Below are 113,545 nucleotides of genomic sequence, written 5' to 3' on the forward strand. Positions count from 1 at the left end.
CGCAGATCGGCGCCATGTACGAGGGCGACTCCTCGCGCAAGCGCACCCTGGTCGAGCACGGATTCCGGCTGCCGAGCGCGCTGGACAACCGGCCGCTCAAGTTCGACGAGTTCAAGAACCGCGTCGGCCAGGCCGTCTACCTCTCCGCCACGCCGGGCAAGTACGAGATGGCCATCGCCGACGGCGTCGTCGAGCAGATCATCCGCCCGACCGGTCTCGTCGACCCCGCCATCGTGCTGAAGCCGAGCAAGGGCCAGATCGACGACCTGCTCGAGGAGATCCGCATCCGGGCGGCCAAGGACGAGCGCGTGCTGGTCACCACCCTCACCAAGAAGATGGCGGAGGAGCTTACCGACTTCTTCACCGAGTCCGGCGTGCGGGTGCGCTACCTGCACTCGGATGTCGACACGCTCCGCCGGGTGGAGCTGCTCACCGAGCTGCGCCAGGGCGTCTACGACGTGTTGGTCGGCATCAACCTGCTGCGCGAGGGCCTCGACCTGCCCGAGGTGTCGCTCGTGGCGATCCTCGACGCCGACAAGGAGGGCTTCCTGCGCTCGGCGACCTCCCTCATCCAGACAATCGGGCGTGCCGCCCGCAACGTCTCCGGCGAGGTGCACATGTACGCCGACCGGGTCACCGACTCGATGGCGAAGGCCATCGAGGAGACCACCAGGCGGCGCGAGAAGCAGGTCGCGTACAACGAGCTGCACGGCATCGACCCTCAGCCGCTGCGCAAGCGCATCGCCGACATCACCGACGTGCTGGCCCGCGAGGAGGCAGACACGGCCGAGCTGCTGGCCGGCCGTGAGGGGCGCAAGAAGTCCCCGGTTCCGAACCTGCGCCGCGAGGGCATCGCCTCCGCCGGCGGCAACGAGCTGGAGTCGCTCATCGCCGACCTCAACGAGCAGATGTTGCAGGCCGCCGGCGAGCTGAAGTTCGAGCTGGCCGCGCGCCTGCGCGATGAGCTGTCCGAGATCAAGCGGGAGCTGCGCCAGATGGAGAAGGCCGGCCACCTTGATTGATCCCCTTCCGCTGCTGGTGCTCGCCGGGGTGCTCCTGGCGGGCTTCCTGCTGTGGCCGCTCCTGGGGCCGCGGCTCGCCGCGTCCGAGCGCAAGCGCCGGCGGCGGAGCGCGGGCGGGGGCATGCTGGGCGTCGTCGACGAGGTGTTCCGGCCGCAGACCCACGAGGCGCACCTCGTCTGGGAGGCGCAGCAGGAGCTGCCCGCGCCGGCGCCCCTCCCGGGCGACGGCCCCATCGGCGCCGGCCCGGTCCGAATCGCCCTCCCGCCCTCCCGCTAGCGCCGCGCGCCAGTGCCCCGTTGACTCCCGGGCTTCGGCCGCTGCGCTGCCCGGTCCTTGCGGCGCGCCCCTCCCGCTGGTCGAGTAGGCGCGCCAGCGCCGTATCGAGACCTCGTCCGCGACCTCGCTGGCCGCCGGGCAGATTCCCGTTGGCTCGGGGGAGTGACAGCGTCCGAGGCACTGACGCCCCGGCCCGCGCCCAGCGCCACTTCGTGGCCTTCCGCGCCACATGATGTGGCGCAGAGCAGCACGAAGTGGCGCACGCTGCGGCATCCGCCGGTGCTGCGCGCAGCCCGTTGGCTCGAGGGAGGGCCGGCTCCGGAGGCCGACGCTATCGGCGCGCCGAGCGGGGGCTCCTGCACGGTACGAGGACGCCACACTGTTCGGAAGCCCCCGCTTGATGCGTCGTCGGGCGGCGTCCGAGGCGCTGACGCCCGGGCCCTCGCCCAGCGCCACTTCGTGGCCGTCTGCGCCACATCATGTGGCGCAGAGCAACACGAAGTGGCGCACGCTGCGGCATCCGCCGGTCGACGCCGGGATCTCGACAGGCCCACTCGGCAGGAGTGCCGCCCGACGCGGCGGGACCGGTGCCCGCGCGCTGGCTGTATGTTCGCCAACAGCTTGTAGAACGAGTCTTCGAATGCGCCGCGCGTCTCCTAGACTTGTCTGGTGTCAGTTTCTCGAGTCGAATCCACGTCCAAGCTGAGCGTTCAGGGTGCCCGCGTGCACAACCTGCACAATGTCGACCTGGAGATCCCGCGCGATTCGCTCGTGGTCTTCACCGGGCTCTCCGGCTCCGGCAAGTCCTCGCTGGCGTTCGACACAATCTTCGCCGAGGGGCAGCGCCGCTACGTCGAGTCGCTGAGCGCGTACGCGCGCCAGTTCCTCGGCCAGGTCGACCGCCCCGACGTCGACTTCATCGAGGGCCTCAGCCCGGCGGTCTCCATCGACCAGAAGTCGACCAACCGCAACCCGCGCTCCACCGTCGGCACCATCACCGAGATCTACGACTACATGCGCCTGCTCTGGGCCCGTGTCGGCGTGCCGCACTGCGCCGTCTGCGGCGAGAAGATCCAGCGCCAGACCGTGCAGCAGATCGCCGACCAGCTGATGGAGCTGGCCGAGGGAACCCGCTACCAGATCCTCAGCCCCGTCGTCTCGCAGAAGAAGGGCGAGTTCGTCGACCTGTTCAAGGAGCTGGCGGCCGGCGGCTACTCGCGCGCCATCGTCGACGGCGAGCAGATCCAGCTCTCCGACCCGCCCACCCTGAAGAAGCAGATCAAGCACGACATCGCCGTCGTCGTTGACCGCCTCGTCGCCGACCCCGAGCTGCTCAGCCGGCTCACCGACTCGCTCGAGACGGCGCTGCGCCTGACCGACGGCCTCGTCAAGATCAACTTCGTCGACCGGGAGGGCGACGAGGCGTGGCAGACGTTCTCGGAGAAGCTCTCCTGCCCGAACAACCACCCGATCCAGCTCACCGAGATCGAGCCGCGCACGTTCTCGTTCAACGCCCCGTTCGGCGCCTGCCCGGAGTGCTCCGGCCTCGGCACCCGGATGTCGGTCGACGAGGACCTGCTGCTCGGCGACCCGGAGCTCAGCATCGCCGAGGGCGTCATCCTGCCCTGGACCACCCAGGGCAAGGGCCTGTTCAGCTACTACGAGAAGCTGCTCGAGGGCCTCGCCCGCGACCTCGACTTCGACCTCACCACGCCGTGGGCGAAGCTGCCGGCGACCGTGCGCTCCGCCGTGATGAACGGCGACAACTTCGAGGTCAAGGTCAAGTGGAAGAACCGCTACGGCCGCGAGGTCAGCTACACCTCCGGCTTCGAGGGCGTCGTGCCCTACATCGAGCGGCAGTACGCCCAGGCCGAGACCGACAACCAGCGCGCCCGCTGGGCAGAGTACCTGCGCGAGGTCGCCTGCCAGGTCTGCAACGGCAAGCGGCTCAAGCCCGAGGTGCTCGCCGTGCACATCCACGGCGAGAGCATCGCGGATGTCTGTGAGCTCAGCCTCACGGATGCCCGCAGCTTCATGGACAAGCTGGAACTGACCGAGCGCGAGCAGGCCATCGCCGCCCAGGTGCTGCGCGAGATCAAGCTGCGCCTCGACTTCCTCGTCAAGGTCGGCCTCAACTACCTCAACCTGGCGCGCGCCGCCGCGACGCTCTCCGGCGGCGAGGCCCAGCGCATCCGCCTGGCCACCCAGATCGGCTCCGGCCTGACCGGCGTGCTCTACGTGCTCGACGAGCCGAGCATCGGCCTGCACCAGCGCGACAACCGCCGCCTGATCGAGACGCTCGTGGCGCTCCGCGACCTCGGCAACACACTCATCGTCGTCGAGCACGACGAGGACACCATCCGCACGGCCGACTGGATCGTCGATATCGGACCCGGCGCCGGCGTCAACGGCGGCCGCGTCGTGCACTCCGGCTCCTACGACGACCTGCTGACGAACACCCGCTCGCTCACCGGCGACTACCTCGCCGGACGGCGCCAGATCGTCACCCCGCACACCCGGCGCCCGGTCGACCCGGAGCGCCAGATCAAGGTCGTCGGCGCCCAGGCCAACAACCTGCGCAAGGTCAGCGCCGAGTTCCCGCTCGGCACCTTCACCGCCGTCACCGGGGTCAGCGGCTCCGGCAAGTCCTCGCTCGTCAACGACATCCTCTACCGGGTGCTCGCCAACAAGCTCAACGGCGCCCGCAAGCTGCCGGGCAAGCACACCCGGGTCACCGGGCTCGAGCAGCTGGACAAGGTGATCCACGTCGACCAGGCGCCGATCGGCCGCACCCCGCGCTCCAACCCGGCCACCTACACGGGCGTCTTCGACCGCATCCGCACCCTGTTCGCCGAGACGATCGAGGCGAAGACCCGCGGCTACCTGCCCGGCCGGTTCAGCTTCAACGTCAAGGGCGGCCGCTGCGAGACCTGCTCCGGCGACGGCACGATCAAGATCGAGATGAACTTCCTGCCCGACGTGTACGTCGACTGCGAGGTGTGCCACGGCGCGCGCTACAACCGCGACACCCTCACCGTGCACTACAAGGGCAAGAACATCGCCGAGGTGCTGCAGATGCCCATCAGCGAGGCGGCCGAGTTCTTCGAGCCCATCTCGGCGATCCACCGCTACCTGAAGACCCTCGTCGAGGTCGGCCTCGGCTACGTCACCCTCGGCCAGAGCGCCACCACGCTCTCCGGCGGCGAGGCGCAGCGCGTCAAGCTCGCCACCGAGCTGCAGAAGCGCTCCAACGGTCGCAGCGTCTACGTGCTCGACGAGCCGACGACGGGCCTGCACTTCGAGGACGTGCGGAAGCTCCTCATCGTGCTGAACAGCCTCGTCGACAAGGGCAACACCGTCATCGTCATCGAGCACAACCTCGACGTCATCAAGAGCGCCGACTGGGTCATCGACCTCGGCCCGGAGGGCGGCTCCGGCGGCGGCAAGATCGTCGCAACCGGCACGCCAGAGCAGGTCGCCTCAAACAAGAAGAGCCACACCGGCGTCTTCCTGAAAGAGGTGCTCGCCGCGGATGCCGCACCGCAGCGCTCCCAGCACCGCGCCGTGGCCGCAGGCTAGCCCGGGCGGCGGCGATGGCGAACGTTCTGAGCTACCGGCCCAAGACGGGGGAGATCCCCACCGAGCCGGGCGTCTACCGGTTCCGCGACGCCAACCGGCGGGTGCTCTACGTCGGCAAGGCGAAGAACCTGCGGGCCCGGCTGAGCAACTACTTCGCGCCGCTGGAGAGCCTGCACGAGCGCACCCGGCGGATGGTGACCACCGCCACCAGCGTCGAGTGGACGGTCGTCGGCAGCGAGGTCGAGGCGCTGCAGCTCGAGTTCACCTGGATCAAGGAATTCGACCCGCCGTTCAACGTCATGTTCAAGGACGACAAGTCCTACCCCTACCTCGCCGTCACCCTGGCCGATGAGGCGCCGCGCGCCCTCGTCACCCGCACCACCGGCATCAAGGGCGCCCGCTACTTCGGGCCATACCCGAAGGTGTGGGCCGTCTACGACACCATCGAGCTGATGCTCAAGGCGTTCCCGATCCGCACCTGCAAGGACTCCGACTACAAGCGGGCCATGCTCTCCGGCAAGCCGTGCTTCGCCGGGCAGATCGGCCGCTGCTTCGGCCCCTGCTCCGGCCTCGTCACGATCGAGGAGCACCGCAAGATCGTGATGCGCTTCGTGAGCTTCATGGGCAGCCAGGACCGCAAGCTCATCAACGAGCTCACCCAGGAGATGAAGGCGGCATCCGCCGAGCTCAACTTCGAGCTGGCCGCGAAGCGCCGCGACCAGGTGCTCGCGCTCGAGGCGGTGCTGGAGAAAAGCGCCGTCGTGCTGCGCGACTCCGTCGACATCGACCTGTTCGGCATCGTGCACGACGAGCTGGCCGCCGCCGTGCAGCAGTTCGTGGTGCGCGGCGGGCGCATCCGCGGTGTGCGCGGCTGGATGGTCGACAAGGGCCTGGACGCCTCCATGGGCGAGCTCGTCGACTCCATCGTGCAGACCGTCTACAACGAGTCCAATCCGCCGCCCCGGGAGATCGTGGTGCCAGAGCTGCCGGAGGACGCAGAGGCCCTCGAGGAGTGGCTGCGCGGCCTCGCCGGCGCCAAGGTGGGGGTGCGTGCCGCCCAGCGCGGCGAGAAGGCCGCGCTGCTGGCCACCGCCACCCAGAACGCCGCCCACTCGCTGATGCTCTACAAGACCCGGCGCAGCTCCGACTTCACCGCCAGGTCGAAGGCCCTCGAAGACATCCAGGAGGCGCTCGGGATGACGGAGGCGCCGCTGCGGATGGAGTGCTACGACGTCTCGCACCTCGGCGGCACCAACATCGTCGCCAGCATGGTCGTGTTCGAGGACGGCCTGCCGCGCAAGGACCAGTACCGGCGCTTCAACATCCCGGAGTCCACCGACGACACCGACTCCATCTACCGCACGCTGAGCAGGCGCCTGGCCTACCTGCGTGAGGAGCCGGAGCCGGAGGCAGCGGAGGGCGGCGAGAAGCGGCGCAAGTTCAGCTACCCGCCGAACCTGCTCATTGTCGACGGCGGCCAGCCGCAGGTCGAGGCCGCCGCCCGGGCGCTCCGGGAGTCCGGCGTGCAGGGAATCCAGCTCTGCGGCATCGCCAAGCGCCTCGAGGAGATCTGGCTGCCCGATTCCGAGTATCCCGTCATCCTGCCGCGCAACAGCGACGCCCTGTTCCTGTTCCAGCGCATCCGCGACGAGGCGCACCGCTTCGCGATCACCGCCCAGCGGGCCAGCCGCAAACGCGACATCGGCTCCGTTCTGGGCGAGGTGCCCGGTCTCGGGCCGGCGAGGGTGAAGGTGCTGCTCAAGCATTTCGGTTCCGTCGCACAGCTCAAACAGGCCACAGAGGAGCAGATTGCCGAGGTCCGGGGGGTCGGCCCCACCCTCGCGCAGGCGATCTATCGGCACTTGCGCTCCTGAACGGCTCCGACGCTCGGTAGGCTATAAGCCCACCAGTTCTTCTAGCGAAGGTGAGAATCTGCCATGGCGGATGCCCGGCAGCACGAGATGCTGATCGTCACGGGAATGTCCGGAGCCGGTCGTTCGACCGTTGCGAACGCCCTCGAGGACCTCGGTTGGTATGTCGTTGACAACCTGCCGCCGCAGATGCTGCGGCCGTTCGTGGACCTTGCCGGGCGTGCGGGGGCGAGCCTGCCCAAGATCGCGGCCGTCATCGACATCCGCGGCGGCGAGTTCTTCTCCGAGCTGCAGGACGCCATCCAGGAGCTCCGCAAGGGCACGGCGCTGCGCGTCGTCTTCCTCGACGCCTCCGACGAGGTGCTGGTGCGCCGCTTCGAGTCCGTGCGCCGGCCGCACCCGCTGCAGGGCGACGGCACGCTGCTCGACGGCATCTCCGCCGAGCGAAACCGCATCGCCACCATCCGGGGCGCCAGCGACCTGATCATCGACACCTCTGGTTTGAACATCCACCAGCTGGCGACCGTCACCCGGGAGCACTTCTCCGAGGTGGATGCCGTCGGCGTCAGCGTCACGCTCCTCAGCTTCGGCTTCAAGTACGGGGTGCCGGCCGACGCCGACCATGTCGCCGACGCCCGCTTCCTGCCCAATCCCTTCTGGATCCCAGAGCTCCGCGCTCAGACGGGGCTCGACAGCGATGTCGCCGCCTTCGTTCTGGAGCAGGCCGGTGCCCGGGAATTCCTCGCGCGCTACGCAGCCGCACTCGAGCCCGTGCTCGACGGCTACCAGCGCGAGAACAAACGTCACGTCACGATCGCCGTCGGTTGCACCGGCGGCAAGCACCGCTCCGTCGCCATGGTGAAGGAGCTGTCGACACTGATCGGCGCCCTTCCCCGGGTGGCCGTGAGTGTGCGGCATCGAGACCTCGGACGCGAATAGGCGGTCGCACCCGGCCGCCTGTCCACGCCTTTTGGCACTGCAAAGAATGGAAACACGATTGGCTCTCACCGCCGACGTAAAAGATGAACTCTCCGTGGTCGAGGTCCCCAAGACCACGGTCCGAGCCGCCGAGCTCGCCACGATCCTGCGCTTCTCCGGGGGTCTGCACATGATCTCCGGGCGCATCGCCGTCGAGTCCGAACTGGACTCCACCGTGCTCGCGCGCCGTGTGCGCAAAGACCTCGCCGAACTCTACGGTGTGCGCAGCAGCGTCTCCGTGATCCCGGCCTCCGGCCTCCGCCGCACCAACAACTACCTCGTCCGCGTGCTGGAAGGCGGCGAGACGCTCGCCCGCCAGACCGGCCTGCTCGACGCCCGGCGCCGCCCCATCCGCGGCCTGCCGAACCGCCTCACCACGGGATCGCGCGAGGAGATCGCAGCCGTCTGGCGCGGAGCGTTCCTGGCCGCCGGCACGCTGACCGATCCCGGTCGCTCCGCCGCCCTGGAGATCACCTGCCCGGGCAACGAGGCCGCCATGGCCCTCGTCGGCGCGGCCGGCCGGCTCGGTGTCGCCGCCAAGGCGCGCGAGGTGCGCGGCGTGCACCGCGTGGTCATCCGTGACGGCGACGCCATCAGCGCGATGCTCGTGCAGATGGGCGCGGAGCAGACCGTGCGCAACTGGGAGGAGCTGCGCCAGCGCCGCGAGGTGCGGGCCACCGCCAACCGCCTGGTCAACTTCGACGACGCCAACCTGCGCCGCAGCGCGCAGGCCGCCGTCGCCGCCTGTGCCCGCGTGGAGCGCGCCATGGAGATCCTCGGCTCCGACATCCCGGAGCACCTCAAGTACGCGGGGGAGCTGCGCCTGCGCTTCCGCGACTCCAGCCTGGACGAGCTCGGCCACCACGCCGAGCCGCCGATGACCAAGGACGCCGTCGCCGGCCGCATCCGTCGCCTGCTCGCCATGGCCGACAAGAAGGCCGCAGACCAGGGCATCCCCGGCACCGACGCGAACCTGCCCGCCGACCTCGACGAGGCCTAGGGGTTGGCCCTGAGGAAGATACTCGGTGCCTCGGAGGGTGCCGTGATTAGACTGAAACGGTCGAAACCGGTCGCGACTCTCGCGGTCATGAAAGAGGAGACAATCAATGGCTGAATACACCCTGCCAGCACTTGCCTATGACTACTCGGCGCTTGAGCCGAGCATCAGCGGCGCCATCATGGAGCTGCACCACGGCAAGCACCACCAGGCCTACGTGACCGGGGCGAACACCGCGCTCGCCCAGCTCGCCGAGGCGCGCGAGACCGGCAACCTGGCCAACGTCAACAAGCTGCAGAAGGATCTCGCGTTCAACCTCGGCGGCCACGTGAACCACTCCATCTTCTGGACCAACATGTCCCCGAACGGTGGAGACAAGCCGGTCGGCGAGCTGGCCGCGGCCATCGATGACTTCTTCGGCTCCTTCGAGAAGTTCCAGGCGCACTTCACCGCCACCGCACTCGGCGTGCAGGGCTCCGGCTGGTCCGTCCTGGCCTGGGACGCGATCGGCCAGCAGCTGATCATCCAGCAGTTCTTCGACCAGCAGGCCAACTTCGCTGCCGGAACCGTCCCGCTGCTCATGCTCGACGTCTGGGAGCACGCGTACTACCTGGACTACCGCAACGTGCGTGCCGACTACGTCAAGGCGTTCTGGAACATCGTGGATTGGTCGAACGTGCAGTCACGCTTCGACACTGCGCGAGTGAAGACCGAAGGCCTGCTGCTACTCTCATAGCAAGCGGTGTCCCCGGACCCCGTCTGGGGACACCGTCGTCTCATTCTTGTTTCGTCCATCTGCGCGCATAGCGCCCCCAGTAACAGGAGTATTTTCGTGACCGTCAAGATCGGTATCAACGGATTCGGCCGCATTGGCCGCAACTACTTCCGCGCCGCCCTCGCCAAGGGCAGCGACATCGAGATCGTTGCAGTCAACGACCTCACGGACCCTAAGACGCTCGCCCACCTGCTGAAGTACGACTCGGTCGCGGGGCGCCTCGACGCCACGGTCGAGCTGCAGGGCGACACCATCGTCGTCAACGGCAAGGCCATCAAGGTCCTCGCCGAGCGCGACCCCGCCAACCTGCCCTGGGGCGAGCTGGGCGTCGACATCGTCATCGAGTCGACCGGCTTCTTCACCAAGGCCGAGCTGGCCCGCAAGCACATCGAGGCCGGCGCCAAGAAGGTTCTCGTCTCCGCTCCCGCCACCGGCGAGAACGTCGCGACGATCGTCCTCGGCGTCAACGAGTCCAGCTACGACGCCGCAACGCACGACGTCATCTCGAACGCGTCCTGCACCACCAACTGCCTCGCGCCGCTGGCTCAGGTGTTCCTCGACAACTTCGGCATCGAGCGTGGTCTGATGACCACCGTGCACGCCTACACCGCAGACCAGAACCTGCAGGACGGCCCGCACAGCGACCTTCGTCGTGCCCGTGCCGCAGCGGTCAACATCGTTCCGACCTCGACCGGTGCCGCCAAGGCCCTCGGCCTCGTCATCCCGGAGCTCGTCGGCAAGCTCGACGGCTACGCGCTGCGTGTCCCGATCCCCACCGGCTCCATCACCGACCTGACGGTCACCGCCTCGCGCCCCGTCACCGTCGAGGAGGTCAACGCCGCGTACAAGGCTGCAGCGGAGGGCCCCCTCAAGGGCATCCTCAGCTACACCGAGGACCCCATCGTCTCCAGCGACATCGTGGGCGACCCGCACTCCTCGATCTTCGACGCCGGCCTCACCAAGGTGATCGGCGACCAGGTCAAGGTTGCCTCGTGGTACGACAACGAGTGGGGCTACTCCAACCGTCTCGTCGACCTGACGACGTTCGTCGCCGCGAGCCTCTAGGCGGTAGGGCGTGACGCTTCGCACGATCGATTCCCTGGGCCCACTCGCCGGCAAGCACGTCATCGTGCGCTGCGACCTGAACGTCCCGCTGAAGGACGGTCAGATCACTGATGACGGTCGTGTGCGAGCGTCACTGCCCACCCTCACCGCACTGCTCTCTCAGGGGGCCCGGGTGAGCGTTGTCTCGCACCTCGGGCGCCCTGACGGCGCACCGGACGAGCGCTACAGCCTCGCCCCCGTTGCGGCCCGCCTCGGCGAGCTGCTCGGCAAGGACGTCGCCTTCGCCAGCGACACCGTCGGCGCCTCGGCGCAGGCCGCTGTCGCCGGCCTCGGCGACGGCGACATCGCCGTGCTGGAGAACCTCCGCTTCAACCCGGGCGAGACCTCCAAGGTCGCCGAGGAGCGCGCCGCCTTCGCGGCACAGCTCGCCGCCTTCGGCGACGCCTTCGTCTCCGACGGCTTCGGCGTCGTCCACCGCAAGCAGGCCAGCGTCTACGAGCTCGCGGAACTGCTCCCGAGCGCTGCCGGCCTCCTCATCGTGGCCGAGCTCGAGGTGCTGGACCGCCTCACCGAGACCCCGGAGCGCCCCTACGCGGTCGTGCTCGGCGGCTCGAAGGTGTCCGACAAGCTCGGCGTGATCGGGCACCTGCTGCCCCGCGTCGACACCCTCCTCATCGGCGGCGGCATGCTCTTCACCTTCCTCGCGGCCCTCGGCCACAAGGTCGGCTCCAGCCTGCTCGAGGCCGACCAGATCGACACCGTCACGGGCTACCTGGCCGAGGCCGAGCGCCTCGGCGTGCAGATCATTCTGCCGACGGATGTCGTCGTCGCCTCCAAGTTCGGTGCTGACGCCGAGGTGCTCGTGCGCCCGGCCGACGGCATCGAGGACACGCCGTTCGGCGCGTCCGGCCTGGGCCTGGACATCGGACCGGAGACGGCTGCGCGGTTCGCCGACGTCATCCGCTCGTCCAAGACCGTCTTCTGGAACGGCCCGATGGGCGTGTTCGAACTCGCACCATTCGCGGCAGGCACCCGTGCCGTCGCGCAAGCACTGACCGAGGTCGACGGCCTCAGCGTTGTCGGCGGTGGCGATTCCGCCGCAGCCGTCCGCGCACTCAATTTCAACGATGACCAGTTTGGTCACATTTCTACCGGCGGCGGCGCCAGCCTCGAGTTCCTCGAGGGCAAGCGCCTCCCCGGGCTGGAGGTACTCGGATGGTAGTGAACAGAACCCCGCTCATCGCGGGCAACTGGAAGATGAACCTGGATCACCTCCAGGCCATCGCGTTTGTGCAGAAGCTGGCCTGGAACCTGAGCGAGGCCAAGCACGACTTCGCCGCCGTCGAGGTGGCGGTGTTCCCGCCGTTCACCGACCTGCGCAGCGTGCAGACCCTGGTCTCCGCCGACAAGCTGCCGCTGGCCTTCGGCGCGCAGGATGTCTCCGAGCACGTCTCCGGTGCATACACCGGTGAGATCTCGGCCGCATTCCTCGCCCAGCTCGAGTGCCGCTACGTCATCATCGGCCACTCCGAGCGGCGCACGCTGCACGGTGAGACCGACGAACAGGTCGCCGCGAAGTCGGCTGCGGCGCTCGCCCACAACATCGTGCCGATCATCTGCGTCGGCGAGACCGCAGAGGACCTCGAGAAGCACGGCCCGAGCGCCGTTCCCGTCGCCCAGCTGCGCGCGGCCCTCGCCGGTGTGACCGGTGCGGCCGACATCGTCGTCGCCTACGAGCCCGTCTGGGCGATCGGCTCCGGCCAGGCGGCAACGCCCGAGCAGGCCGAGCAGGTCGCGGCCGCGCTCCGCGGCGTGCTCGCCGAGGTTCTCGGCGAGGATGTCGCCGGCAAGACGCGCATCCTCTACGGCGGTTCCGTGAAGTCGGGCAACATCGCCGGTTTCATGCGCGAGCCGAACGTCGACGGCGCCCTCGTGGGCGGCGCGAGCCTCGACATCGCCGAGTTCGCGGCCATCAGCCGCTTCCAGCAGCACGTCGGTCTCTAACCGGGCGATTTCCCGCAACAGCACCCGCTCTGGCGCGGCATCCTCCCCGAGGATGCCGCGTCAGGCTATAATCGTCTGTGGTCTTGGCGCGGCGTTCCTGCTTCGCATTGTGAAAGGTTTCTTGTGGAAATTCTCCAGGTTGTAATGCAGGTTGTGCTCGGTTTGACGAGCCTGCTGCTGACCATGCTCATTCTGCTGCACAAGGGCCGCGGTGGCGGCCTCTCCGACATGTTCGGCGGCGGCATGACCAGCAACCTCGGGGCCTCTGGCGTCGCGGAGCGCAACCTCAACCGCATCACCGTCATCCTCGGCCTGGTCTGGGTCTCGAGCATCATCGTGCTCGGCCTCATCACCAAGTTCGACACCGGCTTGTAATTCCGTGGTGCCCGAACGGGCACCACACTCGCGCCCGCCCCGGCGGGCGCTTTCTCACAGCACCATCTTTTAGCAGCGGAGGCAGCCATGGCATCAGGCGGCAGTGCAATTCGGGGATCGCGCGTTGGCGCCGGCCCCATGGGCGAACAGGACCGCGGCTACCACGCGGACCGTGTGGCCATTTCCTACTGGGACGCGCTCGGCAACGAGACGATCCGGTACTTCTCGGCCACCCTGCCGGACGAGGAGATCCCCGTCACCATCGACTCCCCGCAGTCGGGGCTGCCGGCCGGGCGCGACAAGGAGAACCCTCCGTCTGTCGCCAAGCTCGAGCCGTACAAGACGCACCTCGCCTACGTGAAGGAACGTCGCACGGAGGAGGAGGCAGAGCAGCTCCTCGAGGAGGCTCTCGAGCAGCTCCGCGTGCGCCGCGGCAAGGTCGTCGCGAGCTAGTCTCCACCCAGGCAACAGAAAAGCCCCAGCCATCGGCTGGGGCTTTTCTGTTGCCCACTGTCAGTAAGACGGGGCGATGAGCGCTTCCGGCACTTCGGCGGCCGCGTCGCGGTCGACGAAGAAGACGGTGCGCTTGCGGCCCTTGATGCCGCCGGCGGGGACCTCCTCTCAACTCCGGTGGCACACTCTCGACCGGATCAGGTACCGGAAGCCTTCGCCGCTGCACAGGCCATTGCCCTGGTCGCACGGATCGGCCGCGGCAACTTCCGCCTCGTCGACAAGCTGCGGACGGCATTACTAGGGTTCTGGGTATGACGACAACCTTCGAAGGGGCCTTCCAGTCATGGCGCGATGCGCCGTTTCCACGGGGCAGTTCACGAGACCCTGCGGATGAGGTCCACGCGAACCTTGCGCTTTATGACACATGGGTCGCCGAATCGGTCGTGCCATTCATGGACAGAGGAATCTGGCAGCCTGCTGTTCCCGACGTGCTCGGTGCGCTCGAGAACCTCGGCGGGCAGGTCCAAGAGCTGCGCCGCGCCGGAACAGAGGATCTGGAAGCACTCTCCGCCTACCTGGCTTATGCGGACCTACTCAGAACGGTCTATCGAGCATTTCTTCGGAGAGGTGGGAGAGTGTGATCTCTAGGTTCAACCGGTCATGTCCCGCGGAGTGGTGGAGGTTCTCAACACCGTGCGCGGCAGCGGTCTGAGTATGCCGCGCCAAGTTCGCGGAGAGGAATCTCCTCCTCGACCGAGATGGCATTCTCGTGGCACCCAACTGGTCGGGCGTTCGCGCAACGGGTTGTGGCGTTCAACGATGCGAGGTCCGCGCTGAACGCGAGGCAAGCGAAGAGGGCCCCAACAGAGCTGTGTCGGGGCCCGGAATGGGATCTAATCCTTCGACTCCGAAACAGCCAAACCGCGCGGCCAGAAGTCCGCCACTCGAACACACCGTTACAACTGGTCTCACCATCCGCAACAGAAAAGCCCCAGCCATCGGCTGGGGCTTTTCTGTTGCCCACTGTCAGTAGGACGGGGCGATGAGCGCCTCCGGCACTTCGGCGGCCGCGTCGCGGTCGACGAAGAAAACGGTGCGCTTGCGGCCCTTGATGCCGCCGGCGGGGACCTCGTCGCGGCTGGCCCCGGCCAGTGCCAGTCCGAGCGCTGGCGCCTTGTCGGAGCCGGCGAGCACCATCCACACCCGGTCGGAGTGGTTCAGCACCGGGCGGGTCAGGCTGAGCCGCTCCGCGGGGGGCTTCGGCGAGTTGCGCACAGCGATCACCGTGCGGTCCTCGACCTGGATGCCGGAGCGGTGCGGGAACAGCGAGGCGATGTGCCCGTCGGGCCCGACGCCGAGGAAGGTGATGTCCAGGCGCGGCAGTTCCGCGCCGTCCTCCGCGTGCGCGGCAAGTTCGGCGGCGTAGTGCTCGGCGGCTTCGTCGAGCCCCAGCGGTCCGTCCGACGCCGGGAAGCGGTGGATGTTGCCGGCCGGGATGTCGATGTGGCAGAGCAGTGCGTCGAAGGCCTGCTGGTCGTTGCGCTCGGCGTCGCCGGCCGGCAGCCAGCGCTCGTCGCCCCACCAGAAGTGGATCCGCGACCAGTCCAGGGTGTCCCTGGCGGCCGACTCGTTGACGGCGGCGAGCACGCCGGAGCCCATCGATCCGCCGGTCAGCACGATGTTGGCGCTGCCCAGATCGTCGAGGATGTCGAGCGTCTTGGTGATGAAGCGGGCGGCGACGGAGCCGGCCAGCGCCTGCTTGTCTGGGTGCACCAGCACCCGGCGCTCGTTGGTCATGCTGCCGTTCCCGTCGTGATCGGTGTTGCCGGCCCGAGTGTTGCAAGGGCCCGGGTGATGACCTGGCCGTAGAGCTCGTCGGGGTCGAGCCTGCGCAGCTCGTCGGCCAGGCAGTCGCGGAGGTTGCGGCGGGGCAGCGCGAGCGAGTGGGTCGGCTGCTTCGGCTGGGTCAGCCGGGCCACGCCGCCGCCGGTGCGGCTCAGCTCGATCGCCCCGGTCGCGCGCTCCAGGCGCACGCTGTGGATGCCGTGCGAGGTGGCTCCGGGGGTGAGCACGAACTCGGTGTCCGCCTGCAGGGCGTCGTGCAGCCAGGCGCTCAGCAGGGTCGTCGAGGGGGAGTCGTCGCTGCCCTCGACCCGCACCGAGGTGACGGGGGAGTACGGCGGCTGGTCCAGCACGGCGGCCAGCTGGGCGCGCCAGAGCGTCAGGCGGGTCCAGGCGAAGTCGATGTCGCCCGGCCGGTAGCTCTCGGCGAGCTGCTGCAGCGCAGCCTGCGGCTCCGGCTGGGCGGAGGCGTCCGTGATGCGGCGGTGCGCGATGCGGCCGAGCGGGGCGAGCCCGGGCACTGCGGGCGCGATGCCGGGCCACCAGGTGACGACGGGGGCGTCCGGCAGCAGGAGGCCCATGACGAGGCTCTGCTCGTCGGATGCCGCCTCCCCGCTGGCCCGCAGGATGATGACCTCGCTGGCGCCGGCGTCGCCGCCGACGCGGATCTCGGCGTCCAGGCGCGACTCGGCCGCCTGGCCGTCCTCCGCCGGGTTGGTGCAGACGACGAGGACGCGCATCGGGTGCTCGCGGGAGGCGTCGTTGGCGGCCTCGATGGCCTCCTCCTCGGAGCCCGTCGAAGCGGCGATGATGAGGGTCAGCACGCGGCCGAGGGCCACGACGCCGTTCTCCTCGCGCATCTTGACCAGGGCCTTGGAGACCTGGCTGATGGTGGTGTTGGGCAGGTCGATGATCATGGACGCCTCCAGACGCGGCCGTCGCGGGCCAGAAGATCGTCGGCGGAGCTGGGACCCCAGCTGCCGGGGCTGTACTGTTCGGGCTGGCCCTGGGTCTCCCAGAACTCCTCGATCGGGTCGAGGATCTTCCAGGACAGCTCGACCTCCTCGTGCCGGGGGAAGAGCGGCGGGTCGCCGAGCAGCACATCGAGGATGAGCCGCTCGTAGGCCTCGGGGCTCGCCTCGGTGAAGGCGTGGCCGTAGCCGAAGTCCATGGTGACGTCGCGCACCTGCATTCCGGCGCCGGGAACCTTGGAGCCGAAGCGGATCGTGACGCCCTCGTCGGGCTGCACCCGGATCACGAGGGCGTTCTGGCCGAGCTCGGAGGTCTGGCTGTCGGCGAAGAGCTGCTGCGGCGCCCGCTTGAACACCACGGCGATCTCGGTCACGCGGCGGCCGAGGCGCTTGCCCGCGCGCAGGTAGAACGGCACGCCGGCCCAGCGGCGGGTGCCGATGGTCAGCTTCATCGCCGCGTAGGTCTCGGTGAGCGACTCCGGGTCCATGCCGTCTTCCTCAAGGAAGCCGAGAACCTTCTCGCCGCCCTGCCAGCCGCCCGCGTACTGGCCGCGGGCCGTGCCGGTGCCGAGGTCCTCCGGCAGTCGCACGGCGGCGAGCACCTTCTCCTTCTCGGCGCGCAGCGCGGAGGCGTCGAACGAGATCGGCTCCTCCATCGCGGTCAGCGCGAGCAGCTGCAGCAGGTGGTTCTGGATGACGTCGCGGGCCGCTCCGATGCCGTCGTAGTAGCCGGCGCGGCCGCCGACGCCGATGTCCTCGGCCATCGTGATCTGCACGTGGTCGACGTAGTTGGCGTTCCAGATCGGCTCATAGAGCTGGTTGGCGAAGCGCAGAGCGAGGATGTTCTGCACCGTCTCCTTGCCCAGGTAGTGGTCGATGCGGAACACCGAGTCGGCGGGGAACACCGACTCGACGACGGCGTTCAGCTCGCGCGCCGTCTTGAGGTCGCTGCCGAACGGCTTCTCGATCACGACACGGCGCCAGGCGCCGTCCTCGCCGACGGCCAGGCCGGACTTGCTCAGCTGCTCGGTCACCTGCGGGAACGCCTTCGGCGGGATCGAGAGGTAGAACGCATGGTTGCCCATGGTTCCACGCTCCCGATCCAGCTTCTCGATGGTGTCCTTGAGGCGCTCGAACGAGGACTCGTCGTCGAAGGTTCCCGAGACGAATCGGATTCCCTGGGCCAACTGCGCCCACACTTCCTCACGGAACTCGGTGCGCGCATACTGCTTGACAGCGTCGTGCACGATCTCCATGAAGTCCTGGTCGGCCCAGTCCCGGCGGGCGAAGCCCACCAGTCCGAAGCCGGGCGGCAGGAGGCCGCGGTTTGCCAGGTCGTACACGGCCGGCATCAGCTTCTTGCGCGACAGGTCACCCGTCACGCCGAAGATGATGAGCCCGCTCGGACCGGCGATCCGGTTCAAGCGGTAGTCGGACGGTGACCGAAGTGGGTTGGAATCCGCGGTGATGTTCACCGGTGGCATGAAACTCCTCGAAAAAGTGGCAGCTGGGTTCAGGTGGAGCCGGGTTCGGCGCTAGGACGCGGCGTCGAACAGGGTGCTGACGTTTGCCGCGGCATCCGTCAGCGTGAGGGTGAGCACGGGGCGGCCGTGCGCGGCCAGCACGCTGGCGTCACCGCTGGCCTGGGCCTGGATGAGCTCGCCGAAGCTGAACGGGCTCTCCGGGATGTCCAGATCCTCGGCCGGGGTGGCCAGGATCTGCAGGAACGCCCCGACAGCCGGGCCGCCCTTGTGGAACTGACCGGTCGAGTGCAGGAAGCGCGGGCCCCAGCCGAAGGTGACCGGGCGGCCGGAGCGCTCGGCGAGGATCGCACGGAGCTCGGCCAGCTGCGGCAGCGCCAGGCGGTCGACGTAGGCCTGGATCGAGATGTAGCCGTCCTCCGGCACCTCCTCGACCAGCACGTCGATGGCCGACTGCAGGTCGCTGGCGGCGCCGATGACCTCCGGCGTGCCGCGCACCTCGATGCCCTCTGAGACGAAGGCGGCGGGGGCGGGCTCCGGGCGTGCGTCGAGCAGGCCGCGAGTCGCGATCTTCGCCGACTCCACGTCGGGCTGGTCGAACGGGTTGATGCCGAGCAGGCGGCCGGCGACGACCGTGGCGTACTCCCAGACCAGGAACTGCGCGCCCAGGGTGCCGCTGACGCGGACCTCGTCGGCGTCGCCGTCCAGGAACAGGGCGTCCCCGGCCTCGTCGACGAGGCGGACGAGCAGGAAGTCGTCCAATCCGCCGGCGAGCTCTGGCGCGCCCTCCTCGAGAACGACGGGCAGCAGGCCGGTGCCGAGCTTGCCGGTGGACTCCGCGATCAGCTGCTCCACCCAGTCGGGCAGGCCGACGATGTGGGTGCCGTCGGCCAGCAGGCCGAGCTTGTTGCGCAGCGGCTGCGTGCCGGCGATGGCGGCGCCGAGGAGGAGGCCGGGGTTGGTCTCGTTGTCGACGGCGAGCGGCAGCGAGATCGCGTCCGCCTCGTCGAGCAGCTCGGCGATGTCCACGCCGGCCAGGCCGGACGGGACCAGGCCGAAGGCGGTGAGGGCCGAGTAGCGGCCGCCCACGTTCGGGTCGGCGTTGAAGACGCGGTAGCCGGCGGCGCGCGCCGAGACGTCCAGCGGCGAGCCGGGGTCGGTGACCACGATGACGCGCTCGGTCGGGTTGATGCCGGCATCCGTGAACGCCTTCTCGAAGACGCGGCGCTGACTGGCGGTCTCGACCGTCGAGCCCGACTTCGACGACACCACGATGGCGGTCTCGGCGAGCCGGTCGTTCAGCGCGGCGAGCACCTGGCCGGGGTCGGTCGAGTCCAGCACGGTGAGCTCCACGCCCATGGTGCGGGTGATGACCTCGGGCGCCAGCGAGGAGCCGCCCATGCCGGCGAGGGCGATGTGGCGGACGCCGGCCGCGTGCAGCTCCTCGCGCAGGGCGAGGATCTCGGGCACGAGGGGGCGGGAGATGGCGACGGACTCGGTCCAGCCGAGGCGGACCGCGGACTCCGACTCGGCGTCAGGGCCCCACAGGCTTGGGTTCTGCGCGGTGATCGCCGAGGCGACCTCGTCGGCGACGAGGGCGGGAAGGTGGCGGCGGACAGCCTCAGCTGCCGCGCCGCCGACCGCGACGCCGAAGGCCCCGCTGCTGATCGTCACCGTGCTGCCTCGAGGGCGCCCGTGACCGTCTCCAGCAGCTCGCCCCAGGACACGATGAACTTGGACACGCCCTCGGACTCGAGCACGGCGGTGACGTCGTCGTAGGAGACGCCGACGGCGGCGAGTGCGTCGAGAACGCCCTGTGCCTCGGCGTAGGAGCCGGTGACGGTGTCGCCGGTGATGACGCCGTGGTCGTAGGTGGCCTCCATCGTCTTCTCCGGCATGGTGTTGACCACGTCGGCCGCGACCAAGTTGGTCACGTAGAGGGTGTCGGGGAGGTTCGGGTCCTTGACGCCGGTCGAGGCCCAGAGCGGGCGCTGCTTGTTGGCGCCGGCGGCGAGCAGCGCCTGGGCGCGGTCGCTGGCGAAGGCCTTCTCGAACACCTGGTAGGCCAGCTGCGCGTTGGCGACGCCGGCCTTGCTCTTCAGCGCCAGCGCCTCCTCGGTGCCGATGGTGTTCAGGCGGGCGTCGATCTCGGTGTCGACGCGCGACACGAAGAACGAGGCGACCGAGTGGATGCCGGCGAGGTCGTGGCCGTTGGCCTGGGCCTTCTCGAGGCCGGCGATGTAGGCGTCGATGACCTGCTGGTGGCGGGCCAGGCTGAAGATCAGCGTCACGTTGACGCTGATGCCGGCGCCGATGGTCTCGGTGATGGCCTCGAGGCCCTCGATCGTCGCCGGGATCTTGATCATGGCGTTCGGGCGGTCGACCTTGGCCCAGAGCTGCTTGGCCTGGGCGATGGTGCCGGCTGCGTCGTGGGCGAGGCCGGGCTCGACCTCGATGGAGACGCGGCCGTCGACGCCGTTCGTGCGGTCGTAGACCGGGCGGAAGATGTCGCTGGCTGCGGCGACGTCATCCGTGGTGATCTCGAAGACGGCGTCGTGCACGCTCGTGCCGGCGGCGGCCAGCTGGGCGACCTGCTCGCTGTAGGAGGTGCCGTTGGCCAGCGCGTTGGCGAAGATCGTCGGGTTGGTGGTGACGCCGACGACGTTCTTCTCGGAGATGAGCTTCTGCAGGCCGCCGGAGACGATGCGGTCGCGGGAGAGGTCATCCAGCCAGATGCTGACGCCGGTGGCGGACAGCTCGGAGAGGGGAGTGGTTTCAGTCATTGTGTTCAAAACTCCTTTGCGCGGCTCAGGCCGACGCGATCGATTCCTTGGCGGCGGCAACAACGGCGTCGGTGGTGATGCCGAACTCGTTGAAGAGGGTCTGGTAGTCGGCCGAGGCACCGAAGTGCTCGATCGAGACGCTGCGACCCTGGTCGCCGATGTAGCTCTTCCATGTCAACGCGAGACCGGCCTCAACCGATACCCGAGCCGTGACATTCTTCGGCAGAACCGATGCGCGGTACTCGGCGCTCTGCTCCTCGAACCACTCCAGGCTCGGTGCAGAGACGACGCGGGCGTGCACGCCGTCTGCCTTCAGCTCCTCGCGGGCGGCGAGGGCGAGCTGCACCTCGGATCCGGTGGCGATGATGATGACGTCGGGGGTGCCGTTGGCGGCATCCGCCAGCACGTACGCGCCCTTCGCGGTGTTCTTCGCCGAGGCCAGCACGTCGCCGGAGGCCTCGCCCTCGCCGCGCTCGAACACCGGGATGTTCTGGCGGGTCAGTGCGATGCCGGCGGGACCGCCGCGGCGCTTGAGGATCTCGAGCCAGGCGTAGCTGACCTCGTTGGCGTCGCCGGGGCGGACGACGTCCAGGCCCGGAATGGCGCGCAGCGTGGCGAGCTGCTCGATCGGCTGGTGCGTCGGGCCGTCCTCGCCGAGGGCGACGGAGTCGTGCGTCCAGACGAAGATCGAGGGCACCTTCATGAGCGCGGCGAGGCGGACGGCCGGGCGCATGTAGTCGCTGAAGATGAGGAAGGTGCCACCGAAGGCGCGCGTGTTGCCGTGCAGCGCGATGCCGTTGATGATGGCGGCCATCGCGTGCTCGCGGATGCCGAAGTGCAGCACGCGGCCGTACGGGTTGCCGCTCCACTCGTGGGTGGAGTGCTCGCTCGGAACGAACGAGGCGGAGCCGTTGATGGTGGTGAGGTTCGACTCGGCGAGGTCGGCGGAGCCGCCCCAGAGCTCGGGGATCACGCCGGCGAGGGCGTTGATGACCTTGCCGGATGCCGCACGGGTCGACACGGAGGTGCCGCCCTCGAAGACGGGCAGTGCCGCCTCGGCTTCCTCGGGCAGCTCGCCGCTCAGCACGCGCTGCAGCAGGGCGTTGCGCTCGGGGTTGGCTGCGGCCCAGGCGTCGAAGCCCTTCTGCCACTCGGCGTGCTGCTCTGCGCCACGCTCGACGGCCTGGCGGGTGTGCGCCAGGACGTCCTCTGCGACGGCGAAGCTCTCGGCCGGGTTGAAGCCGAGCACCTCCTTGACGGCGGCGAGCTCCTCCGCGCCGAGCGCGGAGCCGTGGATCTTGCCGGAGTTCTGCTTCTTCGGGCTCGGCCATCCGATGATGGTCTTCAGCACGATGAGGCTCGGCTTGTTGGTCTCGCCCTTCGCCGCCTCGATGGCGGCGTGCAGCTCGGCCATGTCCTCGACGTACTCGCCCGTCTTCTTCCAATCGACGGTGAGCACCTGCCAGCCGTAGGACTCGTAGCGCGCGGCGACGTCCTCGGTGAAGGCGATCTGGGTGTCGTCCTCGATCGAGATCTGGTTGCTGTCGTAGATCGCGATGAGGTTGCCGAGCTGCTGGTGGCCGGCGAGCGAGGAGGCCTCGCTGGTGACGCCCTCCTGCAGGTCGCCGTCACCGGCGATGACGTACACGAAGTGGTCGAAGGGGCTCGTGCCCGCTGCGGCATCCGGGTCGAACAGGCCGCGCTCGAAGCGGGCCGCGTAGGCGAAGCCGACGGCGGAGGCCAGGCCCTGGCCGAGCGGCCCGGTGGTGATCTCGACGTGGTCGGTGTGGCCGAACTCCGGGTGGCCGGGGGTCTTCGAGCCCCAGGTGCGCAGCGCCTTGAGGTCGTCGAGCTCGAGGCCGTAGCCACCGAGGTACAGCTGGACGTACTGCGTCAGCGAGCTGTGCCCGACGGAGAGCACGAAGCGGTCGCGCCCCAGCCAGTGCTGGTCGGACGGGTCACGGCGCATGACCTTCTGGAACAGCAGGTACGCGGCGGGTGCAAGGCTCATCGCCGTTCCCGGGTGCCCGTTGCCCACCTTCTCCACTGCGTCGGCCGCGAGGATGCGGGCGGTGTCAACTGCCTTGCTATCAATGGAATCCCATTGCAGATCTGCCACTGGATCTAGACCCTTCTAAGCGTAGGGAGACAGAATCATGTCGTCTGCGCTCCCGATGAGGAATGCCGTACCGCAGTCGTCTTCGGCTGTTCCGGTGCGCACGTCGGAAGCAAGGGCAGCCGACAAGATCGTGCGCGCGCTGGAGACCGGCGGGCTTCTTCAGTATAGGGACAGCGCCCATCCGCACGCATGGATATGACGACATCAAGCGAGTTCGCGAACGTAGCCTAGAATTGCCTGAGTACCCGGGTGTAAGAGGAGCAATGGACGTCGCACTAGAGAATCGCACACTGAGCCAGCGACCGGATTTGCGGCGCAAACTCCGCGCATACTGGGCTTTGACCAAGCCGCGTGTGATCGAACTGCTGCTCGTGGTCACAGCGCCGACCATGATTCTGGCGCACAACGGCATCCCGAGCCTGTGGCTCGTGCTGGCCACCCTGATCGGCGGCGCGATGAGCGCGGGCTCCGCCGGCGCGTTCAACTGCTACATCGACCGCGACATCGACCGCGTGATGAAGCGCACCAAGAACCGCCCGCTGGTGACCGGGGAGCTGAGCGACCGGGAGGCCCTGGTCTTCGCCTACGGGCTCGGCGTCGCGTCGATCCTCTGGCTCGGCCTGACCACCAACTGGCTGGCCGCGGCGCTCTCGCTCGGCGCCATCTTGCTCTACGTGGTCTTCTACAGCCTGATCCTCAAGCGCCGCACCGCGCAGAACATCGTCTGGGGCGGTGTGGCGGGCTGCATGCCCGTGCTCATCGGCTGGGCCGCCGTCACCGGCGACATCAGCTGGCCCCCGATCATCCTGTTCGCGATCATCTTCCTCTGGACGCCGCCGCACTACTGGCCGCTGTCGATGAAGTACCGCGACGACTACAAGGCCGCCGGCGTGCCGATGCTCGCCGTCGTGCGCGGTCGCGCACAGGTCGGCCTGCAGACCATCCTGTACGCGTGGGCCACCGTCGCCTGCTCGCTGCTGCTGGTCCCCGTCGCCGGAATGGGCGTCGTCTACACGGCGGTCGCCGTCGTGACCGGCGGCTGGTTCATCTACGAGACGCACCGCCTCTACAACCACGCCATCCGGCACAACGAGGTCTCGCCGATGCGGGTCTTCCACGGCTCCATCGCCTACCTCACGCTGCTCTTCGTCGCCGTCGGCGTCGACCCGCTGCTGCCCTTCTAGGCGACGCCCCGACAACCTCGGTGTTGTCCGTCGCGAAAGGCCCTGCCGTATCGGCAGGGCCTTTTCTCGTGCCTGCGGGTGCCCGCACGGCGGACGGTGGGCAGCGGCAGAGCAGCAGAGCAGCAGAGCGTGGCAGCGGCACAGCGTGAAGCGGCACAGCGGGGCGCGGCTCGGGCGGGTGCGCGTCGGTCCGTGCTCGCCCGGCTGCTTGCGCCGCGCCGCGTCGAGCGCGAGCGGGGTGCCGCATGCCCGGATGCCCGCATCCCGCAGCCGTACCGCGGATGCGAAACGCGAAACGCCGCGAGAACGTGTCGTCCTCGCGGCGTTTCGTTGCGCGCATCCGCAGGGTGGCTGCGATCCGGCCCTCGGCTAGGCGGAGGTCGCCGCCATCTCGCCGGCGGGGGAGACCGCGCCCGGGGCAACCGGCTTCTTGAGGTGCAGCACGACGACGGTCATCGCCGAGGCGAGCAGGGCGGCCAGCAGCATGTGCGCGGCGACGAGGGCCTCCGGCAGGCCGGTGTTGGCCTGGATCAGGCCGATCGCGATCTGCACGACCTCGACGCCGAGCAGCGCGAGGACCCACCTGTGCACCGTGGTGCCGGTGAACCCGATCGAGGCGATCGCCAGCGTGACGGTGAGCGCGAAGGTGGCGTAGGCCGGCCAGGCGTGCAGGTGCTCGAACAGCTCGGCGTTGAAGCCGGTGCGTGCCGCGTTCAGGTCGCCGGAGTGCGGGCCGGACGCCGTCGTGAGAACGCCCATCGCGATGGTGAGGGCCACGAAGAGGGTGGTGACGTGGGTGACGATCATGAACCAGCGCGGCACGGCGAGCTCACGCGGCCCCGGCGTGGCGTACACGCGCACCAGCAGTGCCGCGGCGATCGCGCACATGACGAGGGACACGGTGTAGTGGAAGCCGACGATGAACGGGTTCAGGCCGGTGAGCACGCTGATGCCGCCGACGATGGCCTGCGCCACGACGCCGATCAGCAGGATGAGCGAGAGCGTCCAGAGCTCGCGGCGCTCCTTGCGCAGGCGCAGCACCAGGAGCAGCATGATGACGGCGATGATGCCGACGACGCCGGACATCATCCGGTTGCTGAACTCGATGACGCCGTGGATGCCCATCTCGGGCGTCGGCACGAGCGACTCCGGCGTGCAGAGCGGCCAGGTCGGGCAGCCGAGGCCGGACCCGGTGAGCCGCACGGCCCCGCCGGTCACGATGATCACCAACTCCGAGATGAAGGAGAGCCACGCGAAGAGGCGGATGCCCCCGTTGACCTGGGTGGGGATGGAGAAGCGGTTCACCGTGTATTCGCCTTCGTGTCTTGTCTGTTTTGGCGACGCCAAGCTGCGCGCACGCCGATCCCCAGCTGTGTGGCTGTAGAATCAAATTTGGTTTGAGAACCGTGCTCACGCGCCGTCGCGTTACACGACGCAGTGACGCGCGCCTTGATAAGCGGTTCTTGAATATCTTATGTACGCAAAGCAGCCACCCGCACATTCATCCCCCATGCCAGACGCATTCGCGCTTGGATCGGGAATGAGCCGGACTGATAGCCGGTTAAAGCGGGCAGGAGAAGAGGTAGAGAATGTCGGACGTGCTCATCGACCGCCCCGAGCTCGAGTCACTTGGTGTCTACGAGTTCGGATGGCATGACCCGGATGCCGCAGGTGCATCCGCCCGTCGAGGGATCTCGAAGGAGGTCGTCTCCGACATCTCGGCGCTGAAATCTGAACCGGCGTGGATGCTCGAGCGCCGCCTGAAGGGCTTCGAGCTCTTCGGTCGCAAGCCGATGCCGACGTGGGGCGCAGACCTCAGCGAGATCGACTTCGACAACATCAAGTACTTCGTGCGCTCGACCGAGAAGCAGGCCCAGACCTGGGAAGACCTGCCGGACGACATCAAGAACACGTACGAGAAGCTCGGCATCCCCGAGGCCGAGCGCCAGCGCCTGGTCTCCGGCGTGGCCGCCCAGTACGAGTCCGAGGTGGTCTACCACCAGATCAACGAAGAGCTCGAGGCCCAGGGCGTCATCTTCATGGACACGGACACCGCCCTCAAGGAGCACCCGGAGTTCTTCGAGGAGTACTTCGGCACCGTCATTCCGACGGGCGACAACAAGTTCGCCGCGCTGAACACGGCCGTCTGGTCCGGCGGCTCCTTCGTCTACGTGCCGCCCGGCGTGCACGTGGAGATCCCGCTTCAGGCCTACTTCCGCATCAACACGGAGAACATGGGCCAGTTCGAGCGCACCCTCATCATCGCCGACGAGGGCAGCTACGTTCACTACATCGAGGGCTGCACCGCCCCGATCTACAAGAGCGACTCGCTGCACTCCGCCGTCGTCGAGATCATCGTGAAGAAGAACGCCCGCGTGCGCTACACGACGATCCAGAACTGGTCGAACAACGTCTACAACCTCGTCACGAAGCGCGCGACGGCCGCAGAGGGCGCGACCATGGAATGGGTCGACGGCAACATCGGCTCCAAGGTCACCATGAAGTACCCGTCCATCTTCCTGATGGGCGAGCACGCCAAGGGTGAGACGCTCTCCGTCGCCTTCGCCGGCCCCGGCCAGCACCAGGACGCCGGCGCCAAGATGGTGCACATGGCGCCGTACACGCAGTCGTCGATCGTCTCCAAGTCGATCGCCCGCGGCGGTGGCCGTGCCGGCTACCGCGGCGAGGTGCGCATCGACGCCAACGCCCACCACTCGGCGAACAGCGTCGTCTGCGACGCCCTGCTGGTCGACACCATCTCGCGCTCCGACACCTACCCGGCGATCGATATCCGCGTCGACGACGTGCAGCTCGGCCACGAGGCCACCGTGTCGAAGGTCAGCGAGGAGCAGCTGTTCTACCTGATGAGCCGCGGAATGACCGAAACCGAAGCCATGTCCATGATCGTGCGCGGCTTCATCGAGCCGATCGCGCGCGAGCTGCCCATGGAATACGCACTTGAACTCAACAAGCTCATTGAAATGGGCATGGAAGGATCCGTCGGCTAAATGTCCGCCGCCTCGACACCCAGTACAACCATGCCCAGTTCCGACGCGCCCGCGGCGAGCCTCGTCTCGCCCGAGCAGCACGGCCTCAAGAAGCACAGCGACGGGGGCTGGGGCCTTGCCCCGGTGCAGACCCGCTCCGCCCGCTTCGCCTCCTTCGAGCACAGCGACTTCCCCGTGATCACGGGCCGTGAGGCCGTCTGGAAGCTCTCCCCGATCGCCAAGTTCGCCGACCTCCTGGACGGCGAGCTGGACGGCTCGGAGTTCCCCTACAGCGCGACGGACGCCGCAGGCGTCAGCGTCAGCTGGATCGACCGCACCGACCCCCGCATCGGTTCCGCCGGCAAGCCGGAGGAGCGCGCCTCGGCGAACGCCTGGACGAGCTTCGAGAAGGCCCTGCTCATCCGCATCACCGGTGAGGACGCCACGGAGGTGACCGTGCTGCGCGACGCGCTCGGCACCGCCGCCCGCGCCGCCCACATCGTGATCGAGGCCGCGCCGTTCAGCAACGCGCGCATCGTCCTCGACAACGCGGGCGACGCCCGTATCGTCGAGAACGTCGAGATCATCGTGGGCGAGTCCGCGAACCTCAGCGTGATCACCGTGCAGCAGTGGAACGACGGTGCCGTGCACCTGGCCAACCACTTCTCCCGGGTCGGCCGCGACGCCAAGCTCAAGCACATCGTCGTCTCGCTCGGCGGCGAGGTCGTCCGGCTCAACCCGACGACCCACCTGGCCGAGTCCGGCGCCGACGTCGAGGCCTACGGCCTCTACTTCGCCGACGCCGGCCAGCACCTCGAGCAGCAGGTCTACGTGCACCACGAGGCGCCGCACACCCGCTCCCGCGTCAACTACAAGGGCGCACTGCAGGGCGAGGGTGCGCGCACCGTCTGGATCGGCGACGTGCTGATCGGCCAGCAGGCCACCGGCACCGACAGCTACGAGCAGAACCGCAACCTGGTCCTCAGCGAGGGCACCCGGGCCGACTCGATCCCGAACCTCGAGATCGAGACGGGCGACATCGCCGGGGCCGGCCACGCCAGCGCCACGGGTCGTTTCGACGACGAGCAGCTGTTCTACCTGCAGTCCCGCGGAATTCCGGAGGAGGAGGCGCGTCGCCTCGTCGTCCGCGGCTTCCTCAGCGAGATCGTGCAGCAGATCGGCTCCGCACCGCTCGAGGAGCGCCTGCAGGCCGTCCTCGAGGCCGAGCTCGTCGGAACGGCACTCTGATGGCGGCAAGCAGGATCTGCGGGCTCGACGAGCTCGAGGAGAACAAGGCCGTCAAGGTCGACATCGACGGTGTCTCCATCGCCCTGGTGAAGGATTCCGCCGGCGAGGTCTTCGCCATCGGCGACACCTGCACGCACGGCGACATCTCCCTCTCCGAGGGCTTCGTCGAGGGCGACACGCTGGAATGCTGGGCTCACGGATCGCAGTTCTCGCTGCGCACCGGCAAGCCGCTGACGCTCCCGGCCTACGAGCCCGTGCCCGTCTACCAGGTCGACCTGGTCGACGGCGACATCTACATTGACCCGGCCGTCACCCTGGCCGTCTAGAACATTCCGGAACGGCACTTACCTGCCTGGCGCAAGCGCGCCGAACACGAAAGAGATTGAACACTATGTCTGTTCTTGAGATCAAGGACCTGCACGTCAACGTCGAGACCGACCAGGGTGCCAAGAAGATCCTGCGCGGCGTCGACCTGACCATCAACGAGGGCGAGATCCACGCCGTCATGGGCCCCAACGGCTCCGGCAAGTCCACCCTCGCGTACACGATCGCCGGCCACCCGAAGTACCACGTCGAGGGCGGCTCCATCCTGCTCGACGGCGTCGAGGTCCTCGACATGAGCGTCGACGAGCGCGCACGGGCCGGCCTGTTCCTGGCCATGCAGTACCCGGTCGAGATCCCCGGTGTGACCAACACCAACTTCCTCCGCACCGCCAAGACCGCGATCGAGGGTGAGGCTCCCAGCATCCGCCACTGGATCAAGGATGTCCGCACCGCCATGGACGCCCTGCGCATGGACCCCTCCTTCGCCGAGCGCAACGTGAACGAGGGCTTCTCCGGTGGCGAGAAGAAGCGCAACGAGATCCTCCAGCTCGAGCTGCTCAAGCCGAAGTTCGCCGTCCTCGACGAGACCGACTCCGGCCTCGACGTCGACGCGCTGAAGATCGTCTCTGAGGGTGTCAACCGGGCCAAGGCCAACACCGGCCTCGGCATCGTGCTGATCACCCACTACACCCGGATCCTGCGCTACATCGAGCCCAACTTCGTGCACGTGTTCGTGAACGGCCGCATCGCGGAGCAGGGCGGCCGCGAGCTCGCCGACCGCCTTGAGGACGAGGGCTACGATCGCTTTCTCAGCGGCACGAACGTAGGCTAGTCCTATGACCAGCACGCTCGCCCCCGCACTCTACGACCAGGTCGAAGAGGCGCTCAAAGACGTCATGGACCCGGAGCTCGGCATCAACATCGTCGACCTCGGGCTCATCTATGACCTCGGCTGGGACGACGAGAACAACGCGCTCGTCATCCACATGACCCTCACCAGCGCCGGCTGCCCGCTCACCGATGTCCTCGAGGAGCAGACCGCCGAGTCGCTGGACGGTGTCGTCGACGCCTTCCGCATCAACTGGGTGTGGATGCCGCCGTGGGGCCCGGAGAAGATCACGGACGACGGACGCGACATGATGCGCGCCCTCGGCTTCTCGATCTAGGCCCTCGCCCGTCTGTTTCAGGTTCCGAAGCGGCCCGCACCTCCACGAGGTGCGGGCCGCTTCTCTGTGTCTGCCCACCCTCGGCGCCTGCCCACCCTCGGCGGGCGGGGCTAGGCTCGGCACATGAGCATTGGAAGCACGCCAGAGGACCCGTACCTGCCGGAGACCGATCGCAGCGAGACCGCGCCGCCCGAGCGCTACAGCCACGGCCACCACGAGAGCGTGCTGCGGACCCACTCCTGGCGCACCGTGCAGAACTCGGCCGGCTACCTGCTCCCGCACCTGGCCGCCGGGCAGCGGGTGCTCGACGTCGGCTGCGGCCCGGGCACCATCACCGTCGACCTGGCCCCGCGCGTCGCCCCCGGCGAGGTCGTCGGCATCGACTCCGCGGCCGACGTCATCGAGCAGGCCCAGGCCCTGGCGGCCGACAGCGGGCTGCGCAACGTGCGCTTCTCCGTCGGAGACGTCTACGCGCTGGACTTCCCGGACGACAGCTTCGACGTCGTGCACGCGCACCAGGTGATGCAGCACCTGGCCCGGCCGGTGGACGCGATGCGGGAGATGCGGCGCGTGCTGAAGCCCGGCGGCATCCTCGCGGTGCGCGACGTCATCTACGGCTCCACCTCGTGGTACCCGGCGCTGCCCGCGCTGGACCTCTGGTTGGCGAGCATGCGCGCCGTGATGCTCGGCAATGGCGCGTTCCCGGATGCCGGCCGCTCGCTCAAGGCGTGGGCCAGGCACGCGGGCTTCCACTCCATCGAGTGCTCGGCGACGATGTGGTGCTTCGCCACGGACGCCGAGCGCGACTGGTGGGGGAGCAGCTGGGCCGAACGCGCGCTCGAGTCGAGTTTCGCCGCGCAGGCCATCGAGACCGGCGTCGCCACCCTCTCCGACCTGCAGGAGATCTCCGAGGGCTGGCGCTACTGGGCGGCCGACGCCGACGGCTGGCTCGGCATGCCCCACGGCGAGATCATCGCGACCAAGTAGCGCGACGCGAAGCGTCGCGAAAGGCGGCAGCCCAACCTCAGGAAACCTCGGGAATGGTCACCGGTATCGGTGGGGTTTCGACAGGTTCGACCAGCGGGCGGAGGAACCAGACCCGGTGGTCGACCGGCGGGAGGGTTGCCCGTCCCGTCGATCGGAACGCTACCAGTCCTCGTCGTCGCTCTCGGCGAACTCGCTGGTGCTGGCGGGCACGCGCTGCGTGATCGTGGCGCTGTCCGCCTCGGCGTCGTACCGGATGACGGTGCCGTCATCCAGCTCGAGCACCGGTTTGTTCTCCAGCCAGGTCAGCGTCCAGCGCCAGGTGGAGCGGTCGACGCCGGCCGGCGCCTCATCGCTCTCGACCGCCTCGACGGCGACGAGGACGACCTCGGGCAGGGTGTCCGGCGCGCTCGCGCCGAACGCCCACCGCTTGCCGAGCTGCATCAGGCGCCGCCCTCTGCGTTCGGGTCCATGTCGTAGGTGACCCAGTCCGTGCGCTCCGCGACCTTGTCGTAGAGCAGCTGCGCCACCTCGTTGTCGCTGGCGGTGATCCAGCGCACGACGCTCAGTCGGTTTTCCCTGGCGTAGTCCTTGGCGGTCTCCAGCAGCGCGGCGCCGACGCCGTTGCCGCGGGCCGAGTCGGCCACGTAGAGGTCGTCGAGGAACAGGCCCCGGCTGGCGTCCAGCGGCCGGGCGAACTCCCGCAGGTGGGCGAGCCCAATGAGCTCGCCGTCCTCCTCGGCCACGTAGCCGAAGCTCTCGTGGTTCTTGTCGACCAGCCAGCTCCACAGGATGAGCGCCTTCTGGTCGGTCAGCTGCTTGTTGTAGAAGCTGTTGTAACCCTCATAGAGGCCGATCCAATTGAAGAAGTCTCCATCGGCGATCGGGCGAATCTGCACGGTCATGCGGCTCTCCTAGCTCTCCTGCGCGGGGGCGAAAACAATATCGGTGACGGCGATCTCAGTGCCTTCGACGAAGCTCAGCTCCTGGATGCGTCCGACCGCCTTGAGGTCTTCTGCAGCCAGACGGAGCAGCTGAAGCTGCTCCGAAGTTGCCATGATAGTCGCCGAGGTCACGGCTGTCTTCTGTGACGCCTTTGCGTCGGTCTTGGCGCGTCGGATGCCGATGAGCGCCTGGCCGGCCAGGGCGAGCACCTGCGGCGCCGCATCGGGCAGTGGGACGGACACGGGCCAGCTGGCGGTGTGCACGCTGCCCTCGTTGGACCAGGACCACGCCTCCTCCGTCGCGAACGGCACGAAGGGGGCGAACATGCGCAGCAGAACGGACAGCGCGATGCGCAGTGCGGTCGTCGCCGAGGCCTGTCCGGCGCCGTCGGCGTATGCGCGCTCCTTGACCAGCTCGAGGTAGTCGTCGCAGAACGTCCAGAAGAAGCTCTCGGTGAGCTCCAGCGCGCGGGCGTGGTCGTAGTTCTCGAACGCGGCGGTTGCCTGGTCGATCACGGTGTGCAGCGAGGCGAGCATGCTGAGGTCCAGCGGCTCCGTCACCGTCTCGAGCGTGCCGGCATCCGCGCCCTGCTCGAAGCTCAAGATGAACTTGGCCGCGTTCAGGATCTTGATGGAGAGGCGGCGTCCGATCTTGATCTGGGTCGGGTTCTGCGGGTCGAAGGCCGCGTCCGTGCCGAGGCGCGAGGAGGCGGCCCAGTAGCGCACCGCGTCGGAGCCGTGCTGCTCGAGGATGTCGGCCGGGGTGACGACGTTGCCCTTGGACTTGGACATCTTCTTGCGGTCGGGGTCGACGATGAAGCCGGAGATGCTGGCGTGCTTCCACGGCGCGACGCCGTGCTCGAGCTCGGCGCGCAGCATGGAGGAGAACAGCCAGGTGCGGATGATGTCCTGGCCCTGCGGGCGCAGCGAATAGGGGAAGACCAGGTCGAACAGCTCCGGGTCGCGCTCCCAGCCGCCGGCCAGCTGCGGGGTGAGCGAGGAGGTCGCCCAGGTGTCCATGACGTCGAGCTCGCCGATGAAGCCGTTCGGGGCGCCGCGCTGGGCCTCCTCGTAGCCGGGGGCGGTGTCGCTGGACGGGTCGACGGGCAGCATCTCGCGGCCGGCGATGATCGGCGCGTCGAAGACGGGGTTGCCGTCGGCGTCCAGCGGGTACCAGACGGGGATCGGGATGCCGAAGAAGCGCTGGCGGGAGATCAGCCAGTCGCCGGTCAGGCCGCCGACCCAGTTCTCGTAGCGCACGCGCATGAAGTCGGGGTGCCACTCCAGCTCGGCGCCGTGCTCGAGCAGACGTGCGCGGAGCGCCTCGTCCTTCGCGCCGTTGCCGATGTACCACTGGCGGGTGGAGACGATCTCGAGCGGCTTGTCGCCCTTCTCGAAGAACTTGACCGGGTGCTGGATGTTCTTCGGCTCGCCGATCATCTCGCCGCTCGCGCGGAGCAGCTCGACCATGGCGGCCTTGGCGGAGAACACGGTCTTGCCGGCGATCTGGGCGTAGGCGGCGAGGCCGGCCTCGCTCGTGATGGCCTCGGGCGCCTCGCCGATGATGCGGCCGTCGAAGCCCATGATGGCCCGGTTCGGCAGCTGCAGCTCGCGCCACCAGACCACGTCGGTGACGTCGCCGAAGGTGCAGATCATGGCGATGCCGGAGCCCTTGTCCGGCTGGGCGAGGTGGTGCGCGAGCACGGGCACCTCGACGCCGAACACCGGGGTGGTCACGGTGCTGCCGAAGAAGGGCTTGTAGCGCTCGTCATCCGGGTGCGCGACGAGGGCGACACAGGCCGCGAGCAGCTCGGGGCGGGTGGTCTCGATCTCGATCGTGCCGCCATCGGGCTTGTGGAAGCTGACCCGGTGGTAGGCGGCCGGCTGGTCGCGGTCCTCCAGCTCGGCCTGGGCGACGGCGGTGCGGAAGGTGACATCCCAGAGCGTCGGGGCCATGGCCTGGTAGGCCTCGCCGCGCTCGACGTTGCGGATGAAGGCCAGCTGCGAGGTGAACAGGGCCTCGTCGCCGATGGTGCGGTAGCTCTGCGTCCAGTCGACCGAGAGGCCGAGGGTGCGCCAGAGCGCCTCGAACTGCTTCTCGTCCTCGACGGTGAGGCGCTCGCACAGCTCGATGAAGTTGCGGCGGCTGATCGGCTGCTGGTCGGCGGCCTTGGTGCTCTTGCCGTCGCCGCCCTCGAAGGGGGGAACGAAATCGGCCGTGTACGGCAGGGTCGGGTCGCAGCGGACGCCGTAGTAGTTCTGCACGCGGCGCTCGGTGGGCAGGCCGTTGTCGTCCCAGCCCATCGGGTAGAACACGCTCTTGCCGCGCATGCGCTGGAAGCGGGCGACGACGTCGGTGTGCGTGTAGGAGAAGACGTGGCCGATGTGCAGCGAACCGGATGCCGTCGGCGGCGGCGTGTCGATCGAGTACATGCACTCGCGGGTGGCGCCCGCACGGTCGAAGCGGTAGGTGCCAGCGGTCTCCCAGACCTGGCCCCACTTGGCTTCCAGCCCTTCGAGTGCGGGCTTGTCTGGAACGCGATCGGGGGTAGTCATGAGGCTCCGGTTCGTTGTGGGCGGCACCGTGTCGGTGGTGAGGTGCCTGATAGTCAGCTCAACAAGGCTACCGGACGCGGCCGACCGAAAGGCGCGGCGCATCGGCGAGCAGCTGCGCCGTGTACGCGTGCCCCGGCCGGGCGAACAGCGCTGCGGCCTCGCCCTGCTCCACGACCCGCCCGGCCTGCATGACGGCGACCCGGTCGCTCAGCTGCCTGATCACGCCGAGGTCGTGCGAGATGAACAGCATGCTCAGGCCGCGCTCGCGCTGCAGCCGCCCGAGCAGCTTGAGGATCTGCGCCTGCACGGTGACGTCGAGGGCCGAGACGGGCTCGTCGCAGATCAGGATTTCGGGCTCTGCGGCCAGCGCCCTGGCGATCGAGACGCGTTGGCGCTGCCCGCCGGAGAGGGTGAGCGGATGCCGCGCCGCCAGCTCCGGCGCCAACCCGACCTGGCCGAGCAGCTCCGGCACTCCCGCGCCGCGGGAGGCGTCCCGGAGGATGCGCCCGACGCTCCAGCGCGGGTCGAAGGAGCTCAGGCTGTCCTGGTAGACGGCGCCGATCCGGTGCCGGCGCGCCCGGCGGGCCCGCTCGGGCAGCGGCGCCCAGGCCTCGCCGTCCAGGCGCACCGTGCCGGCATCCGGGGTCTCCAGCCCGAGCAGGATGCGGGCCAGCGTGCTCTTGCCGGAGCCGGACTCGCCGACCAGGCCGAGCGTCTCGCCGCGGCCGAGCTCCAGCGAGACCCCGTCGACGGCCTGCACCCGGCCGCCGTCCCTGGCGAAGGAGCGGGAGACGCCCTCGACCGCCAGCACGGCAGGCCGCGCCGGCTGCGTCGGGTGCGCCGGGTGCGCCGGCCGCACCGGCTGCGCCGCGCGGGGCGCGTGGTCGGGCACGGCGGCGATGAGGCGCTTCGTGTACTCCTCCCGCGGGGCGCCGAGCACCTCGGCGGTGCTGCCCTGCTCGATGACCCGCCCGCCCCGCATGACGAGCACGCGGTCGGCGAGGGCGCTGACGACGGCGAGGTCGTGGCTGATCAGGAGCAGCGCGGTGCCCTGGGCGGTGATCTCGGCCAGCAGCTCGAGGATGCGCGCCTGCACGCTGACGTCGAGCGCGGTGGTCGGCTCGTCGGCGATGACGATGGGCGGGTTCAGGGCGAGGGCGGCGGCGATGAGGGCCCGCTGGCGGAGTCCACCGCTCAGCTCGCCGGAGCGGCGGCGCATGGCGGCATCCGGGTCCGGCATGGCCACCCGCTCCAGCAGCGCGCGCACCCGGGCCTGCACCGCGCCGGCGCCGCCGCGCTCGTGCAGCCGGATGGCGTCGCCGATCTCGCGCCCGATCGGCCGCAGCGGGTCGAGCGAGACGAGGGCATCCTGCAGGACGAGCCCGACCTCGGTGCCGCGGATGGCGCGCCACTGGCGCTCCGTGGCCTTCCGGAGGTCCCGCCCGGCCACGACGAGGCGGTCCGCCCGCACCTCGGCGCGCGCGCCGGCCAGGCCGAGCAAGGCCCGCGCGGTGACGCTCTTGCCCGAGCCCGACTCGCCGACGATGGCCACGCACTCGCCGGGGCGCAGCACCAGGTCGACGCCCTGCACGACGGTCTCGTCGCCGAAGCGCACGCTGAGCCCGGCCACATCGAGAAGCTCATTCACTGTGTGCCACCTTCCCTGGCGCGGACGCGGGTCAGCGCTCGGCCGAGCACGGTGCTGGCCACGGCGGTCAGCACGATCATCAGCCCGGGGAACACCGTCAGCCACCAGGCCGTGGCCAGGTAGGGGCGCCCGGCGGAGAGCATCGCGCCCCACTCCGCGGTCGGCGGCAGTGCGCCGAGCCCGAGGAAGCTCAGCGCGGACGCCCAGACGATGGCCTGGCCGATGCCGAGGGTGGCCAGCACGAGCAGCGGCGCGAGCGCGTTCGGCAGGATGTGCCTGCCGAGGATCCGGCGCGGCCGGTGGCCGAGCACCCTGGCCGCCTCGACGTAGCCGGAGCGCCGGACCGCGAGCAGTTGGCCGCGGAGGATCCGCGCGTAGCCGGGCGCCGTCGAGAGCCCGACCGCGAGGGTGGCGGTGACCGGCCCCGGCCCGGCGATGACGATCACGAGCAGGGCGAGCAGCAGCCCGGGGAACGCGAACAGCACCTCGACCGTGCGGTTCACCGTGAAGTCGAACACGCGGCCGCCGAACGCGGCGAGCACGGCGAGGGCCAGGCCGAGCGTCAGTCCGATGGCGGTCGCCGCCACGCCGATCAGCAGCGAGTTGGCTGTGCCGAAGACGACGCGGCTGTACACGTCGCGCCCGGACTCGTCGGTGCCGAACCAGTGCGCGGGCGACGGCGGGGAGAATGCGTCGCGCGGGGCGATCTGGTTCGGGTCCAGCGGCGCGACGGCAGCCGGCACGAGACAGGCCAGCAGCAGGTACAGCGCGAACGCCGCCGCCAGCACTGTTCCGATGCGCACAGTTCCGATGCGCAGGGCGCCGGCGCGCGGCCGGACGCCAACGGCGACCGTGCGGAGCTCGAGCTCGCTCATGCCGTCACCGCCTCCCTGCGTGGGTCGACGAGGGCGGAGACGACGTCGCTGAGCAGCGTCATGAGCACGTAGATCAGCGCCACGACGAGGACGACGCCGGTGACGACGGGCACGTCGCGGGCGGTGACGGCCTGCAGCAGGGTGCGGCCGAGCCCGGGCCGGGCGAAGATCGTCTCGACGACCACCGCGCCGGAGAGCAGGGTGCCGAGCGCCCAGCCGGAGAGGGCGACGGCGGGGATCGCGGCGTGCCGGATGGTGTGCCGCAGGCTGACGCCGACGGCGCTCTCGCCGCGGGCGCGGGCCGAGAGCACGAACGGCTGGGCGAGGGCGTCCAGCATGCCCTCCCGCATCACGGCGGCCAGAAACCCGGCCAGCGGCACGGCGAGCGTGAGAACGGGCAGCACCAGGCCGCCGAGATCGCCGGTGGACACCGGCGGGAACCAGCCGAGGGCCGTGCTGAACAGCGCGATCAGCGCCGTCGCCAGCCAGAAGTGCGGCAGGGCGGCGCTGGTGAGCTCGATGCCGCTGGCGACGGACGTCGCCACGCGGCCCGCCCCCGTCGAGACGAGCGCGAGCGCCAGGGCGAGCAGCCAGGCCACCGCGAGGGCCGCCACCGCCAGCAACACCGTTCCGGGCAGCTGCGCGCCGAGCAGGTCGGCGACGGGCACCTTGAGGGCGTACGACTGGCCGAGGTCGCCGGAGAGCAGTCGGCCGAGCATCGCCGCGTACTGCACGGCGAGCGGCTGGTCCAGGCCGTACTGCTGCCGCACCTGCTCCAGCGCCTCCGGCGAGGCCTGCGAGCCCGGCCCGCCGAGCACCGCCAGCGCCGGGTCGCCGGGGATCAGCCGCAGCGCGAAGAAGGTGATCGTCGCGACGGCCCAGAGCACGAAGACGGCGCCGGCGACGCGGGCGGCGACCCTACTCGCTGAGCCAGGCGTCATAGAAGCTCGGGGTGGACACGGTGCCGATGGCGCGCGCGCCGTGCAGCGTGGGGGAGAGCAGGAAGTGGTTCTGCTGGTCGTAGAGCGGCAGCACGGTGAAGCTGCCGAGGATCCTCTTCTGCGCCGCGGTGTAGAGGGTCTGCCGCTCGTCGGCGTCCAGGCTGCTCGCCGCCTGGGCGAGGAGGCTGTCGAGCTCCGGGTCGCTCAGCTGGGCCAGGTTGGCGAAGTAGCCGCTCGGCGCCGGGGTGATGCTGTCCGAGTGGTAGAGGATCCGCAGCACGTCCGGGCCGACCTTCGTGTACGGGGCGCTGACCACGTCGTAGTCGTTCGTGAACAGGGCGCCGTACCAGCTGGAGAGGTCGAGCGGGGTGATGACGACCTCGAAGCCGGCCTCGGCCGCCGTCGCCTGCACCTGCTCGAACAGCGACTGCTCGGCCGGGATCGACTGGTTGGTGCTGACGGGGAACGCGAGGCTCAGGCGCTGGCCGTCCTTGACGCGGATGCCGTCGGCATCCTTCTCCGACCATCCGGCCTCGTCGAGCAGGGCGTTGGCCTTCTTGAGGTCGGTGCCGAACAGCGACTCGTCGGAGTAGCCGAGCGGCTCGACGCTGGAGAGCGCGGAGTAGGAGCGCGCGGCGGTGCCGAAGAAGAGGGAATCGATGCCGTCGTTGACGTCGACGGCGCGGATGAAGGCCTCGCGCACGAGGGGGTCGTCGAAGGGCGCCTGGCCGGAGTTCAGCTCGAGCCGGTTCGAGGCGCCCGGCCGGGGCGCGTCGATCTCGGTGAAGGTGCCGGCGGATGCGGCGGCGGCCAGCGTGTCCGGCTGGGCGTTGTCGATGACCTGCACCTGGCCGGCCTGCAGCGCCGCGTAGCGGGAGGCGGAGTCCGGCAGGAAGCGCCAGTCGATCGCCTCCAGGTAGGCGGGGCCCTCGTGGGCGGCGTCGGCGGGCGGCGAGCTGTAGTTGTCGTTCCGCACGAGCGCGACGTGGTCCTGCTTGACCCAGCCGTCGACGGCGAACGGGCCGGTGCCGATCGGCGCCTGGCAGTTCTCGTCGAGGCCGCGGGCGATGCCGGCGGCCGATTCGATGGCCAGCCACGGCTGGCTGAGCGACTCGAGCAGGGCGCTGTCCGGGGCGGTCATGGTGAAGCGCGCGACCGTGTCGCTCACCGCCTCGACGCCGGCCACCTTGCCGAGGGCGAGGTAGCCGGTGGAGGAGCCGGTGGCCGGGTCCTGGACGTGCTCGACGGTGGCCTTCACGTCGGCGGCGGTCAGCGGGGTGCCGTCGCTGAAGCGCACGTCGTCGCGCAGCGTGAACTCCCATGTGAGGCCGTCCTCTGCCATCTCCCAGCTGTCGGCGAGCCAGGGGATGATCCGGCCGTTGTCGTCGATCGACACGAGCGACTCCAGGTACTGCCCGGCGATGAGTGCCTGCGGGTAGTTGCCGCCGACGTGCGGGTCGAGGCAGTCGGGCTCGGCGTCGCCGCTGGCGTAGACGAGGGTGCCGCCGCTCACGGGGGTTCCGGATGCCGCGGTGCCGGTGGTGCCGGCGGCGTCCCCGGTGGGGGCGCTGCACGCGGCGAGCAGCAGGACGGCGGAGGCTGCCAGCGGCAGCAGTGCGCGCCGGGCGGCGCGGGAGGGCAGGGCAGGCATCGAGATCCTTGCTGGGGAGGGGAAGTGCGCCCGGCGTTGAGCGAGCGCGTCATAATCATGGCACCGGGAGAGGCGCTCGGCACGCCACTTGTTATAGTCCAGCTAGAACAATAGGATCGATGTGTGCTCATCCGCATCGATCCCACCCTCTCCACGCCGCTGTTCGAACAGTTGGCGGCCGGCATCCGTGCCTCGGTCATCGACGGGCGGCTCACCGTGGGGGAGCGGCTGCTGCCCGCCCGGGAGCTGGCCGGCGCCCTCGACATCAACGTGCACACGGTGCTGCGCGCCTACCAGATCCTGCGCGAGGAGGGCCTGCTCGACATGCGGCCGGGCCGCGGCGCCATCGTCGCCGGGCGGATCGGTCAGCACGCCGCGCTGGCCGGCGCGATCCACGACCTAGTCGACGAGGCCAAGCTGCGCAACGTTTCGGAGAGCGCCCTGCTCTCGCTCATCAGAGAGGCCTACAAGTGAACGACTCCACCCAGCACGCCAACCCGGAGCAGCGAGCGGTGACGCGCTCCCGACTCCTCCTGGTGGCCGTCGTGTTGCCGCTCGCGGTCGCCGTGGCATCCGCACTCGTCATCATCAGCTGGATCCCGACCCTGCCGGCGGTGATCGGGATCCACTGGGGCTCGGAGGGGGTGAACGACTTCGGCAGCCCGTGGGAGCTCGTCGCCATCGTTCTCGGGACGGTCGGTCTTTTCAGTGGCGTGATGGCCTTCTCGTTCGCGCATCTCGCCGAGCGTGGCCGCCCCCGGCCCGCCCAGAAGGTGCTGGCCGTGACCTCGCTCTGGCTGTCCGTCCTGCTCAGTGTCGGCATCGCCGGCTCGGTTGCGACGCAACGCGGCTTGAGCGACGCCAGCACCGCACCAGATCCCCTGCCCTGGCTGCTGCTCGGTGCCCTGCTCGGGCTCGTCGCGGCCGCGGCCGCCTGGTTCCTGCTTCCGCGCGCCGACCGCACGCCGCCGTACGCGTTCGACGTCGAGCCGCTGGACGTCGGCCCGTCGGAGCGCGTCTTCTGGACGGGAACCGTGTCCGCAGCCCGCGGCGTGCTGCTGCTCATCCTGGCGGTGTTCGCGCTGGGGATCGGGAGCACGCTCGCCGCGGCGCTCGGCGGCGAGGAGGTGCTGGTGCTCGTGCTGCTGCCGCTGTTCGTGGTGCTCGCCGTGGCGCTCACGACCGTCCGTTGGAGGGTCAGCGTCGGGCAGCACGGGGTGAACGTCGTCTCCGTCGCCGGCTGGCCGGCGATCCGGATTCCGCTGAGTGAGGTGGCCGATGTGCGGCTGATCGCGGTGAACCCGGTCGGCGACTTCGGCGGCTGGGGCTGGCGCTGGAACGGCGGGCGCACCGGAATCATCCTGCAGGCCGGCCCGGCGATCGAGGTCACCCGCAGCAACGGGAAGGTGCTCGTCGTGCCCGTCGACGACGCCGAGACGGCCGTCGCGGTGCTGCAGGGCGCCGGCGCCCGCTGAACGCCGCCGGCCCGCTGAACGAGCGCGGGCCGGCGGAGTTGGGCGAAGCGGCTCGGGTCCGGGCTCCGACCCGCTATTCTTAGAGGCACAGACTGCGAACCGGCCATCACCGGGGAGTCCTCGGAAGAGAACAGGCGGGCGCCACGGCATCCGACTGAGGTAGAACCGAGCGGGGCTGGCCCGTCATCGCCAAGGAACAAGCGGCTTCCCGGCTGCCGAAGGCGGCATCGGGGAGCAAGCGAGGTGGTACCGCGGCAGGCAGAGGCCCGCCGTCCTCGTGGAAGTGGCCAACAGCATCCGTCAGCCGTCCAGGAGACACACGTGTACCCCAAAGACTCGAACACCCCCGATTCCTCCTCCACCGCGGGCTCCGGCGCCGCATTCGGCGTGACGCCGTCGCCGAACTTCCCCGCGATCGAGGAGGAGGTGCTCGCGTTCTGGAAGCAGGACGGCACCTTCCAGGCCTCCATCGACCAGCGCGAGGGCGAGGACGAGTGGGTCTTCTATGACGGCCCGCCCTTCGCCAACGGCCTGCCGCACTACGGCCACCTCCTCACCGGCTACGCCAAGGACGTCTTCCCGCGCTATCAGACCATGCGCGGCAAGCAGGTGCACCGCCGCTTCGGCTGGGACACCCACGGCCTGCCCGCCGAGCTCGAGGCGGAGCGCCAGCTCGGCATCACCGACAAGAGCCAGATCGAGGAGATGGGCATCGCCGCGTTCAACAGCGCGGCCAAGGAGTCGGTGCTGCGCTACACCAAGGAGTGGCAGGAGTACGTCACCCGGCAGGCCCGCTGGGTCGACTTCGACAACGACTACAAGACGCTCGACACCAGCTACATGGAGAGTGTCATCTGGGCATTCAAGACCCTGCACGACAAGGGCCTCGCCTACGAGGGCTACCGGGTGCTGCCCTACTGCTGGCGCGACCAGACCCCGCTCTCCAACCACGAGCTGCGCATGGACGACGACGTCTACAAGATGCGCCAGGACCAGACGGTCACCGTCACCTTCCCGCTGACCGGCCCGAAGGCGGAGTCGCTCGGCCTCACCGCCGTGCGCGCCCTCGCCTGGACGACGACGCCGTGGACCCTGCCCACCAACCTCGCCCTCGCCGTCGGCCCCGACATCGAGTACGCGGTCGTCCCGGCCGGCCCCAACGGCACCCCGGATGCCACCGTGCTCCGCGAGGAGGCCGAGGGCACCGCCGCGCACACCGAGGTGCTCGGCGGCGAGTACCTGATCGCGATCGACCTGGTCGCCGGTTACGCCAAGGACCTCGGCTACGACAGCGCAGAGGAGGCCACCGCCGCGATCTCGCGCACCGTCCGCGGCCGCGAGCTCGAGGGCGTCAGCTACGACCGCCTGTTCGACTACTACGCCGACACCGAGGAGTGGGGCACCGAGAACGCCTGGCGCATCCTCACCGCCGACTACGTCACCACCTCCGACGGAACCGGCATCGTGCACCAGGCCCCCGCCTACGGCGAGGAGGACCAGAAGGTCTGCGAGGCGGCGGGCATCCCCGTCATCCTCTCGCTCGACGACGGTGGCAAGTTCCTGCCCGCGGTGACGGATGTCGCCGGCCAGCTCTGGATGGACGCCAACAAGCCGCTCACGCAGCTGCTGAAGGCCGAGGGCCGCCTGCTCCGCCAGGCCAGCTACGAGCACAGCTACCCGCACTGCTGGCGCTGCCGCAACCCCCTGATCTACAAGGCCGTCTCCAGCTGGTTCGTCCGCGTCACCGAGTTCCGCGACCGCATGGTCGAGCTGAACGAGGACATCAACTGGGTGCCGGACAACGTCAAGGACGGCCAGTTCGGCAAATGGGTGGCGGGTGCCCGCGACTGGTCGATCAGCCGCAACCGCTACTTCGGCTCGCCGATCCCGGTCTGGAAGAGCGACAACCCCGAGTTCCCGCGCGTCGACGTGTACGGCTCGCTGGACGAGCTCAAGCGCGACTTCGGCACGCTGCCGCTGAACGCGGCGGGGGAGCCGGACCTGCACCGCCCCTACATCGACGACCTCACCCGGCCGAACCCGGACGACCCCAGCGGTCAGTCCACGATGCGCCGCATCTCCGACGTGCTCGACGTCTGGTTCGACTCCGGCTCGATGCCGTTCGCCCAGGTGCACTACCCGTTCGAGAACCAGGAGTTCTTCGGCGAGCACCACCCCTCCGACTTCATCGTCGAGTACATCGGGCAGACCCGCGGCTGGTTCTACGTCATGCACGTGCTCTCCACCGCGCTGTTCGACCGACCCGCGTACAAGAACGTCGTCAGCCACGGCATCGTGCTCGGCTCCGACGGCCAGAAGATGTCCAAGTCGCTCCGCAACTACCCGGACGTCTCCGAGGTCTTCGACCGCGACGGCTCCGACGCCATGCGCTGGTTCCTGATGTCCAGCTCCGTGCTGCGCGGCGGCAACCTCGTCGTGACGGAGGAGGGCATCCGCGAGGGCGTCCGCCAGGTCATGCTGCCGCTCTGGAGCACCTGGTACTTCTTCAGCCTGTACGCCAACGCGTCTGCCGGTTCGAATGAAGCAGCCGGCGGCTACGAGGCCACCCTGCGCACCGACTCCGGCGACGTGCTCGACCGCTACCTGCTGGCCAAGACCCGCACGCTCATCGAGGATGTCACCACCGACCTCGACGCGCTGGACAGCACCCTGGCCGCCGCCAAGCTGCGCGACTTCGCCGACGTGCTCACCAACTGGTACGTGCGCCGCTCGCGCGACCGCTTCTGGGCCGGCGTCGGCGCCGACGGCAGCAACAGCGAGGCCTTCGACACGCTCGCCACCGTGCTCGAGGCGTTCACCCGGGTCGCCGCCCCGCTGCTGCCGCTCGTCAGCGAGCGCGTCTGGCAGGGGCTGACCGGCGGGCGCAGCGTGCACCTGACCGACTGGCCGGAGGCCGACGCCTTCCCCGCCGATGACGCCCTCGTCGCCGCCATGGACCAGGTGCGCTCCATCACCGGTGCCGCCCTCTCCCTCCGCAAGCAGGCCGCGCTGCGCGTGCGCCTGCCGCTGGCTGCGCTCACCGTCGTCGCCGCCGACACCGCCGCGCTCGCCCCGTTCGAGTCGATCGTGCGCGACGAGCTCAACGTCAAGTCGGTTGAGTTCGTCGAGCTGGCCGAGGACAGCGCCGCCCGCTACGGCATCACCAGCAAGCTCACCGTCAACGCCCGCGCGGCCGGGCCGCGCCTCGGCAAGGGCGTGCAGCAGGTCATCCAGGCCGCCCGCAGCGGCGACTGGAGCGAGACCGACGGCGTCGTCACCGCCGGCGGCGTCGAGCTCGCCGCCGGCGAGTACGAGCTCGTGCTCGAGACGGCCTCCGGCGGCGAGGGCCAGGCCCTGGCCCTGCTGCCCGGCGGCGGCTTCGTGCTGCTCGACACGGCGACCACCCCGGAACTCGAGGCAGAGGGCCTCGCCCGCGACGTCATCCGCGCCGTGCAGGACGCCCGCAAGGCGGCCGGCCTCGAGGTCAGCGACCGCATCAGCCTGAGCCTCGTCGTGTCGGAGGACGGCCTCGCGGCCGTGCAGCAGCACGCCGAGCTCATCGCCGCCGAGACCCTCGCCACCCAGGTGAGCGTCGCCGCGGCATCCGGCACAGAAGAACTCGCCCCGCTCGCAGGCGGCGCACACGTGCACATTGGAGTAGTGAAGGCATGACCGACGACAACAGCGCATACACACCCGACGACGAGTTCGCGGACGCCGCGGCCGCCGTCTACGCCGAGCTGCTCGCCCGCGTCGGCGAGGTGAACCCGCAGCCCCGGCTCGAGCCGACCCGCCGCGCCGTCGAGCTGCTCGGCGACCCGCAGCGCTCGTACCCGATGATCCACGTCACCGGGACCAACGGCAAGACCAGCACCAGCCGGATGATCGAGAGCCTGCTGCGCGCCCACGGGCTGCGCACCGGCCTGCTCACCAGCCCGCACCTGGTCAGCTTCAACGAGCGCATCGTCATCGACGGCGAGCCGATCAGCAACGAGGCGCTCGCCCACAACTGGGCCGACATCGCCCCCTACATCGCCATGGTCGACACCGAGCTGATCGCGGCCGACGAGCTGCCGCTGACGTTCTTCGAGGCGCTGACGGTGCTGGCCTTCGCCAGCTTCGCCGACGCGCCCATCGACGTCGCCGTCGTCGAGGTCGGCATGGGCGGCGAGTGGGACTCCACCAACGTCGCCGACGGCCAGGTCGCCGTGTTCGCCCCGATCGCGCTGGACCACCTCGGCAAGCTGGGCGACACGATCGGAGAGATTGCGCGCACCAAGTCCGGCATCATCAAGCCCGCCGCGGCCGTCGTGTCCGCGACGCAGGCGCCGGAGGCCGAGGCCGAGCTGGCCCGCGCCGCCGAGCTCACCGAGTCGACGTTGGCCGTGCAGGGCGCGGCGCCCGGCTTCGAGCTGCTGAGCAGCACCGTCGCCGTCGGCGGCCAGCTCATCACGGTGCGCGGCCTCGCCGGCACCTACAGCGAGCACTTCCTGCCGCTCTACGGCAGCCACCAGGCGCAGAACGCCGCGCTGGCCATCGCGGCCGTCGAGTCCTTCCTCGGCGGCGGCACCCAGGCCATCGCCGAGGACATCCTCACGGAGGCGCTCGGGGAGTCACCTCGCCCGGCCGCCTGCAGCTGGTCGGCATCGAGCCCACCGTCATCGTGGATGCCGCCCACAACCCGCACGGCGCGTCCTCCCTGGTCGCGGCGCTCGGCGCCTACTTCGACTTCGACGAGATCGCGGTCGTGCTCGGCGTGCTCTCCGACAAGGACGCCCGCGGCATCATCCAGGCGCTCACCCCCGTCGCGACCCGCTTCCACGTGACGCAGTCCGGCTCGGAGCGGGCGATCGACGCCTACGAGCTCGGCGAGCTCGTCGCCGACGCGGTCGGCGAGGAGGCCGTGTTCGTCTCCAACGACCCCGCCGAGGCGCTGCAGAGCGCCCGTGAGTGGGCCGACGCGGCCCCCGCCGGGCCGTCGTCGTGACCGGTTCGATCACCCTCGTCGCCGAGGCGATCGTGATCGCCGACGCCGAGAACTGGATGCAGTCGTGACCGCCGCCCCCGCGCCCCGGCAGAGCTCGGTGCAGCGCTCGCTCGCCTCGATCGTGCTCGGCTTCGAGCTCGTCGTGATCTTCCTGGCGACCCTCGTCATCGCCTTCGGCCCCGGCGCCGTGCTGCCGCCCTGGGTGATGCTCACGGTCGGCGGCATCGTCTGCCTCCTGGCCATCGCCACGATGGGACTGCTGCGCCACCGCTGGGCCTACGCCCTCGGCTGGGGCGTGCAGGCGGTCGTCGTGCTGAGCGGCTTCTTCAACCCGGCCATGTTCTTCATCGGCGCGCTGTTCGTCGCGATGTGGGCGTACTGCATGATCACCGGCGCGCGCCTGGACCGCCAGAAAACACTTTCTTAAGCCGACAACCCACGGCCAACCTCTAAGGAGAAAACACTATGAGCACCGCAATCGAAGAGACGCTGGTCCTGGTCAAGCCCGACGGCGTCGCCCGCAGCCTGACCGGTGAGATCCTGCGCCGCATCGAGGCCAAGGGCTACTCGCTGGTCGACATCCGCCTGGTGCAGGCCGAGCGCTCCCTGCTCGCCGAGCACTACGCCGAGCACGAGGGCAAGCCCTTCTACGAGCCGCTGGTCGAGTTCATGGAGTCCGGCCCCATCGTCGCCATCCGCGTCGCGGGCAACCGCGTCATCGAGGGCTTCCGCGTGCTGGCCGGCACGACCGACCCCACCACGGCGGCCCCCGGCACCATCCGCGGCGACTTCGGCCGCGACTGGGGCCTGCGCGTGCAGCAGAACCTCGTGCACGGCTCCGACTCGCCCGAGTCGGCCGAGCGCGAGCTGAAGCTCTGGTTCAGCTAGCAGCACCAGCACCACAACGAATGCCGCCCGGCTCCAGCCGGGCGGCATTCGTCATCTCCGCGTTCAGGGGTCTGGCGGCGGATGACGCTAGAAGACGTGGCTGATCACGTCCAGGCGCAGCTGGGCGATGACGGCGACGACCAGGTAGCTGAGCAGCGTGATCAACGGGATCCAGCCGTACGCGGCATCCGAGAGGCGGCGGACGGCGGCGCCGAGCGGGAGGCGCCCGGTGCGCAGGTTCTCCAGGGTGACCATCCAGAACAGGGGGATGACGACGGCCCAGGTGACCATGCACCACGGGCACAGCGTCGCCAGGGCGAAGATGCTCGTGCCGATCAGCCAGACCACGAAGGCGAGGGCGAGCACGACGCCGGCGTTGTAGCCGAGCCAGAACCAGCGCGGGAAGCGCACGCCGCCGAGCAACGCCACCCCGATCGTGATCACGACGGGCCAGGCCATCAACCCGATCACCGGGTTGGGGAAGCCGAAGATCGCGCCCTGCGGCGAGTTCAGGTTCGCCCCGCACTGCACCAGGAGGCTGAAATCGCAGCTCGGAACGGAGCCGGGAACCTGCAGCAGGTGGAACTTCTCCAGCGTCAGTGCGAACGCCGCGAGCAGGCCGATCGCACCCAGAATGACGGTCAGCACGCCGTGCGGAATGGACGAACGCGTAGATGCAGTTTCGGGCATAGACGGATTATCCCACGCGTTGCGCGCGTGAAAACGCGATAGCGTGCGATAATTGACGCAGTCGTTTGAGCCCTGCTCGAACAGGCGACAAGAAGGCTTACCGGGTGCCCAGCACCCACAGATGCATCAGAAGTATTCGCACAGAGGATTCGGTCCGCGCACCGAGAGAAGTAGCAATCAGAGCCACGAGCCGGTTGCACACAACTAGATTTGCGGGGGTTCGCTCAACGGAGCCCCGCTCGAGAGAGTACCCGGAGCGGGTGGCGCGGTTGCCCGCACCGGTCAAGGAGTTATCCCGGTAATGGTGGACAAGACCAACAATGAGACAGGCAGCAACGACGCGGCATCAGATTCGACGAAGAGTCAGGTGAAGAAGCGCCCCCGCATCTTCGGAGCGCGCAAGAAGCGCGCGGACGAGGCCCCGGCTGTAGAGAGCACCGTAGAGAGCGCCGCGGTCGCAGCGCCGATCATCGCCGAGCCCGCCGCCCCGGCCGTCGCCGAGGTGCAGGCTGAGGCGCAGGCGGAGGCAGAGGCCGTCGCCCCGGAGGCGGAGCAGGCCGAGGCCGCCCCCGCCGCGGATGCGGCAGCGGCAGAGGCGCCCGCTGCGCCGGTCATCCCGACCCAGCTCAGCACCACCTCGCTGATCTTCCATGCGCCCGTCATCGCGCCGCTGCCGGCCCGCTCGGGCTCCGAGCGCGGTTACGAGCGCGGCTACGAGCACGACTACGACCGCGACGCCGACGACGCCTCCACGGTGCGCCGCCGCGCCCGCCGCCGTTCCGGCGAGGAGGGCCGCTCCGGCTCCGACGACCCGGCGAACACGGTCGTCAAGGTACGCACGCCGCGCGAGCCAGAGCTCATCACTGAGCCGCAGCGGATCAAGGGCTCCACCCGCCTCGAGGCCAAGAAGCAGCGCCGCCGCGACGGCCGCGACGCCGGCCGCCGCCGCACCGTCATCACCGAGGCCGAGTTCCTCGCCCGCCGCGAGTCCGTCGACCGCAGCATGGTGGTGCGCGCCAAGAACAACAAGATCCAGATCGGCGTCCTCGAGGACGGCGTGCTGGTCGAGCACTACGTGGCCAAGAACCAGGAGGCGAGCCTGATCGGCAACGTCTACCTCGGCCGCGTGCAGAACGTGCTGCCCAGCATGGAGGCCGCCTTCATCGACATCGGCCGCGGCCGCAACGCCGTGCTGTACTCCGGCGAGGTCGACTGGGACGCCGCCGCGGCGGAGAACCCCGGCGCCAACCAGCCGCGCCGCATCGAGCTGGCGCTGAAGCCCGGCGACAAGGTGCTCGTCCAGGTCACCAAGGACCCGGTCGGCCACAAGGGCGCCCGCCTGACCAGCCAGGTGTCGCTGCCCGGCCGCTACCTCGTGTACGTGCCGAACGGCTCGATGAACGGCATCAGCCGCAAGCTCCCGGACACCGAGCGCTCGCGCCTGAAGAAGATCCTCAAGGAGGTCCTCCCCGACAACGTCGGCGTCATCGTGCGCACGGCGGCCGAGGGCGCGACGGAGGAGCAGCTCACCCTCGACGTGCAGCGCCTGATCAGCCAGTGGGCCAGCATCAGCTCGCAGCTGCAGACCGTGCAGGCCCCCGCGCTGCTGCACTCCGAGCCCGACCTGCTCATCAAGATCGTCCGCGACGTCTTCAACGAGGACTTCCAGAAGATGATCATCTCCGGCGATGACGCCCAGGAGGTCATCGAGAGCTACCTGCGCGGCGTCGCCCCCGACCTGCTCGAGCGCGTCGAGCGCTACGAGGGCGAGAAGGACGCGTTCGACGAGTTCCGCATCTCGGAGCAGATCGAGAAGGCCCTGGACCGCAAGGTCTGGCTGCCCTCCGGCGGTTCGCTCGTGATCGACCGCACCGAGGCGATGACCGTCGTCGACGTCAACACCGGCAAGTTCGTCGGCTCCGGCGGCAACCTCGAGGAGACCGTCACCAAGAACAACCTCGAGGCCGCGGAGGAGATCGTCCGCCAGCTGCGCCTGCGCGACATCGGCGGCATCATCGTCGTCGACTTCATCGACATGGTGCTCGAGTCCAACCGCGACCTCGTCTCGCGCCGACTGATCGAGTGCCTGAGCCGGGACCGCACCAAGCACCAGGTGGCCGAGGTCACCTCGCTCGGTCTCGTGCAGATGACGCGCAAGAAGCTCGGCCTCGGCCTGCTGGAATCGTTCAGCGAGAACTGCGAGGTCTGCGCCGGCCGCGGGATCATCGTGCACCACGACCCCGTGGTCAAGCACCGTCAGACGCCGCAGCAGGCCCCGCAGCAGGAGCGTCGCCGCTCCAAGGGTGCACAGCAGCAGCAGCAGCCCGCCCCCGCCGCCGAGAAGGTGAACGGCACCCACGGGATCACCGCGGACGCCAAGAACGCCCTCGCCCAGATCGCCGCCAGCACGCTGGCGCACCCGGCCGAGGCCGCGAAGGCCGACGAGCCCGCCGCGCAGAACGCCGCGCAGAACGCCGCGCAGAACGCCCAGCAGGGCGGCCAGCAGAACGGCCAGCAGAACGGTTCGGGCGAGCCGCGCAGCCCGCGCTCCCGCAACCGGAAGAGCCGCAGCGGCCGCAGCCAGCAGCCCGCAGAGCAGGCTGTCGCAGTAGAGCGTGCCGCCACGGCCGAGGTGCAGAGCGAGCCGAAGGCCGAGGCGCCGGCAGTGACCGTGCCCGAGCCGATCGCGATCCTCGACATCCCCGTCGCCGCCGCCCCGCGCCAGGCGCGCACCGTCACCAGCAAGGCGGCCGAGGAACTCCTCGGCTCCGTGCTCGAGGCGCTGCCTGAGCCCAAGCAGCCCGGCCAGGGCCGCAGCCGCAGCCGCCGCGTGTCCACGGCCGCGCTGTCGACCACGCCGGTCGTGCCGATCGTCACGGGAACCCCGACGGGCGCGTCGGAGCAGTAGCCCGCGCGAGAACGCCACACGAGAGCGCCGCAGCCCTAGAGGCCGCGGCGCTCTCGTGCGCTCACCCGCAGGCCGCTCGCGCGCAGCCGGGTGACGAGCTCGCGCCCGCTGACCGGGGTCGCGCCGGCATCCACCAGCGCCTGCCAGCGCTCGGCCGGCACGTCGTAGTGGTCGAGGTCGAAGCTGCGCGGGGGGAGGGCCTGGCTGCGGGCGAACGCGTGCAGCTCGTCGAGGCTGGAGTCGCTGACCAGGTGCGCCCACACCGTCCCGTGGGCGGGCCACATGGCGGTATCGATGAGCACTGTCATGGAATTGAGTCTAAGCATCATCGATTTCTTGGGCGTTTTGCGCGCGTCGTGGTTTAACCGGCCCGCCGAATCCGGCTAAACTAGTACACGCACCGTGAGCCGGCTTGTGTGAAATGAGTCGGTTGTGGATCGTGCCAGGTGAGCCCGTTTGACCGCACGCATCCGATCAGCTAAACTTGATCGTTGGTGTGTGTCGGAATCATCCGCACGTTTGCCAAGGTTTTCTGATTGAGACCGGCTGTCTGGCCGCGTCAATCCAGTGACTTCCGAGTATTAGGAATTGGGGCTAGGTAGCCCCCCAGAGTGAGGTACGTAAAGTGGTTTACGCAGTTGTGCGCGCCGGTGGCCGGCAGGAAAAGGTCGAGGTCGGCACCATCGTGACGATGGACCGGATCAAGGCCGTTAAGGGCGGCACCGTCGAGCTGGCCGCTGTGCTGCTTGTTGACGGAGACAAGATCACCTCGGACGCCAAGTCCCTCGAGAAGGTCACTGTCACCGCCGAGGTTCTTGAGGACCTCCGCGGCCCGAAGATCGTCATCCAGCACTACAAGAACAAGACCGGTTACAAGAAGCGTCAGGGGCACCGTCAGGAGCTCACGCGCGTCAAGGTCACCGGCATCAAGTAACGGCCTGAGGAGAGAAGCTAATGGCACACAAAAAGGGAGCTAGCTCCACTCGTAACGGTCGCGACTCCAACGCACAGCGCCTCGGCGTGAAGCGCTTCGGCGGCCAGGTTGTCAGCGCGGGCGAGATCATCGTCCGTCAGCGCGGCACCCACTTCCACCCCGGCGTGAACGTGGGTCGCGGTGGCGACGACACGCTCTTCGCCCTCGAGGCCGGCGCTGTCCAGTTCGGCAACAAGGGTGGCCGCAAGGTCGTCAACATTCTGGTGGCTGCCGAATAGGCACCCACATGTAACACACGTCAGGGCGAGCTTCGGCTCGCCCTGACGTATTTTCGCCCGCGTCGGATGACGCGGCAACGCAACACCAAGGAGACCAGCCATGGCCACATTCGTCGACCACGTCACGCTGCACCTGCGTGCCGGTCACGGCGGCAACGGCTGCGTGTCCGTTCGCCGTGAGAAGTTCAAGCCGCTCGCCGGCCCCGACGGCGGAAACGGCGGCCACGGTGGCGACATCGTCCTCGTCGCCGACCCGCAGGTCACCACCCTGCTCAACTACCACCGCGGCCCGCACCGCAGCTCCGACAACGGCGGCCCCGGCATGGGCGACCACCGCGCCGGCGCCAACGGCGAGGAGCTCGAGCTGCCCGTGCCCGTCGGCACCGTCGTCAAGGACGCGGAGGGCAACGAGCTCATCGACATGAGCGAGCCCGGCATGCGCTACGTCGTCGCCGCCGGCGGCCTCGGCGGCCTCGGCAACGCCTCGCTGGCGACCACCAAGCGCAAGGCCCCCGGTTTCGCGCTGCTCGGCACGCCCGGCATCGAGGGCGACGTCTACCTCGAGCTGAAGACCGTCGCCGACGTCGCCCTCGTCGGATACCCGTCGGCCGGCAAGTCCAGCCTGATCGCGGCGCTCTCCGCCGCCCGGCCGAAGATCGCCGACTACCCCTTCACCACCCTGCACCCCAACCTCGGCGTCGTCGAGGCCGGCGGCAACCGGTACACCATCGCCGACGTCCCCGGGCTCATCGAGGGCGCCAGCGAGGGCAAGGGCCTCGGCCTCGAGTTCCTGCGCCACGTCGAGCGCTGCACCGCACTGCTGCACGTCATCGACTGCGCAACGCTCGACCCGGGCCGCGACCCGCTCAGCGACCTCGACGTCATCCTCGGCGAGCTCTCCGCCTACCCGGTTCCGGAAGGCCAGAAGCCGCTGCTGGAGCGCCCGCAGCTCATCGCCCTGAACAAGATCGACGTCCCGGAGGCCCGCGAGCTCGCCGAGTTCGTGCGCCCGGACCTCGAGGCCCGCGGATACCGCGTCTTCGAAATCTCCTCCGCCACCCACGAGGGCCTCCGCCAGCTGAGCTACGCCCTGGCCGAGCTCGTCGAGCAGGGCCGGGTCGAGGCCGCGGCCAAGCCCGCGAAGGAGCGCATCATCATCCGGCCCAAGGCCGTCGACGAGGGCGGCTTCGTCGTGCGCGTCGAGGGCGGCAGCTTCGGAAACGTCTACCGCGTCATCGGCGCCAAGCCGGAGCGCTGGGTCGCCCAGACCGACTTCGCCAACGACGAGGCCGTCGGCTTCCTGGCCGACCGCCTGGCCAAGCTCGGCGTCGAGAACGCCCTGTTCAAGGCGGGCGCCATCGCCGGCTCCACCGTCGTCATCGGCCTCGGCAGCTCCATCGTCTTCGACTGGGAGCCCACCCTCACCTCCACCGCCGAGCTCATCACCGCCCCGCGTGGCACCGACGCGCGCCTGGACGGCGGCGGCCGCGCCACCCGCAACGAGCGCCGCGAGGACTATTTCGCGCGCATGGACGCCAAGGCCGCGGCCCGCGCCGAGTTGCTCAGCGAGCGCGAGGCTGGCCTCTGGCAGGAGGACGGCGGCGTCGACATGACCCGCGCAGAACGCGACAGTCAGTCGGAAGCCAGCCAGACGGAATCTGGCGAGAAGAGCGAGTAATAGATGAGTGTGCGTGATCGGGCCGGCATCGCCACGGCGAAGCGAATCGTCGTCAAGGTGGGCTCCTCGTCCATCAGCGGAGACAATGCCGGTCAGATTGCGCCACTCGTCGACGCCCTCGCCGCGGCGCACGGGCGCGGCTGCGAGATCGTGCTGGTGTCCTCCGGCGCCATCGCCACCGGGCTGCCCTACCTGCGGCTCAGCGAGCGGCCGAACGACCTGGCGACACAGCAGGCCGCGGCATCCGTCGGGCAGAACCTGCTGATCTTCCGCTACCAGGACAGCCTCGACCGCTACGGCATCGTCGCCGGCCAGGTGCTGCTGACCGCCGGTGACCTGGAGAACGCCACCCCGCGCAGCAACGCGCAGCGCGCCATGGAGCGCCTGCTCGACCTGCGGATCCTGCCGATCGTCAACGAGAACGACACCGTCGCCACCCACGAGATCCGCTTCGGCGACAACGACAGGCTCGCCTCGCTCGTGGCTAGCCTCATCAACGCGGACCTGCTGATCCTGCTCAGTGACGTCGACGCCCTGTACACCCGCCCGCCGCACGAGCCCGGCGCGGAGCGCATCGCGCATGTGCCCTTCGGTGACGCGCTGGCCGGCGTCGAGCTCAGCTCGAGCGGCCGCGCCGGGGTCGGCACCGGGGGAGCCGTCACCAAGGCCTCCGCCGCCCGGCACGCGGCAGAGTCCGGCACCGCGGTGCTGGTCACCGCCACCGGCCTCGTCGACGAGGCCTTCCGCGGTGCAGACATCGGTACCTGGTTCGCCGCCAAACCGCGTCACACGGCTGCGTCCCTGTCCTAAGCTGGGCTCATGTCTGAGCCGCTCCGCACCGAACCCGATCTGGCACCCTTCTTCGCGAAGCTGGATGCCGCCCGCGCCGCGTCCCTCGAGCTCGCTGCCGCGACAACGCAGCAGAAGAACGAGGCCCTCGTCGAGGTTGCCGCGACGCTGCGCGCCCACGTGAGCGAGATCATCGCCGCGAACCAACGCGACATCGACGCCGGCCGCGCCAACGGGCTGAGCGACGCCCTGCTCGACCGGCTCGCGCTCACCGCGCCGCGCATCGAGTCGCTGGCCACCGCCGTGCTCGAGATCGTCGGCCTGCCCGACCCCGTCGGCGACGTCGTGCGCGGCAGCACCCTCCCGAACGGCGTGCAGATCGCCCAGCTGCGCGTGCCGTTCGGCGTCGTCGGCGCCATCTACGAGGCCCGGCCGAACGTCACCGTCGACATCGCCGCGCTCGCGCTGAAGAGCGGCAACGCCGCCGTGCTCCGCGGCGGCAGCGCCGCTCAGAACTCCAACCAGACGCTCGTCGCCCTGATCCAGCAGGCGATCGCCGTGCATGGCATCCCCGCGGCGGCCGTGCAGTCGATCGACGAGTTCGGCCGCGCCGGCGCGCGCGCACTCATGCAGGCCCGCGGCCAGGTCGACGTGCTCATCCCGCGCGGCAGTGCCGACCTGATCAACACCGTCGTCACCGAGTCCAAGGTGCCCGTCATCGAGACCGGTGCCGGCGTCGTGCACATCGTGCTCGACGAGACCGCGCCCGTGCAGTGGTCTGTGGACATCGTGCACAACGCGAAGACCCAGCGACCGAGCGTCTGCAACACCGTCGAGACGGTGCTCGTGTTGGCTGGCGCGGCCCACCGCGTGCTGCCGGCCGTCGGCGCCAAGCTCGCCGAGTCCGGGGTCACCATCCACGCCGACGAGCGCGCGCTCGCCCTGCTCCCCGACGCCGTGCCGGCGACGGAGGAGGACTGGTCCACCGAGTACCTGAGCCTCGACCTCGCCGTCCGCGTTGTCGACACCCTCGACGAGGCGATCGAGCACATCCGCAGGTACTCCACCAAGCACACCGAGTCGATCATCACGAACGACCTCGGCAACGCCGAGTACTTCCTCAACCGGGTCGACTCCGCCACCGTGATGGTGAACACCTCCACCCGGTTCAGCGATGGGGGAGAGTTCGGCTTCGGCGCCGAGGTGGGGATCTCGACCCAGAAACTGCACGCCCGCGGCCCGATGGGACTGCAGGAACTCACCAGCACAAAGTGGATTGTGCGTGGCAACGGACAGTCGCGCGCCTGAGGCCCGCTAGACTCGTTTCGGCGGATGCACCTCCCGCCACCCCTGAATGGAGAATGTGATGTCGTTCCTGACCGCCGTGTCCGCACAAACCGTGCACGCCGTTGACCTGCCGATCCCCCCGATCATGTACGGCGTGATCGCGCTCGTGGTCTTCGCCGCCTGCGGCTTCGTCACCTGGAGCTTCCGCGACGTCGCCAACCGCCACAAGGCCAAGGGTGACGCCTACGCGGCAGCCCACGGTGGAGCGCACGGCACCTCCAGCCACTGAGCGTTGTAGAACTGAGCGTGACGACTGTCTCGAAGAGCCGCCCCCGCATTGGCGTGATGGGCGGCACTTTCGACCCCATCCACCACGGCCACCTCGTGGCCGCCAGCGAGGTGGCGCAGTCGTTCAACCTGGACGAGGTCGTGTTCGTGCCGACCGGCGTCCCGTGGCAGAAGGCGGCCGTCAGCCCGGGGGAGCACCGCTACCTCATGACGGTCATCGCGACGGCATCCAACCCGCGCTTCACCGTGAGCCGGGTCGACATCGACCGCATCGGCCCCACCTACACGATCGACACGCTTCGTGACATCCACGCGGAACGCCCGGACGCGGAGCTGTTCTTCATCACCGGCGCCGACGCCATCGCGCAGATCCTCACCTGGAAGGACGTCTCCGAACTCTGGGAGCTCGCCCACTTCGTAGCTGTGAGTCGCCCCGGGCATGACCTGAGCATTTCAGGATTGCCGGAGCGGGACGTAAGCTTGTTGGAGGTTCCGGCTCTGGCGATCTCGTCGACCGACTGTCGAGCCCGCGTGGAGCGAGGCGATCCCGTCTGGTATTTGGTACCGGATGGCGTCGTTCAGTACATCTCCAAACATCACCTGTATCGGAGTGTGGCATGAGTGCGTTGCCCGATGGCCAACCGCTGACGCGTCGTCAAGCGCGCGCCAGCGAACGAGCGCGCCTGCCCGAATCCGACGGCCAGGACGGCTCGAGCGAGGCGAAGGCCGCGGAAGCCGCCGAGCGCGCCGCAGAGTCAGCCGAGCGGGCCGCGGCAGCCGAACAGGCCGCTCGTGCCGCCGCGGAGGCGGAAGCCGTGGCCGACGAGGCCGCCTGGGCCCCGCCCGCGCCCGTCGACGCCGCTGCTGCAGCCGAGGCCGAGGCCGAAGCCGAGGCTGAGGCTGAGGAAGCAGCGGAGCACGAGACCGAGCTGCTCGAGGGCATCCCGGAGCGCACGCTGACCCGCCGGGAGCTGCGCGCCCTGCTCGCCGCCCAGGCGGCGGCCCGTGCCGCGGCCGAGGAGGCCGCTGGCGCATCCGGCGCAGCGCCGGCATCCGACATCGACGAGGACGCGCCAACGCCCGCCCCCGTCGCCCCCCAACCCCCGATCGGCCACTGGTCGCTCGATATCGACGTCGAAGACGACGCGGACGATCACGGCTTCGACCAGGTGCTCTCCCGCGGAGTCGGCGCCGGCGGAGTGCCGACCACCACGAACGCGCTGATCCTCCCGCTGATCCCGCAGCAGGGCGGGGACGTTCAGGCGCCGCTCGCGGGCGGCGAGATGCTCGTCACCGGATCCATCGACCTGCCCAGCCTCGGCGACACCGGAGCCCACCCGCACCGGATCGACTCGCCAGAGGTCGACCGCCTGCTCGACCAGGTCGACGACGCGTCGCCCGCGACGAGCGCCCAGCCCGTCCGCGCCAGCAAGGCCGTCAGCACGCACACCTCCACCCGCGACACCCTCACCCCGCCCAAGCAGGGCGGCCTCAACATGCCGACCGTTCTCGCCATCACGGCGGCGGTGCTCGCCCTCGGCGTCATCGGGCTCTTCATCGGCGGGTACATCTTCAAGATCTTCTAGTGCCGCGCCCACCGGACGGCACCCATGCTTCTCAGATACAGGACACACTCCAGATGACTGCAACCTCCCATGCCATTGACCTGCTCCAGGTCGCTGCCCGCGCCGCCGACTCCAAGGGCGGAACCGACCTCGTCGCGCTCGACGTCACGCAGCCGCTGCCGCTGACGGACATCTTCTTCCTCGTCACCGGCAACTCCGAGCGCAACGTCGTCGCGATCGCCGGCGAGATCGAAGACGAGCTGATCCGCGCCGGCGCCAAGCCGCTGCGCCGCGAGGGCCGGGCAGAGGGTCGCTGGGCACTGCTGGACTTCGGCGACCTGGTCGTGCACGTGTTCCACGAGGAGGAGCGCGGCTACTACCAGCTGGAGCGCCTCTGGAAGGACTGCCCCGTCGTGGCGATCGAGCTCCCGGAGCGCGACACGCGCGAGTGAGTGGCTCGTTTTGGTTCTCGCGATAATCGCGTAGTAATCTAATCAAGTTGCTTCCGAGGAATCGGGAACAACGAGAGGGTCTGTGGCGCAGCTGGTAGCGCACCTGCATGGCATGCAGGGGGTCGGGAGTTCGAGTCTCCCCAGATCCACCATCACTCCCCGGGAACCAACGGTTCCCGGGGAGTTTCTCGTTCCCGGCCGCATTCGCGAGGCCGCCCGATCACGTAGTAGGCTGGTCGGGTTGCCTCCGAAAGTTCGGGAACAACGCACGGGTCTGTGGCGCAGCTGGTAGCGCACCTGCATGGCATGCAGGGGGTCGGGAGTTCGAGTCTCCCCAGATCCACCATCACCCCCGGGAACCAGCGGTTCCCGGGGGTTTTCTCGTTCCCAGGCTGTCCGGCGCTCTAGACCCGTTCCCGGCTGATCTGCTAGACAGTGCATGCGCGCTGTCGAGCCAACCAGTCGAGGACGGGAGGGACCATGCCAGGCCTTCCCGCCCAACGCCCGCTCGTCGGGCTCACCCGCGGCAACTGGCTGCGCGAGGTCACGGCCGGGGTCACGCTGCTGGCGATCGCCATTCCGCTCAACATCGGCTACGCCCAGATCGCCGGGTTGCCGCCGACGGCCGGGTTGTACGCGCTCGTCGTGCCCACCATCGTCTACGCGCTGGCCGTGTCCTCCCGGCAGCTGGTGGTCTCGCCGGATGCCGCGGCCGCCGCGCTCGTCGCCTCCTCGCTCGGCGGCCTCGCGGCGGCGGGCAGCGCCGACTACGGCACCCTCGCCCTCGCGCAGGCCATCCTCTGCGGCGTGATGTTCCTCGCGATGGCGTACTTCAAACTCGGATTCCTCGCGAACTTCCTCTCCAAGCCGATCCTCGTCGGCTTCGTCGGCGGCCTCGCCCTCGACATCCTGGTCAGCCAGATCGCGAAGATGCTCGGCGTGAAGATCGACTCCGGCGGCGAGTTCACCGAGAAGGTCGTCGACCTCGTGAGCGGGCTCGGGACGACGAACCTCTGGTCGCTGGCGATCGCGGCCGTCGCCGTCCTCATCCTGAGCGTCGGCAGGCGGCTGGCCAGGGCGGTGCCGTGGGCCCTCATCGTGCTCATCCTCGCGACGGTGCTCGTCGTCGCCGCCAACCTCGTCGACACGGGCGTCGACGTCCTCGGCGAGGTGCCGGCCGGCCCGCCCGCGCTCACCTGGCCGGTGATCTCCTGGTCCAGCTGGCTGCTGCTCGTGCCCTCCGCGCTCGCCCTCACCCTCGTGACCACGGCCGAGGGCCTGCTCGTGTCCCGTTCCTACGCCGAGCGCAACGGCTACCGGACCAGCCCCAACCGCGACCTCTTCGCCTTCGGCCTCGGCAACATCGCCGCCGGCGCGAGCGGGAGCTTCGCGATGGGCTCCTCCACCTCCCGCACGGCGGCGATGGACCAGGTCGGCTCGCGCACCCAGCTGCCGTCCCTCATCCTCGCCGCCGGCACCCTGCTGCTCCTGCTCTTCGGCACCGCGCTGCTGGCCGACATCCCCTCGCCGGCCATCGGGGCGATCGTCGGGGTCGCGATCCTGCCGCTGCTCGGCATCCGCGAGTTCGCCGCCATCTGGCGGGCCGACCGTTTCGAGTTCGCGATCGCCGCCGTCTGCTTCCTGGTCACGCTGCTCGTCGGGTCGATCCCGGGGATCGTCGTCGCGTTCGTGCTGGCCCTCATCAACCTCGCCAAGCGCGCCGCCAACCCGGCGATCGACGTGCTCGAACGGGGGGACACGCCGGGGGAGTCGCTGCTGGCCGAGGCGCCGGAGGGCAGCGTCACCGCACCCGGCGTCATCGTCATCCGGCTGGCCGCGCCCCTGTTCTTCGCGAACGGCGCGGTGTTCAGCCAGGCCGTGCAGCGGGCCGTGCGCGCCGCGCCCGACGTGCGCCACCTCGTCGTCGACATGGAGGCGGTGACCGACATCGACGTCACCGGCGCGGAGTCCTTCGCCGCCCTGAAGGGCTGGCTCGACGCGCAACACGTCGAGCTCGGCTTCAGCCGGGTGCGCTCCGATGCCCGGGCGCGGCTGGTCGAGCTCGGGATCCTCGGCGAGGAGCGGGTGTTCCCGACGAACCGCGCGGCGCTCGAGGCCCTGGCCCCAGACAGGACCCGGTGAGCCGGCATGGCGGATGACGTCGCCCGCCCGCTGGCGCCCGGCACGCGCACGCTGCTCACGCTCGGGGCCGCGGTGGTCGTGCTGGCCGGCGTGTCCGTCGCCCGCGACATCCTCTCGCCGCTCGCCATCGCGGTCGTGCTCGTCATCATCGTGCACCCGATCCGGCGCCCGCTGGAGCGCCGCGGCTTGCCCGCCTGGCTGGCGACGACGGCGGTGATCGTCGTCGCCTACCTCATCCTGGCTGTGATGAGCGCGCTCATCGTGCTCGCCGCCGTGCAGCTCAGCGCGATCCTGTCCGAACAGGACGAGGCCATCAGCGCCCTCGCCGCCCAACTCGGCGAGCTCGCCGCGCGGCTCGGGCTCGACGAGCAGGCGGTGGCCTCCGCGGCATCCGTGTTCGACCCGGCCACCCTGCTGGCCCTCGCCGGGACGATCGTCAGCACCGTGTTCGACTGGGCGACGGCGTTCTTCTTCGTGCTCGGCTACGTGCTCTTCATGGCCGCGGACGGTTCCCGCTACGCCCGGGCCGGGCAGGTGTTCGGCCGGGAGCGCGCCGACAGCATCGAGCGGGTGACCAGGTTCAACGCCGGCACCCGCCGTTTCTTCGTCGTCGGCGCCATCTTCGGCCTGATCGTCGCCGTGCTCGACGGACTGTTGCTCTGGTGGCTGGGGCTGCCCGGCCCGCTGGTCTGGGCGATCCTCGCCTTCGTGACGAACTTCGTGCCCAACATCGGCTTCGTGCTCGGGCTCATCCCCCCGGCGATCCTGGCGCTCGTCGTCGGCGGCCCCGGCCTGTTCCTCGTCGTCGTCATCGCCTACATCGTCATCAACGTCACGCTCCAGGTGCTCGTGCAGCCGCGGTTCGTGGCCGACACCGTGAGCCTCAGCTACTCGCTGACCTTCTTCTCCGTCGTGTTCTGGACGTTCGTCATCGGCCCCGTCGGCGCCATTCTCGCTGTGCCGCTGACGCTGCTCGTGCGGGCACTGCTGCTGGAGGGCGACGAGCGCTCGACCTGGCTGCGCTGGCTCTCCGGCGATCCCGAGGCAGTCTGAGCACTCGCCGACGGCTCGGCGTGGCTGTGCGCGGCACTCACGGCCACCGCATACGGTGGAATGCTTCCGGCCGTTGCAGTGTCGGGCCGAGGGGGAGCAGCACAATGACACCATCCACCGACCGGACGGTGGCGCGCCCGCGCGCCCTGCGGAACACCCTCCTCGTCCTGGGCTCCGCCCTCGGGGTGCTCGTGCTCGCGGCCGCCGCGACGCTGGTGTCCTTCCTCCTGCTGGGCTGGCAGAGCAGCGCAGACCAGATCGCGCGGTTCGAGGCCCACCAGGCGGATGTCGCGGCACTGCCGCAGTCGGAGCGGGACGCCTGGGTCGACACGGCGGGCGACCCCACGGTGACCGAGACGCTGCCGTTCAATGAGCTGCAGACCATCGCGACCCACAACAGCTACGTGCAGGAACCCACCTGGCTGCAGCTGCAGGTCCTCGACCTCTTCGACCCGGGCCAGGCCGTCGCCCTGCAGTACGGCCATGCACCGCTCTGGGACCAGCTCGAGGCCGGCATCCGCAGCCTCGAGATCGATGTGCGGTGGAACGGTGAGAGCTTCGAAGCGAGCCACGTGCCGCTGGTGGCGAACCGCTCCACGATGCCCGACTTCGCGCTCGGACTGCGCGAGATCGCGCTGTGGTCGGAGGCGCACCCTGCGCACCTGCCGATCAGCATCATGCTCGAGCCGAAGGCCGACTACCTCTTCCTCGACCCGGCATTGAAGCCCTTCGATACGGCCGCCTGTGCGGCGCTCGACGCCACCGTCACCGACGCGCTCGGCGATCGGCTGTTCACCCCCGGAGACCTGCAGGGGGAGGGCCCCAGCCTGCGCGAAGCGGTCGCGGCCACCGGCTGGCCGAGCGTCGCGGAGATGCGCGGATCCGTGCTCTTCTTCTACGCAGAGAACAAGCGCGCACGCGAGCTGTGCTTCGACGGCGACGCCAACAACCCGGAGCGGGCCATCTTCGCCTCCTCGCACAGCGCGGCCGATGACGCCGTGTTCGCGGTGCGCGACGACCCGTGGGATCCCGCCGTTGCCGCCGACCTCACGGACGGGATCCTGGTCAGGCTGCGGGCGGACGCCGACCTCAAGCCGAGCGAGGAGGGCCGCAACCTCGCCTTCGCGACGGGGGCCCAAATCGTCTCCACCGACTTCCCGCCCGGCGCGCCGGAGGAGGGAACGGGCTACTCCGCCGTCTTCCCCGGCGGCTATCTCGCCCGCGCGGCGGGCGGTCACTGACGGGGGCAAAGTCGTAGTAGTGTATTCACGTTGCTTCCGAGAGATCGGGAACGGCGTAAGGGTCTGTGGCGCAGCTGGTAGCGCACCTGCATGGCATGCAGGGGGTCGGGAGTTCGAGTCTCCCCAGATCCACCATCACCCCCGGGAACCATCGGCTCCCGGGGGTTTTCTCGTCCCCGCCCGGGGCTGGCCGGCACACGCCCAGGACGCCCCCGCCTAGGCTGGGGGGAGACCAAGGGGGACGCTGCACATGGCGACACGCTTCATCAACACATCGATTGCCGGCGGGGCGCTGGTGGCGCTCCTCGCACTCACCGGCTGCACGGCAGGGGCCCAGCCCGAGGGAGCAAACGCGGCGCCGGCATCTGTCAACGACACCGACCTGCACTTCCTGGCCATGATGACGCCGCATCACGAGCAGGCGGTGCAGATGAGCGACATCGTTCTCGCGGCCGGGGGAGTCAGCGAGCAGACCCGCGACATCGCCCTGCGCATCCGCAGCGGGCAGCAGGAGGAGATCGACATCATGCTCGGCTGGGTGGGCGAGTGGCAGCAGGAGCCGCTGCTCGCGCAGCACGCTGGCCACATCGCGAACGGCATGGTCACCCCCGAGGCGATGGCCGCCCTCGCCGCGCTGGACGGGCCGGAGGTCGAGCAGACCTTCCTCGAGGAGATGATCTTCCACCACGAGGGCGCCATCGCGATGACGCAGGACCAGATCGACAACGGCGGCCACCCCGAGCTGCGGGCGCTCGCCCAACAGATGATCGACGTGCAGGGCGCCGAGGTCGTGGAGATGAACGGGCTGCTCGCCCGCTGAGTCGTGCTCAACCGAGCAGTGACCCCTCCGCCGACCCGCTCGGCTTCGGATCGGGCAGTCGCCGCATCCGAAAGCCGTTGAGCAGCCCGAGCACCCCGGCGAGCAGCGGAATCAGGAGTGCGAGCTGCAGCGCGAGGGGGCGCGCCTCCGTGTTGATGCGGACGATCTCCGCCTGAATCTCCTCCGGCTGGCCGACGAGGAGCTCCTCCAGCGCGGTGTTGGACATGATCTCGGCGTCCTCCTCGAGCACCTGCGCGACCTGGGCCTGCTCCTCGGCGGGGAGCACCGTGCTGTCCATCGCCATGCTGGTGAAGATGAGCGAGAGCGCCGCGAGCATGATCGCGCCGGCGAAGGCGAGGCCGAACGACAGGCCGAACGAGCCGGCCGCCGAGTTCACGCCGGCCGCCTCACTCACGCGCTCATCGGAGATGGGCGACAGGGTGTAGTTGTTCAACTGCGAGACCAGCAGCCCGAGCCCGGAGCCCGCGACCAGGAGCGGGCCGAGCAGCCACCAGCCCGAGTCGGCGCGGGGGACAAGGGGGAGCAGCGCGACGATGCCGATGCTCAGCAGGGCGAAGCCCCACAGGATCCGGTTCGCGGGGCGGCGTGCGCCCACCCGTCGGCCGACGAGCAGCGCGACGGCGAACATGCTGAGTGAGAGGGGCGCGATGGAGAGGCCGGCCTGCAGGGCGTTGTAGCCGAGAACCATCTGCAGGTAGATGGGCAACACGATCATGGTCCCGCCGAGTGCGATCTGCTGCAGCATCTGCCCGGTCACCCCCAGCCGGAACAGCTTGGAGGCGAACAGCCCGGGGTCGATCAGGGTGGCCTTGCCCTGCCGCTTGCGTCGGACGAGCCAGAATCCGAGCCCGCCCAGCCCGACGATCCCGACGGCGAGCAGAGCGGCGACGGGGCCGCCGCCCTCCTGCCAGACGAGGATGCCGATCACGATGCCGCCCATGCCGAGCACGGAGAGGGCCGCGCCGACCGCATCCACCTTGCGGGATCCGGTGAACGGCACATCACGCACGAGCTTGATCCCGCTGAGGACGACGGCGATGATCAACGCCTCCAGCGCGAACGCGACCCGCCAGGAGAGGAACGTGGTGATGAAGCCGCCGATCAGCGGCCCCACGGCCGCCGCGATGGCCGCAGAACCGCCGACCGTCGCATACACCCGGGCCTGGGCGGCCCCCTCGAAGTTGCCGTGGATGAGCGACTGCATCGCCGGCAGGAGCAACGAGGCGCCGAGCCCACCGATGACGGCCCAGAACACGATGATCGGGAGCAGCGACTGGGTGAGCGTCATGGCGACGGCCCCGGCCGCGTAACAGAGCAGGCCGATGACATAGGCGCGCTTGCGGCCGATCAGGTCGCCGACCTTGCTGCCGATCAGGATGAACGCGGCCGAGACGAGCGCTTCGAGGGCGATGGCCGACTGGATGCCGCTCACCGTCGAATCGATGTCGTGGACGACCGCGGAGATCGAGACGTTCATGATCGACGTGTCGACGACGAGCACGAACATGGCCATGGCCAGCAGCAGGGCGAGCCGGCCGCTGAACGGAGCCGGCGCGGCATCGGATGAGCTCATGGGCGTGCACCTCTCCTGACGGGCTCAGTTCACGATGCGACGAAATCTGAGCTGCCCTCATCACTGGGCAGAGTCTGGCACTCGACCGGGCCGCTGACAATGGTCCGGCGGGCGATGGCGGTGTGTCGGAGGTGCGTTATAGGGTGAAAACCGCCCACCCAGCAGCACCCCAACAGCCAGCACCCCAACCACCAGCACATCGAGGTTCGTCCGTGGCATTGCTCTCTCTCGCGCTGCAACACGCGAAACCCTACAAGGCGTGGATTCTCGCCGTCGTCGTCCTGCAACTCATCTCGACGATGGCGGCCCTCTACCTGCCGAGCCTCAACGCCCAGATCATCGACACCGGAATCGCGACCGGTGACACCGACTTCATCTGGTCAACCGGCATGACCATGCTCCTGGTCTGCCTCGTGCAGGTCGTCACCGCCATCGGCGGCATCTACTTCGGGGCGCGCACGGCGATGGCGATCGGTCGCGACCTCCGCCGCGACGTGTACCGCAAGGTCGACTCCCTCGGTGCGCTCGAACTGGCCCGTTTCGGCAGCGGAACGCTGATCACCCGCGGCACGAACGACGTGCAGCAGGTGCAGATGCTCGTGCTGATGACCCTCAACTTCATGGTGGCGACGCCGATCATGTGCATCGGCGGCATCGTCATGGCGTTGCGCGAGGACGTCGGCCTGTCCTGGCTGCTCTGGGTGTCCGTCCCCGTGCTCTTCGTCATCGTCGGCACGCTCGTCTACCTGCTGATGCCGCTGTTCCGGCAGATGCAGGACCGCATCGACGGCATCAACAGCGTGTTGCGCGAGCAGATCATCGGCATCCGCGTGGTGCGCGCCTTCGTGCGGGAGCCGTTCGAGTCCGAGCGCTACCGCATCGCCAACGAGCAGCTCACCCGGGTCTCGGTCAAGGTGGGCAACCTGTTCGTGCTGATGTTCCCGATCATCATGATGATCCTGCACCTGGCCACCGCCGCCGTGCTCTGGTTCGGCGGCCAGCGGGTCGACACCGGGCAGATGCAGGTGGGCTCGCTGACCGCGTTCCTGCAGTACCTGCTGCAGATCCTCATGGCCGTCATGATGGGCGTCTTCATGATGATGATGATTCCGCGCGCCGTCGTCTGTGCCGAGCGCATCCGGGAGGTGCTGGGAACCGAGTCCAGCCAGAAGCAGCCGAGCGGTCCGGAGCTGCCCACGCCGCGCGCTGGGGCCGTCGAGTTCCGCAACGTGAGCTTCGGCTACCCGGGGGCCGAGCGCCCCGTGCTGGACGACGTCAGCTTCACCGCCGCCCCCGGAACCACGACGGCCATCGTCGGCTCGACCGGCGCCGGCAAGACCTCGCTGATCAACCTCATCCCGCGGCTGTACGACCCGCAGCAGGGCGAGGTGCTCATCGACGGGGTCTCGGTCGATGACTTGACCCGGGCGCAGCTCTCCAGCGTCGTCGGGCTGGTCTCCCAGAAGCCCTACCTGTTCTCGGGCACCATCGGCTCCAACCTGCGCTTCGGCCGCGTCGATGCGACGAACGGAGAGCTCTGGGAGGCACTGCGGGTGGCGCAGGGCGACGACTTCGTCCGTGCCAAGGAGCTGGGCCTGGAATCGGCCGTCTCCCAAGGCGGCACCAACGTCTCCGGCGGCCAGCGGCAGCGGCTCTGCATCGCCCGGGCGCTCGTCGCCCGGCCCCGCGTGTACCTCTTCGACGACTCCTTCTCCGCCCTGGACGTCGCGACCGACGCGCGGCTGCGCGCCGGGCTCGCCGACGCCACCGGCGATGCCACCGTGATCATCGTCGCGCAGCGGGTGTCGACGATCACCGATGCCGACCAGATCCTGGTCATGGACGACGGCAGCATCGTCGGCCGCGGCACCCACGAACAACTGTTGGAGAGCAGCGAGACCTATCGCGAGATCGTGCACTCTCAGCTCAGCGTCGAGGAGGTGGCCTGATGGCCGAGGAAGAACTCCCCACAGACGAGCTCGAGGCCGAGTACGCGCCCACCGAGGCCGACGGCGACATGTTCGGCGGCGCACCGGCAAAGAAGGCCCAGCATTTCTGGCCCTCCGCGAAGCGCCTGCTGGGGCTGTTGCGGCCCGAGCGCCTGAAGATGAGCTTCGTCGTGCTGCTCGTGATCATCTCGGTGGTCTTCACGGTCATCGCGCCGAAGGTGCTCGGCGAGGCGATGGACGTCATCTTCAACGGCGTCCTCGGCAAGCAGCTGCCGGCCGGCGTCCCGCTGGAACAGGTCATCACCGATCTCCGCGCGGAGGGCAACACCCAGTTTGCCGACATGCTGGCCGGCACGTCCGTCGTGCCCGGCGAGGGCATTGACTTCGTCCGCCTCTCTCAGCTGATCTTCATCGTGCTCGGGCTCTACCTCGTCGCGTCCTTCCTGATGTGGGCGCAGGGCTTCATCCTGAACGGCCTCGTCATGCGCATCGTCTACACGCTGCGCCAGGACATCGAGGACAAACTGAACAAGCTGCCGCTTCGCTACTTCGACACCCGGCAGCGCGGCGACCTGATGTCGCGCGTCACCAACGACGTCGACAACGTGCAGGCGGCGCTGCAGCAGGCCTTCTCACAACTCGTGCAGTCGTTGCTCACCGTCATCGGCATCGCCGCGATGATGTTCATCGTCTCCTGGCAGCTCGCGCTCATCGCCCTGATCGCGCTGCCGCTCTCCGCCGTCATCGCCGGCGTCATCGGCGTGCGCTCCCAGAAGCTGTTCGCCGCACAGTGGAAGAACACGGGCTCGCTCAACGGCCACATCGAGGAGACCTTCTCCGGCCAGGAGATCGTGCGCTCCTTCGGCCGCGACAAGGAGATGCTCGAGGAGTTCGACGCCCGCAACGACAAGCTGTTCGCGGCGTCCTTCGGCGCCCAGTTCGTCTCCGGCATGATCATGCCGGCGATGACCTTCGTCTCCTACCTGTCGTACGTGATGATCGCCGTCGTGGGCGGGCTGCGCGTGGCATCCGGCCAGATGACGCTCGGCGACGCGACCGCGTTCATCCAGTACTCGCGGGAGTTCACACAGCCGATCAGCGAGATGGCCAGCCTGGCGAACATGCTGCAGTCCGGCGTCGCCTCCGCCGAGCGCACCTTCGAACTGCTCGACGCCGAGGAGCAGGAGCCGGACGAGGTGAGCGCCACCCTGCCGGAGCCGACCGACGGCCATGTCGAGTTCCAGGGCGTCTCCTTCAGCTACAGCCCGGAGGTGCCGCTGATCGAGAGCCTCTCCTTCTCGGCCGAGCCCGGCCACACCGTGGCCATCGTCGGCCCCACCGGGGCGGGCAAGACCACCCTGGTGAACCTGGTGATGCGCTTCTACGAGCTCACCTCCGGTCGGATCCTGCTCGACGGCGTCGACGTGCACAGCCTGAGCCGCGACGAGCTGCGCTCCCAGATCGGCATGGTGCTGCAGGACGCCTGGCTGTTCGGCGGCACCATCCGCGAGAACATCCGCTACGGCCGGCTCGACGCGAGCGACGAGGAGGTCGTGGCGGCAGCCCAGGCCACCATGGTCGACCGTTTCGTGCGCCAGCTGCCGCAGGGCTACGACACGGTGCTGGATGCCGACGGCGGCAGCGTCTCGGCCGGCGAGCGGCAGCTCATCACCATCGCCCGGGCGTTCATCGCGAACCCGTCGCTGCTGATCCTGGACGAGGCGACGTCCTCCGTCGACACACGCACCGAGCTGCTCGTGCAACAGGCCATGGCGGCGCTCCGCACCGACCGGACCTCCTTCGTGATCGCCCACCGGCTCTCCACGATCCGCGACGCCGACACCATCCTCGTGATGGAGGCCGGCCGCATCGTCGAGCAGGGCAACCACGAGGAGCTGCTGGCACGGCGCGGGGCGTACTTCGAGCTGTACCGCGCCCAGTTCCAGGGCGGCACGGTGGCGAGCGACGACGCGCTCGAGGTGAGCGAGGCCGGCTAGGCGAGGACGGCGTCGACGGCCGCGTCGCCGCGGATCTCCCGCATCCGCTCGACCGCGCGGTCGACGGCGGCGATGGTGAGCGAGGCGCAGACGATGCTGTTGGCGCCGAGCGACTCCAAGCCGCCCGCACGGATGCGGATCACCTCCCAGCCGACCTCGGCCAGGGCGTCGTCCTTCTCTCGGTCGGACGCCTGCTTGAGCCCGCGGTGCGCGCGCCGGCTGCGGCCGGGGTCGTCGTACTCGACGGCGATGCGGAGCGCGGGGATCACGATGTCGGGCCACGCCTCCTGCCGGCCGTAGAACATGCGGGCCAGGCGGATCGTGTTGACGCCCTGCGGCAGCCGGATGCGCTCGGCCAGTAGCATCCGCAGGCGCTGCTCCGTCATCGAGGTGCGGGTGCGCAGGCCCGCGTTCATCGATGGGACTCCCGCGTCCCGGGCGGCGGACGTGCCGCTGGCATTGCGGATGCACTTGGCGCAGCTCGGCCCGCTCAACACGGCGAGCACGGTGGCCCGGTAGCGGTCGTGCCCGCGCGGGCAGACCCAGCTGTACTCGGCGCCGACCCGGGTCTCGTTCGCCAGCAGCGCCCGCTCGGGCGGGGCGACCTTGCGCAGCAGCTCGGCCCGGGAGCGCTGGGTCTCCGCGATCAGCATGCAGAGCGGGCACCCCCGCTGCAGGGTGAGCACGCGCTCCGTGCCCGCCGCGGCATCCGGGCTCGCACCGTGCCCACAGCGGAAGCGCACCGCAACCATTCCACCCATCCTCTCGACTGCAAGCAGGGTAACCCGCTGCGCTGACACCGGCGTGTGCGCTTGACCCCAAACGGGGGTCAACGCACAATGGGCACGTAGAGGAGCGACGTCTCCCGCGAAAGGCAAACAATGAGCGACCCGAACGATCTTCCGCACGACTTCGACGAGCCGGTTGCGGAGCCCGAGTCGGAGTCGAGCGAGGCGCCCGCGGCAGAGGCCGCCGTCGCCGCCTCGCGCCAGCGCATGAGCGCCGACCAGAACATCCGCCTGATGATCGTCGTGATCGTCGGGGTCGTCGCGCTGTTCTTCGCGTTCAGCCTGCTCGCGCTGTTCAGCCCGACGAGCGCCACCGTCGCCGCCCTGGCCGTGATCGCCACACCGATCGCCTCGATCGTGGCCGCGTACTACGGAATCACGTTGAGCATCCAGCAGGTGCGTGCGGCCCAGGCCGAGCGCGCGCTCGCGCTGGACCGCCTCGCCGCCGCCGAGCAGTCCGCCCGGGAGTCCGACGTCTGGGCCGCCCAGCTCGAGTCGGCGCTGCGCGTCGCCAAGGTCAAGCTCGACGCCGCCCGGGTGCCGAGCACCGATGTGGACCGCGCCGCCGGGGTCGACGCCGACTTCTTCTAACGGGCGACGCCCGCCGAGACTGCCGGCATCCGCGCGCACCCGCAGCTCGCGGCCCGCGAAGTGTCTCGCGGCCCGCGGTATGTCGGGGGCCGCGAGACGCAACGGGGGCCGCGACGGGCCGGACGGCGCGGCGACCCGTCAGCCGGCGCGGGCAGGGCGGGGCGCCGGCTGCTCCCGCATCGCGCGGCGCACCCGGGCGAGGGCACGGTCGCGGGGGAGGTGGCGCAGCCGCCGCGGCATCCGCCGGTAGGCGACCCGCACGAACGCGAGCGTGCGGTCGAAGCGGGCCTGCTCCCTGGCGCCCCACGGCAGCTCGTGCAGCTCGCGCACGCTGGCCGGCAGCAGGCCGATGCTGAGCAGCCGGATCAGCGGCATCGCCCCGCGCAGCGGCACGGGCAGCGTGCGGGGGTTGAGCAGCGAGGCGACCACCGCGGCGCTCTCCGGCGTCGCCTGCAACCCGGCGAGCGCCTCGTCCCAGTAGCGCTCGAACTCCGCGCGGTCGGCCGGCCAGTGCTCGACGGGCATCTGCAGCCGCGCCCCGAGGGCGGCGTAGTCGCGGTACACGGCCTCGGCCGATTCGGCGTCGAGCCGACCGAGCAACCGGTCTTGCACCTGCATGGCCGCGTAGTACAGGGTCGCGGCGACCCAGAGCTGCAGCTGCGGGTCGAAGGCGTTGTAGCCGGGCGTCGAGGTGCGATCGCGCACCGGCGCGTGCGCGCGGTTGACGCCGCGCACCACGAAGGCGACCATCTGCTCGTCGCCGAAGGCCACGGTGTACACGTAGTCCAGGGTGCCGAACAGCCGGTCCAGCGGGCGCCCCGTGAAGTCGCTGTGCCGGGCAACGCCGCGCCCGACGGCCGGGTGCGCGAGCTGCAACAGGATGGCGGCGCCGCCGCCGGCCAGCAGTGCCGCCTCGCCCGCGACATCGGCGAGGCGCAGCGGGTGGGGCGCATTCGAGGTGCGGGGTGGGCCGGCGGGATTCGTCACATCCAGCACGCTACCCCGTCCGGCTGAACGCCCAGCGGGCTCGGTTACACTCGCTCCAATGGCCAGAGCACCCCGGAACCGTGTCGCGCTCGCGACCCTCATGATCATCCCGCTGCTGCTCGGCGGCACCGCCTGTGCCGGCCTCGAGGTCGGCGGCGCCCAGCCGGCGCAGACGCCCGCCAGCACCCCGCCGCCGGCGGCCCCGCCCACCACCCGGCCCGATGCCGCGGAGCTCGCCCTCTCCGCGATGTCGCTCGAGCAGAAGGTCTCCTCCCTGCTCATGCTGCACACGCCGGGAACCGACGGCGCCGCCCTCCGCGCCTTTGTGGACCGCTACCGCCTGGGTGGGCTCATCCTGATGGGCGACAACATGCCCGGCGGCACGGACGCCACCGATCTGGCCGCCCTCGGCGCGCTCACCGCCGCCGTGCGCGGCACCGAGGCCTTCCCGCCGCTCATTGGCATCGACCAGGAGGGCGGCGACGTCGTCCGCATCGGCCCGGACCCCGCCGCCGGGGCCGACGTGCTGCGCGGCCTGCCGCCCGTGGCGACCGCCGACGCATTCCACGCCCGCTCGGAGCTGCTCGCCGGCGCCGGCATCGACGTGAACTTCGGTGTCGTCGCCGACATCAGCGCCGACCCCGGCTCCTTCATCTACACGCGCTCCCTCGGGGCGGATGCCGCGGCGAGCAGCGACCGGGTCGCCTCCGCCGTCGCCGGCGAGGGCAGCCGCGTGCTCAGCACGCTCAAGCACTTCCCGGGCCACGGGGCAGCCCCCGGCGACTCCCACCACGCCGTGCCGAGCAGTCCGATGGGCCTGGCCGAGTGGCGCGCCACCGAGGCGCCCCCCTTCCAGGCCGGCATCGACGCCGGGGCCGAGCTCGTCATGTTCGGGCACCTGGCCTACGACGCGGTCGACCCGGCGCCGGCCAGCCTCTCGCCGGAGTGGCACCGGCTGCTGCGCGAGGAGCTCGGCTTCGAGGGCCTGACCATCACCGACGACATGCGCATGCTGCTCGACTCCGGCGATCCGCGCTACGCCGACCCGATCGCGAACACCGTCGCGGCGTTCGCCGCCGGCAACGACATCGTGCTGCTCACCCTGCCGGCCGACCCGGCCACTGTCGGGGTGGACGTGGACGCCATGATCGCCGGGGTCGCCGCGGCTGTCCGTTCCGGGCAGCTGGACGCCGCCCAGATCGACGCCTCCGCGCTGGCCGTTCTGCGCCTCAAAGAAATTCCGAGAAGTGTGGAATAAGGTTCCTGTCGCATACGTTTGCATAGATCACGGCCAACAATCCGGCCCCAGACTCTCTAGAAAGTAGCTCCATGACTGCAACGCTCGAAACCACCATCCCCGGCTACCGCGCAGGTACCTGGACCATCGACCCCACGCACAGCGAGGTCGGGTTCAGCATTCGTCACCTCATGATCAGCAAGGTCAAGGGCAAGTTCGAGCGCTTCACCGCCACCTTCGTCACCGCCGAGAACCCGCTCGAGTCCAGCGTCACGGCATCCGCCGAGGTCGCCTCCGTCAACACCAACGAGCCGAACCGCGACGGTCACCTGCGCACCGGCGACTTCTTCGAGGCCGAGACCTACCCGACCATCGACTTCGTCTCCACCGGCGTCCGCGTCGTCAAGGGCGAGTTCCTCGTCGACGGCAACCTCACCATGAAGGGCGTCACCAAGCCGGTCACCTTCGAGTTCGAGTTCGGCGGCTTCGGCGGCGACCCCTACGGCAACTACAAGGGCGGCGCCACCGCGAAGACCACCGTCAACCGCGAGGACTTCGGCCTCACCTACAACGCGGCCCTCGAGACCGGCGGCATGCTGCTCGGCGACACCGTCACGATCTCGCTCGAGCTGCAGGCTGCGCTCCAGCAGTAATCGCGTCTCCGCTCCGATCAAGCGCCCCGGCATCCGCCGGGGCGCTTCGTCGTTGTGCCCGGCGCTCAGGAGTCTCACATGAGCCGTCGGTCAGGGTTGAATGCATGACAGACCCCCGCCGCGCACCCCAGCCGGGCAGAGCGAAGTCATCGGCACGACGCGCCACGGCCAGGATCGTCGCCGTCGCCGCGCTCGCACTGACGGCAGCCCTCGTGCTGCACCCCGCCATCCCCGGGGTGGTCGGGACCGGCGTGGCCACGGTGCTGCCGTGGCTGGGCCTCCTCGTCCCGGTGCTGCTCTGGGCCGCCCTGGCCACGCGCCGGCGGGTCTGGATCGTCACGCTGGTGCCGCTCATCGCCTGGCTGCTCGTTGTCGGTCCGCTCTTCGTGCCGCTGCAGACGGGTTCGGCGGCGGACGCCGCAGAGAGCACGCTGACAGTGGCCAGCCAGAACGTCGAGGCCGGCTCCGGCGGCGCCGCGGAGTCGGCGTTGATGCTCGCCGAACAGGGCGCCGACGTGATCGCCCTGGAGGAGCTGGACGGTGTGGCACGCGCCGAGGTCGCGGAGGCGATCGATGACGCGTACCCGTACTCGTACCGCGTCGGGACGGTCGGCCTGTGGAGCCAGTACCCCATCGTCAACGAGCAGCCGCTGGATCTCGGCCTCGGCTGGAACCGGGCCCTGGCCGCCGACCTCGACACGCCGAGCGGCCTGGTGAGCGTCTATGTCGTGCACGCCGCCTCGCTCCGCCCCGGAGCGCAGAGCGACCGCGACGACATGCTCGCCAACCTGGCCGAGGTCGTCGCCCAGGACGAGAACGAGCGCGTGCTCGTCGTCGGCGACTTCAACGCGACACTCACCGACCCGGCGCTGCGCGCCCTGCAGCGCTCGGTGAGCGAGTCGAACCGCTCCACGGCATCGCTCGGGTTCACCTGGCCGAGCACCATGCCCCTCGCCCGGATCGACCACATCTTCCACGCCGGGCTGACCCCGCTGGAGAGCTCCGTGCTGCCGGCTGGCAACAGCGACCACCTGGCGGTGCTCACGACCTTCGGGATGTGAGCGGGCTCACCGCGAAGGCGAGGAACGCCCAGGAGCCGATGAACGGCGCGAGCAGCACGACGACCAGGCCGGCGATGACCGCGCCGAGCGCGCGCCGGCCACTGCTGCGCACCGCGGCATCCGACATCTGATCGAGCAGGCCGCGGGAGCGCTTGGAGACGTAACCCCAGAGCGCCCAGCCAAGGACGAGCACGAAGAGGAAGTTCAGCGGCAGCACCAGGCGGCCGAGCAGCAGACCGCTGAAGTCGGCGTTCAGCGACGTCGTGAACGGGATGAGCACGACCCCGAGCAGGCGCAGGCAGTTCAGCCAGAGCACCGTGTTGTCGACGCGCACGACGTGCTCGAACTGGCGCGCGTGCACCATCCAGAGCATGCAGAGCAGCAGGAAGCTGATCACGAAGCTCAGCAGGCTCTCCGAGATCGAGCCGAGCGCGCGCCAGAGCTGGTCGTTGCTGGTGATCGCGCCGAGATTCTCGACCGAGAGGTCGAGCACCAGCAGGGTGGCCGCGATCGCGAACACGCCGTCGGAGAAGGCCTCGAGGCGGCGGGGGGAGAGCGTGCGTTCCTCGTCAGTCACCGACGATCTCCTCCCGGACCCGGCGCAGGTCCTCCATCAGCGACCCGATCAGGATCCAATGCTCCGGATGCGGGGTGGCGATCACCAGGGGAGCGGTGAGCGCCGGCTGCTCCGGCTGCACCTCGGCCTCGCCGGGCACGGCGGCATCTGGCTCGATCAGCAGCCGCAGGTCGTGCGCCGCCCGCTTCAGCTCGGCCGCGATGGCGTGCACGGTCGGCTCCTCCGACAGGCTGTCGTCATAATGGTCGCGCAGCGCCCGCGTCATGCCGATCACCCGGTTCACCAGGGGGGACAGGCGCGCCAGCAGGGCGGCCTCCGCCTCCACTGCGCCGCCGAGGCGCGAACGGCGCGGGTTGAACGCGAGGCTCTCCCGCCCCTCCTTCACCGCCTCGTTGGCCTTCGCCTGCATCGGCCGGAGCAGCCGGGCGTTCAGCAGCAGCTCCTCCAGCTGGGCGGGGCGCATCGGCGCCTCGAGGGCGTCCGCGAGCCGGTCGATCGTGGCGGCCAGCTCGTTGCCCAGCGCCGCCACGCTCTCCTGGGCGGGGGCGAGCAGCACCGGCGGGGCGATGCTGATCGTCACGATGAAGCCGATGACGGCGCCGATCAGCGTCTCGATGCTGCGCTCGACCGCATAGCCGGGCGTGGTGGTGCCGAGCGCCAGCACCAGCATCGCGGTGATCGGGATCTGGTTCGCGGATGCCGGCGTGAGCCGCAGCGCCCAGCCGATGAAGATGGCGACGACGATGGTGATCAGGATGATCCACTCTGCACTGCCGAACAGCTGGGCGATCACCGTCGCGACGATCACGCCGGCGATCACGCCGACGGTGCGCTCGATGGCCCGCCCGAGCGTCTGGTTCACGCTCGGCTGAACCACCAGCAGCGCCGCGATGGCGGCGAAGATCGGCAGCTCGGTCGGCAACAGCAGCTGGGCGACGATCCACGCCAGGACGGAGGCGAAGGCCACCTTCGTCACCTGCAGGAGCGGCACCCGGCTGGAGGACTGGATGCGAGAGGTCATGCGCACCCCCTCAGGCTACTGCGCCGCCGTGTCGCCGACGCGGAGTTCGCCGGGGTTGAAATCGCCGAGGTTGAATTCGCCGAGACGCAGCTCGCGGAAGCGGGCGTAACGCTCCCCGGCCCGGCGGAGTCCCGCCGCCTGCGCCGCGCTCACCGCCTCGAACGGGACGACGTCGATGCCGAGGCGTTGCCCGGCCGCGGCCGTGCCGAGCATGCGCCGCCGCCACGTGCCGACCACCCGCCCGCCGGCGACCGCGATCGGCTGGAACACGCCGTTGCGCCCCGGCACGATGCGCTCGTGGTGCTCGGGCGCGGCCGAGGCCTCGCGGTCGCGGTAGCCGAGGAAGTACTCGTCGAAGGCGGGCAGCAGCCAGGCGGATGACGCGAAGCGGCGCCTCTGCGCGGCATCCGGCGCGACGCCGTCCAGCTCGGCCGCCACCCAATAGCTGGCGTCGCCGATCCGCCGCTCCGCGAGCTGCGGCCGCGCGACCTGGAGCCCGCGCTTCGCCTCGGCGACGGTCAGCTTGCTCCACCACACGAAGTCGGCCAGCGTCGCCGGGCCGTGACCGCGGATGTAGCGCAGCAGGAACTCGCCGAGCGCCTCCTCGTGCTCTAGGCGCCGCGGGTGCGGCACCCACTCGTCCAGCAGCACCAGCTCCTGGGCGTTGCCGGCGGTCGGGCCCCAGCAGAGCGTGCCGGTCTGGGCGAGGTGCCAGATCAGGTGGTAGCCGCGGTTGGCGGCCGTGTCGATGCCGTTCTGCTCCAGCAGCGCCTGGAACGCGTCGCGGCCGAGGCTGCGGCCGCCGGAGAGCGCCGCGACGGCGACCTGCCGCGCCTGCTCGTACACCGGCTCCGTGAGACCCTGCCGCTCGTGGGTCAGCCGGGCCTGCTGCAGCAGGCGCGCGGTGGTCAGCCGCTGCATCCAGCCGAGGTCCTCGCCGGGAACGAAGTGCAGTGTTCCGCGCATCGGCCACGAGCGCACGATCTCGCCCGCGTCGATCGCGGCGCGCACCCCGGCGAGCGTCGTGCCCGGGCTGCGGGCGCCCACCGCCCAGGTGGCGGCGGCCAGATCCTGCGCCTGGAGTGCCAGCAGCGCGCCGACGACCGGGCCGGGCGCCGCGGCATCCGCGGGGAACAATCCCTGCGCCCTGGCGCGCAGCAGGGCGATCTCGCGGTGTGCGGAATCCCTCGCCATGGCCCCAGTATTCTGCATCGGGCACTTGTGCAGGGTGAGCTTCGGTAGAATGGTGCGTTGCGCCTCATTTCGGATGACCGTGCGCAACCACCCCCACCCCTCCCGGACACCACCTGTCCCCAATCGAAACGGATGCGCCGTGCTGAACGTTCAAGACCTCGAGATTCGCGTCGGAGCGCGCGTGCTCATGGAGAACGTGAACTTTCGCGTATCCGCCGGTGACAAGATCGGCCTCGTCGGCCGCAACGGAGCGGGCAAGACCACGCTGACCAAGACCCTCGCGGGCGAGACGCTGCCCACCGGCGGCACCATCGAGCGCACCGGTGAGATCGGCTACCTGCCGCAGGACCCGCGCTCCGGCGACCCGGAGATGCTGGCGCGCACCCGGATCCTCGACGCCCGCGGCCTCGGCACCATCGTGCTCGAGATGCAGAAGGCGACGATCGACATGGGCAGCAGCGACGAGGCCGTCGCCGCCGCCGGCATGAAGAAGTACGGCAACCTGACCGACCGCTTCCAGGCGCTCGGCGGCTATGCGGCCGAGGCAGAGGCCGCCTCCATCGCGAGCAACCTCAACCTGCCGGACCGTATCCTCGAGCAGCCGCTGAAGACCCTCTCCGGTGGTCAGCGCCGCCGCATCGAGCTGGCCCGCATCCTGTTCTCGGATGCCGGCACCATGATCCTCGATGAGCCGACGAACCACCTCGACGCCGACTCCGTCGTCTGGCTGCGCGACTTCCTGAAGAACTACAAGGGCGGCTTCATCGTGATCACTCACGACATCGAGCTCGTCGGCGAGACCGTCAACCGGGTGTTCTACCTGGACGCGAACCGGATGGTCATCGACACCTACAACATGAACTGGAAGAACTACCAGCGCCAGCGCGCCGCCGACGAGGAGCGCCGCAAGAAGGAGCGCTCCAACGCCGAGAAGAAGGCCGGCGTGCTGCAGATGCAGGCCGCCCGCTTCGGTGCCAAGGCCTCCAAGGCCGCCGCCGCCCACCAGATGGTGGCCCGTGCCGAGAAACTGCTCGCCGGGCTCGACGAGGTGCGCGTCGCCGACCGGGTCGCGAAGCTCCGCTTCCCGACCCCGGCCGCCTGCGGCAAGACGCCGCTCATGGCCGAGAACCTCAGCAAGAGCTACGGCTCGCTGGAGATCTTCACGGCCGTCGACCTGGCCATCGACCGCGGCTCCAAGGTCGTCATCATCGGGCTGAACGGTGCCGGAAAGACGACGCTGCTGCGCATCCTCGGCGGAGCCGACCAGCCGGACACCGGCTCGATCCAGCCCGGCCATGGCCTGCGCATCGGCTACTTCGCGCAGGAGCACGAGACGATCGACGTCAACCGCACCGTGCTCGAGAACATGGTCTCCTCCTCGCCGAACATCACCGAGACCGAGGCCCGCAAGGTGCTCGGCTCGTTCCTGTTCACCGGCGACGACGGGCACAAGAAGGCCGGCGTGCTCTCCGGCGGCGAGAAGACGCGTCTGGCCCTGGCCATGATCGTCGTCTCCGGCGCCAACGTGCTGCTGCTCGATGAGCCCACGAACAACCTGGACCCCGCCAGCCGCCTCGAGATCCTCGACGCGCTGGCGCACTTCGAGGGCGCCGTCGTCCTGGTCAGCCACGACCCGGGCGCCGTCGAGGCGCTGAACCCGGAGCGCGTGCTGATCCTGCCCGACGGCGTCGAGGACCACTGGAACAAGGACTACGCGGACCTGATCGCACTCGCCTAGGCGAGCGGGTCTAGCCCACCTGGTACTTGAACCCCCGGTGTGAGCCGACGAAGCCCAGCCGCTCGTAGAAGCGGTGGGCATCGACGCGAGCCTCGTCCGAGGTGAGCTGGACGAGGCTGGAGCCGAGCGCTGGCGCGGCGTCATCCGTGACCCAGCGCATCATGGCCCCGCCGATCCCGGCCGAGCGCAGCGCGCTGCCGACCCGCACGGCCTCGACCAGCAGCCGGGTGGAGCCGCGGCGCGCCATGCCGGGGATGCGCGTGAGCTGCATCGTCGCGACGACGCTGCCCGCGGCATCCGCCACGACCAGGAGCTCGTTCGCGGGGTCGGCGATGATCTCGTCGAGCGCGGCGCGGTAAGCGTCGCGGTCGCCGTCTTCTGCGACGTCGCCGCGCGCGCTGCTGATCGGGTCGTCGGAGAGCAGCGCCATCAACGCATCGAGGTCGGCCACGTCCGCACGGCGGAGTGTGTGCGGCCCGGTGCGGGTCTCGAGGGCGGTGGGCAGCAGCAGATCGTTCAGCATGCCCCCATCCTCGCACCGCGTGCCCGCCGCGATCGGCGATCATGGAGTCATGGATTTCCAAGACATCGTCACCGGCCGCCGCATGGTGCGCTCGTACACGGCCGACCCGGTCGACGCGGCCGCCATCGACCGGATGCTGCGGAACGCCGTGCGGGCCCCGAACGCCGGCTTCACGCAGGGCTGGGCCTTCCTGGTGCTCGACACCCCCGCGGACCTGGACCGGTTCTGGGGCTCGACATCGCCCGGGGGCCCGGCCGCCGGCAGCAGCCGCTGGCTGACGGGGATGCGCAGCGCCCCCGTCGTGATCGTGCCGCTCTCGTCCAAGGAGCAGTACGTGCGCCGCTACGCCGAGCCAGACAAGGGCTGGTCGGATGCCGAGGAGCCGCGCTGGGGCGTGCCCTACTGGCACGTCGACGCCGGCATGGCCTCGTTGCTCGTGCTGCAGACCGCCGTCGACGAGGGGCTCGGCGGCTGCTTCTTCGGCATCCCGCGCGAGCAGGTGCCGGCGTTCCGGGCAGAGTTCGGCATCCCGGGGGAATACGCGCCGGTCGGGGCCATCACCATCGGCCACCCCGATCCGCACAGAGCGCCGGGCGGCTCGCCCACCCGGCGGGCGCGCAAACACGTCGACGACGTCGTACACCGGGGAGGCTGGCGCAGACGGGGGACTGGCCTTCACCCGGACGGGAAGATATATTCCTGAACACGGCTGGCGCTTCGCTGAGGCGCAGCCGGGCGTTCAAGGGGGAGTGCGGCAGTGGGGGTTCCGGGGGGAAACAGGGCAGACGTGTGCGCGCTGGTCGTGTCGCCGCGGGCGCTGCTCAGGCTGGGAGTGGTGTCTGTGCTCTCGACCGGCACACTGGTGCTGCGGGTGTCCCAGGCGGAGGACATCAGGGAGGCCCGCCGGCTCAGCGCGGGCGACCGGCCCACGCTGCTCCTGATCGACCTGGACGGTGACGTGCCGGCGGATGACCTGCACGCGATTCTGCTGGAGGCCGGCCCGGGGCTCGCCGTGCTCGGCTTCAACGCCGTCGGTCGCACCGACGCCGCCCGCATGGTCCTGCGTTTGCGGCGGGGCGCCGTGCTCGACCACGATGCCGACCCTTCCGCTCTGCTCGGCGCGGTCTCAACGCTGTTGGCGGCCTCGGTCGCCGAGATTCGGCCCGTGCGCCCGCTGCTCACGTCGAGGCAGAGTGAGACGCTCTCCCTGGCCGCGAACGGGATGTCGAATGCGCAGATCGCGGCCACCCTGCACATCACCGTCGGCACGGTGAAACGCCACCTGTCCGACGCATTCCTCGCTCTGGGCGCGCGCTCGCGCATCGAGGCGATCAACCGTGCACGCAGTCTGGGCCAGCTCCGGGCGGCCACCGCCTGAGCTAGCCGCTCCTGCCCACCGTGATCTCGACGGCGGCACCCGGCCTGATGGGCGTGCCGGGGGCGGGATTGCTCTCCGTCACCTTCCCATCCAGGGCCTTGTCGGTGACCGCCACCACCCGGACCTGCACGGCGAACCCGGCCAGCGCCGCACGGGCGGCCTGCTCGCTCAGGCCGATGACGCCCGGCAGCAGCACCAGGGCGCCGTTGCTTGTGTGCACGGACACCACGGAACCCTTGGGCGCCGTGCCTGTCGGGTTGGTCGACGACACCTGGCCGGCCGGCAGCTCGGAGTCCTGCGGACCGGCATCGTCGAATCCGAATCCGGCTCCCTCGAGGATTCCGCGGGCCTCCTCGAGCGTCTTGCCGCGCACATCAGGGATGTCCGCCTGGATGACGCGGAAGGCCGAGGGGTCTGGTTCGGCGAACGCTGCCCCACCCCATCGGGCATCCGCGTACGCCATGATGCGCGGCCAGATCCGGTGGCGTGCCGTCGCCGCAGCGCCGCTTTCGAAGGAGAGATCCCGCAGGTTCGCGTCGTAGATGACGTTGCCCACCCACACGGCCGTTGCCGCGGTGGTGCTCGACCCGATCATCCAGGTGTCCTTCGCGTCGTCGGTGGTGCCTGTTTTGCCGATGTGCGGGACGCCGGACCCCGTGTTCGAGGCGACGGCCGTCCCATCGCCGGAGAACGTCTGGCGCATGGCGTAAGCCATCGCCGCGGCAACGGAGGGTTCCACAGACTGCCGGCAGGTGGACTTCGGCGGCTCAAGTTCCGCGCCGGATCGGTCCAGGATGCGATCGATCACGATCGGTGAGCAGGTGAGGCCGCCGTTGGCGATTCCGGCGAAGGCCGCGGCCATGGTGATGGGCGCGACCTCCTGGGTGCCGAGCACGTCGGAGGGGTTCATCTGGAGCGGGTCGCCATCGGCTCGGTGGATGTCGAAGGCCTCGATGGTCTGCTGGAGCTTGCACAGGTCCAGTTGCGACGCCATCGCCATGTAGCTCGTGTTCACCGACCACTTCGTCGCGTTCACCGCATCGCTGGCGATGCGCCCGTCATCGTTGCGCGGGTTGAACGCCGCGGTGAAGTTACCGGTGCAGCTGTTGATCCACCGGGAGAAGCTCCGTTTGCGGCCATCGAAGTTCTCCCGCAGCGAGTGGCCGGCGTTCAGCCATTCGGCCAGGGTGAACACCTTGTAGGTCGAGCCCGGCTGGAAGCCGCTGGAGCCCCCGTAGTCGATGTCGGTGTTGTAGTTGACCGAGGTCCAGCCGGGGCCGTTGGCCTCGAGCACCTCCGGGTCGTTGCTGAAGGTCTTGTTCTGCACCATGGACAGCACTCGACCGGTGTTCGGCTGCACGGTCACGGCGGTGGCGCCGACGTCGAAGCGGGGATCGACGCTGGGGACATTCTCGTTCAGCGCGGCCTCCGCGGTCACCTGCAGCGGTAGGTCCAGCGTGGTGTAGATCTCCAGTCCGCCACGGCGGAGCTTCTCGATGCGCTCGTCCGGGGTGGCTCCGAAGGCGTCGTCGTTGCGGATCGTCCAGTACACGTAGTCGCAGAAGAAGCCGGATCCGCCGGCCGCCTGGCATCCGGTGTTCGGCGAGGTGACGACGGGGGAGACGGCCGTTGCGACCGCGGTGTCGAACTGCGCGGCAGTGATCTTCCCGTGCTCGAGCATCTTGCCCAGGATGTGGTCCCGGCGCAGTGTGTTCGCGGCGTAGCCGTTGGCCTCGCCGTTCTTCTCGCTCTCCGGCCGGTCGAGCCGGAACTTCTCCGGGTTGTTCACGATGGCGATCAGGCTGGCGGCCTGCTCGAGCGTCAGGTCCATCGCACTGACGCCGCCGAAGAAGTACTTGCTCGCCGCCTCGATGCCGTAGACGGTGCCGCCGAAGTGGGCGATGTTGAGATACCCGCGCAGGATCTCGGCCTTCGAGTACCGCTTCTCGAGGGCGATCGCCATCCGCATCTCTTTCAGCTTGCGATACGGGGTCGTCTCGATCGCCGCCGCGACGGCCGCCTCCTGCTCCTCGGGGGTGGATGCTGCCATCACGGCGTTCTGCACGAGCACGTTCTTGACGTACTGCTGGGTGAGGGAGGATCCACCCTGCATGTTGTCGTCGTCCATCAGCGTGAGGGCGACCGCGCGCACGGTGCCCTGCAGGTCGACGCCGCCGTGTTCCCAGAATCGGGGGTCCTCGACGGCCACGGCCGCGTCCTTGACGAACTGGGAGATGTCCTCCCAGCCGGCTTCCTCGCGGTTCTGCTCGTAGAAGGTCGCCAGCTTGTGATACGAGCCGTCGGCGTTCGTCGCGTAGATGTTGGAGCCCTCGGCCAGCTCGCCGATGCTCAGGGAGTCGGGGATGGCCTCGAAGACGTCGATCGTGGAGTTCGCGGCCAGGCCGGCGATGGCGACCGCCGGCGTCATCGCGGCGGCGATGAGCACCGCGGCGATCGCGCTCACCGCGACGAAGCCGATCAGCCCACCCGTTGCCCCCAAGAACGTCCGGTCGTCATCTGCCATAGGGGAGAGGCTATGGGCGCGGCCGACTCCAAACGGCCAGACAGGCGCGAAATGTGACTTTCGGCACAGTCCGTCCGGGTGTTCTCCCAGCTAGCGGGCCTGGTCGAGGATGCCGTCCTCGACGTCAGAATCGCTCGGCGGCTTGAGCTGTTGCCTGCGCTTGCGCTCGGCGGCGCGCTTGCGCTCCTCCGGGTCGTCGATGTTCACGGTGCGGAACTCCTGTCGGGCCGCCCACGCGAGGCCGATGAAGGCCATCACGGCGAACACGTACCACTGGAAGGCGTAGGACAGGTGCGGGCCCTCATCGCGCGGCGGTTTGACGACGGCGAGCGGGCGCTCACCGGTTGGCGCCGGGGTCTCCGAGATCATCAGCCCGTACGCGCCCGTGTAGTTGTCGGTGCCGAGGCGCTCCGAGATCTCGGTCAGCTGGACGGTGGAGATCTGGTTGCCGCTGGAGCTGCGGCCGGCCAGCGACGGTTCGCCGGCCTTCAGCCTGGCCACGACGGTGACGTGGCCGTCCGGCGCGGCCGGCACGACATCCGGTGCATCCTGCGCGGAGCCGGTCGGCAGCCAGCCGCGGTCCACGATGAAGACGGTGCCGTCCGCCAGCTGCAGCGGGGTGAGCACCTCGAAGCCGGGCATGCCTGCCCGAGGCCGAGTGCGCACGAGCAGCTCGTCCTCATGGAGGTAGCGGCCCTCCATGACGACGGGCAGCCACTTCTGCGACTCGTCGAAGGCGTCGAGGGTGGGCAGGGCCTCGGCCAGCGGAACGGGCTCCGCCTCCCAGTTCGTGTCGACCCGCTCGATCTCGGCCCGTGCCTCCGCGCGGCGGGCCAGCTGCCAGTTGCCGAGGAACACGCAGACGATCGCGAACACGATGGTGAGGGCCAGGTAGCCGGCCCAGCGTTTGCTGAGCAGGAAGCTCCAGCCGCTCACGAGGCCGCCTCGCCGGGCTGGAGCGAGTCGACGGGCTTGACGGTGAGTGGGAACTCACGGGCGGCGAGGAAGTCGCGCAGGTAGTCCACGTGCTCGTCACAGGCGAGCCAGGTCTTGAAACGGTCGCCGGTGTGGATGCGGGGGTTCCGCCAGTCGATGCGCCAGCTGGCGTCTGCGGTGCAGCCGGCCCGGGAGCAGGCCTCGCGCGGCAGGGCGCCGCCCAACAGGTCAATCATGCTTGTGGTTCCAGGCCCTCTCGATCGCCCCGGGGCGCATCATGGTCGATGACCTCCGCTTCGACGGCACATTCGCGAGCACCACGGCGAAGTAGGGCAGCGTGACCGCACCGATCGCCGGGATCAGCAGCCACCAGCCGCGCAGGAACAGCATCGACAGGATGCAGAGCACGCGGATCGACATCGCAACGGTGTATTTGATCATGCGGTTGCGGCGTTCCACCTCCGGCGAGAGGGGGAGTGACGTGATGGATGGCTGCTTCATATCCGTGGGGAGTCGGTGCTGCGGGGTCGCGCCATCCTCCTGGATGGCGGTACATCCAGCCTACGCGCCCGGGAGGCAACAGAGGACGCTCTAAACTGGGTCAGATTTGCCTGTTCGCCCCGCGCTTTCGCACTGCCCGATTGGACCATGCCATGACCACGCCTCGCACCGTACTCGTCACCGGAGGAAACCGAGGCATCGGCTTCGCCATCGCCGAGGAGTTCCTGGCCCAGGGCCACCGCGTCGCCGTCACCGCGCGCTCCGGGCAGGGCCCGGTCGGCTCGCTCACCGTGCAGGCCGATGTGACGGATGCCGCATCCATCGACGCGGCGTTCACCGCCATCGAGGCCGAGCTCGGCCCGGTCGAGGTGCTCGTCGCCAACGCCGGCATCACCCGCGACGGCCTGCTCATGCGGATGAGCGAGGACGACTTCGCCGACGTCATCGACACCAACCTGACCGGCGCGTTCCGCGTCGTCAAGCGTGCGTCCAAGGGCATGCTGAAGGCCCGCTACGGCCGCATCGTGCTGATCTCCAGCGTCGTCGGCCTGTACGGCGGCCCCGGTCAGGTCAACTACTCGGCGTCCAAGGCCGCCCTCGTCGGCATGGCCCGCTCGATCACCCGGGAGCTCGGTGCCCGCGGCATCACCGCCAACGTCGTCGCCCCCGGCTTCATCGAGACCGACATGACCGCGGCGCTGCCCGAGGCGCAGCAGGCCGAGTACAAGAAGAACATCCCGGCCGGGCGCTTCGCCACGCCGACCGAGGTCGCCAAGGTCGTGGCCTGGGTCGGCAGCGACGAGGCCGCGTACATCTCCGGAGCGGTCATCCCGGTCGACGGTGGCCTCGGCATGGGGCACTAGGGCGCCGCGCTGCTGGGCCCGCCCGGCTAGCCGCGCAGGCCCAGCAGCGGCAGCACCTGCGAGAGGTCGACGACGTCGATCGCGACGTCGGCCTCCGCGCGCACGCGCGGCTTGGCGTTGAACGCGACGGCGAGGCCGGCCACCGCCATCATGGCAAGGTCGTTGGCGCCGTCGCCGACGGCGATGGTGCGGCTGAGCGGGATGCCGGCATCCGCCGCCCACTCGCGCAGCGCCTGCGCCTTCGCCTCGGCGTCGACGATCGGCCCGGAGACCTGACCGCTGAGACGGCCCTCAACGACCTCCAGACGGTTCGCCTTCCAAAAGTCCAGGCCGAAAGACGCCCCGATCGGGTCGAGCAGCTCGTGGAAGCCTCCGGAGACGACGCCGAACAGCCCACCGGCCGCATGCACGCCGGCGATGAGCTCGTGCACGCCCGGCGTGGGGCGGATCAGCGCGCCGACCTCGGCGAAGACCGTCTCGGGCAGCCCGGCCAGGGTCGCCACCCGGGCGCGCAGGCTCTCGGCGAAGTCGAGCTCGCCGCGCATCGCCTGCTCTGTCACCTCGGCGACGAGGGCGCGCGAGCCCGCGGCATCCGCCAGCAATTCGATGACCTCGTCCTGGATCAGGGTGGAGTCGGCATCGAGGACGACGAGGAAACGGGGGCGCGACGAAACATCGGACATGCGGGGGGAGGTCATGCGGTGACTGTAACACCCTTGCCGACGACGGTGATTCCCGACTCGGTGACGCTGAAGCCCCTGGCCCGGTCGTGGTCGAGGTCGACACCGACCACGGCGCCCCGCTCGACGACCACGTTCTTGTCGAGCACGGAGCGGTGCACCCGCGCCCCGGCCTCGACGCGCACCCGCTCGAACAGGATCGAGTCGATCACCTGCGCGCCCGAGTTCACGTGCACCCACGGCCCGAGCACACTGCGCTCGACGTGCGCGCCCGAGATCAGCGAGCCGAGCGAGACGATCGAGTCGATCATGGTGCCGAGGAAGCCGTGCGCGTCACGGACGAACTTCGCCGGCGGCGAGTTGCGCTGCTGGGTGAAGATCGGCCACTCCTCGTTGTAGAGGTTGAACACCGGCAGCGCAGAGATCAGGTCCTGGTGGGCGTCGAAGAAGGAGTCGATGGTCCCGACGTCGCGCCAGTAGTAGCGGTCGCGGTCGGTCGAGCCCGGCACGTCGTTGCGGCGCAGGTCGTAGACGCCGGCCTCTCCGCGCGCCACGAAGTCGGGGATGATGTCGCCGCCCATGTCGTGCCCGGAGTCGGTGCGCTCCCCGTCCCGCAGCACCGCGTCGATCAGGGCGTCGGCGTCGAACACGTAGTTGCCCATCGACGCGAGCACCTCGTGCGGCGAGTCGGCCAGACCGACCGGGTTGCGCGGCTTCTCGAGGAACGCCTGGATCATCTCCGGCGACTCCTCGGAGAGCTCGATGACGCCGAACTGGTCGGCCATCTCGATCGGCTGGCGGATGGCGGCAACGGTTGCCTTCGCCCCCGACGCGATGTGCGCCTCGATCATCTGGCTGAAGTCCATGCGGTAGACGTGGTCGGCGCCGACGACCACCACGATGTCCGGCTTCTCGTCGCGGAGCAGGTTGAGGCTCTGCAGGATGGCGTCGGCAGACCCGCTGAACCAGCGCTTGCCGAGGCGCTGCTGGGCCGGGACCGACGCGACGTAGGTGTCGAGCAGCCCGGAGACGTGCCATGTCTGCGAGACGTGCCGGTCGAGGCTGTGGGACTTGTACTGGGTCAACACCACGATCTGGCCGACGCGGGAGTTGATGAGGTTCGACAGGGCGAAGTCCACCAGCCGGTAGTGTCCGCCGAAGGGAACGGCCGGCTTCGCACGGTCCTCCGTCAGGGGCATCAGTCGCTTGCCCTCGCCGCCGGCGAGGACGATTCCGAAGATCTTGGGGGACTTCATGCTCTCACCCTAGGGCAGCGCATTCCGGGTGCCTAGAGTCATTCCGCACTGTGACGGGATGCGCTGCGCTAGCGTTGCCCCATGCGAGTCGATCTGCTCACCAAGGAGTACCCGCCGGAGGTCTACGGAGGCGCCGGCGTGCACGTCGCCGAGCTCGTCCGGGCCCTGCGAATGGACACGGATGTCGTCGTGCGCTGCTTCGGCGCCGAGCGCGACGCGCCGGGTACGTTCGCCTACCGCACCCCGGAGACGCTCGAGGGCGCGAACCCCGCACTCGGCACGCTCGGCGTCGACCTGGCCATGGCCCAGGATGCCGCGGGCGCCAGCCTCGTGCACTCGCACACCTGGTACGCCAACGGGGCCGGGCACATCGCCAAGCTGCTGCACGGGATCCCGCACGTGGTCACCGCGCACAGCCTCGAGCCGTTGCGGCCGTGGAAGGCCGAGCAGCTCGGCGGCGGCTACCGGGTCTCCAGCTGGGTCGAGAAGACGGCCTTCGAGGCCGCCGACGCGGTCATCGCGGTGAGCGGCGGCATGGCCCGCGACATCCTGCGCTCCTACCCGGACCTCGACGAGCAGCGGGTGCACGTCGTGTACAACGGCATCGACCTGGAGCGCTGGAAGCCGCTCGACGACCACGACACGGTGCGCGCCCTCGGCATCGATCCCGACCGCCCCTCGATCGTCTTCGTCGGCCGGATCACCCGGCAGAAGGGCCTGCCCTACCTGCTGCGCGCCGCCCGGCTGCTGCCGCCGGACGTGCAGCTGGTGCTCTGCGCCGGCGCACCCGACACGGCCGAGATCATGGCCGAGGTCAGCGCCGGCGTCGCCGAACTGCAGCGGGAGCGCAGCGGCGTCGTCTGGATCGACCGGTTGCTCAGCCAGCACGAGCTCTCCGCGGTGCTCACCGCCGGCACCACGTTCGTCTGCCCGTCCGTCTACGAGCCGCTCGGCATCGTCAACCTGGAGGCCATGGCCTGCGGGCTGCCGGTCGTCGGCACCGCAACCGGCGGCATCCCCGAGGTCGTCGAAGACGGCGTCACCGGGCGCCTGGTTCCGATCGAGCAGGCGGATGACGGCACCGGCACGCCGCTGGACCCCGAGCGTTTCGTGGCCGATTTGGCCGCCACGCTCACCGAGGTTGTGGGCGACCCGGAGCGCGCCGCCGCGATGGGGGCAGCGGGCCGCGCCCGCGCCGAGAAGGAATTCGATTGGGCCCGGATCGCCGCGCGCACCCGCGAGATCTACGCGGCGCTGCTCTGAGCACCCCCGGCGGCTCGGTAACATAGGAGCATGGCCAGCGTTCTTCAGCTCACAGACGTCTCCGTCGTTCGCGACGGCAACACCATCCTCGACTCCGTGAACTGGACGGTGAACTCCGACGAACGCTGGGTGGTGCTCGGCCCGAACGGGGCAGGCAAGACCACGATGCTGCGCATCGCCGCGGCGATGATGCACCCGACCAGCGGCACGGCCATCGTCCTGGAGGAGCAGCTGGGCAAGGTGGACCTCACCGAGCTGCGCCCCATGATCGGCTTCGCGTCCACCGCGATGGCCCGCACCATCCCGAAGAACGAGCGGGTGCTGGACGTCGTGCTGACGGCTGCATACTCCGTCACCGGCCGCTGGAACGAGGAGTACGACGACCTCGACGTGCGCCGCGCGCAGCGCGTGCTGGCCGAATGGCAGCTCGACCACCTCGCCGACCGCCTCTTCGGCACGCTCAGCGACGGCGAGCAGAAGCGCGTGCAGATCGCCCGCTCGGTGATGACCGACCCCGAACTGCTGCTGCTCGACGAGCCGGCCGCCAGCCTCGACCTCGGCACCCGCGAGGAGCTGCTGCAGATGCTCGGCGGTTACGCCCAGTCGCCGCTCGCCCCGGCCATCGTCATGGTCACCCACCACGCCGAGGAGATCCCCCTCGGTTTCACCCACGCACTCGTCCTGGCCGCCGGCCGGGTCGTCGCCGCCGGCCCTCTGGCCGAGGCACTCACCTCCGAAGTGTTGACCGAGGCCTTCGGCCTGGAGATCGAGCTGAGCGAGCAGGGCGGGCGCTACAGCGCTCGTGCGGTCTAACGGCCCGAATTCTGCTAAGCTTGATAGCTGGCCCCCGGGCCGCAGCTTTCTCGCCTGATCGGCATGTGATCGGCAAGAGCGATCACTAGTCTCAACACACAAATTACTTTCTACGCAAGGAAACTCGATGAAGTCTGAAATTCACCCCACGTACGCGCCGATCGTCTTCCGCGACCTCGCGTCGGGTGCAACCTTCCTGACCCGTTCGACGGTCGGCAGCGCCAAGACCATCGAGTGGGAAGACGGAAACACCTACCCGGTCATCGACGTCGAGATCTCCTCGGAGTCGCACCCGTTCTACACGGGCAAGCAGCGCATCATGGACTCGGCCGGCCGCGTCGAGAAGTTCAACCAGCGCTTCAAGGGCTTCGGCGCGTAAGCAGCCGCTGCTCGAACAGAGCTCAGCACGAAGGGCGACCGACTTTTGCCGGTCGCCCTTCGTCGTTTCTGCGGGCCTAGCGCTCCGGCCAGGAACCGTCGGCCGTGAACTCGGGGTCGCGGTTGGCGCGCATGTACTTCTGGAAGCTGGCGGCCTGATCGGCGGCCCAGCCCACCTGCTTGTCGTGCATCTCCGTCGCGGACTCCGGTAGGCCGGCGCCGTGCTCGCGGGCGATGGCCTGGGCCACGCGGCCGGCGGCGATGGCATCCGCCCCCGCGTCGTGCGCGTCCTCCAGCGGCACCCCGTAGAACGCCGCGGCGGCCTCCAGGGTGCGCTTGCCCTTGCGGTAGCGGTCCACGGCCTTGTCGATCACGAGCGGGTCGATGATCGGGCCGGGGGAGCCGAGCGCCGCCAGCCCGTGGCGCAGCGCCTCCCGGTTGAGGATCGTGAAGTCGTACGGCGCGTTGTAGGCGACGACGGGCAGCCCGCGCTCGAACAGCGCGCGCAGGCGCTCCACGATCTGGCCGACGCCCTCCCCGGCCGGCATCCCGTCGGCCTGCGCGCGCGCGGTGCTGATGCCGTGCACGGCGCTGGCGCCGGCCGGGATCTCGACGCCGGGGTTCAGGAGCCAGTCGCTCCGCTCCAACACGGCGCCGTCGGCGTCGATGACGCTGACGTTCGCGGTGACGATGCGGCTCGTCTCCACATCGATTCCGGTGGTCTCCAGGTCGAAGACGGCGAGTGTGCTGGACCAGTTGACTGCGTTCATGCCCTCACTCTATGGCCAAGCACCGACTTAGCCGGCGTGCAGCCAATAGAAGCTCTGCGTGCCCATCGTCAGGGTGAGCGAGCCGTTCTCGTCGAAGCTCGGGAACACCCCGCCGCCGAACAGGTCGTACAGGCGGCTGCCCGCCATGCCCGGCGCCGTGATCGTCGCCGCGACCGGGTTGTGCGCGAAGCTGAACACGCAGAGCACCGTCTCCGGCTGCTCGTTGTAGTGGCTACCGCCGTGCGCGTCGGTGCCCTGGTGGCGGCGCACGAAGGCCAGCACGGAGTCGTTGTCGGTCTGCAACACCTCGATGTCGCCCAGCCCGAACACGAGGTGCGCCTTGCGCACGTGGATCACGTTGCGCACCCAGTGCAGCAGCGAGCGCGACTGCGCCAACTGCGACTCCACATTGACGTGCCCGTAGTTGAACACCAACGACTGCACGACCGGCAGGTAGAGCTTGCCGGGGTCGGCGGCCGAGAAGCCGGCGTTCCGGTCCGGCGTCCACTGCATCGGCGTGCGCGAGCTGTCCCGGTCGGGCAGCCAGATGTTGTCGCCCATGCCGATCTCGTCGCCGTAGTAGAGGAACGGGCTGCCGGGCAGGGAGAACAGCAGGGCGTGCGCCAGCTCGAGCTCGGCCCTGGCGTTGTCGAGCAGGGGGGCCAGGCGGCGCCGGATGCCGACGTTCGCCCGCATCCGCGGGTCGTAGGCGTACCAGCCGTACATGGCCTGCCGGTACTCCTCCGAGACCATCTCGAGGGTGAGCTCGTCGTGGTTGCGCAGGAACACGCCCCAGCCGGCGCCCGGCGGGATGTCGGTGGTCTCCGAGAGCACGGCGACGAGCTCGTCGGCACGCTGCGAGCGCAGCGCGTAGAAGATGCGCGGCATCACCGGGAAGTCGAAGGCCATGTGGCACTCCGGCTCCTCCTCGCTGCCGAAGAAGGCGGCGACCTCGCGCGGCCACTGATTCGCCTCGGCGATCATCACCCGGCCGGGGTAGCTCTTGTCGACCATGGCGCGCAGCGCCTTGATGAAGTCGTGAGTCGGCGGCTCGCCCTCACCGTTGCCCTCGTCCGACTCGTACAGGTACGGGATGGCGTCCAGCCGGAATCCGTCGACCCCCAGGTCGAGCCAGAACCGCACCACGTCGAACACGGCCTCGTGCACGGCCGGGTTCTCGTAGTTGAGGTCGGGCTGGTGCGAGAAGAAGCGGTGGAAGAAGAACTGGCGCCGCACCGGGTCGAAGGCCCAGTTGGAGTCCTCCGTGTCGGTGAAGATGATGCGGATGTCCGGCCACTTCTCGTCGGTGTCGCTCCACACGTAGAAGTCGCCGTAGGGGCCGTCTGGGTCCTGGCGGGACTGCTGGAACCACTCGTGCTGGTCGGAGGTGTGGTTCAGCGGCAGGTCGATGACGACGCGCATGTTGCGCTCGTGCGCCTTGGTGACGAGTTCCCGGAACTCGTCGAGCGTGCCGAACTCGGGCAGGATCGAGCGGTAGTCGGCGACGTCGTAGCCGCCGTCGCGCAGCGGGGAGGTGAAGATCGGCGGAACCCAGAGGGCGTCAACGCCGAGCCACTGCAGGTAGTCCAGCTTGGAGATCAGGCCGCCCAGGTCGCCGGTGCCGTCGCCGTTGCTGTCGACAAAGGAGCGCACCATCACCTCATAGAACACCGCTCGTCGATACCACTGCGGGTCGAGGCTGAGGCCGGGCAATTGGATCGGCGCAGTAAAGCTCATGCCTGAGTCTAAGCAGCATGCCGCCGCCGGTGCCAGTCTTGCGGTGCACCCTCGCCTAAACTGGGAGCGATGAGCATCGAGTCCCCCTACGCGCAGCTGCTGGCCCGCATCCCCGTGAGTGAACGCACTCTCACCGTCCTGGGCAGCGAGACCCACTACTGGGAGTACGGGACGGCTGCGCCCGGCGTTCCGACCGTCGTGGTGGTGCACGGATTCCGGGGCGACCACCACGGGCTGGAACCCGTCGTCGCCCAGCTGCCCGGCGCGCACATCCTGATGCCCGACCTGCCCGGCTTCGGCGCGTCGACGCCGCTGGACGCGGCATCCGGCGCCCGCCACGACGTGCCCGGCTACGCCGCCTGGCTGGCCGCCTTCACCGCCGCGCTCGCGCTGCCCGGCCCCGTCGTGATCCTGGGGCACTCCTTCGGCTCCATCGTGAGCTCGGCGGCGCTGGCCGACGGCCTGAGCGCCGACGCCGTCATCCTCGTCAACCCGATCGGCGCCCCGGCGCTGTCCGGGCCGCGCGGCATCATGACCCGGCTCGCCGTCTTCTACTACTGGGCGGCCGCCAAGCTGCCCGAGCGCATCGGCTTCGCCCTGCTGCGCTCCCGGCTGATCGTGCGCGTCATGAGCGTCACCATGTCCAAGACCCGCGACCCGCAGCTGAAGCGCTGGATCCACGAGGAGCACGACCGCTACTTCTCGGCCTTCGAGAACCGCGACGTCGTCCTCGAGGCGTTCCGCGCGTCCGTCAGCCACGACGTCAGCGAGTACGCCGCCCGGATCCCGCAGCCGACGCTGCTGATCGCCGCCGACCGCGACGACATCACGCCGATCGCCGCCCAGCACCGGCTGCAGACCCTGTTCCCGGATGCCCGGCTGCACGTCATCCACGATGTCGGCCACCTGATCCACTACGAGACGCCCATCGAGGCGGCCGAGCAGATCCGCACGGTGCTGTCCTCGCTGGGGGCCACGGCATGAACATCGTCTTCGACTGCCGCTACACCCGCATCGACCGGCACGACGGCATCAGCCGGTACACGGCGAGCCTCGTCGAGGAGCTCGGCAAGCTGCACCCGGTCACCATGCTGATCAGCGACCACCGCCAGCTCGACATGCTGCCCGCGCTGCCCTGGCAGCTGGTCGGCTCGCCGACTAGCGTGCTGGAGCCGCTCGTCGCGCTCACCGTGAACAAGCTGCGGCCAGACGTCGTCTTCACGCCGATGCAGACCATGGGCTCGTGGGGCCGCAAGTACAAGCTGCTGCTCACCGTGCACGACCTCATCTACTACCGCAACCGCACGCCCCCGCGCGACCTGGCCGCGCCGATCCGGCTGCTCTGGCGGCTCTACCACCTGGCCTGGTGGCCGCAGCGGATGCTGCTGAACCGCGCCGACGGCGTCGTCACCGTCTCTGAGACCACCGCCGGCCTGATCGCCGAGCACAACCTCACCCGGCGCGCAGTCACCGTCGTGCCGAACGCCGCCGGCGTCGCCGCGGACGCCGCGGATGCCGCGCCCCGTGCGCGACCCGACGGGCTGCGCCTGGTCTACATGGGCTCGTTCATGCCGTACAAGAACGTCGAGACGCTGGTGCGCGCCGCCGCGCTGCTGCCGGGCTCGGAGCTGCACCTGATGAGCCGGCTGAGCGACGCCGAGCAGCGTCGTCTCCGCGCGCTCGCCCCGCAGGCCGCGATCGTCTTCCACAACGGGGCCAGCGACGCCGCGTACCTCCAGGCGCTCCGCGGGGCCACCGCGCTGGTGACGGCGTCCCTCGACGAGGGCTTCGGCATCCCGCTGGTCGAGGCGATGTCGGAGGGCACGCCGATCATCGTCAGCGACATCCCGATCTTCCGCGAGATCGGCGGCGACGCGGCCCTCTACTTCGCCCCGACCTCGCCCGACGGGCTCGTCGCCGCTGTCTCCGCGCTGCGCGCGCCGGGGGAGTGGGAGCGCCGCTCGGCCCTCGGCCGGGAGCAGGCGGGCCGCTTCACCTGGAAGGGCTCGGCCCAGCGCCTGCTCGGCCTGCTGGAGAAGACCGCGCGCGGCTAACGGGAGGCCACCGGGCGAGCTCCGCCGCCCAGAGCCACGCCCGGAATCGACTACGCAAAAAGTGCGCCAAGACTGAGTCTTTGGCGCACTTTTCGCGTAGTCGATGGGCTGCGGGCTAGGCGACGCCCCGCATGGACAGCCCGCCGAGGCCCCAGCGGAACTCCTGCACGGAGCCGTTCTGGATCATCCGGCCCGGGGCGGCGATCTCGCCGCCGGAGGAGTGATGCATGAGCGAGCTGATCACGCCGCCGTGGCTGACCACCAGCACACGGCCGCCGGGGAAGCGCCCGGCGAGCTCCTCCAGGCTCGGCAGGGTGCGGTCGAGCACTTCGTCGCGCGTCTCCAAGCCGGGCACCGCAGAGCCGTCGGGGAAGCGTTCGGTGCGCTCGGCGAAGCTCAGCCCCTCGATCTCTCCGTGCGCGCGCTCGGCGAGCGCCGGCACCAGCTCGGGGCTGGAGAGGCCGAGCTCGGCGGCGATGATCAACGCCGTCTCGTGCGCGCGGCTGAGCGGGCTGCTGACGATGGCATCCCATGCGCCGTGCTCCACCTGCGCGGCGCGCAGGGCGGCGCCGGTCGCGGCGGCCTGGGCGCGCCCGGTGTCGTTCAGCGGGATGTCGGTGCGCCCCTGGATGCGCTTCTGCGCGTTCCACTCGGTCTGACCGTGCCGAACAATACCGAACGTCGTCACCGATTCTTCTCCCTCAGATCTCAGGCCCTCTCGCAACAAGGCTTAGGGGAGCAGCCGTTCCGCCAATGCGGCCAGCGTCTCTGAAACCCCCGCATCCAGCTTATGCGCTGCCCGGGCGTCGCCCTTCGTGATGCCGCGGTTGACCACGACGATGGGCAGGCGCCGCCGCCTGGCCTGCTCCAACAGGCGGATGCCGGAGTTGACCGTCAGCGAGGAGCCCACGACAAGCAGCATCTCGGAGCGCGCAACCAGCGCGGCCGCCTGGGCGAATCGCGCGGCCGGCACGAGCTCGCCGAAGAACACGACATCCGGCTTCAGCCGGCCACCGCAGACGGTGCACACCGGCAGCACGAAACGGTCGACCTCCTCGACGTCGGCGTCACCGTCGGGCGCGAGTCGGACGGCATCCGACTGGCCCAGCCACGGGTTGGCCGCCTCCAGCTGTTCGGCGATGGCCTGCCGGGCGAAGACCTGCCCGCAGTCCAGGCAGCTGACGGTGTCCATCGAGCCGTGCAGCTCGACCACCCGGCCGGAGCCGGCCTGGCGGTGCAGCCCGTCGACGTTCTGGGTGACGACGCCGGTGACGAGCCCGGCGCCCTCCAGCCGCGCCAGCGTGCGGTGGCCGGCGTTCGGCCGGGCGCTGCTGAACAGCCGCCAGCCGAGGTGGCTGCCGGCCCAGTAGCGCTTGCGCTTGCCCTCGTCGCCGAGGAAGTCTTGCACCGTCATGGGCGTGCGCGTCGGCGCGCCCTCGCCGCGGTAGTCGGGGATGCCGGAGTCGGTGCTGATGCCGGCCCCACTGAGCACGGCCGTGCGTTTGCCCCGCATTAGCTCCGCCACGGCGTCGATCTGCTGCGCGGCGTCGATCTGGTTCACGCTGGCCATCTGCTGCACGGATTGCTCCTTCACTCGGGTTCCATCATCAACCCACATGGTTTCCAGTTTGTTTCCGAGGCTGTCAGGCTAGGGGGATGCAGATCATCCCCATCACCGAATTGACCGCCGCAGGCGTGTCCGATTACGCGAAGCTCACCGACGTCGCCCTGCGCCGCGTCAGCGAGCCGGAGGGTGGTCTCTACATCGCCGAGTCGAGCAAGGTGATCGCGCGGGCGCTGCGGGCCGGCCACGTGCCGCGCTCCGTGTTGCTGCAGAAGCAGTGGTTGGCCGATGTCGAGCCGCTGCTGGCCGACTACCCGGATGTCCCCGTCTACGTGGGCGAGCCCGCCGTGCTGGAGCAGCTGACCGGCTACAACATGCACCGGGGCGCCCTGGCCGCCATGCACCGCCCGGCGCTGGCCCCGGTCGAGGAGCTCATCCGCGACGCGCGCCGCATCGTCATCCTCGAGGACATCGTCGACCACACCAACATCGGCGCCATCTTCCGCGCGGTGGCCGGCCTCGGGGCGGATGCCGTGCTCATCACGCCGCGCTGCGCCGACCCGCTCTACCGCCGGAGCGTCAGGGTGAGCATGGGCACCGTGCTGCAGGTGCCGTGGACCAGGCTGCCGGAGTGGGACGAGGCGACGCCGCTGCTGCACTCGCTCGGCTTCCATATCGCCGCGCTCGCGCTCTCCGACGACGCCGTCAGCCTGGAGGAGTTCGAGAAGAGCCCGCCGGAGAAGCTGGCGATCGTGCTGGGCTCGGAGGGCGACGGCCTGAGCCGTGCCGCCCTCTCCGCCGCCGACACGACGGTGACGATCCCGATGCTGCACGGCGTCGACTCGCTGAACGTGGCCGCGGCGAGCGCCGTCGCGCTCTACGCACTGCGCGTGCGCGCAGCCGATGTCGTTTAAGCTCGTTCCGTGACTCTTACTCGACGCCAGGTGTACCGACGTCGTCGGCTCGTTGTCTTCAGCGTGATCGGAGTGGTGCTGATCGCCCTGCTCTCCGGGCTGATCTACAGCGTGAACGCCATCGCCGCCCCGCTCCCGGCCACCAGCGCGACGCTGGCGGAGGTCCCCACGCTCACCCAGCCGGCGAGCCCGGTGGCCTGGCCCGACTTCGGCCGCACCGCCATCGGCGCCGTCGGCACGCCCGGCCTGCTCGCGACCGCCGGCGACCAGTCCACGGGCCCGATCGCCAGTATCACCAAGATGATCACGGCGCTCGTCGTGCTCGACAAGCACCCGCTCGGCGCCGGCGAGGCCGGCCCGGACATCGCGTACACCGAGGCCGACATCGACATCTACTGGGAGACGATCGCCGAGGACGGCTCCTCCGCCCCGGTCTCCGCCGGCATGACGCTCAGCCAGAGGCAGACGCTGACCGCCGTGCTGCTGCCCTCCGCCAACAACTACGCCCAGTCCCTCGCCATCTGGGCCTACGGCTCGATGGACGCGTACCTGGCCGCCGCGAACGCCTGGCTGGCCGAGCAGGGCCTCACCGACACGCACGTCGTCGACGCCAGCGGGCTCTCCGCCGACAGCGTCAGCAGCCCGGCCAACCTGGTCGAGATCGGCAAGCTGGCCCTGGCCCAGCCCGCCCTCGCCGAGATCGTCGCCATGAAGTCCGCCGAGCTGCCGACCATCGGCACCGTCGTCAACACGAACAAGCTGCTCGGCACGCACGGCGTCACGGGCATGAAGACGGGCACGACGGATGAGGCGGGCGCCTGCCTGCTCTACACCGCCGTCTCCGAGATCGACGGGCAGCAGGTGACGCTGGTCGGCGCGACGCTCGGGGCGGACACCCACTCCGAGCTGAACGACGCCGTCGCCGGTCTGCTGGACTCGACGTTCGCTGGCTTCCACACCGTCTCGCTCACCGCGGCCGGGCAGCAGTGGGCCAGCTACTCGACCGTGTGGGGCGACACCGCCACCGCGGAGAGCGCGACATCCGCCTCGATGCTGGTCTGGTCCGACACCCCGGTGGAGACCGCGCTCATCCTGCCGGACGTCTCACTGGCCGCCGACGGCACCAACCTCGGCAGCGTGACCTTCAGCTCCGGCGGTCGCAGCGCCACCGTGCCGATCACCCTGAACGGCCGTCTCGGCGATCCCGGCGTCGGCTGGAAGCTCGCCAACCCGCGCTGAGGCTCAGCGCGGCAGCCCGAGCACGACGAGCATGCCGAACGCGATCACGAGCACGGCGCCCGGTGACGCGATCAGCTTGAGCTTGAGGTTCTTCGTCCAGGGCGTGAGCAGCAGGATGACGGTGCACACCGTCACGGCGATCGCGAAGGTCACGACAATCATCCAGACGTCAGGCTCGAAGGGGTACGCGCCGGCGCAACCGAACACCCCGCACATCTGGAAGCGCTGCAGAAGCGCATTCCAGTAGAGGATGTAACCGACCACGGGCAGCGCCCAGAGCAGGTTCAGCATCCTCAGCGTCGCGACGCCCTCGCGGTCTCCCGACTGTTCCGGCACTACCGGCCTTCTGGCCGTTCTGTCTGGAACGGGCCAGCATCCGGCCGCTTGGCGGACACGAGGTCGCCGGAGGACTGGTGCCGCACCCGGCGGAGCACCCAGGGCACCAGGTACTCGCGCGCCCAGCTGAGGTCCTCGCCCCTGGCCTCCCGCCAGCTCAATGCCGGGGCGGGTTCCGGCTGCGAGGGCTTGAGGTCGTTCGGCACGTTGAGGGCCGCCAGCACCAGGCGCGCAATCTCGTGGTGGCCGAGCGGGTTCAGGTGCAGCCGGTCCGGCGCCCAATAGCGGGTGTCCTGGATCTCCTTCAGCGGCCACTGGTCGGCGACGATGCAGTCGTACTTTGCGGCGATGGCGCGCAGGTTCTCGTTGTAGATGGCGACCTTGCCGCGGATGCCGCGGAACACGGGGGAGAAGCCGACATCCGTCGCCGTGAACAGCACGACCGTCGCGTTGTCCCGGCTGAGCCGGGCGATCGCCTGCTCGACCAGCGCGGAGACGGCATCCGGGTCGCTGCCCGGCCGGATGACGTCGTTGCCGCCGCCAGAGATCGTGATGAGGTCCGGATGCAGGGCGAGCGCCTGGTCGACCTGCTCGTCGAGGATCTGTTGGATCAGCTTGCCGCGCACCGCCAGATTGGCGTAGGCGAAGTCGTCGGTGCCGTCGCTCAGCACCTCGGCGACGCGGTCGGCCCAGCCGCGGTAGCCGCCGGGCGCGCTCGGCTCCGGGTCGCCGATGCCCTCGGTGAAGGAGTCGCCGACGGCGACGTAGCGCTGCCACGGGTGCACGGGCCACGGGGTGCCCGCATCGGGCGCGTCGCCCTGTGGCTTCGCCTGCTCGCGGCGCCGCGAGAGTCGAAACCACAGTCCGGTGTGCTTAGCGGTGTCTTCAGCCATGACACCAATGTAATCGGGGAGCGGCTAAACTGGGGCCAGATGAATACTCCGCTCGGCCCCCACCCCCATCCGGGAACCTCGGCCGCAGAGAACCTCTCGCCGTCGTTCCCCGAACGTGCCGCTTGGGGTACCGCCAGCAAGCTGCGAGCCTGGCAGGCCGAGGCACTGGAAAAGTACTTCGACACCATGCCCCGCGACTTCCTCGCAGCGGCAACGCCGGGCGCAGGCAAGACGACCTTCGCTCTGCGCCTCGCCGCGGAGCTCCGCGGCCGCCGCGAGGTCGACACGATCATCGTCGTCGCCCCGACCGAGCACCTGAAGAAGCAGTGGGCGGAGGCTGCGGCCCGCGTCGGCATCCGGCTCGACCCCGAGTTCAAGAATGCGCACGGTCGCTTCGGCAAGCACTACCACGGCATCGCGGTCACCTATGCGGCGGTCGCCGTGCGCGCGTCGCTCTACCGCGACATCACCCTGAGCAACCGCACCCTGGTGATCCTCGACGAGGTGCACCACGGCGGCGACGCGCTGAGCTGGGGCGACGCCATCCGCGAGGCCTTCGGCAACGCCACCAAGCGCCTGTCGCTGACCGGGACCCCGTTCCGCTCTGACACCGCGCCCATCCCGTTCGTCGAGTACGCGCCGGACAACCAGGGCATCCGCACCTCCATCACCGACTACAACTACGGCTACGGCCGCGCCCTCGAAGACGGCGTCGTCCGCCCCGTCCTGTTCATGGTCTACGCCGGCCACATGCGCTGGCGCACCAAGACCGGCGACGAGATGGAGGCCAAGCTCGGCGAGGACAACACCAAGGACATCACCTCCCAGGCGTGGCGGACTGCGCTCGACCCGGCCGGGGAGTGGATCCCCTCCGTGCTGCAGGCCGCCGACAAGCGGCTCACCGAGGTGCGTCAGGGCATCCCGGATGCCGGTGGGCTGGTGCTGGCCACCGACCACTTCGCGGCCAAGGCCTATGCCGTCGTCCTCGAGGAGATCACCGGACAGCCGGTCACCCTCGTGCTCTCTGACGACAAGGAGGCGTCGGACAACATCGACACCTTCTCCGCCGGCACCAGCCGCTGGATGGTCGCCGTGCGCATGGTGTCGGAGGGCGTGGACGTGCCCCGCCTCGCCGTCGGCGTCTACGCCACCTCCTCCTCGACCCCGCTGTTCTTCGCCCAGGCGATAGGCCGCTTCGTGCGCGCCCGCCGCCGCGGCGAGACGGCATCCGTCTTCCTGCCCAACGTGCCGCAGCTGATGGCACTCGGCTCGCAGATGGAGCTGGAGCGCGACCACGCGCTGGACCGGATCAGCACCGAGGAAGACGGTGACATCTACAACCCGGAAGATGCCATGGTCGCCGCGGCGAACAAGGACGACAAGGCGTCGGAGGCGCTGACCAGCGAGTTCAGCTTCCAGGCCATCGGCTCGGCCGCCACCTTCGACCGGGTGCTCTTCGACGGCCACGAGTTCGGCACACTGGCCGAGCCCGGCAGCGACGAGGAGTACGACTTCATCGGCATCCCCGGCCTGCTGGAGCCGGAGCAGGTGAGCGACCTGCTGCGCCAGCGCCAGGCCAAGCAGGCCAGGCGCCAGGCCGAGCGGCAGAAGAACCGCCCGGCCGAGGAGATCGCCGCGGAGACCCCGCAGGCCCTCTACCGCACGCTCAAGGAGCAGCGCACGCTGCTCAACAGCCTGGTCGGCATGTGGGCCAAGATGACGGGTGAGGCGCATGGCCAGGTGCACTCAGAGCTGCGCCGGATCTGCGGCGGCCCCGCCGTCGCTCAAGCCAGCGTCACCCAGCTGCAGTCACGCATTCAGTTGCTCCGCAAGCGGCTCGGCAGCACCCACTAGGGCGTCGGCCGCGAGGGCCTTGTCCGCCAGAACGGCGTCCAGCGCCGCCAGGATGTCGGCCGCCAGGTCGTCAACGTGCTCGAGGCCGATGCTCAGGCGCACCACGGCCGCGTTCGGCTTCGCGCTGGCCACCACCGGGCGGTGCGTCAGCGACGCCGGGTGCTGCACCAGCGAGTCGACGCCGCCGAGCGAGACGGCGTGCGTGATCAGCAGACAGGACTCGGTGAACCGGGCGGCCGCGTCGTAGCCGCCGGCCAGCTCGATCGCGATCAGCGAGCCGGGGCCGTGCAGTTGGCGGCCGAGCAGGCCCTGCGGGTCCTGGCCGGGCAGCGCGGGGTAGTGCACCCGGCTGAGCGCCGGGTGCCCGTCCAGCAGGGCGGCGAGCTGCATTGCGGTCTGTTGCTGTGCGCGCACCCGCACGGGCAGGGTGCGGATGCCGCGGTGCAGCAGGTATCCGGCGAAGGGGTTCAGCAGGCCGCCGGTCAGGGCCCGCACCTGGCGGAGCCTGGTCACCCACTCGGTGCTGGTGGCGACCACGCCACCCATCACGTCGCCGTGCCCGCCGAGGTACTTGGTGGCGCTGTGCAGCACCAGCGTGGCGCCGTGCAGGGCCGGCTGCTGCAGCACCGGGGTGGCGAAGGTGTTGTCGACGAGCACCGGCACCTCGCCGGCGGCCGCGCACACGGCGGCGATGTCGAGCAGCTCAAGCGTCGGGTTCGCCGGCGTCTCGATCACGACGAGGCCGGTCTCCGGGGTGATCGCCGCAGAGATGCCGTCCGGCTGCACCCAGGCGACCGTGGTGCCGAGCAGGCCGGTGGCCAGCACGTGGTCCGTGCCGCCGTACAGCGGGCGCACGGCGACGATGTGCGGCCGGCCGGCCGCGGCGGTCGCCAGCAGGCAGGCGGCGAGCGCCGCCATGCCGGTTGCGAAGGCGACGGCGCCGTCCGTCCGCTCCAGCGCGGCCAGGCTGTCCTCGAAGCGGGCGACGCCCGGCTGCCAGAGCCGTTGGTAGACGGCAGAGGCGCCGGGTTCGAGGTCGCCGCCCGTGGCGAGGTTCTCGTAGCTGTCACCGCCGCTCTCGACATCCGTCAGCGGGTTCGTCGTCGACAGGTCGATGGTGGGCACGTGCGAGCCGGACTCGCGCACCCCGTCCATCCCGCCGTGCACGGCGATCGTCTCGAGGCGGTGACCGGGGGAATCGTTGTGAGACATCAGTGGCTCCATGCCTCGAACGTAGTTGAAGCTGTCAAAGCACCTCAAGGGTGTCAAGGATCCTGTCGAGAGTGCTGCTATTCTTGAAAGGTTCTTCACAAAGAAAGCAGGACTGCCCCGTGGATTCGAAGAAGGCCGATCTCGATCGCGTCGACCGTGCGCTGTTGCGCGCACTCTCGGCCAATGCCAGGGCCTCCGGGGCCGCGCTGGCCGCAGAGGTCGGAGTCGCCGAGTCGACGGTGTCGCTGCGGCTGCGCCGCCTGCAGGCGCTCGGCTACATCCGCGGCTTCCGGGTCGACATCGACCTGGCCGCGCTCGGCGCCTCGCTGCAGGCGCTCATCTCGGTGCGCCTGGTCAAGCACGCCCGCGGCGAGATCGACTCCTTCCGGGATTCCGCCCCGCACCTGCCCGGCGTGATCGGCCTGTTCCACATGGCCGGAGCCGACGACTACCTGCTGCACGTGGCCGCCCACGACGCCTCCGAGCTGCGCGACTTCGTGCTCACCCACCTGACCGGGCATCCGGCCGTGGCGCACACCGAGACGAACCTCATCTTCGAGCACGCCGACGGCGACGGCTGGCACGAGCTGGTCAAGGAGTAGGCGGCCGCTCCAACTCCGCCGCCTGGGCCAGCACGAACGCCCGGTCGACCACCCGGCCGTGTCCAGGCACGACGCGCTCGTCCGGGCCGACCATGTCGGCCAGGGTGCGCAGCGCGTGCGGCCAGTCCTGCGGGAACGCGTCCGGGCCGGCCTGCGGAGGCCCGGACTCCTCGATCACGTCGCCGACGATCCAGCAGCCGGCATCCGGCACGTGCACGACCAGGTCGGTGTCCGTGTGCCCCGGCGGCAGGGTGACCAGCCGCACCGTGCGCCCGCCGAGGTCCAGTTCGAGCGGCCCGTCGACGCTCACCTGGGGCGGGGTCAGCACGACATCCGGCCGGCCGGCCAGCTCCGCGGCCTCGTAGTCGCGGAAGTGCACCGCGATGCGGTGGTGGCCGTAGATCGTCGCCGTCGGGGCGAACAGCTGGTTGCCGAAGGTGTGGTCGTAGTGCGCATGCGTGTTCACCACCCAGCGGATGCCGCCCTGCCCCAGCGTTGCGGCATCCGCCACGATCTCGGCGGCCTCGCCCGGCCCGCAGCGGGTGTCGACCAGCAGCAGGCCGTCATCGCCGCGCACGAGGCAGATGGACACGTCCAGCGGCTGGTAGCGCGCCTGCCAGACGCCGTCGGCGACCTCTGCCCATTCGGCCATGGGGCGAGCCTAATCCTCCGCGCCTATCCCGACGCGGCATGCCGCGCGTAGCATCGAGCCATGTTGGCCGAGTGGTCCGGGTTCTTCGTCGCCGCCGCCGGGGCGTGCGCCGCCCTCGGCGGCCTCATCATCGTCGCCGCCTCGGTGAGCGTCACCGAGATGATCGCCATCCCGGGCATGGCCTCCCGGGCGGGAGTCGCCATCGCCCTCCTCGTCGCTTCGACGATCATCGCGCTGGCCGCGCTGATGCCCGGCCTGACAGCCGGCGGCTTCGGCTGGCTGGTCCTTCTGGCCGGCGGCATCGCGCTGGGCCTCGCCCTCGAGTCGCTGTGGCGGTTGGTGCGCACCCGGCAGCCAGGAGCCCGGGAGCACCGCGGGCTCGGGGAGTCGATCGCGAAGGGCAGCATCGGGGTGCTTCCGAGCGCCGCGTTCTGTGTCGCCGGAGTGCTCCTGGTGCTCGGCGATGCAGCGGGCGCGTACTGGATCGCGGCGGGCATCCTGCTCGCCATCTTCTCCGCCGTCGTCTCGGCGTGGGTGGTCCTGGTCGAGATCCGGCGCTGATTCCGGCGGTGTTCGGGGGCCCGAAATGCTGTCAATCACGGCGAATCGGGGGCTCGGCGGCATCCGGATCGGTAGCGTGTACAGCGGACGCTCAGGGTCGCGCGACCACATCGTTCCCGCACCAGCGCCAGGCCACCAGGAGTTCCACCCCCATGTCTCAATTCAACGAAGACACCCCGTCTGCCCGCGCGAACGTCGGCGCGCCCCAGCCGAGCGGCGCCGAGCTGCGGCGCTGGCGGCAGTATCTCGCCAACGAGCGGGCCGAGGCAGCCGTGTACCGCGAGCTCGCCGCCCGACGCACCGGCGAGGAGCGCGAGATCCTGCTCGCGCTGGCCGACGCGGAGGGCCGCCACGAGGCGCACTGGCGCGAGTTGCTCGGCGAGGAGGCCGGGCGGCCGCACCGCGCCGACATCCGCACCCGGGCGCTGGGCCTGCTCGCCCGCAGCTTCGGCTCGATCTTCGTCCTCGCCCTCGCCCAGCGCGCCGAGAGCGCCTCCCCGTACGCGAGCGACCCGCACGCCTCGGCCGCGATGGCCGCCGATGAGCGAATCCACGAGGAGGTCGTGCGTGGGCTCGCCGCCCGCGGCCGGATGCGGCTCTCCGGAACCTTCCGCGCCGCCGTCTTCGGCGCCAACGACGGCCTGGTCTCCAACCTCGCCCTCGTGCTCGGAATCGGGGCGACCGGCGTCGCCCACAGCGTCGTGCTGTTCAGCGGCATCGCCGGCCTGCTCGCCGGCGCCCTCTCGATGGGCGCGGGGGAGTACGTCTCCGTGCGCTCCCAGCGCGAGCTGCTGGAGGCCTCCAACCCGGACCCGGATGCCGACAAGGTGCTGCCAGACCTCGACGTGAACGCGAATGAGCTCGCCCTCGTCTACCGTGCCCGCGGTATGGAGGAGGGCGAGGCGACGAAGCACGCCGCCCGGGTGATCTCCCGCATTCACGCGAAGGGAGCTCCGCTGACCGGCCCGGTCAGCGCCATCGACGACCACGAGGCCATCGGCACCGGCTGGGGCGCGGCGCTCTCCAGCTTCTGCTTCTTCGCCTCCGGCGCCATCATCCCGGTGCTGCCGTACATCTTCGGCCTGCAGGGCATCGTCGCCGTCGCGGTGGCGGTCGTCCTGGTCGGCATCGCGCTGCTCGTGACGGGCGCCGTCGTCGGCCTGCTCTCCGGCGCCCCGCCCCTCCGCCGGGCGCTCCGCCAGCTCGGCATCGGCCTCGGCGCCGCCGCCGTCACCTACGTGCTCGGCCTCGCCTTCGGCACCACGATCGGCTAGCCGGCCCGACGGCGCGGATACGCAGGACCACAGCACTCCCGGCCCCGTATGCGGCGCCCGCGTCGCTCTGCTCCTGCATTTCTGCAGCCTTGTGTGCGAGCTGCCAGGGCTTCGCTTGTTCCTCGCTCAGCCGGCGTGGGGAGCGGCGGCGCACCCCGTTGGCTCGAGGGAGCGCCAGCGACCGAAGCCAACCCCGGGAGCTGCGACGCCACACGCATCGAAGAAACGCAGGACCACAGCGCTCCCGGCCCCGTATGCGGCGCCCGCGGCGCTCTGCTCCTGTTTTTCCGCAGCCTTGTGTGCGGGCTGGCCAGGGCATGGCTCGTTCCTCGCTCAGCCGACGTGGGGAGCGGCGCGCCCAGTTGGCTCGAGGGAGCGCCAGCGACCGAAGCCAACGGCTCTACGGGCTGGTGACGAAGTCGATCAGCTCCTCGACCCGGCCGAGCAGTGCCGGCTCCAGGTCGGCGAAGGTGCGCACCTGGCCGAGGATCCGCTGCCAGGCGCGCGCGATGTCCGCCTGCTCGGCGTGCGGCCAGCCGAAGCTGGCGCAGATGCCCTTCTTCCACTCGATGTTGCGCGGGATGGTCGGCCATTCCTTGATGCCGAGTCGCTCCGGCTTCACCGACTGCCAGACGTCGACGTAGGGGTGGCCGACGACGAGCACGTGCTTGCCGTATGGGCCGGCGGCGACGGCATCCGCGATGCGGCTCTCCTTGGAGCCCTTCACCAGGTGGTCGACGAGCACGCCGACCTTGCGGCCGGGGCCCGGCTTGAACTCGCGGATGATCGCGTCGAGGTCGTCGACGCCCTCGAGGTACTCGACGACGACGCCCTCGATGCGGAGGTCGGCGCCCCACACCTTCTCGACCAGCTCGGCGTCGTGCCGCCCCTCGACGAAGATGCGGCTGGGCAGGGCGACCCGGGCGGCCGCGTTCTCGACGGCGAAGGAGCCGGATGCCGTGCGCCCGCGCCCGGCCGGGGCGGCCTTCTTCGGCGCCACCAGCACGACGGGCTTGCCGTCGAGCAGGAAGCCGGGGCCGAGCGGGAACAGCCGGAGCTTGCCGAAGTAGTCCTCCAGCGTGACGATGTTCTTCTCGATCCGCACCACGGCGCCACAGAAGCCGGTCGCGACCTCCTCGATCACGAGGTCCTTCACGGCCTCGCATTCGGGAATCACCGGGCGGCCGGCCTTGCGCCAGTCGCCGGCGAGCACATCAGATCCGTAGCGGTCGTTCATCACTCATCGAGGTTATCCGAACCGGGGCTAGCGGAAGTCGCGGGAGCGCTGCGCCGCGCTCACCCCGAGCGCCTCGAAGCGGTCGGCGAGCAGGTTCACCACGCCCTCCTCTGTGCGCTCCAGGATGCCGCGCACGATGAGCGCGGGCGATTCCCTGGCGATCCGGCGGTAGCGGTCCCACACACCGACGCTGGCGATCACGTTGAGGGTGCCCGTCTCGTCCTCGATGTTCAAGAAGGTGATGCCGGCGGCCGTGCCCGGCCGCTGCCGGTGGGTGACGACGCCGCCGACCTCGATCCGCCGGCCGGACTCCCACGTTTGCAGCGCGGCGACGGGCAGGGCGCCGCGCCGGTCCAGGGAGGCGCGCACGTGCCGCACCGGGTGGTCGTCCGGGGAGATGCCGGTCGCCCAGAGATCGTAGACCACCTGCTCTGAGGCGCTCAGGATCGGCAGCAGCGGCGGCTGCAGCACGACGACGGAGCCCGCCAGGTACTGCGCCTTGTCCTGGGCGGCGTCGCCGGCGCTCCACAGCGCCTCCCGCCGCTCCATCCCGAGCGCCGAGAACGCCCCGGCCGCGGCGAGCGCCTCCAGCTGGGCGGTGTCTAGGCCCACCCGGCGGGAGACGTCGGCCATGCTGCGGTACGGGCCGGCCGCGTCCCGCTCGGCGACGATGCGCTCGGCCAGGCCCTCCCCGATGCCGGAGACGTCGGCCAGCCCGAGCCGCACCGCGTAGCCGCCGTCGCGGCGGTGCGCGGCCGTCTCGTCCGGCTGCGCGCGCTCGAAGCCCTCCGGCACGGGCGGCTGCAGCTTGTCCAGGCAGCTGTCCATGCCGGTGGTTCGTGGGCCGGTGGTTCGTGGGCCAGTCGCCCGAGCCCCGTCCAGCTCCTCCAGCACGGCGTGCACGCCGGAGCGCAGGATGTCCGGGCGCAGCACCTGCACGCCGTGGCGCCGGGCATCCGCCGTGAGCGACTGCGGCGAGTAGAAGCCCATCGGCTGGGCGCGCAGCAGCGCGGCGAGGAACACGCCGGGGTAGTGCAGCTTGATCCAGGAGCTGGCGTAGACCAGCAGGGCGAAGCTCAGGGAGTGGCTCTCGGCGAAGCCGAAGTTCGCGAAGGCCTCGATCTTGGCGTAGATGAGGTCGGATGTCGCCAGGTCGATGCCGTTCTCGGCCATGCCGGCATACAGCTTGGCCTTGAGCTTGCCGATCTTCTCGACGCCGCGCTTGGAGCCCATCGCCCGGCGCAGCAGGTCGGCGTCCTCCGCCGTGCAGTTGCCGACCGCGACGGCCATCTGCATCAGCTGCTCCTGGAAGATGGGGATGCCGCAGGTGCGCTCCAGCACCGGCTCCAGCTTCGGGTGCAGGTAGGTGATCGGCTCCTTGCCGGTCTTCCGCCGGATGTAGGGGTGCACGGCTCCGCCCTGCACGGGCCCGGGGCGGATCAGGGCGATCTCGACGACGAGGTCGTAGAAGCGGCGCGGCTTCAGCCGGGGGAGCGTGCCCATCTGGGCGCGGCTCTCCACCTGGAACACGCCGATCGAGTCGGCCCGGCAGAGCATGTCGTAGACGCCGGCCTCCTCCTTCGGCATGGTGTCCAGGCTCCACTCCTCGCCGAGCACGTCACGCGCCATGTCGAAGGCGTACTGCAGGGCGGCGAGCATGCCGAGGCCGAGCAGGTCGAACTTGACCAGGCCCATCCAGGCGCAGTCGTCCTTGTCCCACTGCAGCACCGTGCGGTTTTCCTTGCGGGCGTGCTCGATCGGGCACACCTCGCCGACGGGCCGGTCGGTGAGCACCATGCCGCCGGAGTGGATGCCGAGGTGGCGCGGGAAGGTCAGCAGCTGCGTGGCGAGCTCGGCAACGGCATCCGGCATCTCGGCCTCGGGGTCACTGGCCTTGACCGTGCTGCCCCAGCGCTCCATCTGCCGCGACCAGGCGTCCTGCTGGCCGGGGCTGTAGCCGAGCGCCTTGGCCATGTCGCGCACCGCCACCTTGGGCCGGTAGCTGATGACGTTCGCCACCTGGGCGGCGTTGTGCCTGCCGTACTTGGCGTAGACGTACTGGATGATCTCCTCGCGCCGGTCGGAGTCGAAGTCGACGTCGATGTCCGGCTCCTCGTCGCGGATGCTGGAGAGGAAGCGCTCGAACGGCAGGTCGTAGAAGATCGAGTCGACGGCGGTGATGCCCAGCAGGTAGCAGACGGCCGAGTTCGCCGCAGAGCCGCGGCCCTGGCAGAGGATGCCGCGGCTCTTCGCCTCCCGCACGATGTCGTAGACGATGAGGAAGTAGCCGGGGAAGTCCTTGAGCTCGATCACCTCGAGCTCGCGCTCGATGCGGGTGCGCATGGCCGCTGTCATGCCCGGGTATTTGCGGGCGGCGCCCTGCCAGACCAGCTCGCGCAGCCAGCTCATCGGCGTCTGGCCGTCCGGCACGTCCTGCTTGGGCAGCCCTGGGCGGGCGCTGCGCAGCGTGAAGGCGAGCTCCTCCGCGTAGACGACGGTCTGCTCGATCGCCCCGGGAAAGCGAGCGAAACGGGCCGCCATCTCGGCCCCGGAGCGCAGGTGCGCGCCGTCGGATGCCGGCAGCCAGCCGTCCATCTCGTCTAGGCTCCGCCGGGCCCGCACCGCGGAGACGGCCGAGGCCAGCCGGTGCTCGGACGGGGTCGCGTAGTGCACGACGTTCGTCGCCACGACGGGCAGCCCGGCGTCTCTCGCGAGGGCGGCGAGCACGTCGTTGACGGTGCTGTCCAGTGGGTGTCCGTGGTCGAACAGCTCGACGGCGACGTTGTCCTGGCCGAACAGGCGCACCAGCTCGGCGAGCTCGGCGGCGGCGGCCTCTGCGCCCTCCGCCGGGGTCGGCGCGGCGGCCAGCGCCTGCCGCACGCGGCCCTTCCGGCATCCGGTCAAGATCAGCCACTGCCCGCCGGCCTGCTCGCCCAGCTGCTCGAGGTCGTAGAGCGGCCGGCCCTTCTCCGCCCCGGCCAGCTGGCCGTCGGTGAGGGCGGCGGCCAGCCGGTGGTAGCCGGCCTCGCCCCGGGCCAGCACGAGCAGGTGGCTGCCCTCCGGGTCGGCGATGCCGTTCTGCGGGCTGCCGAGGCCGAGGGAGAGCTCGGCGCCGAAGATCGTCTTCACCTCCGGGTAGCTCTCGGCCGTCTCGGCCAGCCGCACCACGCCGTAGAAGCCGTCGTGGTCGGTGAGCGCAATGCCGGACAGGCCCAGCCGCTTCGCCTCCTCGAGCAGCTGCTCTGGCGAGCTGGCGCCGTCGAGGAAGCTGTAGTGCGAGTGCACGTGCAGCTCGGCGTAGGGCACCACCTCGCCGGCGTGCTCGGTCTCGATGGTCTTCGGCCGGTAGGGCTCGCGCTTGCGGGAGAGCGGGCTCTCCGGGCGGATTTCTGGGCGCGCCGGCTTGTCCGAGAGGGTGCGCTCCATCTCGGCCCACGACCGCGGCGGGTTGCTCCAGCCCATCAGTCGTACCTCGCTTCCGCCCACCAGAGGGCGTCGGTGCCGCTGTCGATCGCGGCGTCGTTGATCTCGTAGGCCAGCAGCCAGGCCATGCCGGCGGCATCCACCACCTGGAAGCGGTAGAGCCGGCGGGCGGATGCCGCATCCCACCAGCGTTCGACGACGGGCCACGGCCCGGCCCAGGCGCGCACGCCCCGCGGGGTGGCGTCGCCGATGCCGAGGCTGGCCGGGGCACCGCTCAGCATGCCGCGGGCGTCGACGTCGACGCCGTCGCCGTGCTCGTCCAGCACCGTGACGCTCCGCCGCCCGCCGAAGACGGTCGCCGGCGCCAGCTGGGGCAGGCTGCCCGGCCAGGGAGCCCCGGCCGAGCCGGGGGCGGCCGGCGGCGGGGCGTCGCCCCACGGCACGAAGACGGCGCGCTCGGCGAGCATCCGGCCGCCGGCGATGACGGCCGTTCCGACGCCCTCGTGGCCGAGCATGCTCTGCACCCGGGTGAGCCCGTGGTGGATGCGCTCGTCCGGCCCGGTGCCCCACAAGCCCTGCTCGTGGTTGCCGGTCGAGTCTGTGCGCTCCGGGGTGATCCGCACCCGGGTGACGCCGGAGCGCAGTCCCGAGCCGATCGATGCGCCGCCCTGCAGCTGCCAGCGCACCCGGTCCACGACATCCGCCGCCGTGAACCAGCGCGGGTGCAGCCAGCTGCGCTCGGAGACCGCGCCGCGCTCGGTGACCAGCTGCACCCGGATCGCCGTGCAGACCAGCCGGGAGCGGGTCAGGGCGTCCACGAACTCGTCGGCGGCGGCGCGGATGCCGAAGGCGACCTGTTCCACGATGTCCAGCGGCGGCTCGAACTCGATCACCGCGTCGAAGTCCTTCGGCACGGTCCTGGCCACCACGACGCGGCCGTCGGCGGCCCCGGCCAGGGCGTGTGCCTCGGCCCCGATGGCGCCGAAGCGGCGGTGCACGTCGACGGCGGGCAGCGCCGCGAACTCGCCGAGGGTGCTGACGCCGAGCCGGCGCAGCAGGGTGCCCATCCGGGCGTCGACGAGGATGCCGATGGGGAACGGGGCGAGGAAGGCGGCGGAGGCGCCGTCCGCGATGATCCGCACGGGGCGCTCGGCGGTGGTGGCGCGGGCGGCCTGTTCGGCGGCGAACGGCCCGTCGGCGATGCCGGCGCGCACCCCGGGCTCGCCGAGCAGGCCCTCCGTCGTTGCGCCCTGCACGGTGAGCCCGTCGAGCAGCGCGGCGGCCGCCTGCTCCTCGCCGCCGTAGAAGCGCACGGGGCCGCGGGCTCGGATCGCGACGGTGCCCGGACGCATCAGCTGCACGCCGGGGACGAGTTGCTCCAGCGCGGCCAGCACCGACTCAAAGGCGCGGGCGTCCTGGGCGGGGTCGTAGGGCAGGGTGAGCAGATCCGGGCAGCGTGACTGCGCCTCGCGGAGCTTCAGGCCCCGCTGCACCCCGGCAGAGCGTGCGGCGGCGGAGCAGGCGAAGACCAGGCCGTGCTCGATCAGCGCCAGCGGCGCGGCGGGGTCGGTGGCCTCGTCTGGCTCGCCGGCTTCGTCAGGTTCGCCGGCTTCGTCAGGTTCGCTGAGCTGGCGGGCCGCCGTGACCGGCCAGTCCGGGAGCCAGAGCACGATGGTGCGTCCCAGTTTCTCCGATCCCTGCATCAGTCAAGTCTCGAATCTTTGTTCGATTAAGTCAATCCGTCGAAACCGGCGGCGCGTCGCAGCGGGATGACGCCGGCCGGCATGGGGCCCGTCGCGGCCGCGGGCCCTGCCGCGCGGAACGCCGAGTGCGCGTCGGGCAGCCAGAGTCGGGCGGTCCGCGGGCGGTCGAAGCCGAGCCGGCCCGTCGCGGTCACGGTCGCCTCGCGGCCGGCCAGGTGGCCGTGGCCGTCGCCGAGCCCCTGCCAGTCGCCGCCGTCGAGCCGCAGGGTCGCGTCGCTGCCGGGCCAGTCGCCGAGCACGAGAAGGGTGGCGCCGCGCTGCCGCAGCCGGGCGCTGAGGCGGGCGGCATCCGCGTCGCCGACCCGGCGCGGCGGGCGCGTGACGACGACCGTGAGCACATCGGCGAGGGCCGCGGTGACGGTGAGCCATTGGTCGCCGGGGGAGGGCGCCAGCACGAGCCGCTCCAGCTCGATGCCGAAGCGCGCGGCGGCCTCGATGCCGAAGTCGGGCGCTCCCACCACCCCGCACCAGGAGCCGGCGGCGGACGGCGCGGCCAGCAGGGCCATGGCCAGTGTCGTCGAGCCGGCCAACGAGTACACCGAGCCCTGACGCAGTGCGCCGCCGGGCAGAATGGATGCCAGTGCCGGCAACGTCGGCAGGGCCTTGCTGTCGAGCGTCGTCGCCTGCATGCTGCGGATGCGCGCCTGCAGCTCGAGCACCCGGGCGTTCGCGCCGGTGGTCTCGATCGTCTGAAGATTCTCGGCGAGCATGGACACACTTAAGTCTCGAACTTATGTTCGATAAAGTCAATCGGCGCTCAGCGGATGAAGCCGGCCTGCACCCGTCCGCCTGCGCCGTGCAGTTCGCGTGCCTCGCGCGGCGCTCCCGCGGATAGCGGCGAGGGTATCCCCACGTCGGCTTGAGGGAGCTTGCGACCGACGCCGTGAGCCGCGCGGCGGGCACAGGCGTTCGCGTGTTCAGAAGGGCGGGGTGTCGGCGAAGCGAGCGGGCGGTTCGAGCGCGGATGCTGATTCGGAATCCGGTGGCCCTGTATGGGGTGGTGCATGCTGGAGGCGGGACGGCATGGTCCTGTACTCGCGTCCGCCCGGCGAGACCCACCTCAGGTTCCCGCCGCCAACCTGCTCGACCCGCCAGCGGGAGTTGTGCTTGAGCCGGTGGTGCTTCTTGCACAACACGGCCAGGTTCTCCTCGACGGTCAGCCCGCCGTCCTCGAACGCCCGGGTGTGGTCGGTCTCGGAACGCTCCGCCTTGCGGGTGCAGCCGGGGAACCGGCACGTCTCGTCCCGGTACAGGATCCAACGCCGCAGGGACGCGGACAGCCGGTACTGGGTCGGGTCCAGCTGCAGCGGGGTCCCGTCAAGCGGGTCGGTGAGGATCCGGTGCAATGTCGGGGCCTGCGCGACGAGCCGGCGGGCCGTGTCGGCGTCGATCGGGCCGTAGCCGTGCAGCTCGGCCGGCTCCTCCGAGGTGTCGATCAGGGTGTCGATGCCGATGGTGAGTTTCGGGACGGCGACGAACACCTCGGGGCGGGCGAACGCCAGCGTCGGGATGTGGGTCTGGCCGTCCTCGGCTGGGAGGGCGAGGAGCAGCTCGGCGGCGATGTCCGCCTCCAGCTGGGCATGTGTGCCCGAGCCGAGGATGCCGTCCGCGGTCTCGCCCGTCTCCACATCCATCCCCTCGGCGCCTTGTGCGGCCTCCCGTTGCGCCTCGGTCGCGAGGTCGCCCACCCGGGTGCTGATCGCGAGGGCCTTCTCCGCCTCGAGGTAGAGGTGCAGCCAGGCCATCCCGTCGGCGTCCGGCTCGAACACCAGCCGCCGGTCGGCCCGGGATTTGGATGCCCGAGCTTCGAGTGCGTCCGGGTGCAGCCGGTCGCGGAGACGAGTCACGGCCCGGTGGAACGCGGACACGTTCATGGTGCGGGCCTTAACCAGCGCCTCCCGCTCGAAGCGGGCGTGCACGGCCGGCGGCAGGAAAACGGCGGCGGCGAGGATCTCGCGGGCGTGCTGCACAGTGATGGTGCCGGCGGAGAGCTCGGCCAACGTGGTCGTGAACATTCCACACAATTGCGTCGCTTCATAGATCAGGCCGACCATGGTGCGCTCGTGCACGCGCAGAATCAACGCAAGCTCGGCGGTGATGCTGCGCCTCGCGAACTGCTCGTCCAGGGACGGGCGGCCGCCGAGCGGGTCGGCGATCGCCACCGCCCGGCGCACCGCCTCGTCGATCCGCCGGTACCGATCCGCCTGCAACACGCACTCCGCGGAAGCGCCCGAACCCAGCGCGGCCAGGCACTCATCCAGCACCGGGTCGAACCCGGCGTTGGGAGCCTGCGTCGGCTGCGTTTCCATGACTGAAGCGTCTCACCGACCTCTGACACTGCGAGGCGAAAATGGGCCCAAATCAGGGCAATTGTGGACAAATT

102 protein-coding genes, 3 tRNA genes and 2 pseudogenes (1 of these 107 cut by a window edge) are annotated in these 113,545 nt (G+C 69.9%); 64 read left to right on the forward strand and 43 right to left on the reverse strand.

Annotated features, from left to right (window positions below):
- From uvrB to BLT62_RS09670, 12 genes are all read left to right on the forward strand, one after another.
- Positions 1-1,022 carry the 3' end of an excinuclease ABC subunit UvrB gene (uvrB, locus tag BLT62_RS09615; protein WP_083363854.1) on the forward strand. It extends 1,045 nt beyond the left edge of the window, so only the last 1,022 of its 2,067 coding nucleotides appear in the window; its start codon lies beyond the left edge, outside the window; the stop codon is at positions 1,020-1,022.
- Positions 1,015-1,299 (forward strand): hypothetical protein, encoded by a 285-nt coding sequence (locus BLT62_RS09620; RefSeq protein ID WP_156786301.1) that lies wholly within the window; start codon positions 1,015-1,017, stop codon positions 1,297-1,299. Before uvrB ends, BLT62_RS09620 begins: the two co-directional genes overlap by 8 nt.
- Before the next feature lie 669 nt (positions 1,300-1,968).
- Entirely contained in the window at positions 1,969-4,878 is a 2,910-nt protein-coding gene (uvrA, locus tag BLT62_RS09625) for an excinuclease ABC subunit UvrA (RefSeq protein ID WP_083363856.1), read from the forward strand.
- Between the two features lie 14 nt (positions 4,879-4,892).
- Positions 4,893-6,752 carry an excinuclease ABC subunit UvrC gene (gene uvrC / locus BLT62_RS09630; protein ID WP_083363857.1) on the forward strand — a complete coding sequence of 620 codons (1,860 nt, stop codon included), beginning with the start codon at positions 4,893-4,895 and terminating at the stop codon, positions 6,750-6,752.
- 63 nt (positions 6,753-6,815) lie between these two features.
- Positions 6,816-7,688, forward strand: coding sequence for an RNase adapter RapZ (rapZ, locus tag BLT62_RS09635; protein ID WP_083363858.1), 873 nt, complete (start codon positions 6,816-6,818; stop codon positions 7,686-7,688).
- A 58-nt stretch (positions 7,689-7,746) separates the two neighbouring features.
- Positions 7,747-8,727: a DNA-binding protein WhiA gene (whiA, locus tag BLT62_RS09640; RefSeq protein ID WP_083363859.1), complete on the forward strand. Its 981-nt coding sequence runs from the start codon at positions 7,747-7,749 to the stop codon at positions 8,725-8,727.
- Positions 8,728-8,833: 106 nt separating this feature from the next.
- Complete coding sequence (locus BLT62_RS09645; protein WP_083363860.1) at positions 8,834-9,460, forward strand: superoxide dismutase; 627 nt, start codon at positions 8,834-8,836, stop codon at positions 9,458-9,460.
- Between the two features lie 96 nt (positions 9,461-9,556).
- Positions 9,557-10,564: a type I glyceraldehyde-3-phosphate dehydrogenase gene (gene gap, locus BLT62_RS09650; RefSeq protein ID WP_083363861.1), complete on the forward strand. Its 1,008-nt coding sequence runs from the start codon at positions 9,557-9,559 to the stop codon at positions 10,562-10,564.
- Positions 10,565-10,574: 10 nt separating this feature from the next.
- Complete coding sequence (locus BLT62_RS09655) at positions 10,575-11,786, forward strand: phosphoglycerate kinase (protein ID WP_083363862.1); 1,212 nt, start codon at positions 10,575-10,577, stop codon at positions 11,784-11,786.
- Entirely contained in the window at positions 11,780-12,568 is a 789-nt protein-coding gene (gene tpiA, locus BLT62_RS09660) for a triose-phosphate isomerase (protein WP_083363863.1), read from the forward strand. The genes BLT62_RS09655 and tpiA overlap by 7 nt, the downstream gene beginning before the upstream one ends.
- Before the next feature lie 123 nt (positions 12,569-12,691).
- A complete protein-coding gene (gene secG, locus BLT62_RS09665; protein WP_083363864.1) occupies positions 12,692-12,943 on the forward strand; it encodes a preprotein translocase subunit SecG in 252 nt (83 codons plus the stop codon).
- Between the two features lie 87 nt (positions 12,944-13,030).
- Positions 13,031-13,396 (forward strand): RNA polymerase-binding protein RbpA, encoded by a 366-nt coding sequence (locus BLT62_RS09670; RefSeq protein WP_083363865.1) that lies wholly within the window; start codon positions 13,031-13,033, stop codon positions 13,394-13,396.
- A gap of 60 nt (positions 13,397-13,456) precedes the next feature.
- On the opposite strand, the pseudogene BLT62_RS18120 reads toward BLT62_RS09670, so the two are convergent.
- Positions 13,457-13,561, reverse strand: a pseudogene (locus BLT62_RS18120) (6-phosphogluconolactonase); the annotation flags it as partial.
- Positions 13,562-13,707: 146 nt separating this feature from the next.
- Here BLT62_RS18120 and BLT62_RS17670 point away from each other — a divergent pair.
- Positions 13,708-14,037 carry a hypothetical protein gene (locus BLT62_RS17670; protein ID WP_156786302.1) on the forward strand — a complete coding sequence of 110 codons (330 nt, stop codon included), beginning with the start codon at positions 13,708-13,710 and terminating at the stop codon, positions 14,035-14,037.
- A gap of 385 nt (positions 14,038-14,422) precedes the next feature.
- On the opposite strand, the gene pgl is transcribed toward BLT62_RS17670, so the two are convergent.
- From pgl to tkt, 6 genes are read right to left on the reverse strand one after another with little or no spacing between them, the layout of a single operon-like run.
- Positions 14,423-15,193, reverse strand: a complete 771-nt coding sequence (gene pgl / locus BLT62_RS09675) for a 6-phosphogluconolactonase (RefSeq protein ID WP_083363866.1) — start codon at positions 15,191-15,193, stop codon at positions 14,423-14,425.
- On the reverse strand, positions 15,190-16,155 hold the full coding sequence (locus BLT62_RS09680) for a glucose-6-phosphate dehydrogenase assembly protein OpcA (RefSeq protein ID WP_083363867.1): 966 nt from the start codon (positions 16,153-16,155) through the stop codon (positions 15,190-15,192). The genes pgl and BLT62_RS09680 overlap by 4 nt, the downstream gene beginning before the upstream one ends.
- Positions 16,152-17,693 (reverse strand): glucose-6-phosphate dehydrogenase, encoded by a 1,542-nt coding sequence (gene zwf / locus BLT62_RS09685; protein WP_083363868.1) that lies wholly within the window; start codon positions 17,691-17,693, stop codon positions 16,152-16,154. The genes BLT62_RS09680 and zwf overlap by 4 nt, the downstream gene beginning before the upstream one ends.
- A gap of 51 nt (positions 17,694-17,744) precedes the next feature.
- Complete coding sequence (locus tag BLT62_RS09690) at positions 17,745-19,364, reverse strand: glucose-6-phosphate isomerase (RefSeq protein WP_231919085.1); 1,620 nt, start codon at positions 19,362-19,364, stop codon at positions 17,745-17,747.
- Positions 19,361-20,473: a transaldolase gene (gene tal, locus BLT62_RS09695; RefSeq protein WP_083363869.1), complete on the reverse strand. Its 1,113-nt coding sequence runs from the start codon at positions 20,471-20,473 to the stop codon at positions 19,361-19,363. The genes BLT62_RS09690 and tal overlap by 4 nt, the downstream gene beginning before the upstream one ends.
- Positions 20,474-20,498: 25 nt before the next feature.
- The gene (tkt, locus tag BLT62_RS09700; RefSeq protein ID WP_083363870.1) at positions 20,499-22,592 is read right to left on the reverse strand and encodes a transketolase; all 2,094 of its coding nucleotides are present in this window, start codon (positions 22,590-22,592) and stop codon (positions 20,499-20,501) included.
- A gap of 263 nt (positions 22,593-22,855) precedes the next feature.
- Between tkt and BLT62_RS09705 the strand changes: the two genes are divergently transcribed.
- Positions 22,856-23,776: a heme o synthase gene (locus BLT62_RS09705; protein WP_083363871.1), complete on the forward strand. Its 921-nt coding sequence runs from the start codon at positions 22,856-22,858 to the stop codon at positions 23,774-23,776.
- A gap of 369 nt (positions 23,777-24,145) precedes the next feature.
- Here BLT62_RS09705 and BLT62_RS09710 read toward each other — a convergent pair whose 3' ends face one another.
- Positions 24,146-25,081, reverse strand: coding sequence for a COX15/CtaA family protein (locus BLT62_RS09710; protein ID WP_083363872.1), 936 nt, complete (start codon positions 25,079-25,081; stop codon positions 24,146-24,148).
- 284 nt (positions 25,082-25,365) lie between these two features.
- Here BLT62_RS09710 and sufB point away from each other — a divergent pair, with 284 nt between their 5' ends.
- The 6 genes from sufB to BLT62_RS09740 all read left to right on the forward strand — a co-directional run bounded on the left by sufB (position 25,366) and on the right by BLT62_RS09740 (position 30,488).
- The gene (gene sufB, locus BLT62_RS09715) at positions 25,366-26,784 is read left to right on the forward strand and encodes a Fe-S cluster assembly protein SufB (protein WP_083363873.1); all 1,419 of its coding nucleotides are present in this window, start codon (positions 25,366-25,368) and stop codon (positions 26,782-26,784) included.
- 30 nt (positions 26,785-26,814) lie between these two features.
- A complete protein-coding gene (gene sufD / locus BLT62_RS09720; RefSeq protein ID WP_156786303.1) occupies positions 26,815-28,011 on the forward strand; it encodes a Fe-S cluster assembly protein SufD in 1,197 nt (398 codons plus the stop codon).
- Positions 28,011-28,337 (forward strand): non-heme iron oxygenase ferredoxin subunit, encoded by a 327-nt coding sequence (locus BLT62_RS09725; protein ID WP_083363875.1) that lies wholly within the window; start codon positions 28,011-28,013, stop codon positions 28,335-28,337. The genes sufD and BLT62_RS09725 overlap by 1 nt, the downstream gene beginning before the upstream one ends.
- A 65-nt stretch (positions 28,338-28,402) precedes the next feature.
- Positions 28,403-29,167, forward strand: a complete 765-nt coding sequence (sufC, locus tag BLT62_RS09730) for a Fe-S cluster assembly ATPase SufC (RefSeq protein ID WP_083363876.1) — start codon at positions 28,403-28,405, stop codon at positions 29,165-29,167.
- Between the two features lie 4 nt (positions 29,168-29,171).
- Entirely contained in the window at positions 29,172-29,501 is a 330-nt protein-coding gene (locus BLT62_RS09735) for a metal-sulfur cluster assembly factor (protein ID WP_067227102.1), read from the forward strand.
- Positions 29,502-29,624: 123 nt separating this feature from the next.
- Complete coding sequence (locus tag BLT62_RS09740) at positions 29,625-30,488, forward strand: methyltransferase domain-containing protein (protein ID WP_083363877.1); 864 nt, start codon at positions 29,625-29,627, stop codon at positions 30,486-30,488.
- A 159-nt stretch (positions 30,489-30,647) separates the two neighbouring features.
- On the opposite strand, the gene BLT62_RS09745 is transcribed toward BLT62_RS09740, so the two are convergent.
- The 7 genes from BLT62_RS09745 to BLT62_RS09775 all read right to left on the reverse strand — a co-directional run bounded on the left by BLT62_RS09745 (position 30,648) and on the right by BLT62_RS09775 (position 39,100).
- The gene (locus tag BLT62_RS09745) at positions 30,648-30,929 is read right to left on the reverse strand and encodes a hypothetical protein (protein ID WP_083363878.1); all 282 of its coding nucleotides are present in this window, start codon (positions 30,927-30,929) and stop codon (positions 30,648-30,650) included.
- Positions 30,929-31,390, reverse strand: coding sequence for a GNAT family N-acetyltransferase (locus BLT62_RS09750; RefSeq protein WP_083363879.1), 462 nt, complete (start codon positions 31,388-31,390; stop codon positions 30,929-30,931). Before BLT62_RS09750 ends, BLT62_RS09745 begins: the two co-directional genes overlap by 1 nt.
- A 9-nt stretch (positions 31,391-31,399) precedes the next feature.
- The gene (gene valS / locus BLT62_RS09755; RefSeq protein ID WP_083363880.1) at positions 31,400-33,985 is read right to left on the reverse strand and encodes a valine--tRNA ligase; all 2,586 of its coding nucleotides are present in this window, start codon (positions 33,983-33,985) and stop codon (positions 31,400-31,402) included.
- A gap of 67 nt (positions 33,986-34,052) precedes the next feature.
- Entirely contained in the window at positions 34,053-35,633 is a 1,581-nt protein-coding gene (locus tag BLT62_RS09760; protein WP_083363881.1) for a dipeptide ABC transporter ATP-binding protein, read from the reverse strand.
- Positions 35,630-36,508: an ABC transporter permease gene (locus BLT62_RS09765; protein WP_083363882.1), complete on the reverse strand. Its 879-nt coding sequence runs from the start codon at positions 36,506-36,508 to the stop codon at positions 35,630-35,632. Before BLT62_RS09765 ends, BLT62_RS09760 begins: the two co-directional genes overlap by 4 nt.
- A complete protein-coding gene (locus BLT62_RS09770; RefSeq protein ID WP_083363883.1) occupies positions 36,505-37,449 on the reverse strand; it encodes an ABC transporter permease in 945 nt (314 codons plus the stop codon). The genes BLT62_RS09765 and BLT62_RS09770 overlap by 4 nt, the downstream gene beginning before the upstream one ends.
- Positions 37,427-39,100 (reverse strand): ABC transporter substrate-binding protein, encoded by a 1,674-nt coding sequence (locus tag BLT62_RS09775; protein WP_083363884.1) that lies wholly within the window; start codon positions 39,098-39,100, stop codon positions 37,427-37,429. Before BLT62_RS09775 ends, BLT62_RS09770 begins: the two co-directional genes overlap by 23 nt.
- A 123-nt stretch (positions 39,101-39,223) precedes the next feature.
- Between BLT62_RS09775 and BLT62_RS09780 the strand changes: the two genes are divergently transcribed.
- The 6 genes and pseudogenes from BLT62_RS09780 to ndk all read left to right on the forward strand — a co-directional run bounded on the left by BLT62_RS09780 (position 39,224) and on the right by ndk (position 46,450).
- Entirely contained in the window at positions 39,224-39,574 is a 351-nt protein-coding gene (locus BLT62_RS09780; RefSeq protein WP_083363885.1) for a GntR family transcriptional regulator, read from the forward strand.
- Complete coding sequence (locus tag BLT62_RS09785) at positions 39,571-40,575, forward strand: hypothetical protein (RefSeq protein WP_083363886.1); 1,005 nt, start codon at positions 39,571-39,573, stop codon at positions 40,573-40,575. Before BLT62_RS09780 ends, BLT62_RS09785 begins: the two co-directional genes overlap by 4 nt.
- Before the next feature lie 321 nt (positions 40,576-40,896).
- On the forward strand, positions 40,897-44,247 hold the full coding sequence (ileS, locus tag BLT62_RS09790; RefSeq protein WP_083363887.1) for an isoleucine--tRNA ligase: 3,351 nt from the start codon (positions 40,897-40,899) through the stop codon (positions 44,245-44,247).
- Positions 44,244-45,630, forward strand: a pseudogene (locus BLT62_RS18330) (bifunctional folylpolyglutamate synthase/dihydrofolate synthase). Before ileS ends, BLT62_RS18330 begins: the two are co-directional and overlap by 4 nt.
- Positions 45,627-45,989, forward strand: coding sequence for a DUF4233 domain-containing protein (locus tag BLT62_RS09805; protein ID WP_172829680.1), 363 nt, complete (start codon positions 45,627-45,629; stop codon positions 45,987-45,989). Before BLT62_RS18330 ends, BLT62_RS09805 begins: the two are co-directional and overlap by 4 nt.
- Positions 45,990-46,027: 38 nt before the next feature.
- The gene (gene ndk, locus BLT62_RS09810) at positions 46,028-46,450 is read left to right on the forward strand and encodes a nucleoside-diphosphate kinase (protein ID WP_083363891.1); all 423 of its coding nucleotides are present in this window, start codon (positions 46,028-46,030) and stop codon (positions 46,448-46,450) included.
- Between the two features lie 87 nt (positions 46,451-46,537).
- Here the strand turns inward: ndk and BLT62_RS09815 are convergent, their stop codons facing one another.
- The gene (locus BLT62_RS09815; RefSeq protein WP_083363892.1) at positions 46,538-47,140 is read right to left on the reverse strand and encodes a vitamin K epoxide reductase family protein; all 603 of its coding nucleotides are present in this window, start codon (positions 47,138-47,140) and stop codon (positions 46,538-46,540) included.
- Positions 47,141-47,441: 301 nt separating this feature from the next.
- Between BLT62_RS09815 and BLT62_RS09820 the strand changes: the two genes are divergently transcribed.
- The gene (locus tag BLT62_RS09820; RefSeq protein WP_083363893.1) at positions 47,442-50,048 is read left to right on the forward strand and encodes an Rne/Rng family ribonuclease; all 2,607 of its coding nucleotides are present in this window, start codon (positions 47,442-47,444) and stop codon (positions 50,046-50,048) included.
- 35 nt (positions 50,049-50,083) lie between these two features.
- Here the strand turns inward: BLT62_RS09820 and BLT62_RS09825 are convergent, their stop codons facing one another.
- Positions 50,084-50,356 (reverse strand): DUF4031 domain-containing protein, encoded by a 273-nt coding sequence (locus BLT62_RS09825; RefSeq protein WP_083363894.1) that lies wholly within the window; start codon positions 50,354-50,356, stop codon positions 50,084-50,086.
- Between the two features lie 317 nt (positions 50,357-50,673).
- On the opposite strand from BLT62_RS09825, the gene rplU reads away from it, so the two are divergent.
- From rplU to BLT62_RS09905, 16 genes are all read left to right on the forward strand, one after another.
- The gene (rplU, locus tag BLT62_RS09830; RefSeq protein ID WP_047410686.1) at positions 50,674-50,982 is read left to right on the forward strand and encodes a 50S ribosomal protein L21; all 309 of its coding nucleotides are present in this window, start codon (positions 50,674-50,676) and stop codon (positions 50,980-50,982) included.
- 20 nt (positions 50,983-51,002) lie between these two features.
- Positions 51,003-51,260, forward strand: coding sequence for a 50S ribosomal protein L27 (gene rpmA / locus BLT62_RS09835; protein ID WP_047410683.1), 258 nt, complete (start codon positions 51,003-51,005; stop codon positions 51,258-51,260).
- 100 nt (positions 51,261-51,360) lie between these two features.
- Positions 51,361-52,938, forward strand: coding sequence for a GTPase ObgE (gene obgE / locus BLT62_RS09840; protein WP_083363895.1), 1,578 nt, complete (start codon positions 51,361-51,363; stop codon positions 52,936-52,938).
- Positions 52,939-52,941: 3 nt separating this feature from the next.
- Positions 52,942-53,748: a glutamate 5-kinase gene (gene proB / locus BLT62_RS09845; RefSeq protein WP_083363896.1), complete on the forward strand. Its 807-nt coding sequence runs from the start codon at positions 52,942-52,944 to the stop codon at positions 53,746-53,748.
- Between the two features lie 9 nt (positions 53,749-53,757).
- Positions 53,758-55,035 (forward strand): glutamate-5-semialdehyde dehydrogenase, encoded by a 1,278-nt coding sequence (locus BLT62_RS09850; protein WP_083363897.1) that lies wholly within the window; start codon positions 53,758-53,760, stop codon positions 55,033-55,035.
- A 58-nt stretch (positions 55,036-55,093) separates the two neighbouring features.
- Complete coding sequence (locus tag BLT62_RS09855) at positions 55,094-55,303, forward strand: hypothetical protein (protein WP_083363898.1); 210 nt, start codon at positions 55,094-55,096, stop codon at positions 55,301-55,303.
- Between the two features lie 17 nt (positions 55,304-55,320).
- On the forward strand, positions 55,321-55,923 hold the full coding sequence (gene nadD, locus BLT62_RS09860) for a nicotinate-nucleotide adenylyltransferase (protein ID WP_083363899.1): 603 nt from the start codon (positions 55,321-55,323) through the stop codon (positions 55,921-55,923).
- Positions 55,920-56,888 (forward strand): hypothetical protein, encoded by a 969-nt coding sequence (locus tag BLT62_RS09865; protein ID WP_083363900.1) that lies wholly within the window; start codon positions 55,920-55,922, stop codon positions 56,886-56,888. Before nadD ends, BLT62_RS09865 begins: the two co-directional genes overlap by 4 nt.
- A gap of 53 nt (positions 56,889-56,941) precedes the next feature.
- Entirely contained in the window at positions 56,942-57,319 is a 378-nt protein-coding gene (rsfS, locus tag BLT62_RS09870) for a ribosome silencing factor (RefSeq protein WP_083363901.1), read from the forward strand.
- Between the two features lie 76 nt (positions 57,320-57,395).
- Positions 57,396-57,471 (forward strand) — tRNA-Ala (locus BLT62_RS09875).
- 118 nt (positions 57,472-57,589) lie between these two features.
- Positions 57,590-57,665 (forward strand) — tRNA-Ala (locus tag BLT62_RS09880).
- Between the two features lie 134 nt (positions 57,666-57,799).
- The gene (locus tag BLT62_RS09885) at positions 57,800-59,461 is read left to right on the forward strand and encodes a SulP family inorganic anion transporter (RefSeq protein ID WP_083363902.1); all 1,662 of its coding nucleotides are present in this window, start codon (positions 57,800-57,802) and stop codon (positions 59,459-59,461) included.
- Between the two features lie 6 nt (positions 59,462-59,467).
- On the forward strand, positions 59,468-60,514 hold the full coding sequence (locus BLT62_RS09890) for an AI-2E family transporter (RefSeq protein WP_083363903.1): 1,047 nt from the start codon (positions 59,468-59,470) through the stop codon (positions 60,512-60,514).
- Positions 60,515-60,618: 104 nt separating this feature from the next.
- Complete coding sequence (locus tag BLT62_RS09895) at positions 60,619-61,755, forward strand: Ca2+-dependent phosphoinositide-specific phospholipase C (protein ID WP_083363904.1); 1,137 nt, start codon at positions 60,619-60,621, stop codon at positions 61,753-61,755.
- Positions 61,756-61,814: 59 nt separating this feature from the next.
- A tRNA-Ala gene (locus BLT62_RS09900) sits at positions 61,815-61,890 on the forward strand.
- Positions 61,891-62,005: 115 nt separating this feature from the next.
- Positions 62,006-62,575, forward strand: coding sequence for a DUF305 domain-containing protein (locus BLT62_RS09905; RefSeq protein WP_083363905.1), 570 nt, complete (start codon positions 62,006-62,008; stop codon positions 62,573-62,575).
- A 7-nt stretch (positions 62,576-62,582) separates the two neighbouring features.
- Here BLT62_RS09905 and BLT62_RS09910 read toward each other — a convergent pair whose 3' ends face one another.
- Entirely contained in the window at positions 62,583-64,169 is a 1,587-nt protein-coding gene (locus BLT62_RS09910) for an MFS transporter (RefSeq protein WP_083363906.1), read from the reverse strand.
- A 212-nt stretch (positions 64,170-64,381) separates the two neighbouring features.
- On the opposite strand from BLT62_RS09910, the gene BLT62_RS09915 reads away from it, so the two are divergent.
- Together BLT62_RS09915 and BLT62_RS09920 are read left to right on the forward strand one after the other, a co-directional pair.
- Positions 64,382-66,118 carry an ABC transporter ATP-binding protein gene (locus BLT62_RS09915; RefSeq protein ID WP_083363907.1) on the forward strand — a complete coding sequence of 579 codons (1,737 nt, stop codon included), beginning with the start codon at positions 64,382-64,384 and terminating at the stop codon, positions 66,116-66,118.
- Positions 66,118-68,115, forward strand: coding sequence for an ABC transporter ATP-binding protein (locus BLT62_RS09920; protein ID WP_083363908.1), 1,998 nt, complete (start codon positions 66,118-66,120; stop codon positions 68,113-68,115). The genes BLT62_RS09915 and BLT62_RS09920 overlap by 1 nt, the downstream gene beginning before the upstream one ends.
- Here BLT62_RS09920 and BLT62_RS09925 read toward each other — a convergent pair.
- Positions 68,112-68,867 (reverse strand): hypothetical protein, encoded by a 756-nt coding sequence (locus BLT62_RS09925; RefSeq protein ID WP_083363909.1) that lies wholly within the window; start codon positions 68,865-68,867, stop codon positions 68,112-68,114. The two genes, BLT62_RS09920 and BLT62_RS09925, sit on opposite strands and share 4 nt — an antisense overlap.
- 129 nt (positions 68,868-68,996) lie before the next feature.
- Here BLT62_RS09925 and BLT62_RS09930 point away from each other — a divergent pair, with 129 nt between their 5' ends.
- Entirely contained in the window at positions 68,997-69,494 is a 498-nt protein-coding gene (locus BLT62_RS09930; protein WP_083363910.1) for a hypothetical protein, read from the forward strand.
- Between the two features lie 138 nt (positions 69,495-69,632).
- Here the strand turns inward: BLT62_RS09930 and BLT62_RS09935 are convergent, their stop codons facing one another.
- A complete protein-coding gene (locus tag BLT62_RS09935; RefSeq protein ID WP_231919089.1) occupies positions 69,633-70,481 on the reverse strand; it encodes an oxygenase MpaB family protein in 849 nt (282 codons plus the stop codon).
- Between the two features lie 58 nt (positions 70,482-70,539).
- Between BLT62_RS09935 and BLT62_RS09940 the strand changes: the two genes are divergently transcribed.
- The 3 genes from BLT62_RS09940 to BLT62_RS09950 all read left to right on the forward strand — a co-directional run bounded on the left by BLT62_RS09940 (position 70,540) and on the right by BLT62_RS09950 (position 73,432).
- Positions 70,540-71,739 (forward strand): glycoside hydrolase family 3 N-terminal domain-containing protein, encoded by a 1,200-nt coding sequence (locus tag BLT62_RS09940; RefSeq protein ID WP_083363911.1) that lies wholly within the window; start codon positions 70,540-70,542, stop codon positions 71,737-71,739.
- A gap of 71 nt (positions 71,740-71,810) precedes the next feature.
- On the forward strand, positions 71,811-72,371 hold the full coding sequence (locus tag BLT62_RS09945; RefSeq protein WP_083363912.1) for a YceI family protein: 561 nt from the start codon (positions 71,811-71,813) through the stop codon (positions 72,369-72,371).
- Between the two features lie 104 nt (positions 72,372-72,475).
- Positions 72,476-73,432: an endonuclease/exonuclease/phosphatase family protein gene (locus tag BLT62_RS09950; RefSeq protein ID WP_083363913.1), complete on the forward strand. Its 957-nt coding sequence runs from the start codon at positions 72,476-72,478 to the stop codon at positions 73,430-73,432.
- Here BLT62_RS09950 and BLT62_RS09955 read toward each other — a convergent pair.
- From BLT62_RS09955 to BLT62_RS09965, 3 genes are read right to left on the reverse strand one after another with little or no spacing between them, the layout of a single operon-like run.
- Positions 73,413-74,009, reverse strand: a complete 597-nt coding sequence (locus BLT62_RS09955; RefSeq protein ID WP_083363914.1) for a TMEM175 family protein — start codon at positions 74,007-74,009, stop codon at positions 73,413-73,415. The two genes, BLT62_RS09950 and BLT62_RS09955, sit on opposite strands and share 20 nt — an antisense overlap.
- Positions 74,002-75,030, reverse strand: a complete 1,029-nt coding sequence (locus BLT62_RS09960; protein ID WP_231919090.1) for an FUSC family protein — start codon at positions 75,028-75,030, stop codon at positions 74,002-74,004. Before BLT62_RS09960 ends, BLT62_RS09955 begins: the two co-directional genes overlap by 8 nt.
- Before the next feature lie 15 nt (positions 75,031-75,045).
- Positions 75,046-76,224: a winged helix DNA-binding domain-containing protein gene (locus BLT62_RS09965; protein WP_172829681.1), complete on the reverse strand. Its 1,179-nt coding sequence runs from the start codon at positions 76,222-76,224 to the stop codon at positions 75,046-75,048.
- 139 nt (positions 76,225-76,363) lie between these two features.
- Between BLT62_RS09965 and BLT62_RS09970 the strand changes: the two genes are divergently transcribed.
- Positions 76,364-77,962, forward strand: coding sequence for an ABC-F family ATP-binding cassette domain-containing protein (locus tag BLT62_RS09970; RefSeq protein ID WP_083363917.1), 1,599 nt, complete (start codon positions 76,364-76,366; stop codon positions 77,960-77,962).
- Positions 77,963-77,972: 10 nt separating this feature from the next.
- On the opposite strand, the gene BLT62_RS09975 is transcribed toward BLT62_RS09970, so the two are convergent.
- Positions 77,973-78,485, reverse strand: coding sequence for a GNAT family N-acetyltransferase (locus BLT62_RS09975; protein ID WP_083363918.1), 513 nt, complete (start codon positions 78,483-78,485; stop codon positions 77,973-77,975).
- Between the two features lie 49 nt (positions 78,486-78,534).
- Between BLT62_RS09975 and BLT62_RS09980 the strand changes: the two genes are divergently transcribed.
- Together BLT62_RS09980 and BLT62_RS09985 are read left to right on the forward strand one after the other, a co-directional pair.
- On the forward strand, positions 78,535-79,188 hold the full coding sequence (locus BLT62_RS09980; RefSeq protein WP_083363919.1) for a nitroreductase family protein: 654 nt from the start codon (positions 78,535-78,537) through the stop codon (positions 79,186-79,188).
- A gap of 132 nt (positions 79,189-79,320) precedes the next feature.
- Positions 79,321-79,863 (forward strand): helix-turn-helix transcriptional regulator, encoded by a 543-nt coding sequence (locus tag BLT62_RS09985; RefSeq protein WP_083363920.1) that lies wholly within the window; start codon positions 79,321-79,323, stop codon positions 79,861-79,863.
- Between the two features lies 1 nt (position 79,864).
- Here the strand turns inward: BLT62_RS09985 and BLT62_RS09990 are convergent, their stop codons facing one another.
- From BLT62_RS09990 to BLT62_RS10005, 4 genes are all read right to left on the reverse strand, one after another.
- Positions 79,865-82,387, reverse strand: a complete 2,523-nt coding sequence (locus BLT62_RS09990; RefSeq protein ID WP_083363921.1) for a transglycosylase domain-containing protein — start codon at positions 82,385-82,387, stop codon at positions 79,865-79,867.
- 90 nt (positions 82,388-82,477) lie between these two features.
- Positions 82,478-83,323 (reverse strand): SURF1 family cytochrome oxidase biogenesis protein, encoded by an 846-nt coding sequence (locus BLT62_RS09995; protein ID WP_083363922.1) that lies wholly within the window; start codon positions 83,321-83,323, stop codon positions 82,478-82,480.
- A complete protein-coding gene (locus BLT62_RS10000) occupies positions 83,320-83,559 on the reverse strand; it encodes a hypothetical protein (RefSeq protein ID WP_083363923.1) in 240 nt (79 codons plus the stop codon). Before BLT62_RS10000 ends, BLT62_RS09995 begins: the two co-directional genes overlap by 4 nt.
- Positions 83,552-83,824 carry a DUF3099 domain-containing protein gene (locus tag BLT62_RS10005; RefSeq protein ID WP_083363924.1) on the reverse strand — a complete coding sequence of 91 codons (273 nt, stop codon included), beginning with the start codon at positions 83,822-83,824 and terminating at the stop codon, positions 83,552-83,554. The genes BLT62_RS10000 and BLT62_RS10005 overlap by 8 nt, the downstream gene beginning before the upstream one ends.
- Positions 83,825-83,976: 152 nt before the next feature.
- Here BLT62_RS10005 and BLT62_RS10010 point away from each other — a divergent pair, with 152 nt between their 5' ends.
- Positions 83,977-84,687 (forward strand): beta-ketoacyl-ACP reductase, encoded by a 711-nt coding sequence (locus BLT62_RS10010; RefSeq protein ID WP_083363925.1) that lies wholly within the window; start codon positions 83,977-83,979, stop codon positions 84,685-84,687.
- Between the two features lie 26 nt (positions 84,688-84,713).
- On the opposite strand, the gene serB is transcribed toward BLT62_RS10010, so the two are convergent.
- Positions 84,714-85,385 (reverse strand): phosphoserine phosphatase SerB, encoded by a 672-nt coding sequence (gene serB, locus BLT62_RS10015; RefSeq protein WP_083363926.1) that lies wholly within the window; start codon positions 85,383-85,385, stop codon positions 84,714-84,716.
- Entirely contained in the window at positions 85,382-86,623 is a 1,242-nt protein-coding gene (locus BLT62_RS10020) for a glucose-1-phosphate adenylyltransferase (RefSeq protein ID WP_083363927.1), read from the reverse strand. The genes serB and BLT62_RS10020 overlap by 4 nt, the downstream gene beginning before the upstream one ends.
- Before the next feature lie 81 nt (positions 86,624-86,704).
- On the opposite strand from BLT62_RS10020, the gene glgA reads away from it, so the two are divergent.
- The 3 genes from glgA (at position 86,705) to BLT62_RS10035 (ending at position 89,078) form a co-directional block, all read left to right on the forward strand.
- A complete protein-coding gene (gene glgA, locus BLT62_RS10025; RefSeq protein ID WP_083363928.1) occupies positions 86,705-87,886 on the forward strand; it encodes a glycogen synthase in 1,182 nt (393 codons plus the stop codon).
- Between the two features lie 30 nt (positions 87,887-87,916).
- The gene (locus tag BLT62_RS10030) at positions 87,917-88,699 is read left to right on the forward strand and encodes an ABC transporter ATP-binding protein (RefSeq protein WP_083363929.1); all 783 of its coding nucleotides are present in this window, start codon (positions 87,917-87,919) and stop codon (positions 88,697-88,699) included.
- Between the two features lie 127 nt (positions 88,700-88,826).
- On the forward strand, positions 88,827-89,078 hold the full coding sequence (locus tag BLT62_RS10035; protein ID WP_047410596.1) for a type B 50S ribosomal protein L31: 252 nt from the start codon (positions 88,827-88,829) through the stop codon (positions 89,076-89,078).
- Between the two features lie 76 nt (positions 89,079-89,154).
- Here the strand turns inward: BLT62_RS10035 and BLT62_RS10040 are convergent, their stop codons facing one another.
- Entirely contained in the window at positions 89,155-89,847 is a 693-nt protein-coding gene (locus BLT62_RS10040) for an exonuclease domain-containing protein (RefSeq protein WP_083363930.1), read from the reverse strand.
- Positions 89,848-89,874: 27 nt separating this feature from the next.
- The gene (gene treS / locus BLT62_RS10045) at positions 89,875-91,584 is read right to left on the reverse strand and encodes a maltose alpha-D-glucosyltransferase (protein WP_083363931.1); all 1,710 of its coding nucleotides are present in this window, start codon (positions 91,582-91,584) and stop codon (positions 89,875-89,877) included.
- Between the two features lie 69 nt (positions 91,585-91,653).
- Between treS and BLT62_RS10050 the strand changes: the two genes are divergently transcribed.
- Together BLT62_RS10050 and BLT62_RS10055 are read left to right on the forward strand one after the other, a co-directional pair.
- Positions 91,654-92,568 carry an alpha/beta fold hydrolase gene (locus tag BLT62_RS10050; protein ID WP_083363932.1) on the forward strand — a complete coding sequence of 305 codons (915 nt, stop codon included), beginning with the start codon at positions 91,654-91,656 and terminating at the stop codon, positions 92,566-92,568.
- Positions 92,565-93,638, forward strand: a complete 1,074-nt coding sequence (locus BLT62_RS10055; protein ID WP_083363933.1) for a glycosyltransferase family 4 protein — start codon at positions 92,565-92,567, stop codon at positions 93,636-93,638. Before BLT62_RS10050 ends, BLT62_RS10055 begins: the two co-directional genes overlap by 4 nt.
- A gap of 115 nt (positions 93,639-93,753) precedes the next feature.
- Here the strand turns inward: BLT62_RS10055 and BLT62_RS10060 are convergent, their stop codons facing one another.
- Together BLT62_RS10060 and BLT62_RS10065 are read right to left on the reverse strand one after the other, a co-directional pair.
- Positions 93,754-94,326 carry a histidine phosphatase family protein gene (locus tag BLT62_RS10060; RefSeq protein ID WP_083363934.1) on the reverse strand — a complete coding sequence of 191 codons (573 nt, stop codon included), beginning with the start codon at positions 94,324-94,326 and terminating at the stop codon, positions 93,754-93,756.
- A 42-nt stretch (positions 94,327-94,368) separates the two neighbouring features.
- Positions 94,369-95,208: an NAD-dependent protein deacetylase gene (locus tag BLT62_RS10065; RefSeq protein WP_083365408.1), complete on the reverse strand. Its 840-nt coding sequence runs from the start codon at positions 95,206-95,208 to the stop codon at positions 94,369-94,371.
- 86 nt (positions 95,209-95,294) lie between these two features.
- Here BLT62_RS10065 and BLT62_RS10070 point away from each other — a divergent pair, with 86 nt between their 5' ends.
- Together BLT62_RS10070 and BLT62_RS10075 are read left to right on the forward strand one after the other, a co-directional pair.
- Positions 95,295-96,116 (forward strand): TrmH family RNA methyltransferase, encoded by an 822-nt coding sequence (locus BLT62_RS10070; protein WP_083363935.1) that lies wholly within the window; start codon positions 95,295-95,297, stop codon positions 96,114-96,116.
- A 9-nt stretch (positions 96,117-96,125) separates the two neighbouring features.
- Positions 96,126-97,355 carry a D-alanyl-D-alanine carboxypeptidase family protein gene (locus BLT62_RS10075; protein WP_156786305.1) on the forward strand — a complete coding sequence of 410 codons (1,230 nt, stop codon included), beginning with the start codon at positions 96,126-96,128 and terminating at the stop codon, positions 97,353-97,355.
- Between the two features lie 3 nt (positions 97,356-97,358).
- Here the strand turns inward: BLT62_RS10075 and BLT62_RS10080 are convergent, their stop codons facing one another.
- Together BLT62_RS10080 and BLT62_RS10085 are read right to left on the reverse strand one after the other, a co-directional pair.
- On the reverse strand, positions 97,359-97,691 hold the full coding sequence (locus BLT62_RS10080) for a hypothetical protein (RefSeq protein ID WP_083363937.1): 333 nt from the start codon (positions 97,689-97,691) through the stop codon (positions 97,359-97,361).
- Positions 97,691-98,584, reverse strand: coding sequence for an SGNH/GDSL hydrolase family protein (locus BLT62_RS10085; RefSeq protein WP_083363938.1), 894 nt, complete (start codon positions 98,582-98,584; stop codon positions 97,691-97,693). The genes BLT62_RS10080 and BLT62_RS10085 overlap by 1 nt, the downstream gene beginning before the upstream one ends.
- Positions 98,585-98,623: 39 nt before the next feature.
- Here BLT62_RS10085 and BLT62_RS10090 point away from each other — a divergent pair, with 39 nt between their 5' ends.
- On the forward strand, positions 98,624-100,438 hold the full coding sequence (locus BLT62_RS10090; protein WP_083363939.1) for a DEAD/DEAH box helicase: 1,815 nt from the start codon (positions 98,624-98,626) through the stop codon (positions 100,436-100,438).
- Here BLT62_RS10090 and BLT62_RS10095 read toward each other — a convergent pair.
- The gene (locus tag BLT62_RS10095; RefSeq protein WP_231919092.1) at positions 100,394-101,650 is read right to left on the reverse strand and encodes a trans-sulfuration enzyme family protein; all 1,257 of its coding nucleotides are present in this window, start codon (positions 101,648-101,650) and stop codon (positions 100,394-100,396) included. The genes BLT62_RS10090 and BLT62_RS10095 overlap by 45 nt on opposite strands.
- A gap of 119 nt (positions 101,651-101,769) precedes the next feature.
- On the opposite strand from BLT62_RS10095, the gene BLT62_RS10100 reads away from it, so the two are divergent.
- Entirely contained in the window at positions 101,770-102,252 is a 483-nt protein-coding gene (locus BLT62_RS10100) for an Lrp/AsnC family transcriptional regulator (protein ID WP_104475615.1), read from the forward strand.
- On the opposite strand, the gene BLT62_RS10105 is transcribed toward BLT62_RS10100, so the two are convergent.
- Positions 102,242-102,904 carry an MBL fold metallo-hydrolase gene (locus BLT62_RS10105; protein WP_083363941.1) on the reverse strand — a complete coding sequence of 221 codons (663 nt, stop codon included), beginning with the start codon at positions 102,902-102,904 and terminating at the stop codon, positions 102,242-102,244. The two genes, BLT62_RS10100 and BLT62_RS10105, sit on opposite strands and share 11 nt — an antisense overlap.
- A gap of 60 nt (positions 102,905-102,964) precedes the next feature.
- On the opposite strand from BLT62_RS10105, the gene BLT62_RS10110 reads away from it, so the two are divergent.
- Both BLT62_RS10110 and BLT62_RS10115 read left to right on the forward strand, forming a co-directional pair.
- On the forward strand, positions 102,965-103,465 hold the full coding sequence (locus BLT62_RS10110; protein WP_083363942.1) for a hypothetical protein: 501 nt from the start codon (positions 102,965-102,967) through the stop codon (positions 103,463-103,465).
- Between the two features lie 152 nt (positions 103,466-103,617).
- Entirely contained in the window at positions 103,618-104,739 is a 1,122-nt protein-coding gene (locus BLT62_RS10115; RefSeq protein WP_083363943.1) for a VIT1/CCC1 transporter family protein, read from the forward strand.
- 400 nt (positions 104,740-105,139) lie between these two features.
- On the opposite strand, the gene BLT62_RS10120 is transcribed toward BLT62_RS10115, so the two are convergent.
- The 5 genes from BLT62_RS10120 to BLT62_RS10140 all read right to left on the reverse strand — a co-directional run bounded on the left by BLT62_RS10120 (position 105,140) and on the right by BLT62_RS10140 (position 113,471).
- Positions 105,140-105,976, reverse strand: a complete 837-nt coding sequence (locus tag BLT62_RS10120) for a DUF3097 domain-containing protein (protein ID WP_083363944.1) — start codon at positions 105,974-105,976, stop codon at positions 105,140-105,142.
- Positions 105,977-106,003: 27 nt separating this feature from the next.
- A complete protein-coding gene (locus BLT62_RS10125; RefSeq protein ID WP_083363945.1) occupies positions 106,004-109,438 on the reverse strand; it encodes an error-prone DNA polymerase in 3,435 nt (1,144 codons plus the stop codon).
- Positions 109,438-111,102 carry a DNA polymerase Y family protein gene (locus tag BLT62_RS10130; RefSeq protein ID WP_083363946.1) on the reverse strand — a complete coding sequence of 555 codons (1,665 nt, stop codon included), beginning with the start codon at positions 111,100-111,102 and terminating at the stop codon, positions 109,438-109,440. Before BLT62_RS10130 ends, BLT62_RS10125 begins: the two co-directional genes overlap by 1 nt.
- Before the next feature lie 26 nt (positions 111,103-111,128).
- Positions 111,129-111,872 (reverse strand): hypothetical protein, encoded by a 744-nt coding sequence (locus BLT62_RS10135; RefSeq protein WP_083363947.1) that lies wholly within the window; start codon positions 111,870-111,872, stop codon positions 111,129-111,131.
- A gap of 207 nt (positions 111,873-112,079) precedes the next feature.
- The gene (locus BLT62_RS10140) at positions 112,080-113,471 is read right to left on the reverse strand and encodes an HNH endonuclease signature motif containing protein (RefSeq protein WP_083363948.1); all 1,392 of its coding nucleotides are present in this window, start codon (positions 113,469-113,471) and stop codon (positions 112,080-112,082) included.
- Positions 113,472-113,545: the final 74 nt, after the last annotated feature.

It is taken from the genome of Microterricola viridarii, from assembly GCF_900104895.1.
In the GTDB taxonomy this organism is placed as follows: Bacteria; Actinomycetota; Actinomycetes; order Actinomycetales; family Microbacteriaceae; genus Microterricola; species Microterricola viridarii.

Bases quoted from the DNA above. Each gene is read 5' to 3' on its own strand.
- uvrC (WP_083363857.1), top strand. From the start codon at position 4,893: ATGGCGAACGTTCTGAGCTACCGGCCCAAGACGGGGGAGATCCCCACC.
- rapZ (WP_083363858.1), top strand. From the start codon at position 6,816: ATGGCGGATGCCCGGCAGCACGAGATGCTGATCGTCACGGGAATGTCC.
- BLT62_RS09645 (WP_083363860.1), top strand. From the start codon at position 8,834: ATGGCTGAATACACCCTGCCAGCACTTGCCTATGACTACTCGGCGCTT.
- tpiA (WP_083363863.1), top strand. From the start codon at position 11,780: ATGGTAGTGAACAGAACCCCGCTCATCGCGGGCAACTGGAAGATGAAC.
- BLT62_RS09670 (WP_083363865.1), top strand. From the start codon at position 13,031: ATGGCATCAGGCGGCAGTGCAATTCGGGGATCGCGCGTTGGCGCCGGC.
- BLT62_RS17670 (WP_156786302.1), top strand. From the start codon at position 13,708: ATGACGACAACCTTCGAAGGGGCCTTCCAGTCATGGCGCGATGCGCCG.
- pgl (WP_083363866.1), bottom strand. From the start codon at position 15,193: ATGACCAACGAGCGCCGGGTGCTGGTGCACCCAGACAAGCAGGCGCTG.
- BLT62_RS09680 (WP_083363867.1), bottom strand. From the start codon at position 16,155: ATGATCATCGACCTGCCCAACACCACCATCAGCCAGGTCTCCAAGGCC.
- zwf (WP_083363868.1), bottom strand. From the start codon at position 17,693: ATGCCACCGGTGAACATCACCGCGGATTCCAACCCACTTCGGTCACCG.
- tal (WP_083363869.1), bottom strand. From the start codon at position 20,473: ATGACTGAAACCACTCCCCTCTCCGAGCTGTCCGCCACCGGCGTCAGC.
- BLT62_RS09705 (WP_083363871.1), top strand. From the start codon at position 22,856: ATGGACGTCGCACTAGAGAATCGCACACTGAGCCAGCGACCGGATTTG.
- sufB (WP_083363873.1), top strand. From the start codon at position 25,366: ATGTCGGACGTGCTCATCGACCGCCCCGAGCTCGAGTCACTTGGTGTC.
- sufD (WP_156786303.1), top strand. From the start codon at position 26,815: ATGCCCAGTTCCGACGCGCCCGCGGCGAGCCTCGTCTCGCCCGAGCAG.
- BLT62_RS09725 (WP_083363875.1), top strand. From the start codon at position 28,011: ATGGCGGCAAGCAGGATCTGCGGGCTCGACGAGCTCGAGGAGAACAAG.
- sufC (WP_083363876.1), top strand. From the start codon at position 28,403: ATGTCTGTTCTTGAGATCAAGGACCTGCACGTCAACGTCGAGACCGAC.
- BLT62_RS09735 (WP_067227102.1), top strand. From the start codon at position 29,172: ATGACCAGCACGCTCGCCCCCGCACTCTACGACCAGGTCGAAGAGGCG.
- BLT62_RS09740 (WP_083363877.1), top strand. From the start codon at position 29,625: ATGAGCATTGGAAGCACGCCAGAGGACCCGTACCTGCCGGAGACCGAT.
- BLT62_RS09745 (WP_083363878.1), bottom strand. From the start codon at position 30,929: ATGCAGCTCGGCAAGCGGTGGGCGTTCGGCGCGAGCGCGCCGGACACC.
- BLT62_RS09750 (WP_083363879.1), bottom strand. From the start codon at position 31,390: ATGACCGTGCAGATTCGCCCGATCGCCGATGGAGACTTCTTCAATTGG.
- valS (WP_083363880.1), bottom strand. From the start codon at position 33,985: ATGACTACCCCCGATCGCGTTCCAGACAAGCCCGCACTCGAAGGGCTG.
- BLT62_RS09765 (WP_083363882.1), bottom strand. From the start codon at position 36,508: ATGAGCGAGCTCGAGCTCCGCACGGTCGCCGTTGGCGTCCGGCCGCGC.
- BLT62_RS09770 (WP_083363883.1), bottom strand. From the start codon at position 37,449: ATGACGCCTGGCTCAGCGAGTAGGGTCGCCGCCCGCGTCGCCGGCGCC.
- BLT62_RS09775 (WP_083363884.1), bottom strand. From the start codon at position 39,100: ATGCCTGCCCTGCCCTCCCGCGCCGCCCGGCGCGCACTGCTGCCGCTG.
- ndk (WP_083363891.1), top strand. From the start codon at position 46,028: ATGAGCACCGCAATCGAAGAGACGCTGGTCCTGGTCAAGCCCGACGGC.
- BLT62_RS09815 (WP_083363892.1), bottom strand. From the start codon at position 47,140: ATGCCCGAAACTGCATCTACGCGTTCGTCCATTCCGCACGGCGTGCTG.
- BLT62_RS09820 (WP_083363893.1), top strand. From the start codon at position 47,442: ATGGTGGACAAGACCAACAATGAGACAGGCAGCAACGACGCGGCATCA.
- BLT62_RS09825 (WP_083363894.1), bottom strand. From the start codon at position 50,356: ATGACAGTGCTCATCGATACCGCCATGTGGCCCGCCCACGGGACGGTG.
- rpmA (WP_047410683.1), top strand. From the start codon at position 51,003: ATGGCACACAAAAAGGGAGCTAGCTCCACTCGTAACGGTCGCGACTCC.
- obgE (WP_083363895.1), top strand. From the start codon at position 51,361: ATGGCCACATTCGTCGACCACGTCACGCTGCACCTGCGTGCCGGTCAC.
- proB (WP_083363896.1), top strand. From the start codon at position 52,942: ATGAGTGTGCGTGATCGGGCCGGCATCGCCACGGCGAAGCGAATCGTC.
- BLT62_RS09850 (WP_083363897.1), top strand. From the start codon at position 53,758: ATGTCTGAGCCGCTCCGCACCGAACCCGATCTGGCACCCTTCTTCGCG.
- BLT62_RS09855 (WP_083363898.1), top strand. From the start codon at position 55,094: ATGTCGTTCCTGACCGCCGTGTCCGCACAAACCGTGCACGCCGTTGAC.
- BLT62_RS09865 (WP_083363900.1), top strand. From the start codon at position 55,920: ATGAGTGCGTTGCCCGATGGCCAACCGCTGACGCGTCGTCAAGCGCGC.
- rsfS (WP_083363901.1), top strand. From the start codon at position 56,942: ATGACTGCAACCTCCCATGCCATTGACCTGCTCCAGGTCGCTGCCCGC.
- BLT62_RS09885 (WP_083363902.1), top strand. From the start codon at position 57,800: ATGCCAGGCCTTCCCGCCCAACGCCCGCTCGTCGGGCTCACCCGCGGC.
- BLT62_RS09890 (WP_083363903.1), top strand. From the start codon at position 59,468: ATGGCGGATGACGTCGCCCGCCCGCTGGCGCCCGGCACGCGCACGCTG.
- BLT62_RS09895 (WP_083363904.1), top strand. From the start codon at position 60,619: ATGACACCATCCACCGACCGGACGGTGGCGCGCCCGCGCGCCCTGCGG.
- BLT62_RS09905 (WP_083363905.1), top strand. From the start codon at position 62,006: ATGGCGACACGCTTCATCAACACATCGATTGCCGGCGGGGCGCTGGTG.
- BLT62_RS09910 (WP_083363906.1), bottom strand. From the start codon at position 64,169: ATGAGCTCATCCGATGCCGCGCCGGCTCCGTTCAGCGGCCGGCTCGCC.
- BLT62_RS09920 (WP_083363908.1), top strand. From the start codon at position 66,118: ATGGCCGAGGAAGAACTCCCCACAGACGAGCTCGAGGCCGAGTACGCG.
- BLT62_RS09925 (WP_083363909.1), bottom strand. From the start codon at position 68,867: ATGGTTGCGGTGCGCTTCCGCTGTGGGCACGGTGCGAGCCCGGATGCC.
- BLT62_RS09930 (WP_083363910.1), top strand. From the start codon at position 68,997: ATGAGCGACCCGAACGATCTTCCGCACGACTTCGACGAGCCGGTTGCG.
- BLT62_RS09940 (WP_083363911.1), top strand. From the start codon at position 70,540: ATGGCCAGAGCACCCCGGAACCGTGTCGCGCTCGCGACCCTCATGATC.
- BLT62_RS09945 (WP_083363912.1), top strand. From the start codon at position 71,811: ATGACTGCAACGCTCGAAACCACCATCCCCGGCTACCGCGCAGGTACC.
- BLT62_RS09950 (WP_083363913.1), top strand. From the start codon at position 72,476: ATGACAGACCCCCGCCGCGCACCCCAGCCGGGCAGAGCGAAGTCATCG.
- BLT62_RS09960 (WP_231919090.1), bottom strand. From the start codon at position 75,030: ATGACCTCTCGCATCCAGTCCTCCAGCCGGGTGCCGCTCCTGCAGGTG.
- BLT62_RS09965 (WP_172829681.1), bottom strand. From the start codon at position 76,224: ATGGCGAGGGATTCCGCACACCGCGAGATCGCCCTGCTGCGCGCCAGG.
- BLT62_RS09975 (WP_083363918.1), bottom strand. From the start codon at position 78,485: ATGCTGAACGATCTGCTGCTGCCCACCGCCCTCGAGACCCGCACCGGG.
- BLT62_RS09980 (WP_083363919.1), top strand. From the start codon at position 78,535: ATGGATTTCCAAGACATCGTCACCGGCCGCCGCATGGTGCGCTCGTAC.
- BLT62_RS09990 (WP_083363921.1), bottom strand. From the start codon at position 82,387: ATGGCAGATGACGACCGGACGTTCTTGGGGGCAACGGGTGGGCTGATC.
- BLT62_RS10000 (WP_083363923.1), bottom strand. From the start codon at position 83,559: ATGATTGACCTGTTGGGCGGCGCCCTGCCGCGCGAGGCCTGCTCCCGG.
- BLT62_RS10005 (WP_083363924.1), bottom strand. From the start codon at position 83,824: ATGAAGCAGCCATCCATCACGTCACTCCCCCTCTCGCCGGAGGTGGAA.
- BLT62_RS10010 (WP_083363925.1), top strand. From the start codon at position 83,977: ATGACCACGCCTCGCACCGTACTCGTCACCGGAGGAAACCGAGGCATC.
- serB (WP_083363926.1), bottom strand. From the start codon at position 85,385: ATGACCTCCCCCCGCATGTCCGATGTTTCGTCGCGCCCCCGTTTCCTC.
- BLT62_RS10020 (WP_083363927.1), bottom strand. From the start codon at position 86,623: ATGAAGTCCCCCAAGATCTTCGGAATCGTCCTCGCCGGCGGCGAGGGC.
- glgA (WP_083363928.1), top strand. From the start codon at position 86,705: ATGCGAGTCGATCTGCTCACCAAGGAGTACCCGCCGGAGGTCTACGGA.
- BLT62_RS10030 (WP_083363929.1), top strand. From the start codon at position 87,917: ATGGCCAGCGTTCTTCAGCTCACAGACGTCTCCGTCGTTCGCGACGGC.
- BLT62_RS10035 (WP_047410596.1), top strand. From the start codon at position 88,827: ATGAAGTCTGAAATTCACCCCACGTACGCGCCGATCGTCTTCCGCGAC.
- BLT62_RS10040 (WP_083363930.1), bottom strand. From the start codon at position 89,847: ATGAACGCAGTCAACTGGTCCAGCACACTCGCCGTCTTCGACCTGGAG.
- treS (WP_083363931.1), bottom strand. From the start codon at position 91,584: ATGAGCTTTACTGCGCCGATCCAATTGCCCGGCCTCAGCCTCGACCCG.
- BLT62_RS10050 (WP_083363932.1), top strand. From the start codon at position 91,654: ATGAGCATCGAGTCCCCCTACGCGCAGCTGCTGGCCCGCATCCCCGTG.
- BLT62_RS10055 (WP_083363933.1), top strand. From the start codon at position 92,565: ATGAACATCGTCTTCGACTGCCGCTACACCCGCATCGACCGGCACGAC.
- BLT62_RS10065 (WP_083365408.1), bottom strand. From the start codon at position 95,208: ATGGCCAGCGTGAACCAGATCGACGCCGCGCAGCAGATCGACGCCGTG.
- BLT62_RS10070 (WP_083363935.1), top strand. From the start codon at position 95,295: ATGCAGATCATCCCCATCACCGAATTGACCGCCGCAGGCGTGTCCGAT.
- BLT62_RS10085 (WP_083363938.1), bottom strand. From the start codon at position 98,584: ATGGCTGAAGACACCGCTAAGCACACCGGACTGTGGTTTCGACTCTCG.
- BLT62_RS10090 (WP_083363939.1), top strand. From the start codon at position 98,624: ATGAATACTCCGCTCGGCCCCCACCCCCATCCGGGAACCTCGGCCGCA.
- BLT62_RS10095 (WP_231919092.1), bottom strand. From the start codon at position 101,650: ATGTCTCACAACGATTCCCCCGGTCACCGCCTCGAGACGATCGCCGTG.
- BLT62_RS10105 (WP_083363941.1), bottom strand. From the start codon at position 102,904: ATGGCCGAATGGGCAGAGGTCGCCGACGGCGTCTGGCAGGCGCGCTAC.
- BLT62_RS10110 (WP_083363942.1), top strand. From the start codon at position 102,965: ATGTTGGCCGAGTGGTCCGGGTTCTTCGTCGCCGCCGCCGGGGCGTGC.
- BLT62_RS10115 (WP_083363943.1), top strand. From the start codon at position 103,618: ATGTCTCAATTCAACGAAGACACCCCGTCTGCCCGCGCGAACGTCGGC.
- BLT62_RS10120 (WP_083363944.1), bottom strand. From the start codon at position 105,976: ATGAACGACCGCTACGGATCTGATGTGCTCGCCGGCGACTGGCGCAAG.
- BLT62_RS10125 (WP_083363945.1), bottom strand. From the start codon at position 109,438: ATGGGCTGGAGCAACCCGCCGCGGTCGTGGGCCGAGATGGAGCGCACC.
- BLT62_RS10130 (WP_083363946.1), bottom strand. From the start codon at position 111,102: ATGCAGGGATCGGAGAAACTGGGACGCACCATCGTGCTCTGGCTCCCG.
- BLT62_RS10135 (WP_083363947.1), bottom strand. From the start codon at position 111,872: ATGCTCGCCGAGAATCTTCAGACGATCGAGACCACCGGCGCGAACGCC.
- BLT62_RS10140 (WP_083363948.1), bottom strand. From the start codon at position 113,471: ATGGAAACGCAGCCGACGCAGGCTCCCAACGCCGGGTTCGACCCGGTG.